Source organism: Colwellia psychrerythraea, assembly GCF_000764185.1.
In the GTDB taxonomy this organism is placed as follows: domain Bacteria; phylum Pseudomonadota; class Gammaproteobacteria; order Enterobacterales; family Alteromonadaceae; genus Colwellia; species Colwellia psychrerythraea_B.
In genome coordinates this window covers 57,672-154,968 of sequence record NZ_JQEC01000051.1, presented here as the reverse complement: position 1 = coordinate 154,968, position 97,297 = coordinate 57,672, and the positions used below count along the sequence as shown (strand labels likewise).

Sequence of the window (97,297 nt, the reverse complement as noted above, 5' to 3'; positions counted from 1 at the left end):
ATACTAAAATGTAATTAAAAACATATCTATCGATAACAATATTTTATATAAGAATTTTTTTACTATGAAAGTACAAAGTTTTATCGTTTATCACTATGTTAACATGTTGATAACAGTAGTTTATGTTTGTTGTTAGCGTTTGCGGTGTTAACTGGTCTGACGTTTTTGGTTTTGGTGTTTTTATCAATCTGTAAAAATATGTAATGAAACTGCAATAAAAGTCTGCTCTAATTTCAATCGAAATAAAAAACAGAGCAAATGGTTAACTTTTATATTGCATACAAAATAATAAGAATAAATAACAATTTTAACAAAATATAGGAATAACAGATGAAAACTCATCGTCTATCACATATAACTAGTGCGTTAGTCCTTGCGCTTGGACTTTCAACTTCAGCTTTGGCAAATACTACAACATCAGCCATAAAGGGGAACATTAGTGGTCCTAATGGTAATGCTGCAGTAGGTACGAAAATTACTATTGTTCACGTACCATCAGGAACGACTAAAACAGCTACAGTGAATAACTCAGGTCTTTTCACTGCAAAAGGTTTAAGAGTCGGTGGACCTTACAAAATCATTGTTGATTCAGGTCGATTTATGGACACTGAAGTAAATGATGTGTTCTTAACCTTGGGACAAACATTCCCGTTAAATGTTGCTTTAGAGTCTCAAAACCAGACAGAAGTTATCGAAGTTACTGGTAGATCGATTAATAAGTTTTCTACTGGCAATAGCCCAGCCGCTCATTTTAGTGCAGAAGATTTAGCTAATTTACCCGCGATTAACCGTGACCTTAAAGACATTGTACGTGTTGACCCACGTATTTATGTTGATGAAAGTAGAGATGATGCCATTCAATGTGGTGGTGGTAGCCCGCGATTTAACAGCTTAACGTTAGATGGCGCTCGCATGAATGATAACTTTGGTTTAAATGGTAATGGTTACCCAACGGTACGTGTGCCATTTTCATATGATTCAATTGACCAAGTATCCGTTGAATTAGCCCCATTTGATGTTAAATACGGCAGCTTCTCAGCTTGTAACATTAATGCGGTAACCAAGTCTGGTGGTAATGAAGTGCATGGTGGCATGTTCTTTGATTACACTGACGATTCAATGAAAGGCGATAAGGCCAAGGGTGAAGACATTCCCACCGGTGATTATAGTGAAAAACGTTATGGTTTTAATGTAGGTTTCCCACTTTTACAAGATACATTATTCGCCTTTGTTTCTTATGAAAAACTTGATGGAGCTGAAATATTTGAATATCCAGGTTTTGTTTCACAGCCTTCAGGTGACGATATAGGTAACGTTGTTTCTCAAGCCGATATTGACCGTATAACGCAAATAACTAAAGATGTTTATGGTTATAATGCTGGTGGTATGCCTGCGAGTATGCCGGTAGACGATGAAAAACTATTATTAAAGCTTGATTGGAATATCAATGAAGATCATCGTGCTAGTTTTGTTTACAACTACAACGATGGTTATAAATTATCTCAATCGGATGATTGGGCCGTGACTCTTGATAGTCATTATTATGAAAGAGGTGCTGAATTACAGTCTTTTGTAGGTGCATTATATTCTGACTGGAATGATAGTTTTTCAACTAAAGTCAGTGTTGGTAAAATGGATTTAGATAACCGCGCTCAGTCACTCGACTCGATGAGTGGCTTTGGTGAAGTACAAATTAGACATAATGGTAAAACTATTTTCTTAGGTCCTGATGATTCTCGTCAATCAAATGAGATGTACTGGGACAACATGACCTTTAAGTTTGATGCTAACTACTACTTAGACGACCACACTTTAACATTCGGTTATGAGTATGAAACCTTAACTGCATTTAACTTATTTATGCAGCACACTGATGGCGAATACAGATTTGGCTCTATCGATGAATATGAAGCGGGTGATGCAGACCGTGTGTATTACAACAACTCTGCGGGTACTAACAATCCAGCAGATGCTAGCCAAGAGTTTACTTATGATGTGCATACCTTCTACATGCAAGATGAGTATACCTTTACTGATATCGATGCAACGTTAACCTTCGGTTTCCGCTACGATATGTATACGAGCTCAGATGCACCGCGTTATAATGCGCAATTTGAAGAACGTTACGGTTTTGCTAACAACCATACTTTTGATGGGGTTGATTTATTCCAACCACGCGTTGGTTTTAGCTGGAATGTTGATGATAACTTATCTGTTCGAGCAGGTTTTGGTCTTTACTCAGGCGGTAACCCAAATGTTTGGTTATCAAATTCGTACTCTAACGATGGTTTAGTCCAAATTGGCACCAGAGCAAACGGCGTAAATGTTCTTACTGAGCCTACGATTGGTGGTGGTCTGCCAATTTATAACAACTTACAAAGCTTATATGATGAAGTTGCCGCATACCCTCCTGAAGGTGGTGATGGTGCGGTTAATGCCGTAGCTGCAGATTTTGAAATGCCATCTGAGTGGAAATACTCAATTGGTGCGACTTATATGACAGATGATGGTTATAACTTCACTGCTGATTTATTACTTAACCAAAAAGTTAACTCTGCTACGATTCAAGATGTTGGTCTTGAGTACTCTAGTCAGGTTGCACCTGATGGTCGCCCAATGTATCAAGAAGTTGCTACTGGCAATGGTAGTGGTAACTACGTATTAACTAACAGTGACAGTGACGGTAAAAGCACAGTTTTATCATTTGGTGTTAGTAAAGACTTTGACTTTGGCTTAAGTGCTACCTTTGGTTACTCGTTCACATCCTCTGAAGATGCTAACCCTATGACTAGCTCAGTTGCTGGTTCTAACTATGGTAATTTAGCCGCTACTGACGCGATTAACCCTAGCATGGCAACGTCTGATTACGAGATCCCACATCGCTTTACTATGGTGCTTAATTACGATATTGAATTAATTAATAACTTAAATACCCGTGTAAGCTTATTTGGTCAATCAAGTGCTGGACGACCTTACTCTTATACCTTCGATAGTGCCGATAGAGGCTTTGGTGATAGTAACTGGAATGGTTCACGTCAATTGTTGTATGTACCAACTACAGGGGAAGATCCTCTAGTTGAATATGGGCCTGATTTTGACAGAGCAGCATTTGATGCCTTTGTTTCATCTGAAGGTTTAGCACGTGGACAAATTCAAGAGCGTAACGAACATAATGCTGATTGGTGGACAACATTTGATTTGAAATTCACCCAAGAATTCCCTGGTTTCTCAGCAGACCATAAAGGTAGTGCTTTCCTTGTTATCAAAAACATCGGTAACATGATGAATGATGATTGGGGTGTCATGACTAAAGGTGGCTTCGTTGGTAACCGTATGGTTGAAATCTCAGGAAATGCTGATGGCCAGTACGTTTATGATAAATTTAATTCTGGTAACCAAGATCAAGAGATTCAAAATGCGGCATCCTTATGGCAAATTCGTGTTGGGGTAGACTATAAGTTCTAGTATGAACTAGCTTAACTCGGAAAGACGTCAAACCTAATAAGGCTGCTTTATTGCAGCCTTTTTTTTGTCAATTTTTCGCTAAATATATTTGCTATTCATCGTACTATATATCTTGACCATCTGGTCAGCAATGCTATGCTTAAACTATCAATAACGCTAGCAACCATGGAATACTATGAACGAAATAAAAACAGAATTACTCGATGAAGTAATCAAAGCTGCTAAAGCGTCTTATCAGTTGGCCTATGCCCCCTATAGTAACTTTCATGTTGGCGCTTCGGCGTTAACTGCAAAGGGCAATATAGTGCAAGGTTGCAATGTAGAAAATGCCTCATACGGTTTAACAGTTTGCGCAGAGCGTAACTGTATTAGTAATGCTGTAATTAGTGGCGAGCAGAATTTTCAAGTAATTGTTATTTACACCGAGCAAGATAAGTTAACGCCGCCTTGTGGAGCTTGTCGACAGGTGATAGCTGAGTTTTTTGAGCAATCAGCACCTGTCATTGCCGTTAACCATAAAAACGATCGAAAAGTGTGGACGGTACAGCAATTATTACCCGATGCATTCACGCCAAAAGATTTATTAGACTTATAAGGATTTAACTAATGACACTAAGCAATAAAATTATCCCACAAGAAATTATTCGACTTAAACGTGACGGTAAAGTATTAAATGAACAAGCGATAAATGGCTTTGTTTCAGGCCTTGTTGATGGCAATTTTTCTGATAGCCAGGTTGGCGCAATGGCTATGGCTATATACCAAAATGGGATGACGGTTGATGAAAGAGTTAACTTTACCAAGGCCATGATGAACTCGGGAGATGTACTTAGCTGGGAAGGTTTTGACGGCCCAATTGTTGATAAACATTCTACTGGCGGAGTTGGTGATAAAGTAAGCTTTATGTTAGCTGCTATTGTTGCGGCTTGTGGTGGTTACGTACCAATGATTTCAGGTCGAGGGTTAGGGCATACAGGCGGTACAGCAGATAAACTAGAAAGCATTGCTGGATTTAATGTGCAACCAAGTATTAGTGAATTTAAGCGCATAGTTAAAGACGTTGGCGTTGCCATTATTTCGCAAACCGATAATTTAGCACCGGCAGATAAACGTTTATATTCAATTCGAGATGTTACTGCTACCGTTGAATCTATTCCGTTAATTACCGCATCAATTTTATCTAAAAAACTCTCTGCTGGGCTAGATGCTTTAGTGATGGATGTTAAGGTTGGTAATGGCGCTATGATGAATAATTTAACGGATGCTAAAGCACTTGCAGAGAGTATCGTCAATGTCGCTAATGGTGCTGGTGTTAAGACGCAGGCTATTATTACCGACATGAATCAAGTATTAGGCACTAGTGCTGGTAACGCGATTGAAATGTATGAAACGGCCAAATATTTAACCGGTAAACAGCGCGAGCCGAGATTACATCAAATAGTCAAAGCTCTGGCCAGTGCTATGCTTATTAATACTAACTTAGCTCGTGGTGAAAAAGATGCCGATGCAAAAATTGAACAAGTGCTTAGAACAGGTTTAGCCGCCGAAGTATTTGATCGCATGATTGCAGCATTAGGCGGGCCAACAAACTTTATTGAGCAACCGTGGGATAGCATGAACAAGGCAAATGTGATTATGGATGTTAAAGCTGCGCAGCATGGCTACATTGCACAAATGCATACCCGTGAAATTGGTATGTCGGTTGTCGGCTTAGGTGGTGGCAGAACCGCACCGACACAAAAAGTAGATCACACTGTTGGTTTTGATCGGATATTACCACTGGGAGTACAAGTAAACCGGGGAGAAGTGATTGCCCGTGTTCATGCTAAAGATGAAGACTCAGCCAATAGAGCAATAGAGCAATTTAATAATGCGCTTACCTACTCAGAAGAAAGTCCTGAATTGTCACCCGTGATATATTCGTAGTTGCAATAGCTAGAATTGGGTAACGACAGTATTAGCTAATGTTATTTTGGCTAATACACTGTTATATAAAAAACGCCTGATAACTTAGCTACCAGGCGTTTTGTTATAGAGCTAATTGAAGTATATTCAGGGGGGAAGTTATTGCCAAACAAGCTCCTTGAAATGGGCACGACAAAGCGGCTCATAGCGTTCATTACCGCCAACTTCAACTTGTTCTCCGCCGCGCACAACTTTACCATTAGCGTCTTGCCTGATGACAAAGTTAGCTTTTCGGCCACAGTGACAAATAGTTTTTAGTTCAACCAGTTTGTCAGCCCAAGCGAGAAGGGCAGCACTGCCTGAGAACGTTTGACCTAAAAAATCAGTGCGTATGCCATAAGCGAGTACTGGTATGTGCAAATGATCAACAATGTCAGTAAGCTGTTTGACCTGTTCTGTTGACAAAAACTGCGCTTCGTCAATGAGTACACAGTCAAGTTTTTGAGCTTGATTTTTCTGTTGTACATCTTTATATAGGTTGATTTCATCGTCAAACAAAAAGGCGTCGGCATCAATACCTAAGCGTGACGCTACTTTACCTTTGGCGAATCTATCGTCAATTTGAGCGGTGTAAATAGCCGTTGCTAAGCCACGTTCTTGGTAGTTATAGGAAGACTGTAACAGGTGGGTTGATTTGCCAGCATTCATCGATGAGTAATAAAAATAAAGTTGCGCCATGGTTTACTTCTTTGTTTTTAAAGGTGTGCATATGAGAGCATCATTGTAACGTTAGCCAGCAGCCAATTAATAGTTGTAGCAGTAATTAATTGCCTGCTTAGTGAATATTTAACACTTAATTAGTAATTACTTGGCTGAGTATTACTTTGGTGTCCTAGTGTCTCTAATAAACGGGTAAGTAAACTGCTAGCACCAAATCGAAAGTGATTAGAGTCTGCCCATTCATTACCTAATATACTATCCGCTAAATCAAGGTAAATAGCGGCATCTTCGGCGTTTTTTACTCCACCTGCGGGTTTAAAGCCAACTGAAGTGTTTTTTTGTTTTATAACTTCTAACATGATTTGTGCGGCGGTTGGCGTAGCATTTACTGGCACTTTACCTGTCGAGGTTTTAATAAAATCAGCACCGGCGTTAATAGCTATTTCACTGGCTTTTCGTATTAGCGCTTCAGATTTAAGCTCACCCGTTTCAATAATAACCTTCAACTTTGCAGAATTAGCACAAGCTTTTTTACATACCTTAACCATATCAAAGCCAATGTTTTCGTTGCCTTGCATTAAAGCACGGTAAGGGAATACCAAGTCAACTTCATCGGCGCCATAGGCTACCGCAGCATTTGTTTCGGCCAGAGCAATATCTATATCGTCATTGCCATGGGGGAAATTAGTCACAGTCGCTATTTTTACTTGCGGTGTTTGCTGCGCCTTTAGGGTTTTTTTAGCCAAAGGAATAAAACGCGGGAAAATACAAATAGCTGCGGTTTCGCCAGCAGGCGACTTTGCTTGTCGACACAGCTCAATAATCTCTTGTTCAGTTTCGGTATTGGTAAGGCTAGTTAAATCCATAAGTGACAGTGCACGTTGAGCAATTGCTTTTAAATCAGACATGATTTGGTGTTCCTAAATTTATTTTTACAAAGAGATGAATATGCCAGCAATTGCCGCACTCATTAAGTTTGCTAAGGTAGCAGCAAGCATTGCTCGCATACCTAGCCTAGCAATATCGTGGCGGCGACCTGGCGCCATAGAGCCAATACCACCCAGTAAAATTGCGATAGAAGATAAGTTGGCAAATCCACATAAAGCAAAAGTAACAATTGCTTGTGTCGCAGGGCTTAGGCTATCTCTTATTTCAACAAAATTAACGTAGGCAAAGAATTCATTGACGACAACTTTTTGACCTATAAAGCTACCCGCTTGCAACATTTCATGTGCAGGTACGCCGATAATATAGGCAAAAGGGGCAAACAGGTAACCTAAGAAAAACTCAATGGTGATATCTTCATAACCGAATAAACCAGAGATGCCACCGACAATAGTATTTAGTAAGGCAATTAAAGCGATAAAGGCGAGTAACATAGCGCCGACATTGACCGCTAATTTAAGTCCAGACGCTGCACCAGAAGCGGCGGCATCAATAACATTGGTAGGTTTGTCCTCATTGTCGTCATAATCGACAGGGTCTTTAACTATTTTGTCATGTTCTGTTTCAGGACAAATGATTTTAGCCATTAAGAGGCCACCAGGAGCAGCCATGAATGATGCCGCGATAAGGTACTTAAGGTCAATGCCCAGTCCGGCATAACCAGCAAGGATAGAGCCGGCAACAGAAGCTAAACCACCAACCATGATGGCAAATAATTCTGATTGAGTCATCTTTGCAATATAGGGGCGTATTATTAAAGGGGCTTCAGTTTGGCCGACAAAAATATTAGCTGTTGCTGAAAGTGACTCGGGCTTGCTGGTGCCTAAAAGTTTTTGTAAACCACCGCCAATTATTTTGATAACCCATTGCATCACGCCTAGGTAATACAGCACGGCAATTAAGGATGAAAAGAAAATTATATTGGGTAAAACTCTGATAGCAAAAACAAAACCAACACCATTTTCAAACATGGCGTCAGTGCCTAAACCACCGAAAAGAAAATTAATGCCAACTTTGGCGCTATCAATAACGCTTTGTACACCATTAGTCATCGACAGTAAAACGTCTTTGCCAAAAGGCACATATAAAACAAAGGCTCCAAGCAATATTTGCAGAGCAAAAGCTAGGCCGACTGTGCGTAAGTTAATAGATTTCTTACCACTTGATAAAGCGTAAGCAATTGCTAGCAATACGACTATACCTATAACACCTCTTAGAGCACTTAATTCCATGAATACCTCTTTTATTATAATAATATGGTTATTGTGGGGGTAGTTGCGAAAGTTGACGGATTTTTGCTTTGAGTACCTCAATTGCCATTCTATTTTTACCGCCTCGGGTGATGACAATATCGGCCCAAGCCTTTGATGGCTCTATGAATTGATGATACATAGGTCTAACCGTTGCTAAATATTGATTGGTAACAGATTCAATACTACGACTGCGCTCAACTAAGTCTCGCTTTATTCTTCTGATCAGGCAGATATCTAGAGGTGTATCCATATAGACTTTTATATCAAAACAATCTCGTAGCTCTTTATTCGACAGCAGCAAGATACCTTCAACTAGAATTATTTTTGTTGGTAAAAATTGTTTTGTTTCTTTGATACGTGTATGGGTTTTATAGCAATACACAGGACTGTGAATTGTTTCATTTTTATTAAGTTGTTTTAAGTGCTGCGACAATAGCTCATGTTCAAATGCATTGGGGTGATCATAGTTTGTCTGCTCGCGGTCGGACATAGATAAATGATATTGATCACGATAATAGGCATCTTCATAAATGATAGATATGCCATTCTCGCCAAGTTCAGTAACAAGTTCATCATGAATTGTTTGAGCAAAAAGTGTTTTCCCTGATGCTGATGGGCCAGCGATAGCAATAATGGTTGGTTTAATTGGTTTCAATGTTCAGCCTGTTGTCAGAGAAAATAATAATAATAAATACGAGTGTTATATCTGGCGCCTAGTACCTGTTGATTATCTACTGGTAACGGCTAAATCTCAGCTATATATAACTTTCAGTTCTGTAAGGTTAATAAACTATCTCGCAGAAAAATAATTAGCCAGTAGAAAATGCTTTATTTACCCTTATTTAGAAAGATGATAAATTAACACAACTTGACCAGATGGTCATATTTTTTGTTGGATTATTTTAATATTTGTTGTTTTTTGTAATTAAAAACTTAAAAAGGAAACATTATGGCTCGTGCAATTATTGTAGTTATTGATAGTTTTGGTATTGGTTATTCTCCTGATGCAGTTGATTTTGGTGATGTTGGCGCAAATACCTTAGCTAATTTATCTCGTGCATATTTTGAAGAAACAGGTAAAAGAATAGATTTACCCAATTTATCAGCCTTGGGATTAATCAAAGCTTGTCAGCAGGCATCTAATCAAGAATTTCCTTATCAAGGTCAAGAACCCAGTAAAGGTGCCTATGGTTTTGCACAAGAAATTAGTACAGGGAAAGATACGCCTAGCGGTCACTGGGAAATGGCAGGAGTTCCTGTACTTTTTGACTGGGGATATTTTACCAATAAAGACAATAGCTTTCCAAAATCATTAACTGACAGTATTAATCAAGCCACTGGCTTTGAAGGTATGTTGGGTAATTGTCATGCTTCGGGTACCGAAATTCTCAATCGTTTAGGTGAAGAACACATAAAAATAGGGTTACCTATTTGTTATACCTCGGCCGACAGTGTTTTTCAAATTGCAGCCCATGAAGAGCACTTTGGCTTAGATAACCTTTATAAATACTGTGAAACAGTTAGAGAATTACTCGGTGATTTAAATATCGGGCGCGTTATCGCTAGACCTTTTGTTGGTGATAACGCCGATAACTTTACTCGAACCGGTAACCGTAGAGATTATTCAGTGTTGCCACCAGCGCCAACCGTATTAGATAAAATATCAACAGCGGGTACTCATGTTATCAGTGTCGGTAAAATTGCAGATATCTTTGCTCATCAAGGCATTGATGAAAAAACAAAAGCAACGGGCTTAGATGCACTTTTTGATGCCACCTTAAACCATATCAATACCGCGCAAGATAACTCACTGATTTTCACTAATTTAGTTAATTTTGACCAAGATTTTGGTCACAGGCGCGATGCAGTCGGTTATGCCAGAGAGCTTGAGGCACTTGATTTGCGTATTCCTGAACTGCTTGGCGCGCTATCAGACGATGATGTACTTTTCCTAACTGCGGATCATGGCTGTGATCCGACATGGCCTGGCACTGAGCATACTCGAGAATATGTGCCTATTATTGCTTACCACAACAAGATTGATTCAGTAAACCTTGGCAACCGTACCACCTTTGCTGATTTAGGGCAGAGTATTGCTGAGCTTTTTAATGTTGAAGCCATGGATTATGGCACCAGTTTCTTGCCAGAGTTATTCAAAAAATAATGTCATGGTAAATATTTTTACTCGCGAATAAATAGTGTACTTAAACAGAGCGAGGCCTGAGAAAACCAGAACAGAATGAAAGTAAGATGAAACAAAAATAATAAAAATAATAAAAATAATAAAAATTAAATAAAGCACTAAAACAAACAAAACAAAAACTAGGGAGACAACTAATGAGAATATTTAAAAAAAATACGCTGTCGTTATGTGTACAAGCGTCAATATTTGCGGGTGTTGCCAGCATTTCTACCAGTGTTATAGCGGCAGATGAAGTAATTAAAGAAAAAGTTACTGGGATTGAAGTGATCCAAGTAACAGCACGGAAACGTGTTGAAAATGTACAAGAGGTTCCGGTTGCTGTAACGGCTTTACAAGGTGACACTCTAGATGCTTATAGCTCATCTGCTATGGATATTCGCTTTTTAAATGCAAAAATCCCTAGCCTTAGCGTCGAGTCCTCATTTGGTAGAACTTTTCCACGTTTTTATATGCGTGGTCTTGGTAATTCAGATTTTGATTTAAATGCTTCACAACCTGTTTCTTTGGTTGTCGATGGTGTTGTACAAGAAAATCCTATTTTAAAGGGGTTTCCTGCTTTTGATTTAGAGCGCATAGAAGTACTTGGCGGTCCACAAGGAACCTTGTTCGGCCGTAATACACCAGCAGGTTTAGTGAAATTTGATTCAGCCAAGCCAACTCAAGATTTGGATGGTTTCGTTTCTCTATCATACGGTAGTAAAAATACTACTGATTTACGTGGTGCAGTAGGTTTTGGCTTAACTGATAATTTATCAACCCGTGTTTCATTATTACGTCAAGACAGAGACAATTACATTGATAATAAAGCACCAGGCTTTGAACAAGATGACGTACTAGGTGGATATACAGACCAAGCTATGCGTATTCAGTTTTTATACGAAGGTGATGGTTTTAATGCTTTGTTTAATTACCATGCTAGAGATTTAGATGGTAAACCGGTAGCTTTTTACGCTAATGGTATTGAGTCAGGTAGTAACTCATTAGTGGATAACTTTAGCCGCGATACGGTTTATCATGACTCAGCATCCCGTTCTACTCAACAAGTTGAAACTGAAGGTGCTAGTTTCAACTTAGACTTTGATCTAGGTGACTATACGGTAACGTCAATTACTGGTTATGAAAGTCTTGAGTTCTTCTCGCGTGCTGATGTTGATGGTGGGTACGGCTGTAACGGTTTTGGTTGTCCTCCTGACTTTGAACCAAGCGGACCTGGAATCATTAATTTAAGTTCAGAAACAGCTGATGGTATACCGGAGCATAGTCAGTTAACTCAAGAATTACGTTTAACCAGTAATTTTGATGGTAATTTTAATTTTCAAGCGGGTGTATTCTACTTTTACGAAGATTTGACTATCGAAAGTTTCGCCTACGATGCATTATTTAGCGGTGGTACTCAAAGCGGTTATGTCATTCAAGAGCAAGAGACAACAGCTTGGGCGGTATTTAGTTCAGTTGATTATAGTTTCACCGAGAAAACGTCAGTTACCGTAGGTTTACGTTATTCAGATGATGAAAAAGACTATAATAATGAAAGAACGCAGTCTCCATTAGCTTTCTTCGGTGCACCCAATTACGCCGCTGGCGCGGTTTCTACTGATGATAGTCATGTAAGTTGGGATGTTAGTGTTTCTCATAAATATACTAATGATATTAACCTGTATGCTCGTGTAGCAGATACTTTCAGAGCACCAAGTATTCAAGGGCGTTCATTGTTTGCTTTTGATGATGGCATTTCTGTTGCCGACTCGGAAACTATTATTTCTTATGAAGCCGGTATTAAATCCGATATATTAGACAATATGGGCCGTATAAATGCCTCTGTTTTCTACTATGCAATGGATGACCAACAATTAACTTCAGTTGGTGGAGACAGCAATACAGCAAAATTACTAAACGCTAATGAAACTACGGGTTATGGTTTTGAAATTGACTCACAATTTGTACTCAATGAAAATTGGTTGGTTACAGCTAATGCAAGTTATAACCATACAGAGCTAAGCGATAATAGCTTATCTGTTCCTGTGTGTGCATCTTGTACTGTTACATCACCAGTAAATGGTGCTGGACAAGCCATTGTTGATGGCAATAGCTTACCGCACGCACCAGAATGGATCTTTAACTTTACTGCTCGTTATAACGTTGAAATTGCTGATGGCGAGTTCTACGCATACACTGATTGGTCTTATCGTGATGAGATCAGCTTTTTCTTATATAACTCTGTTGAATTTACTGGAAAATCTTTATTTGAAGGTGGTTTGAGAACTGGTTATACATGGGGTGGTGATGATAAGGACTATGAAGTAGCTTTGTTTGTAAGAAACCTAACCGATGAGCAACAAGCCATTGGCGCGGTTGATTTTACCAACAATGCCGCCATTGTGAATGAAGAACGTTTTATTGGCGCTGAGTTTAAAGTCAATTTCTTTTAGAGTTATACACTCTAAGCTATTAGGTAAAAGCAATAAAAAAGGGTTAGCACTATGCTAACCCTTTTTGTGTGATTAAATCAGATTTAGAGAAAGTATTACAATAGGCTTTCTAGGGTAATTTCCATCATATCTTTGAACGTTGTTTGTCGCTCTTGTGCAGTGGTTTGCTCACCGGTTTTAATATGATCACTAACAGTTAATACGGTTAGTGCTTTCTTACCGTATTCAGCGGCAACACCATAAAGGCCTGCAGCTTCCATTTCTACCGCTAAAACACCATATTTTTCCAAGGTGGCAAATATTTCAGGTTGCGGTGTATAAAATAAATCAGCGGTGAAGATATTACCCACATGCACAGCTTTACCCAGTTTTTCTGCCGTATCGACAACACTTTTTAGTAAAGAAAAATCGGCACAAGCAGCAAAATCGACATTATTAATTCTTTGTCGGTTTACGTTTGAGTCTGTGCTGGCAGCCATGCCAATAACAATATCACGTATCTTGATATCATCCCGCACAGCGCCACAAGAGCCGATACGAATGATCTTTTCAACACCATAGTCTTTATAAAGTTCAGTGGCATAAATGGATATACTTGGTACACCCATGCCTGAGCCCATAACAGAGATTCTTTTTCCTTTATAAGTCCCCGTGTAACCAAACATGTTACGCACTTTAGTGACGCACTTTACGTCATCGAGGAAATTATCGGCAATAAATTTGGCTCTAAGGGGGTCGCCTGGCATTAACACTGTTTCAGCGAAATCACCGGCTTGCGCTTCGATATGAGGGGTTGGCATAAGAGTTATCCTTTTAAGGTTGTAGCCCAGTAAGTTTCTAGCCAGAACAGAATCATTCATACTGCTATCAAGGATTTTTTACTGATAAAATTGAGATTTATTTTTCTATCTGCACTATTTATCAATGCTTGAATAAATAGTGCATTAATAATAATGCTAACCAGTTAATCGTTCAAGTTGCTAATGTGATGCTAAGCAACTTAAATTGATAATCAACACATTACTAATGGTAACTAAAACTAATACAAACTAAGCTGTAGTTTAAGTGTGTACTAAATTATTGCGCCGCATTTTACTAAATATTGAGCAATGTCTGCTTTTCCTTTTCAGATAAAAAGCTCATTTGTACAGCATTACGTTGTAGTTTATTTATTTGTTCAGCATTAAGCCCAAGTACTTTACGGGCAACTTCAAACTCACCAGCTAGTTCAATGTTTTCAACCGCAGGGTCATCGGTATTTAAACACACCAATAAATCGTTTGCTAAAAAGGTTTTTACGGGATGTTTTGATAAGTCTTTGATAGTGCCTGTTTGGTAATTAGAGGTAAGGCAAGACTCAAGACTAATTTGATGATCGCGCATATAATCCATTAATTTTTGATCTTTAGCGCAAGCAACACCATGACCGATACGTGTAGCACCTAATTTTTCAATGGCATGCCATACACTCTCAGGGCCTGCTGCTTCACCGGCGTGAACACTAACATTCAAACCTGCATCTCTTACTTGTTTGAAGTGACTTTCAAACAGAGTACCGGGAAAATTGTATTCATCGCCAGCAAGATCTACCGCAACTAAATCATTTTTATAAGCAAGTAGGGCGTTTAGTTCGCTTTGACAATGTTCAACACCAAAAGTACGGCTTAAAATGCCCATTAAATTAATTTTAGTAGATAATTTATTTCTGCCCTGATTTACCCCTTCAATAATGGCTTCAACCACACCTTCAATTGGCAGGTTGTGAGTCATGGCGATGTAATAAGGTGAAAATCGTAATTCGGCATAATCAATGTTTGCATTAAAGACATCTTCAACATTCTCAAAGCCAATACGAACAACATCATCAAGGGATTTTAACACACCAACACCCCAATCTAGTTTTTTCAAAAAGGCAAGCAAATCAGCTTCACTGTCCGTGATTTGTACATGAGGAATAAACGACTCGAAATTGTCAGTAGGCAATTTAATATTATTTTGTTGTGCTAGCTGCCAAATAGTCGCTGGGCGAATGTTGCCATCTAAATGTCGATGTAAATCAACGAGGGGAAGTTGTTTGTTGAACATGTTAAAAAGGTCCTAGTTGTGAAAATTTAGGTGGAAAACTCTTTATTATAATTATAGATATTACCCACTGTATTACCTGTTCACTTAAGTCTATGGCAAAGACTCTATTAGAAGTGAGCATGATCTCAGTTATAGCCTAAAGCTTGAGTTGAACTGATATTGGACAATGGTCACTTAAATTCCGTGATAATTTTTTGGTGTACTTTTCTTTAAAAACCAATTGCTTAAATGAGTTATCAATATATTTTGTTTTAGCTTTAGGGCTAAAAATAATATGATCGATATAGTCTTTATAATAGCCGTCCCAACAGTCTGAATTAATAGTCATCGTTGGTGTCCAAAGTGCGGATTGACCTTCATCATTTAATGCTTGCCATAAACCCTGGTCTTCCGAGTATTTTAAGGAAATATCCTGAGAAAATCGGCGATTAAAATCACCTAATATAATATAAGCTGAGTTTTGCTCTGCATGTAAATTAATCCATTGCTCTAAAGGCTCTATTTGTTTGTTGAGTTTATCACAGGCCTCTTTACGTCTTACTTCTTTATCACTTTTACTTGGCATTGCATTTATGCTGCTCTTATCTAATGGATTAGCAAAACACCCTGATTTTAAATGTACCGCAAGTAGGTGCAATGTTTTATCGTTTTTGGTGAGTGTTATATCCATTCCATGGCGTACCTTGCCAATATCTAATGCTTTATACTCTTTTGCTTTAACACTAAAATCTTGAGATTTTTTTACCGCGACACCAACACGTTGTACCCAGTCTTTAGTCGAAAAGTAATAATCATAATCATCACCAAAAACTTTCCGTGCCCAATACTCACTTTCAACTTCTTGCAATGCAATTACATCAGCATTTAACTGTTTAGCATACAGGGCTAATTGCTGGTAATCAGCTTCGCTGCGTTGATTATATTCATGAGATCCTAACCAAGCGATGTTCCATGAAGCAATTTTCACTTCATCGGCTTGTGTATTAAAGCTACTCATTAGCGGCATAATTAGTGCTAGGGCTGTTAATATCGAGTTTTTCATCAAGACTTCTCTGTTAAATTTAACGTTTAACGCCAATATGAACTAGCAGTTAAATATATATAATGCATTTACCTGACCAAATGGTCTGTTTTGAGTTGAGACATTACACACTTATAGGTTAAGACACAAGCTGAATGAAAAAGTATACTGCGCGAGGCTCCATTAATTTACACAACCAATACTAGGAAAGTCAGGGTTGAGTAGAGCGTTTATAATAAAGGGATTGTCAGATGATTTTTTATTAAAGGTTACTTTAGTTGCATCAAGATATCGATAGTCACCTGCGGCATTTAAATGCCATAGATTATCTTCTAATTTTTCAAAACAAAATGCTCCGGTATCACCATGGCTAATGAGTATTGGTTTCTTGATTCGTTTGGCTAGGTCTTTAAATGCTTGACGATAAACAGTAAAAGCATCACATGTTTTTATAGGTGTATTATCACAAGCCTCACTTTCTAAGACTGACTTTTGATATATATCCGCTTGAAAGCCAATAATTAAAGCATCAAAGTTTTTTGCTTCTTCTTCAATTTTTTTGAGCCAGATAAGGTTTAAATCATCTCGTTTATCAACTTTTTTAAGAGCGATTTTTTGTTGTGATTTTTCGATTTGAACTCGACCGTTACTGGTACCAACAAGGTGTATGGTACTTATTGCTAACCTGTCATTAATCCACAATGTATTTTCTACTTGCGCTTTTTGTGAAGTAATCGCCTTTAAATTGTCTGTTAATAGCGGTGAAGTCTGGTACATCAACTTTATTAAATATTCTAATCGTTCTAATTCATCAAAACTATAAGCTAGCGATGCTCTATCACAATCTGTCCAATCATTGTCTCCGGGGGTATAAATAATTCTACCTGGGTAGATTTGAGTTAATAGGGCTTTATGCTCTTTTAGTAGGGTGTTAGTACAAGACTTACCACCACTTTTATAGTCACCTAGGTGCATAACTACACTGGGACTTATTTCATTAATCAAACGATATAAATTACCATTAGGCCCTTGCAGCATGGTTTTTTCTTTATCGCTGTAGGGGGTATCGGCCAGTATAACGATAGTTTGCGCGCATAGTGCAGAGCTAGCGGTGCTGAAAAATAAAAATACTAGGTAGGAGCACCTTTTTTGCCATAAATTAATGATGAAAATCATCTGTAACCACTTCAAAAGAAAATAATAAAAGTTAAGCTATCTAATGACAGTTATTTTTGCAAGTCTACTTTGATATTTTAAATGACCATTCGGTCAGGTTTTTATCATTAGGCGGTTGAACAAAATTAATAAAAGAGTAAAATCTCATCATTAGGGCAAAGAATATGTTTAAAGAGAGAGCAGATTATGCAAGTACAAGTGGTCGATTACACCGCCAAAGAAGCGGCAGAAAAATTTGTCAAAAGTTTACATGAAACCGGTTTTGGTGTGCTTATTAATCATCCAATAAAACAAGGTTTAGTTGAGTCAATTTACCAGAGCTGGCAGGCGTTTTTTTTAAGCGAAGAGAAACACGCATTTGCTTTTGATCCAGAGAGGCAAGATGGTTATTTTTCTACTGAGATATCTGAAACGGCAAAAGGTCATAGTCAAAAAGATATTAAGGAATATTATCATGTTTACCCTTGGGGACGTATCCCTGCACAACTCGAAGCTGAAATTCTGGAATATTATCGGTTAACATCTGAGCTTGCTGCTGAGTTACTTGACTGGGTAGAAGCCCACAGTCCAGCAGATGTGGCGTGCAAGTATTCACAAGCGTTATCTCTTATGATTAAAGATACTCCAAATACCTTATTGCGCATATTGCATTACCCACCGCTGACGGGCAGTGAAGAAGCGGGTGCCGTTCGAGCTGCTGCTCATGAAGATATTAATTTACTGACTATATTGCCTGCAGCCAATGAGCCAGGCCTGCAAGTGCAAGATCAAGATGGCCAGTGGATGGATGTGCCGTCTGACTTTGGTAATCTTATTATTAATATTGGTGATATGTTACAAGAAGCCTCGGCTGGTTACTTTCCATCGACAAGTCATCGTGTTATCAACCCTACGGGTAAGGGCAGTGATAAGTCTCGAATTTCTTTACCTTTATTTTTGCATCCTCGCAGTGAAGTGGTTTTATCTGAAAATCATACTCAAGCCAGTTATTTACTCGAGCGTTTACGAGAGTTAGGGGTAAAAGCTTAACCCTCTACGTTTTAACAGGTATACATATTAAGCCGATAAGTGCAGTCACTTATCGGCTTTTTTATTATGAAACTAATTGCGCTAATAAGTTACTGTTTTAAGCACTAACTTTGGGTATCATAACTACCTATTCGATTGATTAACTCAATACTCGAAATATCCAGTAGGCAATGATAACAATGAAATTAAACTGTGATTTAGGTGAAAGCTTTGGTGCATGGACTATGGGGCTTGATAGTGAGGTGATGCCTTATATTGATCAAGCTAATATTGCTTGTGGCTTTCATGGTGGTGATCCGTTAGTGATGCAAAAGACATTGGCACTGGCTAAACAATATCAAGTAAGTGTTGGTGCGCACCCAAGCTACCCTGATTTGGTTGGTTTTGGTCGTCGTTCAATGGCTTGTTCATCCGAGCAGATTATAGCGCTTATACATTATCAAGTGGCAGCATTGGATGGCATGGCAAAGGTTCAAGGGTTAACAGTCGATTATGTAAAACCCCATGGTGCGCTTTATAACGACATGATGGTTAAACCAGAAGTGTTTAATGCCATTTTAACGGCACTTGCTCAATACCCGAAAAAGCTTACTTTGATGTTACAAGCGACAGCAGACCTTGCGGAATATAAAAAACAGGCGAGTAAATTAGGGGTTGATGTTTATAGTGAAGCTTTTGCCGATCGTTGTTATGACGATAAAGGCAGGTTATTAGCCCGCAGCCAAGCTGGCGCTGTGTTAACTAAACCGGCGATGTTAGCGCAAGTTAAGCAACTATCAGAGCAAGGTAGCGTTACTACCATCTCAGGTAAAGTACTCAAGTTAAGTGTTGATAGTTTATGTGTACATGGCGACAACATTTCTGCTGTACAGGCAATTCGCGAAATTAAAGACTTGATGCGCTGATGTCAACGCAGATAAATGACCATATTCACCTAGAAGTTGCTGGTGAGAATGCTTTAATGCTTTATTTTGTTGATGAGAGTCGATCGTCGTCAATCATCAAAGCTGATAAAGTGACTGATGATATAAGCAGTAATGTTCAACATGCGGCTAAGCTGATCCGTCAACATTTATCAGCAGATATTATCGATCTTATCCCATCATATGCCTCTATTTTAGTGATGTTTAACTTATTAGAAACTGATCATCATCACTTACGTAACAAGCTGAAAAAACTATTAAGGCAATGCGGCGGCACAAAGAACAAGCAGGGCAGATTAATTGAGCTACCCGTTTATTATTCACTGACGTCGGGCATGGATTTAGAACGTATTGCCAAGCACGCAAAATTAACTGTCGAGCAAGTGATTGCTTTACATCAAAACCATGAATATCGCGTTTATGCTATCGGTTTTGCACCGGGCTTTGCTTATTTAGGTGAGGTTGAGCAGCGTATCGCGACACCAAGATTAGCCACGCCTCGTTTAAAAGTCCCTAAAGGGGCTGTCGCCATTGCAGATAGACAAACTGCCGTTTATCCTGCCCAATCCCCAGGCGGTTGGAATATCATAGGTTTGTGCCCCACAGATATGTTTAATGCCCAAGCAATGCCAACCATGCCTGTTGAAGTAGGTGATAGAGTGAGGTTTGTTGGTATCGATAAACAGGAATATCTTGATCTAGGTGGTGTCTTATCTAACTTAGTTAATGATAGTGAAGACTAAGACTAAGACTAAGACTAAGTGAATATTAATGTGGAATTGATAAAGTGAAAAGTCACAACAAAAGCACAGGCGCTACGAGTAATGCAAATGAAACCGCTTTAGGGCTTTTAGTTACTAATGCTGGCGTATTGAGCTTAATTCAAGATGCTGGCCGATATGGAGCGTTTAATTTAGGCCTGACTAATGGCGGCCCAGCAGACCCGTTAGCTTTTTATTGGGCTAATAAGTTGTGTGGTAACGCGCTTAATACAACAAGCATTGAAATCAGTTTGGGCGGCTTAGAGTTATTAGCCCAAGTAAATTGCGTTATTGCCGTGACTGGCGCCGCTATGCCACTGACAATTAATGGTCACAAAAAACTACTTTGGCGAAGTTATTTAATAAAAGCTGGCGATAAGATTAACTTAGGTTATACATCTCAGGGAGTTCGTTGTTATTTGGCCGTGGCAGGAGGTTTTGATATAAAACCAAGTTTCGGTAGCACGGCAACCGTATGTCGAGAGTCGGTAGGTGGCATTAATGGTGATAAAATCGTTACCGATGACCTATTGCCCTGCCAAGCAATTGATAAATCAAGGAGTCAGCTGAAATTGTTAATGTTAGCTGAACATGGGCAGCCAAAGTACTCGAATGAAGTAGTGTTACGTACTATCTTGAGTTATCAGCATCAAAGTTTTTCAGCGATAGGTAAAAGACTCTTTTTTTCATGTCAATACCACGTAAGTAAACACTGGGATCGTATGGGATATCGTTTACAAGGACGAGCAATAAAGCCAGCGCTTGATGGTATTTTGTCGGAAGGTATTTGTTATGGCGCGGTGCAACTACCTGCGGATGGTCAACCCATTATTTTACTAAATGATAGGCAGACTATTGGTGGTTACCCTAAGATTGGTGCTGTTATCTCACAAGATTGCGCAAAACTTTCGCAATTACGCCAAGGGGATAGTGTGCGTTTTGAGCCTATTTCTATGTCACAGGCAGATAACCTCTTTCATCTTAATATAAGTCGTTTAAAACAAACCCAGCTTATCAGCTGCAATTAAATGAATCTCGAAAATTTTATATTAAAAAGGCAAACCTATTATGGATTTGCCTTTATATTTAGAGATAGCTAATCGATGATAATGTTAATCAGCCAGTGGTGACACATAGCCATCTGGTTTTAGTGCCAGTACATCACAGTTTAATTGGTCAATAACGTGTTCGGCAGTATTACCAATAAGAGCGGCGGAAATGCCAGTGCGACCCACGGTGCCAAGAATGACTAATTCAGCATCAATTTTTAACGCCGCTTGTTCAATGACTGTTTCTGGTAATCCCTCTTCTACATGTGTATTAGTTAGTGCGATGTTAAAACTGTTTGCATGTTTATTCATAGCCTCATTATGATGAGACTTCATAGCACTATTGTATTCACTGGCGTCAAACTCAGGAATTTCAATGGCAATATTTACCGGCGTACCCGGATAAGAATTAACTAAGTGAACATTGGCATTAATTAGCTGGGCGATATTCTTCGCCTGCTTGGTAATGGTATTATTTAAAGAAAGGTGCTCAGCTTCATCACTACCGACATTTACGGCCGCTAAAACGGTACCTTGCTCCGGCCACTCGTGATCTTTAACCAGTAATACCGGACAAGGGCATTTTCTTAAAATATGCCAATCGGTTGGCGTAAACACCACTGATTTGAACTTATCATGCTGATGTGTGCCTTTGATCACTAAGTCATAGTTATGCTCGAGAACTTGCTCAATGATGGCTTCGAAAGGGCGATTATGCCAGACCACTTTACTGCTGATGTTTATTTGGCTATTGGTGGCAGAGATTATGTCATCTATCCATAGCTGCTTTTCATTAATAACCATTTGACGCATGGTGTCGCGCTCTCCACTAGATAAAATAGTGGTCATTTCATAAGAGAAATCAAAAATGCTAAAAAAAGCGATGATATTGACTTGTTGCTCAGGCCGAGCAGAGGTGATTTTTGAGGCAAGCTCAATGGCTCGTTTAAGGGCTTTTTGTTCGTCTGTTGTCGGATCAATCACAACAAGGATATTTTGATACATGTCCATGGCAACCTCTGGCAAAATAAATAGTAAAGTTCATAAACGATACGTTATTTATAGCAAAGTTGACAAATTAATGCTTGTTTTAAATCAAGTTTGTTTTGTTATGGCTTTATTATCTTATGGATAATGAAAGCCATAACAAGGAGGAATATAGGGTTATAGAGCTGCTGTATCGCAAAGCTTGTCGATATCAATAATTGAAATTAATTTACCATCTACGTTAATTAAGCCACTTTTATGGAAACGATTTAATAAACGGCTAATGGTTTCAACCGTTAAGCCAATATAATTACCAATATCACTACGAGTCATGGTTAAGCGAAACTGTGTCGAGGATAATCCACGTGCATGATAACGCTCACTTAAACTTACTATAAAGGTTGCAACACGTTGTTCGGCATTTTTTCTATTAAGCAGTGTTAACATTTCTTGGTCTGTTCTTATTTCATTACTCATTAAACGCAATACCTGCTTTTTAAGCTTAGGCATAGTGTTCGATAATTCATCTAAACTTGTATAGGGAATTTCACAGACCATAGAGGTTTCAAGTGCTTGAGCAAAACTAGGGTGGCTACTTTCAGCAATAGCATCAAAACCAAGTAAGTCACCGGCTAGATGAAAACCAGTAATTTGTTCTTCACCTTGCTTATTAACGGTGAAAGTTTTGAACGTACCAGAGCGTATTGCATATAAGGCATGCATTTCTTGACCGTCATGAAAAATTTTATCGCCTTTATGTATCGGACGTTTACGGTCAATAATGTCGTCAAGAGAATCAAGTTCTTTATCATTTAATGAAAAAGGCAAACACAGCTCACTAATACTACAGTTTTGACACTTGATATGTTGGGTCGTGGGACTACTTTTATTTGACATGATAATACTCTATGGCGTAGCTATTAACGCTAACTTTAAGACAGATATATGTTATTAGAACGTTAGTTGATATGCAACAATAAAACTGTATATACCATAGCCAATAAGGGAAATAGCCATGACTTTGCGAAAGGCGGTGTTGACCAGTAGTTTCTTTATACCGCCAATACCAAGTGATAAGGCGACTAAGGCAGGTAAAGTACCTAAGCCAAAACACAGCATAATGGTAGCGCCAGTTAGGGGACTGCCACTTGCAAGTGCCCAAGTTAGGGTCGAATACACTAAACCACAAGGCAACCAGCCCCATAAAGCCCCTAAACCAAGCGCCTTTTTACTATTATCAACAGGAATAACGTGTTTAGCCATAGGCGATAAATAACGCCATAAGCCTTTACCCAACGACTCTATTCGGTTTAGCCATAACAGCCATTGGCCTATATATAAACCTAATAAAATAACAAAAACTGCGGCAATTAGGCGTAGAGCTGCAATAGGTAAACCTATGTTTTTTGCGGCTATAGAGCCGGTAAAGCCAACTATTGCGCCGATTAAGCAATAACTCGCAATGCGTCCAACATGGTAAAACAAGACTAGGTTCAAGCTAAATGCAACGGGTGAGCAGGTTGATTGTTGTGATGTTGGAATATCACCTAAACTGCTGGTTCTACTTTGGTTTTGATTACCAGGCTTGTTGATAGCCGAAGTGAGCATAGTGGTAATGCCACCACACATGGCTAAACAGTGACCAGAGCCAAGTAAGCCGATGATAAAAGCTGAAAATAGATCTAAGCTCATTGGTTACTTGGGGGTTTCCTGTTTTTTATTGGTACTTTCTATTTCATCCTCTGGCTTTTCTTCGTTGATGTTATTTACTGGCTCATCGTCAAAAAGAATACTCATGCCTTGCTTTTCAAGGTCATCAAATTGTTCAGCTTTCACTGCCCAGAAAAATAGATAAATGCCCAAAGCGGTTAATAACACGGCGACAGGGATTAAAATATAAATAATGCTCATTTTTAACTCACAACTAATTTATTCACAATAAGTTTACTCGTTTTGCTGTGGCTGGCTAGTTTACTCTTCAACTTATTTTTAGCTTACTCTTTAAGTAAACGTAATGAATTGCTAATAACTAAAATCGAGCTGGCCGACATGCCAATTACGGCCATATAAGGCGTGATATGCCCTGCCACAGCTAAGGGTAATACAATAGCATTATAACCAAAGGCCCATAAGTAATTTTGGAAAATTATTCGACGAGTGCGATGAGAAACTTTTATTAAGGTATTGATGCTACTTAGTTTGTTATTAAGTAAAATAACATCGGCGCCACTTTTGGTGATATCCGCGCCACAACCCATGGCTATTGATACATGTGCGGCACCAAATACTGGTGAGTCATTAACACCGTCACCTGTCATGGCAACTTTATAACCTTGTGCTTGAGCTTTTTTAAGTTGCTGCATTTTATCTTGGGCACTCAATCCACCCAAAGTAATATTAACAGGTAGGTTTTGCGCAATAGTGTCACAAGCTATTTGACTATCACCAGATAACAATAGGGTTTTATTGTTTTTATTAAGGTTTGATAGGGTATTAAAGGCTTCATCACGAATTTTATCCACTAGATAAAAAGCGGCAATGATTTGTTTATTAGCCATTAAGATACAGCTGGCACCGCTTATATTAACGTTATGTGTTCGTGTGTTAATATCATCAGGATTAATATCTTCTTCTAACCAAGATAGTTTACCAATGGCATAAGCAATATTATCAATAGTACCAGTAACCCCTTTGCCAGAATGCACTGTAACTTTTTCAGCCGTTAGGTTGTAATCTCTATGCTCGGCAAAGGATTTGGCAATCGGGTGCTCAGAGTGCGCCTCTAATGCCGCTGCAATGGCGAGTACTTGTTCTTGGTTGCATTTTTCACCAGTATCCTTTGAGCCAGTAGTACTTGAGCCAGAAATAATTGAGTCAGTAATATTTAAATCGTTGTTGATTAACTCAACCTTGTTAATGGTGAATTCACCTGTAGTTAAGGTGCCAGTTTTGTCAAAAGCAAAACAGTTTATTTGCGGCATGGTTTCCATAACATGACCGCCTTTGATCATTATGCCAGCACGATTTAACCGTGTAGTAGCGCACGTTAAGCCGGTAGGAGTTGCTAACGAAAGTGCGCAGGGGCAGGTAGCTACTAAAACAGAAAGGGTAATCCAAAAAGCTTCTTCTGGCATATGTTGCTGCCAGTAGATAGCTGTAGCAATAGAGGTTAATAGAATAAGCGCAACAAAATACTGTGCTATTTTATCAGATAGCTTAGCTATTTTGGGTTTGTGCGCTTGTGACTGTTCACTTAAACGAATGAGTTGGCTTAAAAAAGATTGGCCGGTCGATTGCTTTATCTGCACCGTAATATTGCCATCGCCGTTGATTGTGCCAGCAAATACATTGTCATTTATTGTTTTACTTATGGGTAATTGTTCGCCTGAAAGCATGGCTTCATTTAATTGACTAATGCCGGAAGTAATAATGCCATCGGCAGGTACAACCTCACCGGGCTTAATAATAACAATATCACCTTTAATGAGCTGTTTTGCCGCAATCAGTACTTCTGTGTTAGTTGCTTGGTTTTTTTCTTTATCACTATTTTTGGTATCATTGATAGTAATAACTTTAGTCGCTGTCATCGGCATTAACTTTAACAAGTTGGCTGAAACTTCTGCGGCGCGAGAGCGGGCTCTAAATTCTAAGAACTTGCCAATAAGCAAAAGAAAAGTGAACATAGAAACCGACTCAAAATACACTTCTCCTTGCTGAGTAATTGTCGCCCAAGCGCTGGCTGAAAAGGCTAAAATAATGGCAATAGATACAGGTACGTCCATAGACAAACGTTTTGCTTTAAGGGCTTTTATCGCGCCAGTATAAAAGGGTAGAGCACCATAACAAATAATCGGTGTTGCTAAGATGAAGCTGACCCAGCGTAAATAGATTTTATTGTGCTCAGCCATATCAGTAAAAGCACCGAAATAAAGGCCAACCGCTATCATCATGATTTGCATCATTAAAATACCGCTAATACCTAGACGTTTGATAAACGCTTTACTTTGCTTTTTGTTATTTAATTCCGCATCATTGGCTTTAAAAGGCAGAGCTTGATAGCCTATATTTTCAATAGCTAATAAAATAGCACTTAACTTTATTGCATTATCTTGCCATCTTATCGTAGCTCTTTGACTGGTCGCATTAACGGTTATACTGAGTAAGCCTTTCAGTTTATCTAGTTGCATTTCGATAAGCCAAGCACAAGCCGCGCAACTCATACCATCAATGGTTAATATCGCTTCTTTAGAGTCTTGTTCCTGACTATCACCTTGAAAAACAAATTCGCTTTGTAAAACCGCTTCATCAAGTAACTTGTTTTTTTGCAACTGCTCAGGCACAAGTGATTGTGCTTTTTGAGCTGGCTCCGTTCTCACTGAGTAATACTGCGTTAAACCATTGTCAACTATAGTTTGGGAGACAGCTTGACAGCCAATGCAGCACATAGCTTGGCTGGTATGATTGATGGTAACAAATAGGTTAATACCGATAGGTACAACTTCACTACAATGGAAACAGTTATTAGTCATGGTTTACTTTCTAGTAAAAGCAAACGCTAACGTAGCATCTGCTTATGGGTATGAGATAAATGTGTTCTTTCCCGATAGGCTTCCCTATCCGACTAAGTTATTGCGCTCTGGTTGGATCAGGCACAATATCAATAAAGTTACTTTGCGGTAAGTAAATGGTATTTTGAATCTTCCAGTCACCTTTAAAAGAGCTCAGTGTTAGTTTCCATTTACCGTTAACTGGGTGATCAAATTGGTGTCTAAAATGTCCATTACCATCAGGTGTTAAGGCAAGGTTAAAGTCTTTGCCTTCCAAAGTAGGGTGGAAAAAATTAATATTGAGTACAGGGAATACTTTTTCTATGCCTGTTGGTTTGATAATCAACTCATTGTCAGTCATTTTAAGGGCAAACTTCATGCCTAATTTTTGTGCCAATTTGACCTTAGAGACTTCTAAATTAATATATTTCCCCTTTTTGTAGTAATCGCCGATCACTATGGGGTCGGGATTGGTATTGGCAATAATATAATAAGGGATACCTACGATAATAGCCTTTAAAGGTAATAGGAATACGACCCAAGCCCAAGGCTCACGATACCAATAAGAAATTTGCTCTGGTTCAGATGTTTTCATAAGATTAGATGAAGCCATAATAAATAATAGTAGGTTTAATGTATGGTATTAAAAGTGGGTAGATTATAACTTTATTCTGAGCTAGCAGCTAGTTTTCAGCTCAGTAAAAAGTATAAAAAAACCCTTGATTACAAACTGTAACAAGGGCTTTTTTAATAAGTGAAATGCTGGCTAAAACTGTCTACATGAACAGTTTTGAGCTAACTCATTCAATATCAGTGATATTGCTTATTAATCTTGCGAAAGACTATAAACATAAGCACTGATTAAGTGAACTTTTTCTTCACCAAGAATGTCTTTCCATGGCGGCATAACACCAGCACGGCCATAACGAATAGACTCTTCAATCACACGTTTTGAACCACCATATAACCAGATATTATCGGTTAAGTTTGGCGCGCCCATTGGTAAACCTAAAGCTAAGCTACCTTGACCTTCAGGGCCATGACAACCAGCACATAAGGCAAACTTACCTTTACCTGCTTTGGCTAACTCAGGGTCAACAGAACGACCACTTAGGCTGATAACGTAAGCTGCAACCTCTTTAACACCTTGGTCGCCGCCTAATGCGCCTTCCCAAGCCATCATACCAGTAGCAATACGACCATTCATAATGGTCTCTTTAATTATTTCAGGTGTGCCGCCATACAACCAGTCTTTATCCGCTAGGTTAGGGAAACCGGTAGTACCGTGTGCATCAGAGCCATGACATTGTGAACAGTTTTGAATAAACAAACGTTGGCCCACTTTCAATGCTTCGCCATCGGTTGCTAAATCTTCAATGCTACGCGCAGCGTAAGCGTCAAATATTGGACCGTACTTAGCATCAGCAGCGGCAACTTCACGGTCATATTGTACTAATACGCCAGAATCTTTACTTAGGTTCTCTAAGGTTTTAGCTTTTGATTCCGCTAGGTTTAAAATACCCTGGTTTGAGCTTTTCCAACCTAACAGACCACCCCAACCACCTAAACCATAAAGTGCAATATAACCAAATGCCCAAACGATTGTTAATAAGAAAAACGTGCTCCACCATTTAGGTAAAGGATTGTTTAACTCCTCAATGCCATCAAAAGTATGACCCATTGATTCGCCTTCTTCAACGCCTGCGAAGTTCTTTAAGCACATACGTAGTATTAAAAAACAACCTACTAACGAGCCAAGGGTAAGAACCCAAACCCATATATTCCAGAAGCTAGACATTATTATTCGTCTCCTGTTTGCTATCTTTATCGAGATGACGTTTTTTATCTGCTGTATTTACTTTGTCTTCTTCAAAAATAGAGTTTGCGACATCATCAAATGAGTCTTTACGCTTTTTTGAATATGACCATACAACAATGATAATAAACAACGCCAATATAAGGAGGGCAACAAGCCCTCTAAGTGTTCCGTAATCCATCAGGGCTACTTCAACGCATGGCCAAGTGATTGCAGGTAAGCAATCAAGGCACTCATTTCAGTTTTACCTTTTACCGCATCTTTAGCACCGTCAATTTCTGCTTGAGTATAAAGCGGAATTGCTTTGCCATTTTCATCTTTATGACTACGATTACGTGTTAAAAAGTTAAATGTTTCTAACTTTTTACCTGTTATTTCACCATCAAGAGTATTAGTGTTTAACCAATTATAAGCTGGCATGTTTGACTCTGGTACCACTGAACGAGGGTCTGTTAAGTGGGCAATATGCCAATCATCACTATAACGACCACCAACACGTGCTAAATCAGGACCAGTACGCTTAGAACCCCATAAAAATGGATGTTCCCAAACATGCTCGCCGGCTACACTGTAATGACCGTAACGCTCTGTTTCAGCACGAAATGGACGAATCATTTGGCTGTGACAGTTACTACAACCTTCACGGATGTAGATATCACGGCCTTCCATTTGTAGGGCTGTATAAGGCTTTAAGTTATCAACGGGTGTTGCCAATTCTTTTTGGAAGAACAATGGCGTAATTTCTACTAAACCACCGATGCTGATTGCAAAGACTGTAAATAGAAAGAACAGACCAACATTTTTTTCAACTTTTTCATGTGAATTTTTCATGTCTATTCTCCTTATTCTGCTTCAATAGGCTTAAGACTTCCGTCTTTAGCATAAATTGTTTTAAACATGTTGTAGGCCATTAATATAAAGCCAGCAACAACTAACACACCGCCGATGAAACGCATAAAGTAGAACGGGTAAGATGCGGTTAAACTTTCAACGAAACTGTATGTCAACGTACCGTCACTGTTTACTGCTCTCCACATTAACCCTTGCATAACACCTGAAATCCACATAGCAACGATATACAGTACTACGCCTGAAGTGTGTAACCAAAAATGCACGTTAATCAGACGAATACTGAACATACGTCCTTGATTAAATAATACTGGGATTAAATGGTACATAGCACCAATTGAAATCATAGCAACCCAGCCTAGCGCGCCTGAATGTACGTGACCAATAGTCCAGTCAGTGTAATGAGATAAAGCATTTACTGATTTAATCGCCATCATTGGGCCTTCAAAGGTAGACATACCGTAGAAAGATAATGAAACAATTAAGAAGCGTAAAATAGGGTCGGTGCGGAGTTTATGCCACGCGCCAGAAAGGGTCATAATGCCGTTGATCATACCACCCCATGAAGGTAGGAATAATACGATAGACATTACCATACCAACAGACTGTGCCCAATCAGGCAATGCAGTGTAATGTAGGTGATGTGGGCCAGCCCAAATATATAAAGAAACTAGTGCCCAAAAATGAACAATAGATAAACGGTAAGAGTAAACTGGACGTTCGGCTTGTTTTGGTACGAAGTAATACATCATACCTAAGAAACCAGCAGTTAATAAGAAACCAACGGCGTTATGTCCATACCACCACTGCATCATGGCATCGATAGCACCAGAATAGATGGAATATGACTTCATTGCCGAAACAGGAATTACCATTGAGTTACCAATGTGCAATACCGCAACAGTGATAATAAAACCACCGAAGAACCAGTTAGCCACGTAAATATGTGAAGTTTTACGCTTAATTAAAGTGCCAAAGAAAACAATGGCGTAGGAAATCCATACCACAGCAATGAGAATATCAATTGGCCACTCTAGCTCAGCGTACTCTTTTGAAGAGGTATAACCTAAAGGTAGGGTGATTACCGCTGCAACAATAACAGCTTGCCAACCCCAAAAGGTAAAGGCTGCTAATTTACCGCCAAATAATCGGGTTTGACAGGTACGTTGCACTACGTAATAAGACGTGGCAAATAAAGCACTTGTACCAAAGGCAAAAATTACCGCATTAGTATGAAGTGGACGAAGACGGGAGTAGGTTAACCAAGGTGTATCGAAGTTTAACGCAGGCCAAATTAATTGTGCCGCGATAAGTACACCTACAAGTGTACCAACGATTCCCCAGATTACAGTCATTACAGTAAACTGACGTACAACATCGAAGTTGTAGTCTACTGCTGACGTATTACTTGTGGTCATGTTAAGAATTCCGCAGTGTTATTATTAATCGATAGTATGTTTTGCTGTAATACCTAAAGTAAAAATCTTAGATATAGGACACAATTCATACTAACTCTATGTGTTTGCTCATTGAGCTGTGATATATGTCACGTCAGTGTAAGTGAATGTGTCAAAATCCCGGCAATTTTACCCTTTGCAGAGCATATAAATCAACAACTATGCGCGTTTAAATTTGATGTAGATCAATAAAAGAGAATTAGCCCTAAATCAAATATGGATATTTACAACAAGATAAAAAGGTAATAAAAAGTCAATGAGTTAGCAAAGATTTTTTATCAATTACATTTCATCATTTGATAAATATTAATGTACTTAGGACTAACCCTATTTATAGACGATTTTCAGCAGATTAAAAGTATAAGCTAGTTTAATTACCTACCCGATTAAGGCTAGTTATTATCAAGTTGCTTTAAACCATCGATTGACAGTAAGGTTAGGTGTTTGTTTTTAATCTTAATAAGTTGTTCTCGTTGGAATTTAGACAACAATCGGCTAAGTGTTTCACGACGTATACCAAGGAAACTGGCAATATCATGACGACTAATGGCTAATTCCGTTTGAGTATCGCAGCCTGAGTGTTTTGCATTACGTTGGCAAATATTAAGTAAAAAAGCTGCAAGTAAACATTCAGCTGATTTCTGGCCTATTAGTGCTTGTGAATTACGCTGTTGTTCAAAGCTTTGTTTGGTTAGTAACAGAATTAAATTTTGTTGAAATTCAGGTGCGACTTTAGAGCATGCGGATAACTTTTCGACGTTAATTTTACACACAGTGTTATCACCTAGGGCGATTGCACTGTAGTTATACTCTTTTAAAAATAATGCGTCTTCAGCAATTAACTCACCAGGAAAACGAAAGCCAACCACTCTTTCAATACCAGCTTCGTTTTTTCTAGATAATTTAAATGTACCCGTACACACAGCAAATATTGCTGTTAGCGCCTGGCCTTGCTCAAACAGTTTTGCACCAGGTGTTTGCCTTAAATTAAGTGATGAACTTTGGTTTGCCTTTACTTTAACCTGCCTAGTTAAATAGTTACTCGTTAAATCAATGGTTTGCTCTTCTGAGCCGATAGGTCGGCAAACTGCTTGCATTGAACATTTCTCACAGTCTATATAGTGTTCAGCATCTTGCATTGCCGCTTTACTGGTTATGGTCATGATATCAGGGAAACTAGTGTAGATAGCTAATACTAAGGCTGGCTAGTTTACTGACGTTAGTAGATAATAACAACTTTATCGCAGAGATTAGGCATTTATCGTGGCAAAACAACTATTTTTCATCGCACTTGTTTTACTTATTAGCGCGTGTACACCTGTCATTGAACAAGAAAAAACCATGACTGATAAAATACCAGCACAATGTATTGATAGTCAGAGTGTGTGTGAAATTAATACAGAATTTGTTAGTTTTAGTGTCAAGTTTTCTCAACCGCAGTTAGGGGCCGAAATAAAAACCGAGTTACCTTTTGTTATTGAATTAGCTGAACTAACTGAATTTTCCCAGTCTAAGCAAGGGGCTAAACAACGTATTAGTAAGGTCTCAGCCTATTTAGAAGGCAAGGAAATGTTTATGGGCAAGGTGCCTATTTTTTTCGAGCAATCAGCTGAGGGAACAATTTATTCAGCGCAAAGCTTATTAGCGAGTTGTAGTGAAGACAAAATGGTTTGGCGATTGTGGATAACTGTAGAAACGTTGGAGCAGAAACAGACTTCCTTTGTCGATTTTACTAGTCAGCGTTTATAACCTCATCAGGTTAAGCTAAGTAGAGACAAGAAAAACAGGAAAAAAAACGAGCATTAATGCTCGTTTTGTCTACACATATTTGAGTAATTCAAAGGCTGAACCAGTTAATTACTTTGCGTGCTTGAGTCAAGTAAGTCGCTGGCTAAATATTATTAGTCACATCCACAGAAAGCTTTAAACGCTGGCCTGGCTGTAAATATTTATTTCTATCAAGCTTGTTCCAACGCTCGATATCACTAATGCGAACATTAAATTTATCAGCTATGCGCGCAAAAGAGTCACCACGACGGACTTTATAAGTAATATTGCGCATAATAGCATTTTCGACATTGTTACCCGTTTTACTATTGGCGTAGCTTGAATTGTTCGACTTGTTGGTATCTTTTTGCCAAATGACTAACTTTTGACCTAGCTTTAAGGTATCTCTTGGCGCAAAACCATTCCATTTAGCAATGCTTTTACCATTCACTTTGTATTTTTGGCCTATGTCCCATAGGTTGTCACCCGATTTTACTGTATGGACCACCTTGCGACCTTTACCAGGTCTACTTTGTTTTTTAGCAATGCGCTGCTCTTGTGAAAAAACATAACTATCTAGTGATTTTGCTGCGACAGGAATAAGTAAATGTTTACCGGCACGAATTTGATTGCCTTTAATGTTGTTTACTTGTTGTATTAAATCAACACGGGTATTAAATTTGTTGGCAATTACCCCTAAATTGTCACCATTTTTAATTTTATAGCGCTGCCAAGCTAAACGATCTTTTTTACTTAATTTATTCAGGCCGAGCTCAAATTTTTCAACTGTATGAGTAGGTAATAATAAGCGGTGAGGGCCATCGGGGTCGGTAGCCCAACGATTAAAACCAGGATTGAGTCGTTGTAATTCGGCTAATGTTAAACCTGCTAATGTTGCCGCTTTCGCTAAATCAAGTTGTGATTTGATGTCAACTTGGCTCAAAACAGTTTTGTTATCAATTGAATATAGGGTTAAATTAAAATCTTGTGGCCGTTTTATAATATCAGCTAAAGCTAATAATTTTGGTACATATGCACGAGTTTCTCTTGGTAAATCAAGTGACCAAAAATCGGTAGGTTTACCTAGGCGTTTATTTTTTCTAACTGCATTTCTAACACGACCTTCGCCAGAGTTATAAGCGGCTAACGCTAACATCCAATCACCATCGAAGAATTTATGTAAATACTTCAGGTATTTAATCGCACCTTGCGTTGAAGCAACAATATCTCGCCTGCCGTCATACCACCAGTTTTGCTTCATGCCAAAACGTTCACCAGTGGCTGGTACAAATTGCCACATACCAGAAGCGCGGCCATGGGAATAAGCAAAAGGGTCAAAAGCACTTTCTACTACGGGTAAAAGTGCCAGTTCAATGGGCATATCATTTTTTTCTAATTCTTCAACGATATAATAAAGGAAGGGCTCAGCTCGTTTAGCTACACGTTTTAGGTAACTTGGGTGTTTTACATACCAATTACGTTGAGATACAAGACGTTTTTCTTCTGGAATATCAAAAGTTAGCTGGCTTTGAATGCGTGGCCAAATATTATTTTCTGCCAGAGACTTTTTATCTTTTAGAGAAAATTCAACATCAGCAATTGGGTGGGTTACATCAATGCTTTCATCTGCTAATAATGCTTGATGGATTTCAACCGCGTCTGCAGTTTCTAGTTGAGCATTATCTGCTACATTACTTTCACTTAAGGAGAGGCTTTGACAGCCAGCTAAAAGAACTACAACGGGTAATATTAAATACTTCATGAAAAACCAGTAAAATCAGCGGGAATAAAAAATGATGTAGGACCTTAGCATAATTAAGCGTTAGTTAAAAATAAATCCCGCTATAAGGCATGTGTTGTTTATGTGATTAGAAGTTATCCTTCCATGCTCTAATTACTGAAAAAACCTCACTATCACTAGTTTGTTTCTTCTTACTATAAGCTTGTGCGGCTTGTTTAATAGCTGGCTCATGGCAGCGTAAAAAAGGATTTATTTGTCGCTCTAGTGCAATATTACTTGGTATGCTTGCTTGGTTTTTATCACGCTTTAAAGCTACTAGCTCTGAATATTTATGCAAATCATTGTTGTCGGGCTCAACGGCTAAAGCAAACGCCAGGTTGGCCTGAGTATATTCATGCGCGCAGTAGATTAAGGTATTTGCTGGTAAACTGGCTAATTTTGATAGCGAGTGATGCATTTGTTCTGGTGTTCCCTCAAACAATCGGCCACAACCACCTGAAAACAAAGTATCACCACAAAAGAGTATATCTTTATTATAATAAGCAATATGACCTTTAGTATGGCCAGGTAGATCAAGCACATTTAACTGGCAATGAGTGTCAGCTAAGGTGACTGCATCACCTTCTTTTAATGTAATATCAAGCTGAGCGATATTTTCACTGGCAGGTCCATAAACAGTAACCTGCCATTTTCGAAGTTTGGCGTATTCAAGCAAGTTTTTAATACCGCCAACATGATCGCTATGATGATGAGTAATCAAAATATTTGATAAGACTAAATTGCTTTCTTGTAGGTAATCAATGCAAACACCCGCATCACCCGGATCGATGAGGGTAATTTTATCATTATTTTTCTCAGCTAACGCCCAAATATAATTATCGTTGAAGGCTTGTATTGCTGTAACAATATGGTGAGTGTTAGACATATGAGATTTTACCCTTAGTTCGTTATATACTTCATTTAATTAGTTATATAGTTAGTTCGGTATTGGCATTTAGCACAATTAAATATTGTTGTAGCATTACAACCATCAAGCTTATTATACTCGTAATATAATAAGCTTTAAAGAAGACTCTATGAAACCAGCGTTAGCTTTTAGACAGCCGCATTACCCTCGATCATGGCAAGCCTTGCCTAATGGTGAGGTTATTAAAAAGGCAATAGAACAGGAACTGGCGTTGTGGTGGCCAAAGTTTTTTGGTTATCACTTAGTAAAACTTGGCGCATTAAGCAGTGAACTAGAAATAGCCGATTGCACTATAAATCATCAAGTAAATATCAGTGTTAAAAGTGATTTAACGAACGTGGTTGGTGAGATTGATGATTTGCCCCTACAAGAGCATAGTGTTGATGTCTGTTTATTAAGCCATGCTTTAGAGTTTTCACTTGACCCACATCATGTCATTCGTGAAGCGAATAGAGTATTGATCCCCAATGGTTATCTGGTGTTAACCGGCTTTAATCCGTTAAGCCTGGTTGGCTTAAATCGTTTATTGCCCTATCGACGAAGTAAAACTCCCTGGAATGAACACTTCTTCTCCCCGATGCGCATTAAAGACTGGCTACATCTAATGGGTTTTGAAATTTTAGCGGATCAACGTTGTTTACATAGCAGTTTAACAGGGGAAGTAAGTTTCGAGAGTCTGCAGAGTAAATGGCATAACTTTGCTAAAGACTATTTACCTGCATTAGGCTCGGTCTATGTAATTATCGCCAAAAAGCGGGTGTTGCCGTTAACACCCATTAAACCTAAGTGGCAATTACGACCTGAATTTCGACCGGTTAAAGTCAATAGCTTACGTTCAAATAAATCAAAAGTGAGCAAGTAAAACCAAGCAATAAACGGACATAAAACAGGGAGGGACGACGAAAAATAATCCCATCAATAAAAAAGCAAAACCGTAGTGAATGGTTTTGCTTTGTAATGAAAACTAAAAAATTTTAAATCAAATTCGATACACTTTTACTTTAGAATTTATAACTAGCTTGGGCGTAAGCAAACCGACCTTGACCACTATGCACGTTGACAGCAAAGCCCATAAAGTCATGATAAGCAAAAGGTGGTTCCTCATTGGTTAAGTTAGTCGCACCAACTGTTAGTACGACATCCTCAAAACCAAAGTAATTAATTGATGCATCAAGGGTCATCATAGCATCAACCTTTTGGTTGAGTTTTAATGATGCCTCTTGCTCAAATGAGTCAACATAGTTAATAGCTGCTCTTGCACTAACATCATCTAATACCCAATCAACAGAGGTAGTCCAACGCATTTGTGGCTGTTCAAAACCACCTTCTTGGGTGTTTTTGTAATCTTCGAAATTCAGCACATAATTAAGTACGTAGCCAAAGTTAAAAGTACCCGCGCCTGTATCAAGGTTATACCTAACATCTAAGTCAATACCTGAAGTTTGTAAGTCACCAATATTTTGAAAGCTGTCGTTTACTTGGATTACTTCACCAGGATCATTGGCAATTGAGGTAGGTCGACGTTCGACAATCGTGCCATCTAAACCATAGTTATCCATGACAAACTGGGTATCAGAATCAATAATGTCAGTAATATCATAATTATAATAGTCGACAGTAAAGTTTAAGTTGTCAGTAATATTGTAGATGATGCCTAAGTTATAACTTTCTGACTCTTCAGGTCCTAACTCAGGGTTACCTTCAAATACCGCAGTATATTCTTGAGGTTCACAGGCTCTATCTTGGTTGCCTATAGCAGCACAGCGCATAGTATCTATTAAATTAGGTGATTCATCTGTACGCCCTAAACCTAGTTGGTGAAGTGAAGGAGCTCTAAAAGCGGTACCATATGAGCCACGTAAGCTTAGGTCATCCATCGGTGACCATAGGAATGAAATTTTTGGATCTGTGGTGGTACCAAAATCACTATAATCTTCATAACGCACTGCAAGTTGAATTTCTAAATTGTCAATTATCGGAATGGCTAACTCACCAAATATGGCTAAATTATCTCTAGAGCCATTGGCTTGAGTTGCTTCAGTACCAAAAACCTCACCCCGTAAAAATTGATCATCAGGGTTGTCGCTGATTGATTCTTCACGGTATTCAGTACCAAGGGCTATCATCAATTCACCACTTGGCATCTCTAAAACAGGTCCCGAAACTTTAAAGTCGATAGACTCCATAGTCGATTTACCTACACGAGTAGTGGTTGTTTCAATGTAATCCAAGGCTTCTTGTGAATTGCTAGACGGTTCAAATGGGTTCCATAAACCGCTATCTATTGCTTCTTGAGTACGACGTTTATTAGGGAAACCATCAACGCCACGTTCCACCGAGCTACTTTTTATATAGCTATAAGCACCTTCCCAGCTCCAGTCATTAATATCACCTTGTAAACCAAGGATCACACGGTAATAGTCTGAATCGACACGTTTCTCACGATTACCAATATCAACGGTCCTGCGGCGCATAGTTAAATCTTGCTGGTAAAATTCATGACTAGGCATATCAGCAAAAGGGTGGTTAACATTATCCCCATCCATGGTTAGCTCATTAAAACTAGGACTGCCTGCGCCACGTACGGTTGATTTAGAGTTTTGGCCGTTTAATTCAGCAAATGCTCTGATGCTGTCATTGATTTCATATTTTCCTAGGTAATTCCAGCTAAAACGCTCAGAAGCAGGGATCATACTCATGGGCGGTGCATAATCATATCGACATAGGTTATTAGCAAGATCTATATCAGCAGCAGCACATTTATCATTACCGTATAGATCAATAAGCCGATTTGATGGATCACTTGCTAAAGCAATGGTACCTGGAATACCGGCAGAGCTTCTAAAATCAGTGGCATCAGGATCGCCTGTGCGTGCAGCTTGGTTTGCTGTTGCTGAATAATCTCTATCAGCATAAAGCACTTCTTCACGATTAAAATATTCCAAGATAAAGGTATGACTTGTGGTCTCGGTACTATTACCAAAAACTAAGTTAACACTTTGCTCTTCACCACCGCCATCTGCGGTTGCGCCGATTTTTGCTGTTAATTCTGCGCCGTCAACATCATCCCTCAAGACAATATTAATTACACCTGCCACAGCATCAGACCCATAAGTTGCAGATGCACCATCTTTTAGAATATCAACACGTTTAATGGCTGCCAGGGGGATGTTATTGATATCAACAAAAGCGGTATCTATGCCTTTAGCAAACGGAGATACAGATACGCGGCGACCATTGATTAGAATAAGCGTTGAATCGGCACCTAAGCCACGCAAGGAAACTGATGAGCCGCCATTGGCAGTATCATCGCTACTGTTAGCTTGAGTTGAAAATGTTCCTTGGCCGGAAATAGGTAATTTGGTAAAAAGGCTAATAAGATCAGTAACGCCTGATTTTTGAATATCTTCTTGAGACAAACTTGTGACAGGTGATGGGCCTTCCATACTGGTTCGTTTAATATGAGAGCCCGTTACTTCTATTCTTTCAACTTCTTCTATTTCGGCGGCTAAACTGCTAAAACTTTGTGTGGTTAAAAGTGCTGTTGAAATACTTAGCGCAAGTAAGTGTTTTTTACTCAATTTTGATCTCATAACATTTTCCTTTTGATTTATTTATAATTATTTTTTAAATATCAATATTTATAGTTCGCAACTACTATGTAACATCAAGTTAACCAAATTAACATTTAGTTGACAAGTTATAACAAAAACTTTCAATACATGAAACAAAATAATAGTGTGTTAAATCATCACTTTGTGGGTATATTGTATACACTTTAAAGGGAGGGAGATGTTGAAGGTAATAATCATGAAAAAATCCCTAACAAGTGCGGTCGTTACTGAGGTGTAAAAAACCTAACGATCTAGTATGATATTTAAAATTTATTACTGAGTTAACATATATGCTTACAAATGAACTTGAGCAGTATCTCAATGGCCTATTAAAACCACAGAAAATTAAAGACTTCACCCCTAATGGTCTTCAGGTGCAAGGTAGTGAGCAAGTAAAAAAAATTATTACTGGCGTTACTGCGTCTAAAGCGTTAATCGACCGAGCTATAAGTGAAAAAGCAAATGCCATTGTTGTACACCACGGTTACTTTTGGAAAAATGAATCTTATGTTATTCGAGGCATGAAACATGATCGTATCAAGGCGCTGCTGCTAAACGACATAAATTTATTTGCTTATCATTTACCCCTTGATATTCACCCGACACTAGGTAACAACGCACAACTTGCTAAGTTATTTAATATTGAAGATGTTAGTCCATTAGAGCTTGGCAATGAGTTTAGTGTGGCGATGAAGGGTGAATTTAAGCATGAATGTAGTGGCGTACAGCTGACTCAAAAAATTAATAGCACTCTTGAACGTGAATGTTTACATATTGCGCCACCGAGCAATAAGCCGATAAAAACCATTGCTTGGTGCTCTGGAGGTGGGCAAGGGTATATTGAGCTTGCTGCGGAGCAGGGCATTGATGCCTTTTTAACGGGAGAGGTATCTGAGCAAACTACTCATATTGCTCATGAAATGGATATTCATTTTTTTGCTGCGGGTCATCACGCTACGGAGCGCTACGGTATAAAAGCTCTAGGTGAGCATTTAGCAAAAGAGCACGGACTTGAAGTGCTGTTTATTGATATTGATAATCCGGTTTAATATCGCTAACCTATTAAAGACTATTTAGCTGTGTGCTTAATGATTAGCAAGCAATGGTTAAGTTTAAATTAGTTAAAAAGTGATTTAAACCACTGCACTACAAGACCTAAACTTTCATACCAGGCGATAGTACTTTGGTTCAATTTTTTGCTACTCGGCGTGTAGTGAGTCCAATTTTTACTACTGTCTGGATTTTTAACCCAGTAACCCGTAGGCGCAGCAATGGGGAATATGCCTTGTGCTTGAAAATAATTAATAGATCTAGGCATATGATCTGCATTGGTGACTAACACTACTTGGGTACCTTGCACTCTTGGCGCAATAAGCTCAGCTTCTTCTTCGGTATCCTTTGGGAAATTCTCTGTAATAATTTTTTGTGCTGGCACACCTAACATCACTAATGATTGTTTGACAGTTTCAGCATTAGATACTGGATTATGGCCGCCATAACCTGAGGTAATTATTCTTGCTTCGGGATGTAATTGGTATATGCGTAAAGCTTCAACCATACGCTGTAAGGAACAATTAGCTAATTGACTAGTTACCGGTAATTCAGCGTTGGTATTATGGCCACAACCAAGCACTATGATGTAATCGATATTTACTTCTGTTTTAACATATGGCGGATAATTATTTTCAATTGCTGTCATAACCGTATCGGAAAAAGGGGGAAAAGCACTAATAAGCAGGATGATAATTGCTGCGGATAAACTTTTAATGCTCTGCTTTGGCTTTTTGCTATGAATGATCAGGGCAAAAACCAGCAAAATCAGCACAATATTAATTGGCATGATAAAGACAGTGATGATCTTTTTAAGGAGAAATAAATCCATATAATTTAGCTAACTTACCTACGACATCGAGATTTATTTACTATATCAATTATATCGCTTAGCTGCTGAGCTATATTAGCGCTTATTTTTGTGATTGCTTCGTTATAACCGCGCTAAGCTAGTTTTTTTACCAATTTGTCTGCGAAGCAAGATAACAGTGCATCGCTTGGAAAAGAAAAACTAATATTAAAATAGGATTTGGGGAAATTTATAAAACTTGGCTAAAAGTCTGTTGCATTATTGTGCTAGATCGGGTCTAATAATTCCGTATTGTGGTTTAGGGTTAATACTCTAAACGATGATGTACCAGAAGAGGTGCGAAGCTTAGGTAGAAAACGAGAGGAACCACACTTCCTATTACCGTTTTTGAGGGAAGTTATCGCCGAGAATATTTAAAGGTGGGCTTAAATATTCGGTTACTAAGGTTGAATCCTTATGGCTGTCACCTGACGTATTTGTTAAATGATGCTTATATTATTAGGCATCGTTAAGCATTAAAAAAAAGGTGGAGAGCTTCTGGCTGAAAAAGTTTCGTTTTTTTTGTCGTTTGATTAACTTTGCTTAATTGAAAGGTAAAATACTCCATTCGCTAACTACTCAGTCATGCTCTTCCAATAGCTAACTTACTTAATCATTAATTCAGTAAAGAGTTCAGTAACTAGCTAGTGTTTTTATGGGAGAAATTTGTGAATCCAGTACAATCAACATCATCATTAACCGTAGCCAAGTTTGGCGGCACCAGTGTTGCCGATTTTCAAGCCATGTTACGGTGTGCCAATATTGTTAAAAGTGATGCTAGTAACCGCTTAGTGGTTGTTTCAGCTAGTGCAGGTGTAACTAATTATTTGGTGCGATTAAGTCAGCAGAATGTCTCTGTAGAAGAACAGAGAGCCATCATTGAAAATATTCGTAGTATTCAAGTTAATATTACTCAGCATTTAACTGCTGTAGTTGAAACCTCGCTTAATCAAGAAATAGATAATTTACTAGATGCGCTAACTCAACAGGCTTTAACGCAATCTTTGCAATACTCAACTAAAACTACCGATGCGATTCTTGCCTTTGGTGAACAACTAAGCTCACGTATTTTTGCTCAAGTTTTGCAGTCTATCGATGTTTCAGGTGAATATTTTAATGTTCAACAAGTAATGAAAACCAATAGTTTACATGGTAAAGCCGTAGTAGATATCAAGCAGTTAAGCGAGCAATGTACATTACTATTAGCGCCTAAACTTAAAGAAAAAGTGCTAGTCACTCAAGGTTTTATTGGTCAAGATAATAAAGGCCAAACAACTACTTTAGGCCGAGGGGGGTCAGATTATTCTGCTGCGTTACTCGCTGAAGCATTAAAGGGTGATAATTTATCTATTTGGACTGATGTAGTTGGCATATTTACTACCGATCCGCGTATTACTGATCAGGCTAGAGCGATTAAAGAAATTAGTTTTGGTGAAGCGGCTGAAATGGCCACTTTTGGCGCCAAAATATTACACCCAGCGACACTTATTCCTGCAATGCGTTGTAATATTCCAGTTTTTGTTGGCTCTAGTAAAGAGCCTGAACAGGGAGGGACTCAAATTAAGAAAAAGGTGGACTCTAACCCAACTTATCGCTCAATTGCTTTAAGGCGAGAACAAACGTTAGTGACAGTTAAAAGTCCGGCAATGTTACATGCCAGTGGCTTTTTAGCAAAAGTTTTTACCTTGTTAGCAAAACATGAATTGAGTGTTGATTTAATTACCACCAGTGAAATTAGTGTTGCTTTAACTTTTGATAACCCCAGTGGTTCAACGCAATCTTTAATTACAAATACTGTAGTTGCTGAATTAGAGCAGTTGTGTGAAGTAAGTGTTGAACATGGTTTGTCATTGGTCGCAGTTATTGGTAATGGTTTAACCCTAGCTAAAGGGGTTGGCCAAAGTATATTTGAAACAATTAATGATATAAATGTCCGTTTGATTTGCCATGGCGCTAGTGACAATAACTTGTGCTTTTTAGTTGATGAGAGCGATGCTAATCTGGTTGTTGAGAAATTGCACAATACTTTATTCAACTAAGTCGATTCGGCTAGTTATCTTCAGCTACAGTCTATTTGATAAGTGATAAAACATATCAAGGCACAAAAAAGTAGCACACAGCAAAATAGTCATTTTCTAGCTGTGTGCTCTTTTTGTTAATCAGTTATATTTTCAATAAGCTGATCCAGCTCTTGATTTAAGCTTTGCAATTTTTCGAATGTTAACCCTGTCACGGCAAACATTTTTGCTGGGATATGCTCGGCATTTTTTTGTAACTCAATTCCCTTTTGAGTTAACTTGATAACCACTACACGTTCATCTTTTTTTTGGCGATTACGCTTGAGCAGTGCTTGTTTTTCCATACGCTTTAATAAAGGGGACAGTGTACCTGAGTCTAAATCAAGCTTGATACCCAAGTCTTTAATCGATATGCCAGTTTTATATTGCCATAACACCATCATCACTAAATATTGAGGGTAAGTTAACGCTAACTCCTTTAATACTGGAGCATAAAGACGACACATTAGTTTATTCAAACTATAAAGGCGAAAACATAATTGTTTTTCTAACTGTAAATTATCACTCATCAATTATGCTAATAACTTTTTAATATCAGTTGTTATGGCTTCTGGTTTAGTGGTTGGAGCATAACGTTTTACCACTTGCCCTTGGCGGTTTACTAAAAACTTAGTGAAATTCCATTTGATTGATTTAGAGCCTAGGATGCCGGGTGCCTGCTTTTTTAAATAACTAAATAAGGGCTCAGCGTTATTACCGTTGACTTCTATTTTATTAAATAAAGGGAATTTAATATTGAATTGTAAATCACAAAATTGTTGGATTTCTTCATTACTACCACTTTCTTGCTGTTTAAATTGATTACATGGAAAGGCTAAAACTTCGAATCCTTTGGGTTGAAAAGTATCGTGTAATACTTGTAAGCCTTCGTATTGGGGAGTAAAACCACAATGACTAGCAGTATTAACAATCAATAATACTTTATCAGTAAACTGAGTCAATTTAATGGTTTCTTGTTTATTGTCGGTAACTGAAAATTGATAAATATTACTCATAATCGTTATTCCTTAAAGGTAAAACATAAAAAGTTGCTTAATAGTTGGTTGTAATATTGCCCTGTTATTTAAGTTATGTGCAAATTAGTTGTGTGCAACCTAATTGTTATTGTAAATGATAATTGCTGGTTTGCAAAGTTGCTAGAGCAAAATTGTAAACTGTCGTAAACTGACTTCATTGAATGAATTAACGAATTAAGAAACAAATTAAGAAACAAAGGGAAATATATGAAAATTGCATTTATAGGCCTAGGGGTCATGGGTTACCCAATGGCAGGTCACTTGAAAAAAGCAGGGCATCAAGTTTGTGTTTATAACCGCAACAACGAGAAAGCTTTAACTTGGCAGCAAGAGTTTGATGGTGATATTGCAGCAACACCCGCACTCGCAGCAAAAGGGTGTGATATTGTTTTCGCTTGTGTCGGTAATGATGATGATGTGCGTGAAATAGCGTTGGGTGAAGAGGGCGTTTTTTCTGGGCTTGATAAAGGCAGTATTTTTATTGATCATACTACTGCATCAGCAGAGCTTGCTGTTGAGCTGGGAGCGATAGCATCTAAAAATGGGCAATACTTTTTAGATGCACCCGTTTCTGGTGGTCAAGCAGGTGCGGAAAATGGTGTGTTAACAGTAATGGTTGGCGGCGAAGAAGCTACCTTTGCTAAAGCCGAGGTTGTGATGACTGCCTTCGCCCGTTTTAGTCAATTAATGGGGCCTGTAGGCTCAGGGCAATTAGCTAAAATGGTTAACCAAATTTGTTTTGTTAATACAGTACAAGGTTTAGCAGAGGGCTTGAATTTCGCCCAAAAAGCAGGACTAGATACTGATAAGTTACTGGATACTATTGGTAAAGGTGCCGCTGGTTCTTGGCAAATGGATAATCGCGGTAAAACTATGTGTGCGCGTGAATTTGATTTTGGTTTTGCTGTTGATTGGGTCAGAAAAGACTTAGCTATTGCATTTGAGGCAGCGGATAAATTAGGTGCTGATTTGACGATAACTAAGCAACTTGATGGTTATTATCAAGAGATTCAAGAAAATGGTGGCAATCGCTGGGACACTTCGAGTTTGATCTCACGCTTTAAAAATGAAAGCTAGTTAGTTGTCTCTTTTATCGGCTCAATTGTTGTCTAATATCTAATAACTAATAACTAATAACTAATAACTAATAACTAAATATTAATTTAGTTATTAGTTAAGTTGTGAAAATAACTCTGCTCTGACTACTGTATAAGCGGTAATGTACTTTTAAACCACTTATACAGTTTTAGTACCTCTCTTTAGTTATAACTTGCATCATTGATAAAATATTACTGAATAAACCGTCTAAGCTGAGCATTGATAGCACTAACTGAACGATTGATTTCTGTAGACAAAATTTGTAACTGTTCCGTACTTTGATTAGTTTTATCTGAAACAATTTTAATATTATCTATGCTTTCTGCAATTTCATTGTTCATGGCCTCTTGAGCATCGGCAGATTGGGATAATTGCATATTTTGTGATTCAATATTTGAAATAGCTTCACTAACACTCTCAATCATCACATTTGTTTCATTCGCTTTGATCTGACTTTGCTCAATACTTTTATTACCAAGTTCCATTGTTGATACTGCATTTTTAGCACCCAATTGGAGTTGCTCTATCATTTTATTAATTTCTTCAGTCGACTCTTGAGTTCTACTGGCTAGCGTTCTTACTTCATCAGCAACCACAGCAAACCCTCGGCCTTGCTCGCCTGCTCGTGCTGCTTCAATAGCTGCATTCAATGCTAAAAGGTTGGTTTGATCTGCTATACCTCTGATCACATCAAGTACACCTCCAATGTTTTGACTATCACTTTCTAAATTACTAATTACCTTAGAGGCTTTAAGCATAAGCTCTGAGAAGTCACTGACTGACTTGAGATTTTCCTCAACAATTTTATTACCTTGTGTTGATTTTTCTTGTGCTTCTTTTGATATTAGTGATGCATCTTTCGCTATTGAGGTCATTTCTTGTGTTGATGACATCATTGTGTGAACAGAAGTCGCCATATGTTCGGTTACTGCATGCTGCTCAGATATGTCAGCTTGTGTTTGTTTTGTTATATTTTCCATGGACGTAGTTGCTTCTGATAGCTGTTCTACTTGATTATTTACTTTCTTTAAAGAGCTAGATAGCTGGCTAATAAAGCCGTTAAAAGAGCTGGCGATGGCGCCAATTTCATCTTTTGGCTCTTCTGCTAGTCGATGTGATAAATCACCATTACCATTACCAATATCATCTAAAGCATCACGAACTTCTCTGAGGCGCTTCGAAATCAATTTTCTAAACATGAAAAACAACAGGGCCGTGGTAATAGATAAAGATATAACAACAATACTGGCAATGGTTAAATTCAAACCGCTTGCACTGGCTAACTGGGCGCCTATAGGTACTTGAACCTCAAGAACTCCCCGTACGTCATTTAATCCCCAGCCTGTTTTAGGGGTTTTAGGATGAGAGTTGTGACAATTAACACATCCTTGAGCAACCATTGTATCGGCTAAGGCAACTCTTACGACTTCTTTACCGTTTATAGTTTCAACTTTTGAATAGCTTTTTTTGGGATTCTTGTTCAACTCAATCCATGCTTGCTGTGCAAATTTATCTAATTTTCGCGAATTACGATTAGGAAAAGGGTATGGACTATATAATTTTAAACTCAAAATCTTTTTCGAGCTAAACTCTTTACTTAATTCATGAATGAAAGTGGCTGGTAAAGGAACTGTATTGGCACTATCTGTATGATTATAATGAGCAGACATTTCTTTATTAGCAACAATTTTTTTTATGATGTTTTTGGTGTAGTAGCCACGAATTGCTTTGTATTGTTTAACTGTTCCTTCAGCAGAAGATATAGCCGTTTTGATGGTTTGATCTTTAGTGACACTAGGAACATAAATAATTAATGTTAAAAGTACCAGCGTAAAGATCGCAATAAGCGGGGAAAATAATCGAGTACTTAGTTTTACAAAGTAAGGGATTCTCATCGGGAGTATGCCTTTAATTAATCTCTCTTTAAGTTTAGTTGATTAATTTAAAGGCGTAGTAAGAATTTAAGAATTTTAAATAGGTAAAATATTAACCTTGTAGATATTCATATAAAGCTTTAAGTACCGACATTTTTGCTTTGTTTTCTTCGTGTTCATGAGCTAAGTTTTCAATTTTAATCATAAACTCATCAATAGACAAAATTCCTTTACCACCGTATTGCATTTTGTTTTGACAATACTGCTGCCATTTTTGCTGTTCTTCGGTAGATAAAGTAAATGGGAAGTTCCTTGCTCGATAGCGAAATAACAAAACACTTAAGCGCTCATCTTGAAATTTGAATGGATGATTTGCGAGTTGCTCAGGTGATAAACCGCGTAAAATATCCATTTGCGCTTTATCACTGTGACTGAAAAAACTACCGCCATATAAAGCCTGCTCAGCATCAATATTTTCATTGTCAAAGTCAGATGTGGAAAAAACGTCACTTAATTTATCTCTTAGCTCAGCATGTTTCTTAAGTAAGCTTAAGTTTTCTAGACAATAATCACGTGGTATTGCCAGGCGTTCAGCGTTTTCGGGTAGCAAGGTTTTTGCTGGGGCAATCACTGGACATTTGTTGACGTGAATAAGTTTAACGGGAATAGGTTTTTCATCAGGAGCTAAATCATCGTGGCGGGTATATAAACGTGCTTTGATTTCTTCACTCGTTAAGCTAAGTAAAGGGGAGATATCTTGGGCTAAATCAACACAGATTACAGCATTTTTATTAACGGGGTGATAAATGATAGGTGCAAACCAGCTAGTACAACCGTGTGCCGATGATATTTTACTGGAGGTATGCACAATGGGTGTCATATCAGCCGTATTGATTAAGTCTTTAACTTGGTTTTTATTTTTTAAATTAAAAATAAACTCATAAAGTTTAGGTTGTTTATCTTTTATCAATTTTGCCATGGCAATAGTGGCGTAGACATCACTCATAGCGTCATGAGCAGCTTCATGATTAATGCCATTAGCCTTGGTTAATAACTCTAAACGAAAGCTAACTACTTCTTCGCCGTCGCGATCAACGGTTGGCCAATTGATACCTTCAGGACGAAGGGCATATGTGGCCCGCACCATATCAATAATATCCCAGCGACTATTACCGTTTTGCCACTCACGGGCATAGGGATCATAAAAGTTACGGTAAAACAAATAACGGCTGACTTCATCATCAAAGCGGATATTATTATAACCAGCAACACAGGTATTAGGCGCAGAAAATAATTCATGTATGCGCGCAGCAAATTCTGCTTCGGATAAACCCTCCCGTTGCGCTTTTTGTGGCGTTATTCCGGTAACTAAGCAAGCTTCAGGATGCGGCAAGTAATCTACTGGCGGTTGACAATAAAACATTTCCGGCTCGCCAATGATATTTAAATCGAGATCGGTGCGAATACCCGCAAATTGAGAAGGCTTATCAAACTTTGGTGAAATGCCCCAAGTCTCATAATCGTGCCAAAGAATTGATGGCTGGTTGTTTTTTTCCATAACTGTCTATCTCTGTATATTAGTTATTTGTTTTTATTGATATAAAAGAGTGTTTTTTATCTTGATATTTAGTTTTTAATAAGCTGACTGAACTTTGCATATCGTATATGTAGAATAATCAACTTGATGTACAGGAAAAGTAAGTTTGGCTAAAACGAAACTAAATAACCAGTTAGATATTGCTCATGATAAATCTTTTGAGCTTGTAGATCGAGGCCCTTTGGCGGTGAAAGTGCTGTAAATCATCTAGCTTGACAATATAAATTGAGATTTTCAGACTGGTAACTACCCAATGTACATTACTTTTACAATTTAAAAGCCAACCCTTTTGAACTAATGCCTTTCTAATATATCGATTCATATAACCATGACCAAATAATATAACCTGATCTTGATGCTGAGATATTTAATTTAGTCGCAGCTACTTCAGCTCGCCACCTGGCTTGATGAAATGACTCAAACCATCCTGAACAACCACAGTAACCTAGATAGGTAAAGCCAATCCCTAGGTATTAATTTAAAGGGAAATTAATACCTAGGGATTGACATTTCTCGATAAATTTATAATTCTCCTTTATACTTTCAGGTTGGCTCTCTTTTGTAACTTTAGAAGAATTGTATCGTCTGATCCAATATGCATAGCCGAAAGCATCTATTATTTGGTTGTTTGCTGAAGAGAGTTTTTCAAGTATGAACATGATTATTTCCATTTGAAATTTACCCCTTGATAATGGGGGAAGAAATTGTTTGCAATAGTATAACAGGCTAGTACCTGCGGGTTGTTTAATTAAACGCATGACATCAGTAGAGCCTGAAGTGGAAGTTAATTTTACGATTGAACTACATGCGGATAAAAATAGAACCGCGAGTGTTATCAGGTACGCTATTACTCCTATGTTAATTAATAATAAGTCTAGATTGAAATATCGGCTGTGAGTTTTTATACAGCTGGTGAAATTGCCCTTTATCAGAGCAAGTACTCTCAGGTTAGTACTACGTTTGAACGAGTTAGAAACCTAAACTCGAATATCTAAAACGGGCAAAGGTTATTACCTATTTTTTTGCGCAGTTTTTAGATAAAGGCAAAACGAAAAGTCTAACGAATCATCTTATTACTACAATATGGCTTTGATTAATGCTTTACAAGATTATAAAAGCAGAGCGTATCAATACCACGACTATAGATACTGGTTGGATAAAAGCATGGGAAGGCTATTTAGAGCCTGTTCTAGCGAAAATGAAAACTGAACAGCAGTTTGGTCAAATGATGGGGGCATAATAGCTCTACTTGCTGATAGTGATGATTTTTAATAGGAACATATGAATAATAGTGGCTTTGGGGATAAAAACTTTACTTTTGCTGTCTATATAGCAAATAAACCTAACATGCTGGAATATCAAGGGTTGAACAAGGTTACAGCACTAGTAAAAGGCGAAATCAACATTATAAATCAAGCATGTGGTAATGGCTGGCGTAAAATTTTTAATGTTTATGCTAAGTTGGTTTATTCATTAGATAAAGAATATTTCTGTTTTTCCAATAGCTTATCTACATGGCAAGACTATCGTGATGAATATCTATTACAAATGCAAAGTAAAACCGCATTATTGTTTTCAGCGCCGCAATTGTCGCCAAATAATAAAATTTTGCATATTATTTGTGGTAAAGGTTATGCGAAAATACTTATCAGTAGCGGTAAACTCAATTCAAACTTAGTTTGGTTAGATGACGAATTTGCTATTGATAGCCTAAATAATCTGATTGTTTGCCCATACTTTGATTACCGACAATTGAGTAATATCAAAATTGAGCGTTTAGCAGGTTTGTTGCGAAGCCTAAAAATGGTAGAGAAAACATAAATGCTAAAGGTAACTTTCATCACCGAGAACACGGAAATGATAAGCAGGGCATAGAGATAGTATTTATAAATTACTATATATTTTGGCTAATGCATTCTCGTCGATTTCGGCATTATTAGCAGGAAATAAGCCAAACAACCGTCATTCCTGATGTCTCTATCGGGAATCCTGAACGATTCCAATAGTAAACTCACCCATTATAATATCTCATTGTCTCTTTGGTGGTGTAGGCCTCAGGGTAGAATCTATTATTCAGGTTATTTTAAACACACCAAGGTACTAGCCCCTTTAACTTTGTTATGATTTTTCGTATAATGCCGAAAATTTTATTGTTGTTCGTTAAGCTAATACGAACAACATATGCCAATCGGATATGGTGAAAAGTGTCAAAATCAGTAGAAAGGTCAGTCGAAAATTCTCAAGCAATGCCAAATGATGCTAACGCACTGTTATTACAACAACAGGTACTTCAGCAGCAACTACTATTACAAAACACTCAAAACCAAAACGATGAAATTGACTTGGTTGAGCTTTGGCAAGCTATTTGGATAGGCAAATTTACCATCATCATTATAAGTATGATATTTGCCATTGCATCTGTTTTCTTTGCTTTATCAAAACCTAATATTTATAAGGCTTCTGCTATCTTAGCTCCAGCCTCCAATGAAAGTGGTGGTATGGGAGGAATGGCAGGTCAACTTGGTGGCCTAGCTAGTATGGCTGGCATTAATCTGGGGGGCGGAGGTGGTGTTGATAAAACAGCACTAGCCTTAGAAATCATCAAATCACGTTCATTTATTGAAAACTTTATTGAAAAACATGATTTGTTAGTACCATTAATGGCATCTAAAAGCTGGGATATGGGAAGTGATACATTAATCTTAAATAAAGAAGTTTATGACTCATCAAATAAGAAGTGGCTTAGAGAAGTAAAAGCACCGAAAACACCAGAACCGTCATCATGGGAGTGTTACCAAAAATTCTCTAAGCTAGTTTCTGTTTCACAAGATAAAAAAAGCTCTATGGTTAACATCGAGATTGAATTTTATTCACCAACCCTAGCAAAGCAGTGGTTAACCTGGCTAATTCAAGATATTAATGAATTCATGCGCGCTCAAGACCAAATTGAAGCAAAAGCGTCAATAGATTTTTTAACCAGTCAATTAGTTAATATTAAAGTAGCTACCATGGAAACGGTATTTTATCAGCTTATTGAAGAACAAACTAAAAACATGATGTTGACCATGGTTAAAAAAGAATACGTCCTTAAAACCATAGATCCAGCACAAGTACCAGATACCAAAGCAGGACCAAAACGTGCATTAATTGTTGTGTTAGGTACTATGGCTGGTGGTATTGTTTCTATATTTATTGTATTGATTAGGTATTTTAGCCATAAAGCTAAATAGTCAGTTAGAGTCTAAGGAATAGAGAGGCAACTTAACTTAGCCTGAAATAAAGCTTGTGATTTTATAGTTCAACAATTTTAACACTAGCATTTATTGGGAATTAATAATGTTTTTCTCAGGTCCTCCGTCTAACTAGTTTACTTCCTATGTAACTGAGTATAGCTATTTTAAAGTTAACAAAATAAGAGGGATTAAACTAAGTTTGATAGGTAACTAATACATTGTTATTTGCCCAGAGCCCAATGGGTTAAGCACATCCCCGAATATAAATTTAATTTAATTTAATATGTGTTCCTTGTTACACATCTTGTTAAATTTAAGTATAATCCGGGTGAAATTTTTAAAATCATTAATTTATTGGCTTTATAGAGCAAGAGAAGAAGTATAATCAAATGAATATTATGGATAAAAAAATTGCCATTATCGGCTTAGGTTATGTTGGTTTACCGCTGGCGGTAGAGTTTGGTAAAAAATTCAGTGTTATTGGCTTTGATATTAACCAAAGCCGGATTAAAGAGTTAGTATCAGGAACCGACTCAACAATGGAAGTGACTGATATTGAATTAGCAAACACTAATTTAACTTTTTCTAACGATGTCGAAAAGCTGAAATCTGCAAATATTTATATTGTTACAGTACCTACCCCAATTAATGAGCATAAACAACCAGACTTAACCCCTCTAATTAAGGCAAGTGAAATGTTAGGGGGGGTAATATCTCAAGGTGATTTAATTATATATGAATCTACAGTCTATCCAGGAGCAACAGAGGAAGAGTGTATCCCTGTTGTCGAACAAGTTTCTGGAATGTCTTTTAATACAGATTTTTTTGCTGGTTATTCTCCAGAGCGAATTAACCCTGGTGACAAAGAGCACCGAGTTACAAATATATTAAAAGTCACTTCAGGCTCTACTCCTGAAATTGCTGAAGTTGTTGACCAACTGTATAAATCAATAATTATTGCTGGAACTCATAAAGCTAGTTCTATTAAAGTTGCAGAAGCAGCAAAAGTGATTGAAAACACTCAACGTGATGTAAATATCGCATTAATTAATGAACTTTCAATAATTTTTAATAAATTGAATATTGATACTCTTGAAGTGCTAGAGGCAGCAGGAACCAAATGGAACTTCTTACCTTTTCGGCCTGGTCTTGTTGGCGGTCATTGTATTGGTGTAGATCCGTACTATTTAACTCATAAAGCTCAATCTGTTGGTTATCACCCTGAGATGATTCTTGCTGGTCGGAGGCTAAATGATGGGATGGGAAAATATGTTGTTTCTCAACTGGTAAAAGAAATGCTTAAAAAACGTATCCATGTTGAAGGGGCTAATGTGCTAGTAATGGGGTTGACTTTTAAAGAAAATTGTCCCGACCTTCGTAACACCAAAGTAATTGATATTGTTGATGAGTTAAAAGAATACAATATCAACGTTGATGTTACGGACCCCTGGTGCTCGAATGAAGAAGCTGTTAATGAATATGGCATACCTTTAGTTCAGCCATGTAAAGGTCATTATGATGGGATAATTGTAGCTGTTGCACATGATCAGTTTAAAGAGCAAGGGGCCGAGTATATCCATGGATTGTGTAAAAAAACTCGTGTCATATATGATTTGAAGTATTTGCTTCCCAAAAATTCGGTGGATATACGTTTATAATTCACGCCCAAGATTTTAAAGCTGTATTGATACATCTAACCCAGAAATTTAAAAGAGTTTATTAGAATATGTCCCGTTACAATGAAGTAAAAGAGCAACTGTTGATATCACCTAAAGTTTGGTTAATAACCGGGGTCGCAGGGTTTATTGGCTCAAACCTGCTTGAAACCTTATTATTACTTAATCAGAAGGTAATTGGTTTGGATAACTTTGCTACAGGTCACCAATATAACTTTGATGAAGTGGAAAGTATAGTTACCCAAAAACAATGGGGGAATTTTACCTTTATTGAAGGGGATATTCGAGACTTTAATACATGCGAAAAATCTGTATTAGGTGTTGATTATATATTACACCAAGCTGCACTTGGTTCTGTTCCACGCTCAATAACAGATCCTATACTAACAAACTCAGCTAATATAACGGGTTTTCTGAATCTGTTAACGGCAGCGAAAGATGCAAACATTTCAAGCTTTACTTATGCTGCTTCTAGTTCTACTTATGGAGATCATCCAGCGCTGCCAAAAGTCGAAGAGCACATTGGTAACCCTTTGTCACCTTATGCGGTCACTAAATATGTGAATGAACTTTATGCAGATGTTTTTGCTAAAACATATGGTTTTCACGCTACAGGCCTACGGTACTTTAATGTCTTTGGCAAGCGTCAAGATCCAAATGGCGCATATGCTGCTGTTATCCCTAAATGGACATCAACTATGATTAATAGCGATGAGTTATTTATCAATGGTGATGGTGAGACTAGCCGAGATTTTTGTTTTATTGATAATACAGTACAAATGAATATCCTAGCTGCTACTGCTCCTAAGGAAGCAAGAGGGACTATTTATAATGTTGCACTTGGAGATAGGACAACATTAAATGATTTGTTTATAGCTATTAAGGAAGCATTACTTGGGAATGAAGTCAATGTAAAGACTGAACCTACATATCGTGACTTTAGAGCTGGAGATGTTCGCCACTCACAAGCTGATATATCAAAGGCTCAAAGAGAGCTCGGATATAAACCTGAATTTAAAATATCTGAGGGTATTGCAAAAGCAATGCCGTGGTATGTAAAGTTTTTAGGATAATTTTATTTTAATTTCTCTATCTCGATATTATGCATACATCAGCGAGTTTAATTTATATATTTTAAATTTTCTTTAGACACTCGATCGGGTTTGAAATTAAAAAATAGGATAACCTATTTTCTTAATGTCGAAAGCTATTAAGTGTGGGTAATCAACTTAATATGTTACTTCTTGGATTCACAAAAATAATAGAATATGAGTCTATTTCAAACATCTAGGCGCATAAATAACTAAAGAGATTTACATGATATTACCAGTAATTATGTCTGGTGGCAGCGGAAGCCGATTATGGCCAATGTCACGTGCACTTCACCCGAAACAATTTTTACCCTTAATCAGTGAAAATACCTTATTACAAGAAACTATAAATCGTTTAGATGAAAATTGTTTAGATCCCATTATCATTTGTAATAACGAACATCGTTTTATTGTTGCGGAACAATTACGTCAGAATAACAGCAAAGCTAGTAGTATTATTCTTGAGCCGATGGGAAGAAATACTGCTCCAGCAATTACCTTGGCTGCTCTTGGCGCTATAGATAATGGTGAAGATCCACTTTTATTAGTACTTGCAGCCGATCATGTCATTAAAAATGTTGAGGCTTTCCAACAATCTATTGTTTCCGCATCTATATTTGCAGAAGAAGGAAAACTAGTTACTTTTGGTATTGTTCCTACTCATGCAGAAACAGGCTACGGTTACATAAAACAAGGTACTCTTCTTACTTCGACGAATGAGCAAGTAAATGCTAAAAGTTACACAGTAGCCAATTTCGTAGAAAAACCTGTTTTATCAATCGCTCAAGAATATTTAGCAACAGGTCAATATTTATGGAATAGCGGCATGTTTATGTTTAAAGCGTCTCGCTATTTAGCAGAGCTGAAAAAATATTCTCCTGAAATATTATCAACCTGCGAAGATGCTTTTAATAATAAATCTCATGATTTAGATTTTACCCGTGTTAGTGCTGATATTTTTGAAAAATGTCCGGAAGACTCTATCGATTATGCTGTAATGGAGCACACAGAGCATGCAGTCGTTGTACCATTGGATGCGGAGTGGAGTGACGTCGGTTCCTTTTCCTCCCTTTGGGATGTAAGCCCAAAAGATGAACAGGGTAATGTTTCACAAGGTGATGTTATTTCACATTCAACAACCAACTGTTATATCAATGCTGAAAACAGATTAGTAACGACGGTAGGTATTGATAACTTAGTTATTGTAGAAACAAAAGATGCCATATTAGTTGCTAGTAAAGATAAAGTGCAAGATGTAAAATCAATTGTTAATAGCTTAAAAGCCGATAATCGTTATGAGTGTAAACATCAGCGTGAAGTATACCGTCCATGGGGTAAATATGACTCTCTTGATTTGGGCACACGAGATCAAGTGAAGCGTATTACAGTAAAGCCGGGTGCAAAACTGTCAGTTCAAATGCACCATCACAGATCTGAACATTGGATAGTGGTTTCAGGTACTGCAAAAGTAACTAATGGTGATAAAACATTTTTAATGTCTGAAAATGAGTCTACCTATATTCCATTAGGGCAAATACACGCATTAGAGAACCCAGGTGTATTGCCCTTAGAGTTAATTGAAGTGCAAACCGGCTCATATTTAGGTGAAGATGACATTGTTCGATTTGATGATAAATATGGTCGAAATTAGCTCCAATAAAGCTTGATGGAATGGATATGCTACCACTAGTTACTTTCAAAACAGTTATAGCCTCTACTCCTCTAGTCTCTATAGATTTAGTGGTAAAAAATAGTGAAGGGCTAGTTTTATTAGGTAAACGAACCAATCGGCCAGCTCAAGGTTTTTGGTTTGTACCTGGCGGACGAGTTTTAAAGGATGAGCAACTAGATAACTCATTTAAGAGGTTATTAAAAGTAGAATTAGCAATTGACAAATGTGAAGCTAGATTTTTAGGTGTTTATCAGCACTTTTATAATGATAATTTCACTGAAGATAACTTTACTACGCATTATATAGTATTAGCATATGAGCTCACTTTTAACGGAAGTTTAATTAAACTACCGAATGAGCAGCATAATGAATACCGATGGTTCAAGATAAGTGAATTACTGAATCATAATGAAGTACATAAACATACAAAGTGGTACTTTCAAAAAAGAAACAAAGCGGATGAAATCTTTAGCCCCTAAAGTAGATTAACTATTTGACAACATCTGTAAATTACAAATTGAAAATAAATTTAGGAAAAAATATGACAAAGAATAAAGTAGCGTTAATAACCGGTGTTACTGGTCAAGATGGTTCATACCTTGCCGAGTTTCTACTAGAAAAAGGCTATGAAGTTCATGGTATTAAGCGTAGGGCGTCTTCACTGAATACAGAACGTGTGGACCATATCTACCAAGACAATCATGAAAAAAATCAAAAGTTTTTTTTGCATTACGGTGACTTAACAGACTCTTCAAATTTAACGCGCATCATCAAAGATGTTCAGCCTGATGAAGTTTATAACTTAGGTGCACAATCGCACGTTGCTGTTTCATTCGAGTGTCCGGAATATACAGCTGATGTTGATGCTATGGGAACATTGCGCTTATTAGAAGCTATCCGCTTTTTGGGTTTGGAAAAAACAACCAAGTTTTATCAAGCGTCTACTTCAGAACTTTATGGCGAAGTGCAAGAAATACCACAAAAAGAAACTACCCCATTTCACCCGCGGTCCCCTTATGCTGTTGCTAAAATGTATGCATATTGGATAGTAGTTAACTATCGTGAATCTTATGGTATGTATGCCTGTAATGGCATTCTTTTTAATCATGAGTCACCACGCCGCGGAGAAACATTTGTCACCCGTAAAATTACCCGTGCAATTGCCAATATTTCACAAGGATTAGAGAGATGCTTATTTCTAGGTAATATGGACGCCCTACGTGACTGGGGGCATGCTAAAGATTACGTTCGTATGCAATGGATGATGTTGCAACAAGAGCAAGCTGATGATTTTGTTATAGCCACAGGTAAACAAATAAGTGTTCGTGAATTTGTTAGTTTATCTGCAAAAGAGGCAGGAATAGAGCTTGAATTTACTGGTGAAGGTCTAAACGAAATTGCAACGGTTAAATCTATTTTAGGTGACAACGCTCCTGCACTAAAAGTAGGTGATGTTATTGTTAAAGTTGATCCTCGCTATTTCCGTCCAGCAGAAGTTGAAACACTGTTAGGTGACCCATCTAAAGCAAAGGCAAAATTAGGTTGGGTTCCTGAAATAACAGTTGAAGAAATGTGTGCGGAGATGGTTGAAAACGACCTCAACAAGGCCAAACAGCACGCCATTCTGAAAGAGCATGGTTACAATAAGCCTGTTTCAATAGAGTCATAACATAGAATGAAAATATTATTAACGGGTGCCAATGGAATGGTTGGCAAAAACATTCTAGACGTAGCACAAAAGCATCAACATGAGTTTTTATCACCAAGCAGCATCGAGCTTAATTTACTTGATGGAATAGCAGTTCAAAAGTATCTGAAAATACATAAACCCGATATGGTTATTCATGCAGCAGGTATTGTTGGTGGTATTCAAGCGAATATTGCTCAACCGGTTAAGTTCCTTGTGGATAATATGCAAATGGGGCTCAATATCCTTACCGCGGCAAATAATGCTGGGGTAGGTCATTTTTTGAATTTAAGCAGCTCATGTATGTACCCTCGAGGTGCCATTAACCCGCTGTCAGAAGATTTGATTCTTAAAGGTGAACTTGAACCAACTAACGAAGGTTATGCGCTTGCAAAAATAACTAGTACACGTTTATGCGAATATATTTGTAAGGAAAATCCAGAACGCTTATATAAAACGATTATCCCATGTAATTTGTATGGTCGTTTTGATAAATTTGACCCTAATCATTCACATATGATACCTGCTGTTATTCGTAAAGTTGATGAAGCTAAAAAGAGTCAACAACCTGAATTAGACATATGGGGGGACGGCGAAGCTCGCCGCGAATTTATGTATGCAGAGGACTTGGCTGAGTTTGTTTTCTATGCAATAGATAATTTTTCAACCATGCCACAGAACTTAAATGTTGGCTTAGGCACAGATTTTACCATTAACGAATACTATCAAGCGATAGCTGGTGTGGTTGGTTATACCGGAAAATTTAAGCACGACTTAAGTAAACCGGTTGGAATGAAGCAGAAGCTGATTGATGATGCGAGACTAAAAGAGTTTGGCTGGAGTTTCAAAACCAGCTTAGATGCAGGTATCAAGCAAACCTATGAATTTTATTTAAGTGAGTATTGTAATGACTAATTACGCTTTAGCGAGTAGCACGTGGGATGATAATGAGTATTCTGCAATTCAACGAGTAATTGACTCTGATATGTTTACAATGGGCAAGGAAGTTGCTCAGTATGAAAAAGATTTTTCTGAATTTTTTGGTTCAAAATATACGCTGATGGTGAGTTCTGGCTCAACCGCAAATTTATTGATGATAGCAGCTCTTTTTTTTACTAAGAATGAAGCGCTTAAATTAAAGCGTGGCGATGAAATTATTGTACCAGCAGTTTCTTGGTCCACGACTTATTTCCCTTTGCAGCAGTATGGAATAAAAGTCAAGTTTGTCGATATTGACCGTAATACACTAAATATGGACTTAGACAAGTTAGAAGCTGCTATCACAGATAATACACGTGCTATCTTGTCAGTAAACTTACTGGGTAACCCCAACGATTACGCCCGTATGAATAAAATCATTGCAGGGCGAGATATATTCATTTTAGAAGATAACTGTGAGTCAATGGGCGCTACGCTAAATGATAAACAAGCTGGTACTTTTGGTGTGATGGGAACATACAGTTCATTCTTCTCTCATCATATTGCCACTATGGAAGGCGGTTGTATCGTAACAGATGATGAAGAGCTTTATCATATCTTGCTTTGTATTCGAGCGCATGGTTGGACACGTAATTTACCAAAATTCAATGAAGTGAGCGGCGAGAAGAGTGACGACCCATTCGAAGAGTCATTCAAGTTTATGTTACCAGGCTATAATGCTCGCCCTCTCGAAATGAGTGGAGCATTGGGAATTGAGCAACTAAAAAAACTACCAAGTTTTATTAAAATTCGCCGAGATAATGCAAAATTATTCCAAGAGTTATTTGAAAACCACCCATATCTAAGTATCCAAAAAGAAACTGGTTCAAGTAGTTGGTTTGGTTTCTCGTTAATTATCAAAGAGAATGCTCCATATAACCGAGCTGAACTTGTTAAACTATTAACTAAAAATGGTATTGAATGCCGACCTATTGTGACGGGAAACTTCCTTAAAAATACAGAGGTACTTGAGTACTTCGATTATGAAGTTTCTGGCACGCTAGAAGCATCAGAGTACTTAGATAAGCACGGTTTATTTGTTGGTAATCATCAGAATGAAATTGAGAAAGAGATTAAGTTACTGGCTAAGATTTTGAATGAAGATAAGTAATTATCATGCAAAATTAATTCTCAAATTTTTTATTTGTTTCGCGTTGTCACTATTTGTAGTATCAATCCCTTACTTTATTGGTTTTGATAACTTTTCAGATAGGGACAACTACGTAATAAGAGCCGGGTTATTGTTATCCGGCTCTGAACTAGGCCCGTCCTCTTGGGTTGGGCTTAAGCTCCTTGTCAATGAGCCTCTATGGGCAGGAATACTTATCTTCCTTTCCCTACACCCCGATCCTGATCTTATGTTGACCTTAATCAGTTTTCTTTCAGCATATATAATTCTGTATTTCGTGATTACTAGAGTAAACCCTTTATATGCCATTCTAATTGTCACTAACCCAGTATTTATTGATTTAATAAATTCTCAAATTAGAACCGCTCTTGCCATGTCTTTTTTGCTTTTGGCTGTTACTTTAAAAAGGAGAGTATTTAGTATCATATTTGCAGTATTAGGGGTAGGGACACATACTGTAGCTTATTATTTGATTTTTATATATCACCTGCTAAAGAGAATTAACAACCAACTTGCTTTTAAAGAAGCTCTTATAGTTTCTATTTCTTTTGGGGTGCTAGCTTCAGTTTTTTTTGCCTTTGGACTACAAACTATTCTTTCATTTGTTGGAGATCGCCGTGCAGATATTTCAGTTGGTAGCAGTTCTTTATTATACTCAGGCTTCTGGTTTCTGTCCGCTAGTTTAATATTTATCGGTTATAAAAATGACTTTCGTCTTAATGGTGTAAATAAATTAATTGCCCTTTTTATAGTTTTCTTAATGACCCAGTTTTTATTTAATTCCATTTTTGGTTTATATGGCTCAAGATTTTTAGCAATTGGCTTCCCCTTTTTGTTTATTTGTATTTCTTTGCTTAGAGTTAGGGTGAAATTAGTAAGTTTATTTTTACTATTTATTTATCAGTCTATCCAGTTATTATATTGGTGGTAAATTTTGAATAACAATATCCTTATACGCTCTCTTTTAAGCATGGGGGGGGCAACTTTATTTTTTAAAGGCTTAAGCTTAGGTAAAGAAATTTATATCGCGAATTCCTTTGGAGTAAGCTCTGCTTTAGAGGCATACCTTATTGCTTTTGTTTATGTCGGGTTTCCTATATCAGTATTAATAGTTCCGTTTCAAACTTCATTTATAGCTTCTTTAGCTGAAAAGAGTATTGTTGAATCCGGAAGCTCTTATATAAACAAAGTGTTTAGTGCTGTCATTAGTATCAGTATAGGAATCATTGTCTTATGGGTTATTACACTATATCTTTTAAGTGAGCTTATTTTTGTAAATCATGAACTAGTCATGGATAAAGTCATTCTATTGTTACCTTTTGTTTTCTTTAATTCAATTAACTTGATCTTATATGGTGTACTACAGTTTAAGGGGAAATTTTCGGTTAATGGTTACTTACCTTCGCTATCACCTGTCCTTGTTCTAGTCGGTCTTCTTATTTTTGAAGTACTATTCGGTATAGTAAGTGTTGATATAATTGTTATGGCCATTGCATTATCCTCACTAATTGAATTCTACATACTGAGAAAGCTTTTAGATGTCAGGCTTGATTTAAAAGGACTGAGGGAAACTATTCATACTACTTTCAAAAAGTCATATTTTTTAATGCTTTCTGCTGTTGTTATGGCCTCAGCACCTATGATAGAACAGTTTTATTCATCCTCTCTTCAGCAGTCAGGTGTGGTCTTATTACGGTACGCTTCTATAATTCCATTAGCCATATCCGGTGTTTTTAGCACTGTTGTTGCTGTTGTTATTTTACCTTATTTTTCAAAGCTGAGTCTTAATACAAGTAATGTAGCCCTCCGCTCTCAATACTGGAATATTTTGGCGGGCTACGCCTGTGTTATTGTTGTTCTATATTTTGTTTTGTCACTTTTTAGTAACTATCTTTTAAATACAATTTATTCAAGTGCAATAACCTCAGGTGTTGAATTATCTACTTTGACATTCAATTTTAACTTGTACTTAATTTCAGGTGGTTTCTTTTGTTTAACTAACCTAGGGATAAGGTTGTTATCATCTATGCATAAAGGTAAAATAATATTTGTGGGCTCATTATGTTCACTTGCTATTCAGCTATTTATTTTATCCTTCTTTGGTAAATCGGTAGGCTTGTCTGTAGTACCTATTTCAATAATTTGTTATTTTTTAACCTCTTTTATTGGGATTAATTTTTATATTTACTGCAAAGTTAAAATCTAGTATAGCTAGGTTGTTAATTTTTGTTAATTTTTGTTCTGTTTTGGGTTTTATATGAAAAAGATTTTGTTGTTTAATGTATTAGGGAATACGGAACCTTTAGTTGTAGGCGATTATGAAATTCATAGCTTCGATTATAACAGTTTTTTTTCTGGTAAAGAAAAACGCTCATTAAGTAGTCTTTTTACTTGGGGAGTAAATGGTTACAATATAAAAAGATCTATTACTGCCAATGCATTATGGGTGGATGAGCTTTATAGAACACGCAACCCTATCTATATGAAAATGATGGATGAGTTTGTAGAAAAGTTTGAAAACTTTGATGTCTTGGTAATGAGTTCTTTTAATTTTGTGCATCCTGATATATTGAAGCAGCGCTTATCAAAACCGACTAAAGTACTTGGATTTATTGATGATCCGTATTCGACCTACTCTAGAGGAATTCCTTACCTTTGGGCATTTGATGCTACTTTTTATATATCTCCTAGTTATTTTAATAGTGTTTCGATGAGACAATCATTATCTGATTGGTCGGGAGGGAAGCCAACCACTTGGTGGCCATTAGTCCCACGGCCCCATACCAAGCCAGATAATGTAACTGATGACTTTTTCTCTAATAGAACAACCAGTCTATGTTATATCGGTAATCATAATGGAAATAAAGTTGATAAATTAATTGCTCTTAAAGATGAATTTAAAGATGAATTTAAACTACATGGTCGTTGGCCTTTAAAAGGTTATTCAGGTTTAATAAGGGCTCTTGATGGGAAAAGGCCTCTTTTACACAGAGTAACATCAGTGACTAATGAGTATAGAAGGGAACTATATTGGGATACTAAAATAGGTTTTAATATGCATGTTTCAAACGAAGCATTTGAAACTGGTAATATGAGAATGTACGAAGTACCTGCTCACGGGGCTATGCTGTTGTGCGATAAAGCAAATCTAAATCTTCACGAACAGATATTCTTACCTGATGTAGAAGCTTGTTATTATGAAAGCCTTGATGAAGCAATAGATATGGTGAAATATTTTTCAAAACCAGAAAATGATGCTCAACGATGTCAAATAGCAAAACAAGGCTTTGAGCGTTTTTGGAAAGATTATGAGTGGGAAAGGAATTTATTAAAATTTTTAGATTGGACTATCACAGTAGCATAAATTATATAATTAATAAGTACATACTAATTAATAAACACTAATTTTCTGTATATTAAGGTAAAAATGAAGAGAGTTCTAGTAGTTTCAGCAAGTTTTAGGGGGGGCGGTTCAGAACGTTTGGCGGTTGAATTTGCAAATACAGCAGTTATGCTTGGCTATAATGTTACGTATTTTGTTGGTATTTCTGAAGGACCATACCTAAATGAACTAAACCCTTCCATTAAACTTGTTGAAGGGGGCAAGAAAAATTTTAGCCTGTCTTTGTTTAAATTATCAAAGTTATATTCGCAGAATAAGATAGATAGCGTTTTTTGTTCTCAAGAATATGTAATTTCAATCGTATATTTGGCAAGGTTATTCTCTAATTCGAAGCCTTTCCTGATTGGGAGGGAGGCTTCCACACCTTCAATTAATCTACTTGAGAGTAAGACTAATCTTAAATTAAAATTATTAAAAGCGATAACACGTTTTAGTTACGATAGAGTAGATAAATTAATTGTTCCAACTATAAGTGTAGAAAATGATTTACATAATTTTTATGGTATAACTAGGCAACTGGATGTTATCCCCAATCCTGTTGATGCAAATCGACTTCATGAGCTTGCTTTAAATAGCATCAGTTTCAACTTTGATAAAAAAAATAAGTATTTTATCGTCGTTGGCCGCCTTGTCAAGTCGAAGGGAGTTGATACAATAATTAAAGCGATCCATCTATTAAATACTCCTAATTATCATCTGATAATCTTAGGTGAGGGGGAGCATATGGTAGAGCTGATTCATTTAGTAAATACTCTGGAGCTTATTAAACAGGTTCATTTCTTGGGATTTCAAAAGAACCCCTTTCCATTTATATTGAAGTCTGATATTTTCATCTCGGCCTCAAAATACGAGGGAATGCCAAACTCTTTGATACAAGCTATAGCACTTAATACTCCATGTTTATCAACCTTAAGCACTAGTGCTGTCAGTACCTTATTAAAAGAAGAACGTATATTCCCTTTTCAAGATGAGATTGCCTTAGTTACTTGTATTCTTGACACCCTAACTACAAATGTAGAGTTCTGTGATAAATTGATTGATAAATTCTTAACTCCATCCGAATACGTAACAAAAGTATTAGAGATTAGATGATTTTACTGGTTCAGATCATCATAAAGTTACCTGTATAATACCAGTAGAGAATATCCCCTGTAATCGCTAAGTGTACATCTATGATTTAGAGTGATAGTACGTATATGCAAGGACTGCACCGCTTGTGAACTCGAATTATTGAAATATAAGGTTAATTCACTATTTCATTAATTCGACTTACGCAGGGCAGCCTGCCTTAATAATAAGATAAACTCAAAGTGTTAAAAACTAATATCCACATAATCACTAACTTTAGCCAAGTTGGTGGCGCAGAAGAAATGTTGATAAGACATATTAATAGTGTTGAAGAAACTCGCTGTGTTATTATTTCTTTAATGGATTCATCGGGCTTAATGACTGATAAATTGCGATCTAATGTTGAAGTGATTACTTTAAATTGTAACTCAGCTTTCGACTTACTTCTTGCACCTTTTAAATTATTGAATGTTCTAAAGAATTATCAACCAGATGTCCTTTACAGTTGGATGTATCACGCTAACTTTGTAACTGCCTTAGCTAAATTTTTTTCAGCAATAAACACACCACTAATTTGGGGGGTTCGCCACTCTTTAGATGACTTAAAGGGGGAGAGTATGAGTACTAAGCTGGCTATATATGCAGGAAAGCTATTAAAGTCTATTCCAGATAAGGTTGTGTATTGCGCGAATAGAGCTATGCAACAGCATGTAGAATTTGGTTATAGCACTATAATCAAAAGTGTCTATATTCCCAATGGTTATAATTTTACAAAGTATCAGCCAAGAACATTTGATGATAATAATATTGTCATTGGTGCCGCTGGTCGTTTTCATGAAGCTAAAGATTATTACACCTTAATCAAAGCGGTTGCACCGATTTTAAAAGCTAATGCAAATATTAAGTTGAGAATAGCAGGTCGGGATGTTGTAAATGGTAATCATACTCTCACCAATTATATAAAAAAAGAAAGTATCAGCTTTGAGCAAGTTGAATTGTTAGGGCAAATTAGTAATATGTCAGAGTTTTATAACTCTGTTGACTTCTTTGTCTTAAGCTCTAAAACGGAAGGCTTTCCAAATGTATTAGCAGAAGCTGCGGGTTCTGGTTGCATTACTTTTTCTACGGATGTTGGTGATGCTAGCCTTATCGTTAATGATGAACAACGTTTGGCAGTCATTGGTGATGCTTATGCCCTAGAAAACTTATTAGCTAAATATATTAATATGCCTTCAGGCGAGTTAGTTGAAATATCAAAAAAATCGGCAGCTTTTATTAGGAATACTTATTCCATAGAAGCAATTAGCCAAAAATTACTTGAAATTGGAAATAATAATTAATGTGTGGGATCAGTGGTTTTTATAACCCTAGAAAATCGACAGAGCAATCTTATAAGACTATAAAAAATATGCTCAATGCAATTGTACATCGAGGTCCTGATGACTATGGTATATGGCAGCATGCAGGCTTAACTCTCGGTCATAGACGTTTATCAATACATGACTTAACAGTAGCAGGTCACCAGCCTATGCAAAGTCATGATAAACGGTTTACTATAGTTTTTAATGGTGAAATATATAATTTTGAGGAATTACGGGCTGAGCTGAATATAACTAACTGGCAAGGGCGTTCTGATACTGAAGTCATGCTGGCAGCTATATCACAATGGGGCATTAATATAGCCTTAGAAAAATTTAATGGTATGTTTGCTTTTGCTCTTTGGGATGAAAGAGATAAAACCCTTATTTTAGCACGAGATCGTTTTGGCGAAAAACCACTTTATTATTATCACCATAATGGTGTTTTTTCTTTTGCATCTGAGATTAAATCGCTTGAGGCTGATTTTGACTTAGAATTAAAGATTGATCGCAGTGCGTTAACTCACCAACTCGAAACTTCCTATATTCCAGCACCATTGTCTATTTACACAAATATAAAAAAACTCCCTCCGGGTTGTATATTACGCTTCTCTGCAAGTGCAAGTGCAAGTGTTGAAAGTTATTGGGATTTAGCTTCTAACATACAATCAGCTAAGAAAAATTTATTTAGTTGTGAAAATGAAGCGATTGAAACTTTAGAGATAACTTTGAAGAAAGCGGTTAAATTAAGAATGGCTGCTGATGTTCCTTTGGGGGGGTTTTTATCTGGTGGTGTTGATTCAAGTTTAATTTTAGCCTTGATGCAAAAACAAAGCGATAAACCTGTAAATAGCTTCTCTATTGGCTTTGATGTGCCAGGTTATAATGAAGCTGAGTATGCAAAAGAAGTAGCAAGTTATTTGGGTACAAATCATCATGAACAATATTTATCACCAAAAGATGCGTTAGAAATCATTCCCAAATTAGGAGCTATGTTTGACGAGCCATTTTCTGATGCCTCGCAAATACCAACATATCTGGTTAGTGCTATGGCCAAAAAACATGTCACAGTATGTTTAAGTGGTGATGGAGGTGATGAGCTATTTTCAGGTTATAAGCGATATTTAGCCATTCCAGAACTTTGGGGTAAAATTGAGCGTATTCCTTGTAAATCCACTTTTACTAGAATCCTCAGAAATACTCCAGTAAGTGTGTTAGAGAAGCTGTTTTTTTTCTTAAAGCCTTTTGCAGAACGCTATGGTAGAGCCGGAGCTCTCGGCCCTAAAGTCAAACGTTTTGGTGAATGGTTGCAAGCACAGAATATTGATGAGTTGTATTTACTTAGCATGAAGCATTGGAAGAATGCAGATAGCTTAATCATAGGTGGTAGTCATTCAGGTATTTGGTCTCCAAAGGCCAATTGTTTAGACTCTCAATTAGAAGGAATGATGTATCAAGATTCGATAGCTTACTTACCAGGCGACATTCTAACAAAAGTCGATAGAACAGCTATGTCCGTAAGTTTAGAAGGTCGTATTCCCTTGCTTGACCCTAACGTCGCTGAGGTTGCTTGGCGGATGCCTATTTCTATGAAGCAAAAAGGAAAATGTGGGAAGTGGGCACTTAAACAAGTTTTATATAAATATCTTCCTAAAGAAATGATGGATCGTCCTAAAATGGGATTTGGAGTGCCAATCCATCATTGGTTGAAGGTAGAGTTGAGAGAGTGGGCCTGTGATCTATTATCAGAAAACCGATTAAGTAAACAGGGGTTATATCATCCCAAACTTATTACTGAAAAACTAACCAAGCACCTAACGGGTGAAGAAAATAATGCAGCTCATTTGTGGGATGTCCTAATGGTTCAAGCTTGGCTGGATGCCTCCCCTAAAAGAGTGGGACGGCTTTAAAGGTAAGTTATCTATTCGTTCTACGGTACTTCATAATGATGCTTTTAAGGTTAACTCTCGCTCAATTATAGCATTAAAGAAATTATCTAAAGGTAAATAGAGTTACCTTTAGATAATATATTTATACTGTTAAGAATAAGACTAGGCCATTTGGAGCATTTTAATATATTGAATAATATATGAGACTAAGTTAATGAAAAAATTGTTGTTTGTTGTAAATGTCGATTGGTTTTTTATTTCACATAGACTCCCTATAGCTTTATCGGCAATGAATCAAGGTTATGAAGTCCATTTAGCATGTGGCGTTACAAATAAAAAAAACTTTTTAGAGTCGTATGGGATTACAGTGCACCAATTATCACTCTCTCGTAGTGGAGTCGGTTTTTATAACGAGCTAAAAACGGTTAACCAATTATATCGAGTTATTAAGTCTATTAAGCCAGACATAATTCATAGTGTAACAATCAAACCTGTATTATATGGGAATGTAATAGCTCGATTATTAAGGGTACCAGTTAGGATTACATCTATTTCAGGGCTCGGTTATGTTTTTATTGCTGTAGGTATTAAAGCTAAGTTATTTAGGGTACTCATTTCAAGTTTGTATAAGGTTGCTTTAAATGGTGCAAGTGCTGTTATTTTTCAAAATAGTTCTGATCGTGACATATTAAAAAAATTAGGTGCTGTTAACGCTAATCAAGAAGTGTTTATTCGAGGATCCGGTATTGATTTGGGGTTATATTCAGTGAGCGAAGAACCAAAAGGTATGCCTGTAGTCATGTTAGTCGCTCGTTTGTTAGTGGATAAAGGAGTTAATGAGTTTGCCGCTGCGGCTAGAATAGTCAAATTAACTCGTAATGACGTACGTATGGTACTAGTTGGAGATGCGGATCTAGAAAATCCAAAATCTATTTCGCCAGAGCAGATAAATGAATGGGTTTCGATTGGTCTGATTGAGCACTGGGGTTATAGCCACAATGTGCCTGAAACCATAAGTAAATCTAATATTATGGTTCTACCTTCCTATCGTGAAGGCTTACCAAAAAGTTTAATTGAAGCAGCTGCTTGCGGGCGAGCTGTAATCACAACCAACGTTCCTGGCTGTAGAGATGCAATTGAACCAAATGAAACTGGCTTGTTAGTTCCTGTTAAATCAGTAGAGTTATTGGCCGAAGCTGTTTTAAAGTTAATTGATGATGATGCTTTAAGGTTAAAGTTTGCTAGTAATGGTAGAAAGTTGGCTGAATCAGCATTTAATATTCAAGACGTTATTAAAAAGCATATAGATATCTATGAGCAATATTGTTACAAAAATCAGAAAGGAAATTAATTGAATATTTTGATCACAGGCGCAACAGGTTTCCTTGGTAAGTATTTATTAAGTCAACTCAATTATAAACAAAATAATATTACAGTAGTATTACGTTCAACTAGTGAAGGGTATAATAATTCGGTGTGCGTGCCTATATTTAATGGTGAAAGTGACTTTAAAAGGGCTGTAGTTAATCAAGATATAATTATTCACTGTGCTGCCCGCGTTCATGTGATGAATGTAAATATTGAGCAATCGTTAAAGGATTTTCGTGAAGTTAATACACATGCCACTATCAACCTTGCTCAGCAAGCTGCTGAAGCAGGTGTCAAGCGTTTTATTTTTATTAGTTCGATTAAAGTGAACGGAGAGTCAACCGAGCTAGGTTCACCATTTAAACCCGATGATATATTTGTGCCTACAGATCCTTATGGTTTAAGTAAACATGAAGCCGAAGTAGGTTTACGTAATGTATCGTTAAAAACGGGTATGGAAGTTGTTATTATTCGCCCACCATTAGTCTATGGGCCAGGTGTAAAAGCAAACTTTGCTTCTATGATTAAATGGATAAATAAAGGCTTACCTTTACCATTAGGCGGAATCAAAGATAATAAACGTAGTTTAGTCTCTGTGGATAATCTTGTTGATTTGATTATTACCTGCATTGACCACCCGGACGCAGCGAATCAAACCTTTTTGGTTTCTGATAATGCAGATGTATCAACGACTGCTTTATTAGGTAATATGGCGGAAGCATTAAATGTACCTAACAGATTAATACCTATTCCTCCGCTATTGTTCGATATTGCTAGTCAATTAATTGGCAAGCCAGCAATATCTCAACGATTATGTGGATCGTTACAAGTTAATATATCTAAAACAATTAGACTATTAAACTGGTCCCCTCCATACTCTTCTGCTGAATCTATGAAAAAAACAGCAGATGCTTTTATCGACAACTTAAACAAAAAGAAATGATTATGAATAATTTGGTAACCAGAACCCTCGATTTCTCAATGGCTCTTTTAGGGCTGTTTTTTACTTTTCCTATTTTAGTAATTGTAACTATCATTGGATATTTTGATACGGGCTCCCCTATTTTTATTCAGCAACGTGTTGGTAAAAATAAAAAATCGTTCAGGCTAATTAAGTTCCGTACTATGTCAGTTAATACAAAGTCAGTAGCGAGTCATTTAGCTAGCACAGCATCCATTACCAAGCTTGGCGGTTTTCTTCGTAAGACAAAAGTCGATGAATTACCCCAATTGATCAATGTATTAAAGGGCGAAATGAGCTTTGTAGGACCTCGACCAAATCTGTTCAATCAAGAGGAGTTGATAAGAGAGCGGGATAGTCGAAATGTTTATGGTGTTTTACCAGGAATTACGGGACTTGCTCAAGTAAATACTATTGATATGTCTACACCAAAGTTATTGGCAGAAACTGATCAAATAATGATTAGCAAATTTACCCTACGTAATTATTTTAAATATATTATTCAAACAGTCACTGGAAGTGGCTCTGGTGACCGTATAAATTAAAATTGATTAACTTTGAGCAAAATAAATTTTAAAAATGTCATAAATAGATGTGCTTGTGTATAATGAGCCGTAATTATATCTTATAGTTGAAAATACTATTAGATATTCCAACCTCTCAGTAAGTAAGCATTTTAAATGAATTTTTTATTTCAAACATCAAGACCCATAAAACGTATTATTTCTCTTTTTTCAGATCTTATTTTTGTTAGTGTTGCATTTTGGGCTTCAATGCTTGTTCGTTTAGATACAATAGCTATTTTTTATCATCCACCTTCCTGGATTCTACTTGCTTGTCTGCTTCCTATTGCCTTAATTGCTAATGTCAAACTTGGTCTATATAGGGCTGTCCTGAGATATATAAATAGTAAAGCAGCTGTAAGCATTGTTATGTCAGTGTGTTTTACTACTATTGCTTTAGTTTTTTTGTCATTCTTTTTAAATATTGATTTACCTCGTACTGTCCCTGTAATCTTCTCAGCTTTTTTATTGGTCTTAGTCGGTGGAAGCCGTTTTTTGATGCGAACATTAATAGCTACTTCATCAATAAAAAATAAGTATAAAGAAAAAGTTATCATATATGGCGCAGGTTCTGCGGGAAGACAACTTGCTCAGTCTCTGTTACATGGAGATGAATATTATCCCGTAGCCTTCATTGATGATGATATAAAAATCCAAAAAAGGATTGTACAAGGAATAACTGTATTTAGTCGTGATGAGCTTCCTTTCCTAATTGAAAAATCATCAGTTTCTCGTCTTTTACTTGCTATGCCAAGGGAGAGTAAAAAATGTATAGCACGTGTATTAGAGAAAATCGAAGCTTTATCCGTTGAGATATTATCTATTCCTGGTTCAGCAGATTTAGTTAGTGGTAAAGCTAAAATTGATGAACTCCGTGAGGTTTCGATTGAGGATTTGCTTGGGCGTGATTCAGTAGCACCCAATAAGGATCTTCTTCAAGCTAATATTACTAATAAAGTTGTTATGATAACTGGGGCTGGTGGTTCCATTGGCTCTGAGTTGTGTCGTCAGATATTAAATCAGCGGCCCAAAAAAATAGTATTATTAGAGCTTTCTGAATTTGCCCTTTACAGTATTAACGGAGAATTACAAAATTTAGCTATTAAACTTGATTACGATTTGCAAATTGTCCCTTTATTAGGCTCTGTACAGCATAAAAATCGTTTGTTAACGGTTATGAGAACTTTTAGCGTGCAGACTATTTATCACGCTGCTGCCTATAAACACGTACCAGTGGTTGAGCATAATGTCATAGAAGGTGTTCGAAATAATATATTCGGGACTTTGTTTGTTGCTGAAGCAGCAATAGAGGCTCAAGTTGAAACATTTGTTCTAATTTCTACAGATAAAGCTGTAAGGCCTACCAATGTTATGGGAACAACTAAACGGATGGCAGAGCTTGTTCTTCAATCATTAGCTGATAAAACTAAGCAGATAAATGGAAAGACACGTTTCTGTATGGTTAGATTTGGAAATGTCCTCGGTTCGTCTGGATCTGTTGTACCATTATTTCGAAAGCAAATAAAAAATGGTGGCCCTATTACGGTTACACACCCTGAAATAATTCGCTACTTTATGACGATTCCTGAAGCTTCTCAACTGGTTATTCAGGCAGGAGCAATGGGAAGAGGTGGTGATGTTTTTGTATTAGATATGGGGGATCCTGTAAAAATATCTGACCTAGCAGAAAAAATGATTAGATTAAGCGGTATGACAGTAAATGATAAACAAAACCCTGAAGGCGACATTACTATTGAATACACCGGATTGCGCCCGGGCGAAAAGCTTTTTGAAGAATTATTAATAGGTGATGATATTACTCAAACAGAGCATCGTCGTATATTGTCTGCTCATGAAGCATGGTTGCCATGGAACGAATTAGAAAAAATATTGGTAAAACTAGATGAAGCTTGCCATCAGTTCGACCATGAAGGTATTCGTCGTTTACTACTGCAAGCACCAACAGGTTTTGTTCCTAAAGATGGTATTTGTGACTTGGTTTGGAATGCTAAAGAAAAAACAACTTAATTGTCTATAAGTTTACCTAGGTTAGCCCAATTGATTGATTTTTAGAGTAAGAGTAATCGTTTACTCTTACTCTTACTATAATAAATAACTCATTAATTTCTACGCTCAATCGATGTTTTTATATAATACATGACATGCTTTGATAATATATTTAAACTATAGCTATTGAAATATCTAGTTTAAATGCATTTAGGATGAGAATGTCACAACAAATCACAAAGGCCGTAATACCTGTTGCAGGTCTTGGTACTCGCATGCTCCCGGCGACTAAAGCAATTCCAAAAGAAATGTTACCTATTGTTGATAAGCCGATGATCCAATACATTGTTAATGAGTGTGTTGACGCAGGTATTAAAGAAATCGTTTTAGTCACCCATTCCTCTAAAAATGCTATTGAAAACCACTTCGATAAATCTTTTGAGCTTGAAACAACATTAGAGAAGCGTGTTAAGCGCCAAATATTAGATGAAATTCAAGCAATTTGCCCTAAAGGCGTTACAATCATGCATGTTCGTCAAGGTGAGGCAAAAGGCTTGGGGCATGCTGTATTAAAAGCTCGTCCAATTATTGGTGAATCACCATTTGTTGTAGTCTTACCTGATGTGATTTTAGATGATGCCTCAGCTGATTTAGAAACTGAAAACCTAGCTGCAATGTTAAAACGTTACTACGAAGTTGGCCATAGTCAAATAATGGTTGAGCCAGTACCGATGAAAATGGTAAGTAATTATGGTGTTGTAGATTGTGATGGTCATCATCTCGCAGCTGGAGAATCTAAAAGTATGACTGCAGTTGTTGAAAAACCAGCTGTTAATGAAGCCCCATCCAATTTAGCTGTAGTTGGTAGGTATGTCCTGTCAGAGAGAATCTGGGATATGCTTGAGTTAACTCTTCCTGGTGCTGGTGATGAAATTCAATTGACTGATGCTATTGCTAGCTTAATGAAACTTGAAACTGTTGAAGCTTTTCATATGACTGGTAAGTCTCACGATTGTGGGTCTAAATTAGGTTATATGAAAGCGAATGTAGAATATGGTCTACGCCACCCTGAATTGGCTGATGATTTTAAAGCTTATTTGCAGGAAATTGTTAAAGTTTAGGTTTTCTATGTTCAGACATTTTGTTTTACGGACTGACTTTTGGCTAAATTAACTACCTGATTGTTGGGAATTTAGATATTTAGTTATAGTTTCACCTCCGAGAGTACTGAGGAATCACATCCAGATAATATAAATTACTTAAGTAATGCGAATAAACAATAGATTCTGGACAATATTCTCAGGATAATTCTTCCTGCATTATCTAATAAGATACTTCCTGTACCGTATGTACTGTCTAATAAGTAGTATCCATGCCCCGTTTGAATAGATACTTCGGGAATAACAGGTTCAAGGTTAGGCGTTGCCATATGGACATCTATGGCTGAAATGCCTTTATATTCGCTAAATCTTGCTTCATTATCAACTCATTGAAACACTCAGCTAACTTATCTGTCTCTTTCAATACTTTTTGCCAGTACTTAATCCGTGTCGTCGCATCAAGTTTCGTGAAATCTGTTCTATCGGGAATTTTTTTGAAGGGCAGACTGTTAATGAACTTTTTAGAAGGTGCTAACAGTACAGTATTATCGTAACTGCTTGTTAGCACTTTACGGGTTGAATTCTTGTCAAACCATCCCGCTTTTGGTTCTGAGCTAAAATGTGGGTAAAGAGTTAAGCCGTGTTCAGCTGTTTCACTTTCTAGCATTTGTTTATCAGCACCATTGTTGCCCAATGAAAAATCAAAGTGGTAATCAATAATACCGCCATCTCGATAAGTACCTTTTACTGCGCCATCAATATGCTTTACCCCTGACATCACCATAGGGATTGAACCTGAAGCGAGCAGGGCACTTTTAATATTATCACTGGTTAAGTTTTGGTAAACATTACTGAAATTATAGGGGTCATCAATAGTTAAATTACTGCTAGGGTGTTTGAAAATATACCGTTGATATTGGTTAGCGAGTAATCTTCTATCCATTTTATTTAGCAATATACTTTTAATTAAGCCTGCTCCTTGCATTAACTTATTATCAAAAGCAGTTAAGCCATTACACTTAGCCACCAAAAAATGGGCTTTAAATACGTTATTGTTGATAACTTCATCGGCACCATTTTTCGAAAAAAGCTGGTCAACTATGTCTACCGCTGTACTTGCTATTTCCTTCGCACTAGGTTTTTTTGAGTAAACTGTGTTGGCATAGGTATGAGCTAAGCGTTCAATAGCCTGTATAGGATTATTTTGTGTTAATGCTGCTGCTCGAAAAGCACCTGCACTTGAGCCAATTAAGTTAAGCTCGGTGTTTCTACCCTGAAAGAAATCACCAAATAGGTATTTATCCAAGCCAAACAGGGTAAACCATTTAGGGCCTCCGCTTGCGCCAAGGAAATTAGTAAATAATTCTTGTTTAAAACCTTGATCTTGAATGGTTTTCAGGGCGTTTTTACCGGCATATATTTCTAACATTTCTGCATTATTCTCATGTTTATATATTCGTTATATTTTTATGTTTCATTTAACTTCATTGTAGTTAGCTTTAACAAAAATTAAGTTAATTGATAATCTGAAGCGCCGTGAGCATTAAATAAAGTCTGATAAAGTCGTGTGGCGTAATCATCGGTCATGCCGGCAATATAGTCAGCTATTATTCTTTGTGGATTCTCTTTATTACCTACCGCGTATTGCCAACGTTTTGCACTATTACTGGGCAGTAAACGCATGGGATCAGATGAAAGCGCTTCAAAAAGTTCCATCACTATTTGTTGCCCTCTGTATTCTAGTCGCTGCAAACTGGTTAATTTGATGACATAAAAGTAAACGAAGTCTTTAAATATCTTTAAGGCTTGTGCAGTAGAGTCTGACAAAGTTGCGTTATAACGAAGCAGCGGTTCAGTAAAATCAATGTCACCTTGCTCATTTAAGTCGGTTAACTTAATAGCAGTAATTAAATAATTTACCAAGCCGCCAATCGCATCTTTTTGCAAGTGATGGTGATCACTAAATAATTTTTCAGTTAGCGTATCACTGTATTCTTGTAACCAAGTATCGTCGATCAATTGTAATTTATGTATAACTTCTTGCTCAAAGTCATTGCGATTGACTACTTTGGTTACTATGGCATCTTCTAGATCATGGATGCCATAGGCAATATCATCGGCCAACTCCATAATTGAGCAATCAAGTGACTTGAAACGGGTTTTATGGTGGCTATTTGTTGTTTTTTGCTCGTTAATACTTTGAAATAAGTTGCGGTCAGATTTTGATAGTGGCTCAAGCACCCAGTCAATAATATCTTGATCGTCACTATATAAACCTTTAGGCGGATGCCATTCATCGGCTTTCAGTTGTCGAAAGTTACCATCGTTACTTGGTTTTTCATCTTTACTCAGTGTTTCAATTAATTGTGGGTATTTCATTAAGCCAAGTAGCGTTCTTCTACATAAATTCATACCGTAGTGTTCACTGAATGTTTCTAAACGTGCAACTATACGAAGCGTTTGACCATTACCTTCAAAACCACCATTATCGCGCATCATATAATTTAGCGCAATTTCACCACCGTGACCGAAGGGCGGATGACCGATGTCATGAGCTAAACAAATGGTTTCTATTAAACTATCGCTATTAGGAAAAAGGGCGTTAGATAATTCCGGATATTTACAACGTAACTGAGCTGTTATGCCCGAGCCTATTTGCGCCGCTTCTAATGAATGGGTTAAGCGAGTGCGATAGAAATCACTTTGGCCGCTACCCATAACTTGAGTTTTCGACTGCAAGCGACGAAAAGAGGCTGAATGTAGTATTCTTGCTCTATCTCGTTGGTAAGGATCACGATGATCTTGCTGTCTGTTAGTCACCTTTTTAAGACGTCTTGCTAACCAAACATCATTCATAGCTATCCTTAGTTAAAACTGGGCAAGTTTATGTAAATAAGTTAATTAAGTGCAAATTAGACTAACTTAACTCTTTGAAGTTACTATAACTTACCTCATTTACTTTGGCTTATGTTTTCTCGGTATCCCTAGTGGTTTAATTTTTTAGGTTTTAAGTATTAGCAATAAATATGGCGCGTTTGGGAGCAGGGTAACCCTCAATAGTTTTCCTGTTATCATTTGGGTCAAGAAAATCTTGCAGCGATTCTGTATCTATCCACTCGGTTTTTCTTTGTTCATCCAATGCTGTTGTATCAGTATTAACTACACGCACATTGCTAAAGCCGCAGCGCTCTAACCAGGCACACATAGCTTTTTCACTGGGTAAAAACCAGACGTTGCGCATTTTTGCATAGCGCTCACCGGGTACCAATACGGTATTTTCATCGCCATCAACTATTAATGTTTCTAATACAAGCTCACCCCCTTTAACCAGTTGTGCTTTTAATTGATATAGAAAATCAATTGGCGATCTACGGTGATATAACACGCCCATAGAAAATACCGTATCAAATGCGCCTAATTCTGGTAGTTGTTCAATGCCTAAGGGTAATAAATGTACTTGGCTATCATCAATAAAGTGTTTAACCGCATTAAACTGCATTAAAAATAATTGAGTTGGGTCAATGCCAACAACAAATTTAGCACCAGCACCACGCATTCGCCATAGGTGATAACCACTACCACAACCTATATCAAGTACATACCTATCAGATAAATCACTGATATGTTCACTTAGGCGATCCCATTTAAAATCGCTACGCCACTCGGTATCAATATGTAAACCATGAATATGATATGGACCTTTACGCCATGGCTTAAATTTTTTCATTAGATTTTCTAGACGCTTAAATTGTCCTTGATCTAAATCGCCTAATTCACCCACTTTTACCGTGTCAGCAATATCAATGATGGAATTAGCCTCTACTACAGGCAAAGCGTCGAGTGTTTTTTGCCAATGTTTATATTCACCGTGCAAGTTATTTTCATGCCAATGAGTCAATTGAGCAGGTAGAGTATTTAGCCAATGGCTTAAGCGATTAGTGGCAATTTGTTGGTAAAAATTATTGAATTGTTTCATAGGGTTCTAATTCGTGGTGTAAACGTGGCGTATTTAAGTGGACCAATTTATTGGTTCAACTTTATAGTAAATTATTATATTACTCTTATTTAATGGCAACTATTTTATTGCAATAAGCGAGGTGAAGTTAAAACATTGAAACCACAAAGCGCTATGGTTAAAACCTGCTTGAGATAAACGCTGCTTATGTACTTCAAGTGAGTCAGTCAACATAACTTTTTCTAATGCGCTGCGTTTTTGTGCTACTTCTAATTCGCTGTAACCATTATCTCGTTTAAAATTATGATGCAAATCAACTAGCACTTTATCAATGGTTTGGTCATCACTGGTAATCTTTTCTGAAAGTACAAGTAAACCACCAGGGTTTAAACCTTGCGCTATTTTACTAAGTAATGCTTGGCGCTCTGACTTTTCAATAAACTGTAAGGTAAAATTCAATACCACCATAGAGGCATTCTCAATATTGATATCTTGAATATTACCTTCAACAATAGTTACCGGAGTATTACCTTTAAATGCATCAACATGCATTATACAGCGCTTGACCATATCGCTAGAGTTATCTACGCCAATGATTTTGCAGCCCTTGGCGGTAATACCTTTTCGCATAGCGAGTGTAGCCGCACCTAACGAGCAACCAAGATCATAGATATTGCTATTTTCTTGCACAAATTGTTGGCTTAGTCGACCTATAGTGTCGATAATAGTATTATATCCCGGCACTGAGCGAGATATCATGTCAGGGAAAACTTCCACAACTTGCGCATCAAAAGTAAAGTTTTTTACTTGTTTATGCGCTTGTGAGTATATTAAGTCGGTATCTGAATTATGCATTATCTTTGCTTTCGGCTCATTTGTGTTAAGTTGATAATAATATCTGCTTATTTTAACCGATCTCATTTGCAACGCTATATTTATAAGGTGTTTTTTTGAAAAAACTTTATCAACCGATATATTTTATTGTTTTAACTACTATTCTCCTAAGTTTTTATAGCAGTGATAGCTTGTCGGCTTCAACTGTCACTGAACAAGTTAAGCCCGCTAGCGGTGACAAAGGTACTGCTTTAGATAATCAACCAACAGCTTTGTCAACCAGTGATTTTAAGCAACCACTGACAATCGCAATAAATGAAACTTCATTTCCGTATCACTCCATAGATGAACAGGGCTCTGCTATTGGTTTGATGGCTGATATGTGGCGATTATGGGCAGAAAAACAACAGGTTGAAATTCAATTTGTGGTCTTGCCTTGGCTTGATACATTAAGCCAAGTAGCGAAGGGAAATGTTGATATGCATGGTGGTTTAACCATTATTGACTCTCGTCGTAAAAAACTTGAATTCTCAAAACCTCTTTTTCATGTATATACCCATCTTTATGTGCATCAACAACTCAATACGGTTGATAGTCTTGCCGATCTAAAACCTTATAGCATTGGTGTTGTTGAGGGCTCTGCTCATATTGATAAATTGAAAAAGTATCATCCGGAGTTAGCCTTGAAAACCTACGGAAATCGTCACAATTTATACCGTGCAGCATTAAATAACGAAATATTAGTGTTTAGTGGTTTAGAAAAATTGGCAGATAATTTTCCCGAATATGAAAGTTTACGGCAGCGTTTTCCTGTGCACAAAGTTTTACGTTACCAGCAAGGTGACTATGGTGTTGCTGTGGCTAAGCATAACGATGCTTTACTTCGTTTCATCGAACAAGGTTTTGAAAAAGTATCTCGGCATGAAAGGTCAGCCATTGAACGTAAGTGGTTAGGGTTAGATAAAAATAAAGATAGTTTGCTCGTTGCATTTTCATCACATTACCCACCTTACATGGGGGTTAGCCCGTCAGGTGAACCACAAGGTTTATTGATTGATGTCTGGCGCTTATGGTCTCAACATGTAGGCATAAATGTTGAATTTGTCGCCCGCGACATGGCCGAAGGTTTAGATCTTATTGCGGAACAAAAAGCAGATGTACTTATGGCTTACCCAGACCATGTGCAGGCCCCTCTAAATACTTTATTCGCTCAGCCAATTTATCTCTCTAATGCTCAAATTTATCTCAGTAAGAAAATTAAAAATATTGACGGAGAAAGGCTGTATTCTCTCGAACAATTTAGCCAGTTGTTTAGCCAAGATGTTATCGGAATTTGGCAAGGTTCGACTTTCAAAGATAAATTCTTAGCACAGTATCCTAAGATAAATGTTCGTTACTTCAGTAGCTTAAATGCTATGTTAACGGCTGCAGAACAGGGCGAAATATCAGGCTTAGTCGGCTTAGTTGATTTGATTAATGCAAGGTTAGTACAAAGTAATTTACAAGCGCTTTTTTATCGCTTAAACAGCCCTGTTATCACTCTAAACTTATCGCCAGTCATTCATCAGAAAAATAATAAGTTAACAGAAATTATTGATAAAGGTTTTAGTGAATTAGATATCAATACCCTTATTCAAATTGAAGATAGGTGGTTAAACGGCAATACCGGAGAGTATTATTATAAAAACCAGGCTAAAAAAATTAAGTTAAACGATGACGAAATCACCTTTTTGGCTTCACGAGGTAAGATCAACTTAGGCTTTATCAAGCAGCTATCACCCGTTGAATTTATTGATGAAAATGGTGACTTTTCAGGAATTAACCGCGATATAATTAATTTAATTAAAGATAGAACCAACATCGAATTTAATTATGCCGTTTTTGATAGCTGGCAGCTTTTATATCAAGCTTTATTAGACGATGAAATAGATATGTTAGGAAGTATCACGCCAACACCTGGGCGTGAAGGATTTATGCTGTTTACTGAAAGCTATTGGCAAATGCCATGGGTAATGGTGCATCCGCAATATTATGGTCGTAAAACCAAGTTAGAAGATTTTTATGGTAAGCAAGTTGCTATTGTTAAAGGTTATTATTTGATTGCTGAACTAAGAAAAAAGCACCCTTTAATCACTTTTAAATTAGTGGATGATAGAGAGCAAGCATTAGTTGCACTGCAACAAGAGCGTGTTGATGGTTTTATCACCACTATGGCTTCAGCCACACAACTTTTAAAGCAAGAAAACATAGTTACCTTGATAATTTCTATGATGGAAGGTGTAAGCCTAGATAAAAGTCATTTTGGCATCAATAAACAGTTACCTTTATTAAAAGATATTATCAATAAAGGTTTAGCGTCAATCACAGAAAAAGAAAAGCAAGTTATTTATGATACTTGGTTCACGCTTGCGATAAAAACAGGGCTTGATAAAAATGTTGTGTTACAAGTTGGTGCACAAATTGGTGTTATTATTTTATTAGTGCTTGGTGTTATTGTGATGTGGAACAGACGCTTACAAGTTGAAATTAAACATCGAGAGCAACTTGAAAAAATCATGAAACATATGGCAACGCACGATGAGTTAACGGGACTTGCAAACCGAGTATTACTTAAAGATAGATTAAGTACAGCTATTGAGTTTCATCAGCGTCAATCCCTTAAAATGGCGGTTTTATTTATCGATTTAGACGGTTTCAAAAACATTAACGATACTCATGGGCATGATGTTGGTGATGAACTATTACAGCAAGTAGCTTTACGTTTACAAGGCTGTGTGAGAAGTTCAGATACCGTAGTCCGCTTTGGTGGTGATGAGTTTGTTTTATTACTCACCGGTTTACATAGCCCTAATGAAGCAGCTTATGTTGCTGAAAAAGTGCTTCGGTTGATGCAAAAAGAATTTGAACTCTCCAAAGGAAAGTCAAAAATCAACGCTTTTATCGGTTGCAGTATAGGTATCGCCATGTATCCAAATGATGGTGATAATGATACTGAATTACTCAAAATTGCAGATACTATGATGTATAAAGTAAAAGCGGCCGGTAAGAACCACTATATATTCAATTAGTGCAGGTGCTATAATCTTTAGCACTACAGTGAAAGTGGTTTGTTGTCTTTGCCTTAAAGATAACTTTCCCGCTTACTTAGATAAAATGTAGTCAAAAGTTATATTTTTCAGTTTTAAATGCTATTGCCTATCTTTATTAACCCATCCGCCTGTTCTAGGGTGACATTAACAATCAATGCTTTATAATATGGCCAAAATTATCCTAACGCGCGCTTAATAACGCTCGTTAATATGTGTAGACATAATTAGTAAGGCAAAAAATACATGCGTAGTCTTTATTGTGGTGATGTGAATGAATCTCACATTGGTCAAGAAATAACTTTATGTGGTTGGGTTAACAAACGTCGTGATTTAGGCGCAGTGATCTTTTTAGATTTACGTGACCGTGAAGGCCTTGTACAGGTTGTTTATGATCCAGATTTACCTGAAGTAATTAAAAAAGCAAACACTTTACGTAATGAGTTTTGTGTACAAATAACAGGTAAAGTACGTGCTCGCCCTGAAGGCCAAGTAAATAAAGGCATGAAAACAGGTGGTATCGAAGTTCTAGGTTTAGAACTTACTATCTTAAATAAGTCAGCGCCTTTGCCATTAGACTCTAATCAAGTTAACTCTGAAGAGTTACGTCTTAAGTATCGTTATTTAGACTTACGTCGTGTTGAAATGACTGAACGTTTACGTTTCCGCGCTAAAGTGACTTCTGCAGTGCGTAGTTCATTAGAGTCACAGGGTTTCTTAGATATTGAAACGCCAATTCTAACAGCTGCTACGCCTGAAGGTGCCCGTGACTATTTAGTACCAAGTCGTACCCATAAAGGTCAATTTTTTGCATTACCACAATCACCACAATTGTTTAAACAATTGCTAATGATGTCAGGTATGGAACGTTACTATCAAATAGTTAAATGTTTCCGTGATGAAGATTTACGTGCTGATAGACAACCTGAATTCACTCAAATAGATATTGAAACCTCGTTCATGAGTAGTGATCAGGTAATGGAAGTAACGGAAAAAATGATCCGTGAACTATTTCAAACAATGTTGAATGTTGATCTAGGTGAGTTCCCGCGTATGCCTTATTCTGAAGCGATGACTCGTTTTGGTAGTGATAAGCCTGATTTACGTAACCCACTAGAGCTAGTTGATGTAGCTGATATCTTAAAAGATGTTGAGTTCAAAGTATTCTCTGGTCCTGCTAATGATGACAACGGTCGTGTTGCGGTAATTTGTGTGCCACAAGGCGCAGCTAAATTCTCACGTAAAGGCTTAGACGAATTAACTAAATTTGTTGGCATTTATGGCGCTAAAGGCATGCCTTGGTTAAAAGTAAATGATATTGATGCTGCACTTGCAACAGGTGTTGACGGTTTACAATCACCAATTTTAAAATTCTTATCAAGTGATGAAGCGATAGCATTATTAAAACGTGTTAACGCTAAAACAGGCGATATCGTTTTCTTTGGTGCAGACCAATACAATGTGGTAACTGAATCGCTTGGTGCACTTCGCCTTAAATTAGGTGAAGATCTTGAGTTACTTCAAGGTGAATGGAAACCTCTTTGGGTTGTCGATTTCCCTATGTTTGAAGAAGTAGATGGTCACATGCATGCAATTCATCATCCGTTTACTGCACCAACAAATTTAACAGCCGAGCAATTAGAAGCTAATCCTGTTGGCGCTTTATCTGATGCTTATGATATGGTTTTAAATGGTTGTGAACTTGGCGGTGGCTCTGTTCGTATTCACAATCAAGATATGCAAGCAGCTGTATTTAGAATTTTAGGCATTAGCGATGAAGAAGCAGAAGAGAAATTCGGCTTCTTGCTTGAAGCACTTCAGTATGGTGCTCCACCACATGCCGGTTTAGCGTTTGGTTTAGATCGTCTGGTAATGTTAATGACAGGTGCAAGTTCAATTCGTGACGTAATGGCTTTCCCGAAAACCAATACTGCGGCTTGTCCATTAACTAATGCGCCAGGTATAGCTAACACTGAGCAGTTAAAAGAGTTAGGTGTTGCTGTACTTCCTAATGAAAAGAAAGAAGAAGCTGCTTCACAAGACTAATTGCTACAGCAATTAAATAGTGAATAGCTAATAAAAAGCGTATTGAGGGTTTCCCATCAATACGCTTTTTTTATACACATGCCATTTTATACTGCTTGGTGTTTCTGATTTTAAGGAATTAAATGACAATTATTTTAGGTATTGATCCTGGCTCACGTTTTACCGGTTATGGCGTCATAGAGCAGGAAGGGCAAAAATTTACTTACCTTGGTAGTGGTTGTATTAAAGCACTAAGCCAAGGGGAAGACTTTGCTTCACGTTTGCAAACCATTTTTGCTGGCGTGTCTGAGCTAATTATTCAATTTAAACCTGACATGTTTGCTATAGAGCAAGTATTTATGGGAGTAAACCCTGGTGGTGCGTTAAAGCTTGGACAAGCGCGCGGCGCGGCAATTGTAGCGGCAACGAATACCGGCTTAACAATTGGTGAATACTCAGCAAGGCAAATTAAACAAGCAGTCGTGGGTACTGGCGCAGCAGATAAAAGCCAAGTACAACATATGGTGAAGAACATTTTAAAGCTACCAGGTACGCCGCAAGCTGATGCTGCAGATGCTTTAGCAGTCGCTCTTTGCCATGGCCACAGTCATAGCAGCATAGCTAAGTTAGCTGGGCAGGCCAGTAAAACGGTTAGAGGTCGTCTACGTTAACTTAGTGCCTTAAGCCATCAATAAAAGTATCCGAAATCACCGAGTGAGCCTGAAATTGTTATTTCTGGGTTGTCTTGTCGGGAATCTGATATCTTATCAAAAGCTCTCTTTACTGTATAAATATATAGTGGTAATATCTGGATCATTAATAATAGCTCTTGGTACTTGATGTGATTGGTCGTTTACGTGGCATACTTGTCGAAAAAAATTCTCCTGAAATATTAATTGAATGTGCGGGTGTTGGGTATGAAGTTACCATGCCGATGACTAGCATTTATGCCTTACCTGAACTTGAGCAACAGGCGATTATCTATACTCACTTTGTCGTACGTGAAGATGCCCAATTACTTTATGGTTTTGCCAACAAAGTAGAACGTAAGTTATTTCGTTTATTGATAAAAGTTAATGGCGTAGGTCCAAAATTAGCCTTAGCCATTTTATCTAATATGTCTGCTGATCAATTTGTTAGTTGTGTTCGTCATGATGATATTACCGCTATTGTAAAAATTCCCGGTGTCGGTAAAAAAACCGCAGAACGTTTACTTATTGAAATGCGTGATCGGTTAAAAGATTGGCAGTCGCAACCGCCTGTACAGTTGGTCAGTAATGATGGTGTAATGCCAGAGCAGCTGTCTGCAGAGCTGAGTCAAGACACTACCTTTATCAATGATAATAAAGGTGATGCTATTAATGCTTTGCTATCTCTTGGTTATAAACAAGTACAAGCAGATAAAGCGGTTAAATCCGTATATAATCGTGGCATGTCCAGTGAAGATATTATTCGCGATGCGTTAAAATCAATGTTGTAAACAGCGCAGAATAGGAAATTTAAACCATGATTGAAGCAGATCGCTTAATTGAACCCATAGCATCGGTAGAAGATGAAGGCGTCGATCGCGCTATTCGCCCTAAAATGCTGCAAGATTATACCGGTCAACAGCATGTTAAAGCACAAATGGAAATTTTTATTCCTGCCGCTAAAAACCGTGGCGAGCCATTAGATCATTTACTTATCTTTGGTCCGCCTGGTTTAGGTAAAACTACCTTAGCGAATATTGTCGCTAACGAAATGGGCGTTAATATTCGTACTACCTCTGGTCCGGTATTAGAAAAAGCAGGTGATTTAGCCGCATTGCTAACCAATTTAGAAGAAAATGATATTCTTTTTATTGATGAAATTCATCGCTTAAGTCCTGTTGTTGAAGAAATATTATACCCGGCAATGGAAGACTACCAATTAGATATCATGATTGGTGAAGGGCCTGCCGCGCGCTCTATAAAATTAGACTTACCGGCATTTACTCTTATAGGCGCGACCACAAGGGCAGGGGCATTAACTTCGCCACTGCGTGACCGTTTTGGTATTGTGCAGCGACTTGAATTTTATAATGTTACTGATTTATCAACGATTGTTAGTCGCTCAGCCCACTTTTTGAATTTGACCATAGATGAAGAGGGTGCATTTGAAGTGGCACGCCGCGCTCGTGGCACGCCTCGTATTGCTAATCGTTTATTACGAAGAGTACGTGATTATGCCGATGTGAAATCTCATGGCATCGTTAATCAGCAAACCGCTTCTGCTGCTCTAGATATGTTAGAAGTGGATAGTGAAGGCTTCGACATTATGGATAGAAAGTTATTACACGCTATAATTGATAAATTTATGGGCGGACCTGTCGGTTTAGATAATGTTGCCGCCGCAATTGGTGAAGAGCGAGAAACTATTGAAGATGTGCTTGAGCCTTTTTTAATTCAACAAGGTTTTTTGCAACGTACACCTCGCGGGCGTATCGCCACTGATAGAGCGTATCAGCACTTTGGTATCACTAAAGAAACAACTGAGTAGTTGAAAGTCTTAAACTACATAAAATGAAAAAACACTGAATACAGCAATCTACCACCGAGACTGCCCTTGCGGTGTAACTTTTATAATCATCTAATTAAAATGCCAGCATTTAGCTGGCATTTGTATTTAGAAAGTAGGGATTTAGCGGTGCGGACGAGACTTCCATGCTTTGATGGTTTGATAACGCCATAACGCTTGTATGGCAAAATAACCAAATATAGAAAAGCCAACGGCCAGCACACCACAGCCAACTAGAAAAGCTGGTCCTATGGTTGATAAGCTATCTAAAACCCATTGCCAACTCGCCTGAAAAGCAAAGTCTTGCTCAGGTACGGCTAAAATCCAAGTACCCACTAAATAACAGGCATAAAAAATAAATGGCATAGTCAGCGGATTGGTTATCCAAACTAGTGCAATAGCAAGGGGAAGATTCGCGTGTACTATAATGGCTAAACCCGCAGCTAGTACCATTTGAAATGGAACAGGAATAAAAGCAAAGAAAAGACCAACAGCAAAGGCTTTAGCGACAGAGTGACGATTCATGTGCCAAAGGTTGGCATTATGTAATAAGTTTCCAAAAATCTTCAGATACTTATTCTCTTTTACCGTTTGATGATCTGGCATCATGCGTTTAATTATTTTTTTGGGCATATACTTCTACAAGTCCCTTGATAAAAAGTTTGTGTGGTAAATTATTTTTCGTCTATGACACAGATTTACTACACTTAGTAACTTACTAGGTATAGTAATCGGTTATGTCAGCAAAATTCTAACATCAAGATTTAACCGCAAACATATAAGGATTTTATATCACTATGGATTGGTGGTTACTGACATTTTTTCTTGGTGCTATATTGTCCCTATTTTTACCGGAAGTACCAGCGGTTTTTCAGCTATTTTTACTTCTTTGTCTAGCAATTAGCTTTTATTACCATAAAAAACTACGTTATAGCGCTGGATTATGCTTTGGCGCTTTTTGGATTTTAACTCAAGCTCACCTTTATCATCAGTTACCCGAACAGTTAATTGAACAAATGCATAATAAGCAAGCAATTGTTGTTGAAGGCCAAGTACTGAGTTTACAAGTTAAAGGCAATGCACTTTTAGATAAAAAACAACCGCGAAATGCAGCAGAGAAAACACCAAAAACAACCAAGCGGTTTAATTTTATTGTTAATAAGTTAAATAAACAGCAGCTCAGCTTACCAATTGTTATCAGGTTAAGTTGGAAAAAAGCCAGTTTTGAGCTATCTCAAGGTCAAAGGCTTACTCTTAACGTTAAACTCAAACCAGCCCATGGTTTAGCTAATCTTGGCGGCTTTAATTATCTCAGTTGGCTTAAGGCACATAATATCTCCGCGACTGGCTATGTCATTAATCCTAGAAAGAGCAAAAATAAAAATAATAAAAGTACAATAAAGTCGGTAGAATTTGCCTTGCAAGACCAAAAAATAATCAGTAAAAATAAATTACTCCGAAGTGAAGCCAGCATAAGACAAAAGTTGTTTGAGCAATATCAATACCTAACACCAAACAATAAGTTAACTCCTGTGTTATTAGCGTTAGTGTTTGGCGATCGTAGTTTGCTTAAACCCGAGCACTGGCAAGTACTGCAAGCAACAGGTACTGGTCACCTTATCGCAATATCAGGCTTACACGTAGGCCTACTCGCCGCTAGCGCCTATTTTATAACAATGTTGTTTTTTCAATACCTACCTTTGAGTAACCCTCACTGGCAGTGCCTTAATAGTCGTTATATTGCTATTATCGTTAGTGTGTTATTAGCGACGTTATACGCTTACTTAGCCGGTTTTTCGTTACCAACACAGCGAGCGTTGGTGATGTTAAATTTATATTGGTTTAGTCGTATCGTTGGCATAAAACTGTCGGCTAAAAGGTTAATGTTGGTAACGATATTTATTCTGTTGATATTTAGCCCGTTTAGTTTATTAACGGCAAGCTTTTGGTTATCTTTTTATGCGGTAGCTATAATTTTTGTAACCTTGTGGCGTTTTAACGCTTGGCTGAATAAGGGCTCGTCACTTTGGCGATTTTTTAAAAGCCTTTTTATTATTCAAATCACACTGACAGTGATGCTAATGCCTATTAGCGCAATATTTTTCCAACAGCTGTCGCTGGTTAGTTTAGTGGCAAATATAGTTGCCGTACCATGGATGAGCCTATTTAGTATACCAATAGCCCTTATTTCAATGCTATTTATGCCATTAAATGAGCAACTATCACAATGGTTTATGATGCTATCTTTGCAATCATTAACTTGGCTTTGGTTTTACCTTGAATTACTTAGCGAGCGAACTTACGCGATTGTTTCACTGTCATTAATACAGCAAAACTTGATTGTTATTTTTGGCGCTTTAGCTTTTTATATTCTTTACCTTGCACCTGGGTTTGGCTCTAATAATACTAAAAAAATTGTTTTTACCTTACTTGCCAGTGTAATAGCTTTAGGTTTTACTTATAATATTCCTCTGAGCCAGTATTTTCTGGCACCGTCTAAATCTCTTGGTAAAAATGAAGAGTTAAAACAGCTTTTTGATTTTGATAAAAAGCATACATTTAGCCCTTGGCAAGCCATTTTCTTTGATGTAGGGCAGGGCTTGTCAGTACTCGTTAAACGTAACAATCACGCTATGCTTTATGATACGGGTGCTGCATATCCTAGTGGTTTTACCATGAGTGAGGCAGTTATATTACCTTACTTGCAATACCTAGGAATAAATGAACTTGATAAAGTGATTCTGAGTCACAGTGATAATGATCATGCTGGCGGCATACAAAAATTGGCTAATAACTTAGTGATAGCTGAAGTCATCAGCAATGATGACAGCATTGTCAATATTATCGATAAAAATACATTACTAACTGCTTGTAATACAAATTATAGTTTTTCTTGGCAAGGACTAACATTTGAGACCTTATGGCCATTAGCTCCTATTGATCTTGAAGTGTTAGCTAATAAAGGTAAACAAAAAAATGATGATTCTTGTGTTATTTTAATTACCGATTCAAAAGGTAAGCGATTACTGTTAACGGGTGATATTTCCGCTAAAGTAGAGCAGCAATTATTAATACGTTATCCTGAACTTGTCATCGATGTATTACAAGTGCCTCATCATGGCTCTAAAACTTCATCGAGCCAGGCATTTCTTCGTCAATTATCACCTAAAATTGCACTGGTCAGTGCTGGTTTTTTAAATCGCTGGTACATGCCGGTAACAACTGTCAGGCAACGTTATGCTAAGGCCAACATAACATTGTTAAATAGTGCTGAGTTGGGACAAGTTATTATCACTTTTGATGAAGGTGGTATAAGCAAAAAAAATTATGTAGAAGACTTGCGACCATTTTGGTTTAGTCACTAATGTAGTTAGTCCAAGTTAGTGGGCTATTGTACTTAACCCATGTCTTTAGCACTAGTCTATAAAGAGCTCTTTATCTGGCCATACTGCTGCTTACAACTTTGTTGTTGTTCTGTTTGTAGTTTTTGTTGGTTGTCGCATCAATTCACGGTAAAATACTACTTTCATTAATGAAAGCTGATAAACGTAACTATTACTGATGTTTTATCAATTTCTCTAAGCCAATTTAAATACTCGAGTAATCATAACAAATGGCATCATCTTCAGAAAAATCAGCGGTAATCTCTTCCTCTGATTCAAGCCAAGCAACGGCGTGGCAAAACTTTAAGCGCCTTGTTAGCTACGCGAAACCCTATAAGTTAGGTTTTATTGCCGCGATAATAGGCATGCTCGGTTATGCCTCAATAGATGTTTATTTTTTATCGAAACTACAGCCTTTGATCGATGATGGTCTTGCTGGTGAAAATGATAACTTTATGAAATGGGCTCCTTTATTTATTGTCTGCGCTTTTATTGTGCGCGGAATAGCTCATTTTATTGCTAATTACTGTCTTGCTTGGGTGGGCAATAATGTTGTTTCTGATTTAAGGCAAAAACTATTTGAACACATTATGGCTATGCCGGTGGCTTTTCATGATCAGCAATCAACGGGCGCGCTTATCTCTAAAATAACGTTTGATACCGAGCAAGTATTGAATTCTGTTAGTAAATCTATCTTAACAATTGTTCAGCAAAGCGCCTTTGTACTTGGTTTATTGGGCTTGATGTTTTATATGAGCTGGCAATTATCATTAATATTCTTACTTATTACCCCTGCTATTGCTGTTATTGTTAGTGTGGTCTCTAAGCGCTTTCGTAAAGTCAGTAAAAATATTCAAGGGGCAATGGGGGAAGTTACCACCGCGGCGGAGCAAACCTTTAATGCTCATAAAGTTGTATTAACCTTTGGTGGACAACAGCGAGAATTTTCCCGTTTTGCCAAAATCAATAAACATAACCGTCAACAACGGATGAAAATGATGGCGACTAAATCAGCCAGTGTGCCTATCATTCAGGTGATTGCTTCTTTTGCTTTAGCCTTTGTTTTTTATGCTATAACTTCTGACACTTTAAGTGAAAGTATAACTCCTGGTACCTTTACTAGTGTTATAGCTTATATGACCATGCTGCTTAGACCGTTAAAAATGCTGACTAATGTTAATGCTGAATTTCAGCAGGGTATGGCGGCTTGTGTCAGTATATTTTCGATTCTCGATCATGAAAAAGAAAAGGATACCGGTGAGCAGTCATTAGATAAAGCCTCTGGTACTTTGTCTTTTAATCATGTTGATTTTTCCTATGACGCTATCGATACAGAAGAAGATAGTGATGGTAAACAGCAGAGTAAACTTGCTTTAAGTGATCTATGTTTTGAGTTGTCTCCAGGTGAAACCCTAGCTTTAGTAGGTCGTTCTGGCAGTGGTAAATCAACCGCTAGCTCATTATTATTACGCTTCTACGATACCTCTAGTGGCGAAATATTAATTGATGATACTAATATAGAGCAGTTTAAATTAAAGGATTTACGTAAACAGTTTTCTTATGTTTCTCAACAAGTTGTGCTTTTTAATGATACTTTGGCCAATAACATCGCCTACGGTAAACCTGAGGCAACTGAAACTGAAATTATTGCCGCAGCAAAGAGTGCTCATGTAATGGAGTTCGCTGAGCAGATGAGCCATGGCCTTGAAACCAATATAGGTGAAAATGGTGCTTTACTCTCCGGTGGACAAAGGCAACGTGTTGCTATCGCTCGCGCTTTATTATGCGATACACCATTTTTAATTTTAGATGAAGCGACCAGTGCTTTAGATACAGAATCTGAACGTCATATCCAAGATGCACTACAAACATTACAACAAAATCGCACCTCCATTGTTATTGCTCATCGTTTATCGACCATTGAAAATGCCGATAAAATTATTGTTATGGACCAGGGTAAGATTGTGGAGCAAGGTAACCACAAAAGTTTGCTGGCAAAACAGGGGGCTTATGCACAATTGCATAGCTTTCAGTTTGAGTAAGGTAAGCTTGTTATGCGCTTAATCGAAAAGGTGTGGTTTAATAGCCACCCAGCCAAGTGTTTATTAGTACCACTTTTATTACCTCTGTCACTGTTATTTTGGTTAATCAGTTCACTAAGGCGCCTCAGTTATAAATTAGGTGTCGCCAAATCGGGGCTATTAAGCAAACCTGTTATCGTTGTTGGCAATATAGGTGTTGGCGGTAATGGTAAAACTCCTGTTGTTATTTACCTTATTGAGTTGACCCGCTCTTTGGGATTAACACCTGGAGTTATTTCTCGTGGTTATGGCGGTCAGGCACCACACTACCCTTATTTAGTCGATTCAAACTCAACCGCTGTAGAGGCGGGTGATGAACCAATACTTATTCAACAACGCTGTCAGGTACCTGTTGCTGTTGGCAGTGATCGCATTGCTAGCGCCGAGTTACTGATAAAACATGGTTGCGATATTATTATCAGCGATGATGGTTTGCAGCATTATCGTTTACAGCGCCAAGTAGAATTGATTATTGTTGACGGTAAACGTTTATTTGGTAATGGTTTATTATTACCTGCTGGCCCGCTTCGAGAAGGACAGTGGCGTTTAGCTACAGGTGACTTAGTCATTTATAATGGTAAAGTTTCAGATAGCACTAATCACTCTTTTCAATCTATAGATATGACACTAGCTCCGACAGAACTTTGTAATTTACAAACAGGAGATCGTATTGCCTTATTTGATTTTATTGAGTCTCATGCCTGTGTAAATGCTATTGCCGGTATTGGCGCACCACAACGATTTTTTGATACCTTAACAAACTATAACTTTGTAATAGAGAAGCAACAAAGTTTTGTTGACCATCATAGTTTTACCCTTGCTGACTTCAAAAAATTTGATGATAATATGCCGTTATTAATGACAGAAAAAGATGCGGTGAAGTGCCGAGACTTTTGTAAGTCTAATTGGTGGTACTTACCTGTTGATGCAACGTTTAGTCAAACAGACCAACAAGTACTACAAGATAAAATTAAAGCCGCAATTTAACGTGGCGTTCATAAATAAAAATGAGAAATGATTATGGCTTTTGATACAAAATTAATGGAAATCCTTGCCTGCCCAGTATGTAAGGGGAAGTTAGATTACGATAAAACAGCGAAAGAGCTTATTTGTCATTTTGATCGTCTAGCTTATCGTATTGAAAAAGATATTCCAGTGTTACTTGAAGGTGAAGCGCGTGAAATCACAACAAGCCAGTCAACTGAGCAAGGTAGCTAGTTATGTCTGTCAGCGATACCCAGGTGAAAAACCAAGCTGTAAATAAGATGGCAACTGAAGCGTCTGACTTCATTGTTGTCATTCCAGCAAGATATCAATCATCGCGTTTACCCGGTAAAGTTTTGGCCGATATCAATGGCAAGCCGATGATCCAATGGGTTGTTGAAAAGGCGCAACTAAGTGGTGCGCGCAAAGTTATTGTTGCGACTGACAATGATGAAGTTGCCGCCGTGGTTAATAGCTTTGGCGCTGAAGTTTGTAAAACTCGGGCTGATCATCAATCGGGTACAGAGCGTCTCGCTGAAGTCATGAAGCAATATCAATTTAGTGATGATGAAATTATAGTTAATGTGCAAGGTGATGAGCCTTTTATTCCCCCTGAGAATATTGCTCAAGTGGCTAATAATTTAGCTAATCAGCAACAAAGCCGAAATAAAGCCCGTATGTCGACCTTGGCTATTAATATCAGCTCTGTTGATGAAGCATTTAACCCTAATGCCGTTAAAGTTATACTTGATAAAGATGGTTATGCTTTGTATTTTTCTCGTGCGACTATCCCGTATGATCGAGAACGATTTTTAACGGCTAAGGCGAGTACAGAAGAAAACATTAAGGCTATTGGTGATTTCTATTTAAGACATGTAGGTATTTATGCGTATCGTGCCGGTTTTATTAAAGATTATGTTAATTGGCCAACGAGTGAACTAGAGCAAGTTGAGGCCCTTGAACAATTAAGAGTTTTATATCAAGGCGAGAGAATTCATGTTGCGGTAGCTAATAGCCATGTGCCTGTTGAGGGGGTTGATACCCCAGATGATTTAGCCAAAGCTAGGGCGTATGCCGCTAGTTTAAGTTAATACTTTATAAGTAAACACTAGCGAGAAAGTGACTTCAAGTTCAAGACTGTCATTCCCGAAGTATCTTGTCAGGAATCTATTACTGATTACTGTGCCAATACTGGATCTTCGACTAGACACTTCGAAGATGACAAATTTTATGTTTAGGTTAAGTCATTCTAAATCAAATTAATTTAACGATGTTAGTGGATACCGAGAAAGCTCCCAGGGCGAGTACCTAATAAAAAGAAAAGGCTTGCATGCAGCGTTATTTTTGATAAGGACGCTACAGGGATCTAGCTTCTTAGAGAATACAGGAGCTTATTCTCCTGAATAACCATTCTCTGCATCAATGCCTTGCCTCTAAGCCTTTTAAATTCTCGCTGAGCGGGAAAGAACTTAATCAACTTGGTATGATTGTTTGGTTAACTCATCGCGAGTGTTTTGTAAAAAGTTAGCACTAAAATCAACCAAACTGTGTACTGAGCTTGGTAGTTGCTCAATATCGATAGCATCAATCAAGTTTTTCACTTCTAAACCTAATTCGGTATCACCCTCCATTTTCAAACGACGTTGAAAAAATAAGGTGTCTGGGTCTTGTTTACGACCCGCAATCAAAATTAAATCATCACCATTTGCGCTAAAGCTGACATCTTCAGCGATATTGTCATCAGGTGCAGCCATAATTAATTGGTCCTGATCAAAGCTTAACCACCAATCTAACTCTAGGTCGATAATAGATATCTTCAGCCATTTTCCTTGCAAAAATTCGAAATAGCCATCTTCTATTGCTTCATTATAAATAGAATGTAATGCAGGGATTAGCAGAGACTTTTGTGCGCTAAACGGCACAAAACGTAAACTTGGACGTAATATTTTGGGCATCAGTTTGATTAGGTTATTCTTAAAGCTTGAAGGTAACTTTTGCTCAATCCGTGACAATGAAGAGGTTATATTTTTCGTTGTGGCTAATAGCGTTGGGATTTTGAGCATGATTAATTACTCTGATACTGCTTGATGAATGCAGAACATTATAACAAGGCATCAAAATATATTAATATTGCAGATCAAGTTTTCTTTAATATACATCAATAAATTAGATTGGTTAACAGCATACACTGCTGTCAAATAATATTACAAAAATGTTCAGGAGTGGTTATGGAACTACTTTGTCCTGCTGGTAATTTACCAGCACTGAAAACAGCCATAGATAATGGCGCCGATGCGGTTTATATAGGTTTAAAAGATGATACCAATGCACGACACTTTGCCGGGCTTAATTTTAATGATGGCAAATTGGCAAAAGCTGCCGATTATGTACATCAGCGAAGTAAAAAATTGCATATTGCCATCAATACTTTTGCCCATGCAGGTGCTGAACAGCGGTGGAACAAAGCGGTTGATAACGCAGTTGCTATAGGTACGGATGCCTTAATTATTGCTGACTTAGGTGTGCTAGATTACGCCGCAACAAAATACCCAGATGTTGAACGTCATGTTTCCGTACAGGCTTCAACGACTAATATTGAAGCGATAAAGTTCTTTAAAAACAATTTTGATGTATCTCGGGTGGTATTACCAAGAGTATTGTCGGTGCAACAAGTTCGTCAGCTAGCTAAGAGCAGCCCAGTACCTTTAGAGGTTTTTGCTTTTGGTAGCTTATGTATAATGGCAGAAGGGCGTTGTTACTTATCATCTTATATGACCGGCGAATCTCCTAATACAGTGGGTGCCTGTTCACCTGCTAAATATGTACGCTGGCAAGAAACTGATAAAGGTCTAGAGTCGCGCTTAAATGGAGTGCTCATTGACCGTTATCAAAAAGATGAAAATGCTGGTTACCCAACCCTTTGTAAAGGTCGCTTTGAAGTCGAGAATAACGTTTATCATGCCCTTGAAGAGCCAACAAGCCTTAATACCTTAGGGCTAATACCTGAACTGATTAAAATGGGCATAGTGTCGGTTAAAATTGAAGGTCGCCAACGTAGTCCTGCCTACGTTGAGCAAGTGACGAAAACTTGGCGAATGGCACTTGATAGATACCAACAGCAGCCTAATAACTTTGCTGTTGAAGGAGCTTGGATGAATACACTTGCCAATTTATCTGAAGGCTCACAAACCACACTGGGTGCTTATCATCGCAAGTGGCAATAATTGTCAATTACCTTGCCGTTGTATCGTGCAATTTATTTCTCATCAGTACTCACAAATTCTTCGGGAGATAATTTGAACACCCGAAGGATGGCCTGCAAGGCGAAGTACAGGATGTACGGAGTAATGACTAACGTCAACTCCGTGCTTTTTCCTTTAAATTGAAAGATACAACTTAAAGGTGAATAACGATAATACTGATGATAGTCATGAAGTTAGAAAATTTAGGAAACATTATGAAATTCTCTTTAGGGCCAAGTATGTTTTTCTGGCCAAAAAATGAAGTGACAGACTTCTATCAACATGCGAAAGACTCAAGCGCTGATATTATTTACTTAGGTGAAACCGTATGTTCCAAAAGACGCGAACTTAGAGCCAAAGATTGGCTTAGTTTGGCGCAAGAAGTCGCCCAAGACACCAATAAACAAGTAGTTGTTTCAACAATGACTTTGTTAGAATCACCAGCTGAAATTAAGGTATTAAAACGTTTATGTGATAACGGTGAGTTTCTGGTGGAAGCTAATGATTTAAGTGCTGTGCAAATAATGCATGAGTTAAAAATGCCTTTTGTCGCCGGACCAGCTATTAATTGCTACAACTTATCTACCCTTAAATTTTTACTCAAACAAGGCATGAGCCGTTGGTTAATGCCGGTAGAGCTGAGTGGTGATTGGCTCAAAATAATTTTGCAGCAGGCCATTGATGCCGGTATTCGCCAGAAATTTGAATGTGAAGTCTTTTCTTGGGGATATCTGCCGTTAGCCTATTCTGCCCGTTGCTTTACTGCTCGCTCTGAAGACAAGGCAAAAGATGATTGTGAATACAGCTGTATTAAATATCCACAAGGTCGCCAGATGAATAGTCGTGAAGGTGAACAAGTTTTTGTGCTTAATGGTATTCAAACTATGTCGGGTTACCAGTATAATCTTATTAATGAAATGCCAGCCCTTGATGAAATGGGAGTTGATATTGCCCGAATTAGTGCCGATAGCACCACAGCCTTTATTCAGCTTGATAACTTTAGAGCGCAACTCCTTAACCCTTTGAGAAAAGAGCTTGATGGCGTTGCTGAATGTAATGGCTTTTGGCATAAAATTGCCGGCATGTCCGTGGCTTAATACGATTATTAGCGATAGCTAACGCAACTTGAGAAGAATGAGAGCACTATGTATACCCTAAACTTGAAGCAAATGACCCAGCAAGAATTCCTCGATGAATATTGGCAGAAAAAACCGGTAGTAATTCGCCAAGGTTTTAAAGACTTTGTCGATCCAATTGCTGCTGATGAATTAGCAGGTCTTGCTATGGAAGAACAAATAGAGTCGCGGTTGGTTCATAAAACAGATGGCCAATGGCAAGCGGCGTTCGGCCCATTTGAAAGCTATGAACACTTAGGCACGCAAGACTGGTCGCTTGTGGTGCAAGCCCTTGATAACTTCTCTGAAGAAGCAGCAGAAATCATTGAAGCATTTCGCTTTCTTCCTCATTGGCGCTTAGATGATTTAATGGCAAGTTTTGCTATGCCTGGCGGTAGCGTCGGTCCTCATATGGATAACTATGATACCTTTATTTGCCAAGGCTCAGGTAAGCGTCATTGGCGCGTTGGCGATAACGGTCAGCACATAGAGTTTGCTGCGCATGAGGCGTTACTACATGTCGAGCCATTTGAGGCTATCATTGATGTAGAACTCGAAACTGGTGATATCTTGTATATTCCCCCAGGGTTTCCCCATGAAGG

The 97,297-nt window shown here is 37.6% G+C and carries 81 protein-coding genes and 1 riboswitch (1 of these 82 running past the window's edge); of the genes, 48 read left to right on the top strand and 33 right to left on the bottom strand.

Annotation, left to right across the window (positions count from 1 at the left end; all coding sequences use genetic code 11):
- Positions 1 to 330 precede the first annotated feature (330 nt).
- From GAB14E_RS04810 to deoA, 3 genes are all read left to right on the top strand, one after another.
- Complete coding sequence (locus tag GAB14E_RS04810) at positions 331 to 3,465, top strand: TonB-dependent receptor (protein ID WP_033083729.1); 3,135 nt, start codon at positions 331 to 333, stop codon at positions 3,463 to 3,465.
- Between the two features lie 175 nt (positions 3,466 to 3,640).
- Positions 3,641 to 4,060, top strand: a complete 420-nt coding sequence (cdd, locus tag GAB14E_RS04815) for a cytidine deaminase (RefSeq protein WP_033083728.1) — start codon at positions 3,641 to 3,643, stop codon at positions 4,058 to 4,060.
- A gap of 11 nt (positions 4,061 to 4,071) precedes the next feature.
- Positions 4,072 to 5,391 (top strand): thymidine phosphorylase, encoded by a 1,320-nt coding sequence (gene deoA / locus GAB14E_RS04820; RefSeq protein WP_033083727.1) that lies wholly within the window; start codon positions 4,072 to 4,074, stop codon positions 5,389 to 5,391.
- 138 nt (positions 5,392 to 5,529) lie between these two features.
- On the opposite strand, the gene GAB14E_RS04825 is transcribed toward deoA, so the two are convergent.
- The 4 genes from GAB14E_RS04825 to udk form a co-directional block, all read right to left on the bottom strand.
- On the bottom strand, positions 5,530 to 6,108 hold the full coding sequence (locus tag GAB14E_RS04825; RefSeq protein ID WP_033083726.1) for a thymidine kinase: 579 nt from the start codon (positions 6,106 to 6,108) through the stop codon (positions 5,530 to 5,532).
- A 119-nt stretch (positions 6,109 to 6,227) separates the two neighbouring features.
- Positions 6,228 to 6,998, bottom strand: a complete 771-nt coding sequence (deoC, locus tag GAB14E_RS04830) for a deoxyribose-phosphate aldolase (RefSeq protein WP_033083725.1) — start codon at positions 6,996 to 6,998, stop codon at positions 6,228 to 6,230.
- Positions 6,999 to 7,022: 24 nt separating this feature from the next.
- Positions 7,023 to 8,267: a NupC/NupG family nucleoside CNT transporter gene (locus tag GAB14E_RS04835; protein WP_033083724.1), complete on the bottom strand. Its 1,245-nt coding sequence runs from the start codon at positions 8,265 to 8,267 to the stop codon at positions 7,023 to 7,025.
- Positions 8,268 to 8,295: 28 nt separating this feature from the next.
- Complete coding sequence (gene udk / locus GAB14E_RS04840; protein ID WP_414734067.1) at positions 8,296 to 8,943, bottom strand: uridine kinase; 648 nt, start codon at positions 8,941 to 8,943, stop codon at positions 8,296 to 8,298.
- 294 nt (positions 8,944 to 9,237) lie between these two features.
- Between udk and GAB14E_RS04845 the strand changes: the two genes are divergently transcribed.
- Positions 9,238 to 10,452 (top strand): phosphopentomutase, encoded by a 1,215-nt coding sequence (locus tag GAB14E_RS04845; protein WP_033083723.1) that lies wholly within the window; start codon positions 9,238 to 9,240, stop codon positions 10,450 to 10,452.
- Between the two features lie 173 nt (positions 10,453 to 10,625).
- The gene (locus tag GAB14E_RS04850) at positions 10,626 to 12,920 is read left to right on the top strand and encodes a TonB-dependent receptor (protein WP_033083722.1); all 2,295 of its coding nucleotides are present in this window, start codon (positions 10,626 to 10,628) and stop codon (positions 12,918 to 12,920) included.
- A 95-nt stretch (positions 12,921 to 13,015) separates the two neighbouring features.
- Here GAB14E_RS04850 and deoD read toward each other — a convergent pair whose 3' ends face one another.
- From deoD to GAB14E_RS04870, 4 genes are all read right to left on the bottom strand, one after another.
- The gene (gene deoD / locus GAB14E_RS04855; RefSeq protein WP_033083721.1) at positions 13,016 to 13,720 is read right to left on the bottom strand and encodes a purine-nucleoside phosphorylase; all 705 of its coding nucleotides are present in this window, start codon (positions 13,718 to 13,720) and stop codon (positions 13,016 to 13,018) included.
- Between the two features lie 295 nt (positions 13,721 to 14,015).
- Positions 14,016 to 15,005, bottom strand: a complete 990-nt coding sequence (add, locus tag GAB14E_RS04860; RefSeq protein ID WP_033083720.1) for an adenosine deaminase — start codon at positions 15,003 to 15,005, stop codon at positions 14,016 to 14,018.
- Between the two features lie 136 nt (positions 15,006 to 15,141).
- Complete coding sequence (locus tag GAB14E_RS04865; RefSeq protein ID WP_033083719.1) at positions 15,142 to 16,047, bottom strand: endonuclease/exonuclease/phosphatase family protein; 906 nt, start codon at positions 16,045 to 16,047, stop codon at positions 15,142 to 15,144.
- 162 nt (positions 16,048 to 16,209) lie between these two features.
- Positions 16,210 to 17,202, bottom strand: a complete 993-nt coding sequence (locus GAB14E_RS04870; RefSeq protein WP_231562088.1) for a hypothetical protein — start codon at positions 17,200 to 17,202, stop codon at positions 16,210 to 16,212.
- 186 nt (positions 17,203 to 17,388) lie between these two features.
- Here GAB14E_RS04870 and GAB14E_RS04875 point away from each other — a divergent pair, with 186 nt between their 5' ends.
- From GAB14E_RS04875 to GAB14E_RS04890, 4 genes are all read left to right on the top strand, one after another.
- A complete protein-coding gene (locus tag GAB14E_RS04875) occupies positions 17,389 to 18,231 on the top strand; it encodes an isopenicillin N synthase family dioxygenase (RefSeq protein ID WP_033083718.1) in 843 nt (280 codons plus the stop codon).
- 179 nt (positions 18,232 to 18,410) lie between these two features.
- Positions 18,411 to 19,136, top strand: coding sequence for a 5-oxoprolinase subunit PxpA (locus tag GAB14E_RS04880; RefSeq protein ID WP_033083717.1), 726 nt, complete (start codon positions 18,411 to 18,413; stop codon positions 19,134 to 19,136).
- Entirely contained in the window at positions 19,136 to 19,897 is a 762-nt protein-coding gene (gene pxpB / locus GAB14E_RS04885; RefSeq protein WP_033083716.1) for a 5-oxoprolinase subunit PxpB, read from the top strand. The genes GAB14E_RS04880 and pxpB overlap by 1 nt, the downstream gene beginning before the upstream one ends.
- A gap of 44 nt (positions 19,898 to 19,941) precedes the next feature.
- Entirely contained in the window at positions 19,942 to 20,943 is a 1,002-nt protein-coding gene (locus GAB14E_RS04890; RefSeq protein WP_081967876.1) for a 5-oxoprolinase subunit C family protein, read from the top strand.
- An 84-nt stretch (positions 20,944 to 21,027) separates the two neighbouring features.
- Here GAB14E_RS04890 and uspE read toward each other — a convergent pair whose 3' ends face one another.
- From uspE to GAB14E_RS04945, 11 genes are all read right to left on the bottom strand, one after another.
- Positions 21,028 to 21,975, bottom strand: a complete 948-nt coding sequence (uspE, locus tag GAB14E_RS04895; protein WP_033083715.1) for a universal stress protein UspE — start codon at positions 21,973 to 21,975, stop codon at positions 21,028 to 21,030.
- Between the two features lie 153 nt (positions 21,976 to 22,128).
- The gene (gene fnr, locus GAB14E_RS04900) at positions 22,129 to 22,848 is read right to left on the bottom strand and encodes a fumarate/nitrate reduction transcriptional regulator Fnr (protein WP_033083714.1); all 720 of its coding nucleotides are present in this window, start codon (positions 22,846 to 22,848) and stop codon (positions 22,129 to 22,131) included.
- Positions 22,849 to 22,902: 54 nt separating this feature from the next.
- On the bottom strand, positions 22,903 to 23,643 hold the full coding sequence (locus GAB14E_RS04905; protein ID WP_033083713.1) for a sulfite exporter TauE/SafE family protein: 741 nt from the start codon (positions 23,641 to 23,643) through the stop codon (positions 22,903 to 22,905).
- 3 nt (positions 23,644 to 23,646) lie between these two features.
- Complete coding sequence (ccoS, locus tag GAB14E_RS04910; RefSeq protein WP_033083712.1) at positions 23,647 to 23,862, bottom strand: cbb3-type cytochrome oxidase assembly protein CcoS; 216 nt, start codon at positions 23,860 to 23,862, stop codon at positions 23,647 to 23,649.
- A gap of 83 nt (positions 23,863 to 23,945) precedes the next feature.
- A complete protein-coding gene (locus GAB14E_RS04915; RefSeq protein WP_033083711.1) occupies positions 23,946 to 26,480 on the bottom strand; it encodes a heavy metal translocating P-type ATPase in 2,535 nt (844 codons plus the stop codon).
- A gap of 97 nt (positions 26,481 to 26,577) precedes the next feature.
- The gene (locus GAB14E_RS04920) at positions 26,578 to 27,093 is read right to left on the bottom strand and encodes a FixH family protein (RefSeq protein ID WP_033083710.1); all 516 of its coding nucleotides are present in this window, start codon (positions 27,091 to 27,093) and stop codon (positions 26,578 to 26,580) included.
- 231 nt (positions 27,094 to 27,324) lie between these two features.
- Positions 27,325 to 28,296, bottom strand: a complete 972-nt coding sequence (ccoP, locus tag GAB14E_RS04925; RefSeq protein ID WP_033083709.1) for a cytochrome-c oxidase, cbb3-type subunit III — start codon at positions 28,294 to 28,296, stop codon at positions 27,325 to 27,327.
- Complete coding sequence (locus GAB14E_RS04930) at positions 28,289 to 28,495, bottom strand: cbb3-type cytochrome oxidase subunit 3 (RefSeq protein ID WP_033083708.1); 207 nt, start codon at positions 28,493 to 28,495, stop codon at positions 28,289 to 28,291. Before GAB14E_RS04930 ends, ccoP begins: the two co-directional genes overlap by 8 nt.
- Before the next feature lie 5 nt (positions 28,496 to 28,500).
- Positions 28,501 to 29,145 carry a cytochrome-c oxidase, cbb3-type subunit II gene (gene ccoO / locus GAB14E_RS04935; RefSeq protein WP_033083707.1) on the bottom strand — a complete coding sequence of 215 codons (645 nt, stop codon included), beginning with the start codon at positions 29,143 to 29,145 and terminating at the stop codon, positions 28,501 to 28,503.
- Positions 29,146 to 29,156: 11 nt separating this feature from the next.
- Complete coding sequence (gene ccoN / locus GAB14E_RS04940) at positions 29,157 to 30,581, bottom strand: cytochrome-c oxidase, cbb3-type subunit I (protein WP_033083706.1); 1,425 nt, start codon at positions 30,579 to 30,581, stop codon at positions 29,157 to 29,159.
- Between the two features lie 431 nt (positions 30,582 to 31,012).
- Positions 31,013 to 31,783 carry a Crp/Fnr family transcriptional regulator gene (locus GAB14E_RS04945; protein ID WP_033083705.1) on the bottom strand — a complete coding sequence of 257 codons (771 nt, stop codon included), beginning with the start codon at positions 31,781 to 31,783 and terminating at the stop codon, positions 31,013 to 31,015.
- Positions 31,784 to 31,883: 100 nt separating this feature from the next.
- Here GAB14E_RS04945 and GAB14E_RS04950 point away from each other — a divergent pair, with 100 nt between their 5' ends.
- Positions 31,884 to 32,369, top strand: a complete 486-nt coding sequence (locus GAB14E_RS04950; protein WP_033083704.1) for a hypothetical protein — start codon at positions 31,884 to 31,886, stop codon at positions 32,367 to 32,369.
- 142 nt (positions 32,370 to 32,511) lie between these two features.
- Here the strand turns inward: GAB14E_RS04950 and GAB14E_RS04955 are convergent, their stop codons facing one another.
- Both GAB14E_RS04955 and gloB read right to left on the bottom strand, forming a co-directional pair.
- Entirely contained in the window at positions 32,512 to 34,149 is a 1,638-nt protein-coding gene (locus tag GAB14E_RS04955) for a lytic transglycosylase (RefSeq protein WP_033083703.1), read from the bottom strand.
- 106 nt (positions 34,150 to 34,255) lie between these two features.
- On the bottom strand, positions 34,256 to 35,053 hold the full coding sequence (gene gloB, locus GAB14E_RS04960; protein WP_033083702.1) for a hydroxyacylglutathione hydrolase: 798 nt from the start codon (positions 35,051 to 35,053) through the stop codon (positions 34,256 to 34,258).
- A 151-nt stretch (positions 35,054 to 35,204) separates the two neighbouring features.
- On the opposite strand from gloB, the gene GAB14E_RS04965 reads away from it, so the two are divergent.
- Entirely contained in the window at positions 35,205 to 35,957 is a 753-nt protein-coding gene (locus GAB14E_RS04965; protein ID WP_033083701.1) for a class I SAM-dependent methyltransferase, read from the top strand.
- Between the two features lie 139 nt (positions 35,958 to 36,096).
- Here GAB14E_RS04965 and GAB14E_RS04970 read toward each other — a convergent pair whose 3' ends face one another.
- On the bottom strand, positions 36,097 to 38,688 hold the full coding sequence (locus GAB14E_RS04970) for a TonB-dependent receptor plug domain-containing protein (RefSeq protein ID WP_033083700.1): 2,592 nt from the start codon (positions 38,686 to 38,688) through the stop codon (positions 36,097 to 36,099).
- Between the two features lie 311 nt (positions 38,689 to 38,999).
- Between GAB14E_RS04970 and GAB14E_RS04975 the strand changes: the two genes are divergently transcribed.
- Positions 39,000 to 39,758 carry a Nif3-like dinuclear metal center hexameric protein gene (locus GAB14E_RS04975; protein ID WP_033083699.1) on the top strand — a complete coding sequence of 253 codons (759 nt, stop codon included), beginning with the start codon at positions 39,000 to 39,002 and terminating at the stop codon, positions 39,756 to 39,758.
- Positions 39,759 to 39,826: 68 nt separating this feature from the next.
- On the opposite strand, the gene GAB14E_RS04980 is transcribed toward GAB14E_RS04975, so the two are convergent.
- A complete protein-coding gene (locus tag GAB14E_RS04980; protein WP_033083698.1) occupies positions 39,827 to 40,591 on the bottom strand; it encodes an ElyC/SanA/YdcF family protein in 765 nt (254 codons plus the stop codon).
- Between the two features lie 302 nt (positions 40,592 to 40,893).
- Positions 40,894 to 41,115: riboswitch (Lysine riboswitch) on the top strand.
- A 162-nt stretch (positions 41,116 to 41,277) separates the two neighbouring features.
- Between GAB14E_RS04980 and lysC the strand changes: the two genes are divergently transcribed.
- Complete coding sequence (lysC, locus tag GAB14E_RS04985; RefSeq protein ID WP_033083697.1) at positions 41,278 to 42,648, top strand: lysine-sensitive aspartokinase 3; 1,371 nt, start codon at positions 41,278 to 41,280, stop codon at positions 42,646 to 42,648.
- 116 nt (positions 42,649 to 42,764) lie between these two features.
- Here lysC and GAB14E_RS04990 read toward each other — a convergent pair whose 3' ends face one another.
- Both GAB14E_RS04990 and GAB14E_RS04995 read right to left on the bottom strand, forming a co-directional pair.
- Positions 42,765 to 43,196 carry a MarR family winged helix-turn-helix transcriptional regulator gene (locus tag GAB14E_RS04990; protein WP_033083696.1) on the bottom strand — a complete coding sequence of 144 codons (432 nt, stop codon included), beginning with the start codon at positions 43,194 to 43,196 and terminating at the stop codon, positions 42,765 to 42,767.
- Positions 43,197 to 43,199: 3 nt separating this feature from the next.
- Positions 43,200 to 43,682, bottom strand: coding sequence for a glutathione peroxidase (locus GAB14E_RS04995; RefSeq protein WP_081967875.1), 483 nt, complete (start codon positions 43,680 to 43,682; stop codon positions 43,200 to 43,202).
- A gap of 228 nt (positions 43,683 to 43,910) precedes the next feature.
- Here GAB14E_RS04995 and GAB14E_RS05000 point away from each other — a divergent pair, with 228 nt between their 5' ends.
- Positions 43,911 to 44,780 carry an NAD(P)-dependent oxidoreductase gene (locus tag GAB14E_RS05000; RefSeq protein ID WP_033083694.1) on the top strand — a complete coding sequence of 290 codons (870 nt, stop codon included), beginning with the start codon at positions 43,911 to 43,913 and terminating at the stop codon, positions 44,778 to 44,780.
- Between the two features lie 212 nt (positions 44,781 to 44,992).
- On the opposite strand, the gene GAB14E_RS05005 is transcribed toward GAB14E_RS05000, so the two are convergent.
- Together GAB14E_RS05005 and sbcB are read right to left on the bottom strand one after the other, a co-directional pair.
- A complete protein-coding gene (locus GAB14E_RS05005) occupies positions 44,993 to 46,696 on the bottom strand; it encodes a methyl-accepting chemotaxis protein (RefSeq protein ID WP_052093938.1) in 1,704 nt (567 codons plus the stop codon).
- A 91-nt stretch (positions 46,697 to 46,787) separates the two neighbouring features.
- Positions 46,788 to 48,233 (bottom strand): exodeoxyribonuclease I, encoded by a 1,446-nt coding sequence (gene sbcB / locus GAB14E_RS05010; protein WP_033083693.1) that lies wholly within the window; start codon positions 48,231 to 48,233, stop codon positions 46,788 to 46,790.
- 1,135 nt (positions 48,234 to 49,368) lie between these two features.
- Here sbcB and GAB14E_RS24915 point away from each other — a divergent pair.
- From GAB14E_RS24915 to galU, 21 genes are all read left to right on the top strand, one after another.
- On the top strand, positions 49,369 to 49,512 hold the full coding sequence (locus GAB14E_RS24915) for a hypothetical protein (RefSeq protein WP_156115774.1): 144 nt from the start codon (positions 49,369 to 49,371) through the stop codon (positions 49,510 to 49,512).
- Positions 49,513 to 49,553: 41 nt separating this feature from the next.
- Positions 49,554 to 50,093 (top strand): DUF6942 family protein, encoded by a 540-nt coding sequence (locus GAB14E_RS05020; protein WP_033083691.1) that lies wholly within the window; start codon positions 49,554 to 49,556, stop codon positions 50,091 to 50,093.
- A gap of 383 nt (positions 50,094 to 50,476) precedes the next feature.
- Positions 50,477 to 51,502, top strand: a complete 1,026-nt coding sequence (locus GAB14E_RS05025) for a Wzz/FepE/Etk N-terminal domain-containing protein (RefSeq protein ID WP_231562087.1) — start codon at positions 50,477 to 50,479, stop codon at positions 51,500 to 51,502.
- A 392-nt stretch (positions 51,503 to 51,894) separates the two neighbouring features.
- The gene (gene tviB / locus GAB14E_RS05030) at positions 51,895 to 53,163 is read left to right on the top strand and encodes a Vi polysaccharide biosynthesis UDP-N-acetylglucosamine C-6 dehydrogenase TviB (RefSeq protein ID WP_033083690.1); all 1,269 of its coding nucleotides are present in this window, start codon (positions 51,895 to 51,897) and stop codon (positions 53,161 to 53,163) included.
- A gap of 68 nt (positions 53,164 to 53,231) precedes the next feature.
- On the top strand, positions 53,232 to 54,254 hold the full coding sequence (locus GAB14E_RS05035; RefSeq protein ID WP_033083689.1) for an NAD-dependent epimerase/dehydratase family protein: 1,023 nt from the start codon (positions 53,232 to 53,234) through the stop codon (positions 54,252 to 54,254).
- A gap of 244 nt (positions 54,255 to 54,498) precedes the next feature.
- Entirely contained in the window at positions 54,499 to 55,923 is a 1,425-nt protein-coding gene (locus GAB14E_RS05040; protein ID WP_033083688.1) for a mannose-1-phosphate guanylyltransferase/mannose-6-phosphate isomerase, read from the top strand.
- Between the two features lie 26 nt (positions 55,924 to 55,949).
- Positions 55,950 to 56,423 (top strand): GDP-mannose mannosyl hydrolase, encoded by a 474-nt coding sequence (locus GAB14E_RS05045; RefSeq protein WP_033083687.1) that lies wholly within the window; start codon positions 55,950 to 55,952, stop codon positions 56,421 to 56,423.
- A 62-nt stretch (positions 56,424 to 56,485) separates the two neighbouring features.
- The gene (gmd, locus tag GAB14E_RS05050) at positions 56,486 to 57,613 is read left to right on the top strand and encodes a GDP-mannose 4,6-dehydratase (RefSeq protein ID WP_033083686.1); all 1,128 of its coding nucleotides are present in this window, start codon (positions 56,486 to 56,488) and stop codon (positions 57,611 to 57,613) included.
- Positions 57,614 to 57,619: 6 nt separating this feature from the next.
- A complete protein-coding gene (locus GAB14E_RS05055; RefSeq protein WP_033083685.1) occupies positions 57,620 to 58,546 on the top strand; it encodes a GDP-L-fucose synthase family protein in 927 nt (308 codons plus the stop codon).
- Positions 58,539 to 59,720: a DegT/DnrJ/EryC1/StrS family aminotransferase gene (locus GAB14E_RS05060; protein ID WP_033083684.1), complete on the top strand. Its 1,182-nt coding sequence runs from the start codon at positions 58,539 to 58,541 to the stop codon at positions 59,718 to 59,720. Before GAB14E_RS05055 ends, GAB14E_RS05060 begins: the two co-directional genes overlap by 8 nt.
- A complete protein-coding gene (locus GAB14E_RS05065) occupies positions 59,707 to 60,669 on the top strand; it encodes a hypothetical protein (protein ID WP_033083683.1) in 963 nt (320 codons plus the stop codon). The genes GAB14E_RS05060 and GAB14E_RS05065 overlap by 14 nt, the downstream gene beginning before the upstream one ends.
- A 3-nt stretch (positions 60,670 to 60,672) precedes the next feature.
- Complete coding sequence (locus GAB14E_RS05070; RefSeq protein ID WP_156115773.1) at positions 60,673 to 61,944, top strand: lipid II flippase MurJ; 1,272 nt, start codon at positions 60,673 to 60,675, stop codon at positions 61,942 to 61,944.
- A 51-nt stretch (positions 61,945 to 61,995) separates the two neighbouring features.
- Positions 61,996 to 63,102: a glycosyltransferase family protein gene (locus GAB14E_RS05075; RefSeq protein ID WP_033083681.1), complete on the top strand. Its 1,107-nt coding sequence runs from the start codon at positions 61,996 to 61,998 to the stop codon at positions 63,100 to 63,102.
- 63 nt (positions 63,103 to 63,165) lie between these two features.
- Positions 63,166 to 64,233 (top strand): glycosyltransferase, encoded by a 1,068-nt coding sequence (locus GAB14E_RS05080; protein ID WP_033083680.1) that lies wholly within the window; start codon positions 63,166 to 63,168, stop codon positions 64,231 to 64,233.
- A 218-nt stretch (positions 64,234 to 64,451) separates the two neighbouring features.
- Positions 64,452 to 65,549, top strand: a complete 1,098-nt coding sequence (locus tag GAB14E_RS05085; protein ID WP_033083679.1) for a glycosyltransferase — start codon at positions 64,452 to 64,454, stop codon at positions 65,547 to 65,549.
- Positions 65,549 to 67,477 carry an asparagine synthase (glutamine-hydrolyzing) gene (gene asnB / locus GAB14E_RS05090; RefSeq protein ID WP_033083678.1) on the top strand — a complete coding sequence of 643 codons (1,929 nt, stop codon included), beginning with the start codon at positions 65,549 to 65,551 and terminating at the stop codon, positions 67,475 to 67,477. Before GAB14E_RS05085 ends, asnB begins: the two co-directional genes overlap by 1 nt.
- Positions 67,478 to 67,670: 193 nt before the next feature.
- Positions 67,671 to 68,807 carry a glycosyltransferase family 4 protein gene (locus GAB14E_RS05095; RefSeq protein ID WP_033083677.1) on the top strand — a complete coding sequence of 379 codons (1,137 nt, stop codon included), beginning with the start codon at positions 67,671 to 67,673 and terminating at the stop codon, positions 68,805 to 68,807.
- Complete coding sequence (locus tag GAB14E_RS05100) at positions 68,808 to 69,767, top strand: UDP-glucose 4-epimerase family protein (RefSeq protein WP_033083676.1); 960 nt, start codon at positions 68,808 to 68,810, stop codon at positions 69,765 to 69,767.
- A gap of 2 nt (positions 69,768 to 69,769) precedes the next feature.
- A complete protein-coding gene (locus tag GAB14E_RS05105) occupies positions 69,770 to 70,330 on the top strand; it encodes a sugar transferase (protein WP_033083675.1) in 561 nt (186 codons plus the stop codon).
- 135 nt (positions 70,331 to 70,465) lie between these two features.
- On the top strand, positions 70,466 to 72,376 hold the full coding sequence (locus tag GAB14E_RS05110) for a polysaccharide biosynthesis protein (protein WP_033083674.1): 1,911 nt from the start codon (positions 70,466 to 70,468) through the stop codon (positions 72,374 to 72,376).
- Between the two features lie 200 nt (positions 72,377 to 72,576).
- Complete coding sequence (gene galU / locus GAB14E_RS05115; RefSeq protein ID WP_033083673.1) at positions 72,577 to 73,476, top strand: UTP--glucose-1-phosphate uridylyltransferase GalU; 900 nt, start codon at positions 72,577 to 72,579, stop codon at positions 73,474 to 73,476.
- Positions 73,477 to 73,792: 316 nt separating this feature from the next.
- Here the strand turns inward: galU and GAB14E_RS05120 are convergent, their stop codons facing one another.
- From GAB14E_RS05120 to cmoA, 4 genes are all read right to left on the bottom strand, one after another.
- Positions 73,793 to 74,884 (bottom strand): patatin-like phospholipase family protein, encoded by a 1,092-nt coding sequence (locus tag GAB14E_RS05120; protein ID WP_033083672.1) that lies wholly within the window; start codon positions 74,882 to 74,884, stop codon positions 73,793 to 73,795.
- A gap of 80 nt (positions 74,885 to 74,964) precedes the next feature.
- Positions 74,965 to 76,311, bottom strand: coding sequence for an anti-phage deoxyguanosine triphosphatase (locus GAB14E_RS05125; protein ID WP_033083671.1), 1,347 nt, complete (start codon positions 76,309 to 76,311; stop codon positions 74,965 to 74,967).
- 151 nt (positions 76,312 to 76,462) lie between these two features.
- Positions 76,463 to 77,431: a tRNA 5-methoxyuridine(34)/uridine 5-oxyacetic acid(34) synthase CmoB gene (gene cmoB / locus GAB14E_RS05130; protein ID WP_033083670.1), complete on the bottom strand. Its 969-nt coding sequence runs from the start codon at positions 77,429 to 77,431 to the stop codon at positions 76,463 to 76,465.
- A gap of 99 nt (positions 77,432 to 77,530) precedes the next feature.
- Positions 77,531 to 78,265, bottom strand: coding sequence for a carboxy-S-adenosyl-L-methionine synthase CmoA (gene cmoA, locus GAB14E_RS05135; protein WP_033083669.1), 735 nt, complete (start codon positions 78,263 to 78,265; stop codon positions 77,531 to 77,533).
- 95 nt (positions 78,266 to 78,360) lie between these two features.
- Between cmoA and GAB14E_RS05140 the strand changes: the two genes are divergently transcribed.
- From GAB14E_RS05140 to ruvB, 5 genes are all read left to right on the top strand, one after another.
- Positions 78,361 to 81,312: a transporter substrate-binding domain-containing protein gene (locus GAB14E_RS05140; RefSeq protein ID WP_033083668.1), complete on the top strand. Its 2,952-nt coding sequence runs from the start codon at positions 78,361 to 78,363 to the stop codon at positions 81,310 to 81,312.
- Positions 81,313 to 81,576: 264 nt separating this feature from the next.
- Entirely contained in the window at positions 81,577 to 83,376 is a 1,800-nt protein-coding gene (gene aspS / locus GAB14E_RS05145; RefSeq protein WP_033083667.1) for an aspartate--tRNA ligase, read from the top strand.
- Between the two features lie 122 nt (positions 83,377 to 83,498).
- Complete coding sequence (gene ruvC, locus GAB14E_RS05150) at positions 83,499 to 84,026, top strand: crossover junction endodeoxyribonuclease RuvC (protein ID WP_033083666.1); 528 nt, start codon at positions 83,499 to 83,501, stop codon at positions 84,024 to 84,026.
- A gap of 170 nt (positions 84,027 to 84,196) precedes the next feature.
- Positions 84,197 to 84,835 (top strand): Holliday junction branch migration protein RuvA, encoded by a 639-nt coding sequence (gene ruvA, locus GAB14E_RS05155; RefSeq protein ID WP_033083665.1) that lies wholly within the window; start codon positions 84,197 to 84,199, stop codon positions 84,833 to 84,835.
- A 26-nt stretch (positions 84,836 to 84,861) separates the two neighbouring features.
- Positions 84,862 to 85,872: a Holliday junction branch migration DNA helicase RuvB gene (gene ruvB, locus GAB14E_RS05160; protein WP_033083664.1), complete on the top strand. Its 1,011-nt coding sequence runs from the start codon at positions 84,862 to 84,864 to the stop codon at positions 85,870 to 85,872.
- A 141-nt stretch (positions 85,873 to 86,013) separates the two neighbouring features.
- Here ruvB and GAB14E_RS05165 read toward each other — a convergent pair whose 3' ends face one another.
- Positions 86,014 to 86,523, bottom strand: coding sequence for a DUF2062 domain-containing protein (locus GAB14E_RS05165; protein WP_033083663.1), 510 nt, complete (start codon positions 86,521 to 86,523; stop codon positions 86,014 to 86,016).
- A gap of 164 nt (positions 86,524 to 86,687) precedes the next feature.
- Between GAB14E_RS05165 and GAB14E_RS05170 the strand changes: the two genes are divergently transcribed.
- The 5 genes from GAB14E_RS05170 (at position 86,688) to kdsB (ending at position 93,429) form a co-directional block, all read left to right on the top strand.
- Positions 86,688 to 89,255 (top strand): DNA internalization-related competence protein ComEC/Rec2, encoded by a 2,568-nt coding sequence (locus tag GAB14E_RS05170; RefSeq protein ID WP_033083662.1) that lies wholly within the window; start codon positions 86,688 to 86,690, stop codon positions 89,253 to 89,255.
- 248 nt (positions 89,256 to 89,503) lie between these two features.
- Complete coding sequence (gene msbA, locus GAB14E_RS05175; RefSeq protein WP_033083661.1) at positions 89,504 to 91,315, top strand: lipid A export permease/ATP-binding protein MsbA; 1,812 nt, start codon at positions 89,504 to 89,506, stop codon at positions 91,313 to 91,315.
- A 12-nt stretch (positions 91,316 to 91,327) separates the two neighbouring features.
- Positions 91,328 to 92,341 (top strand): tetraacyldisaccharide 4'-kinase, encoded by a 1,014-nt coding sequence (gene lpxK, locus GAB14E_RS05180; RefSeq protein ID WP_033083660.1) that lies wholly within the window; start codon positions 91,328 to 91,330, stop codon positions 92,339 to 92,341.
- Between the two features lie 33 nt (positions 92,342 to 92,374).
- Positions 92,375 to 92,572 carry a Trm112 family protein gene (locus GAB14E_RS05185; RefSeq protein WP_033083659.1) on the top strand — a complete coding sequence of 66 codons (198 nt, stop codon included), beginning with the start codon at positions 92,375 to 92,377 and terminating at the stop codon, positions 92,570 to 92,572.
- A 47-nt stretch (positions 92,573 to 92,619) separates the two neighbouring features.
- Entirely contained in the window at positions 92,620 to 93,429 is an 810-nt protein-coding gene (gene kdsB, locus GAB14E_RS05190; protein ID WP_033083739.1) for a 3-deoxy-manno-octulosonate cytidylyltransferase, read from the top strand.
- Positions 93,430 to 93,807: 378 nt separating this feature from the next.
- Here kdsB and ubiT read toward each other — a convergent pair whose 3' ends face one another.
- Positions 93,808 to 94,401 (bottom strand): ubiquinone anaerobic biosynthesis accessory factor UbiT, encoded by a 594-nt coding sequence (gene ubiT, locus GAB14E_RS05195; protein ID WP_231562086.1) that lies wholly within the window; start codon positions 94,399 to 94,401, stop codon positions 93,808 to 93,810.
- 165 nt (positions 94,402 to 94,566) lie between these two features.
- On the opposite strand from ubiT, the gene ubiU reads away from it, so the two are divergent.
- The 3 genes from ubiU to GAB14E_RS05210 all read left to right on the top strand — a co-directional run.
- On the top strand, positions 94,567 to 95,562 hold the full coding sequence (ubiU, locus tag GAB14E_RS05200; RefSeq protein WP_033083658.1) for a ubiquinone anaerobic biosynthesis protein UbiU: 996 nt from the start codon (positions 94,567 to 94,569) through the stop codon (positions 95,560 to 95,562).
- Between the two features lie 233 nt (positions 95,563 to 95,795).
- Positions 95,796 to 96,677 (top strand): U32 family peptidase, encoded by an 882-nt coding sequence (locus GAB14E_RS05205; protein ID WP_033083657.1) that lies wholly within the window; start codon positions 95,796 to 95,798, stop codon positions 96,675 to 96,677.
- A 48-nt stretch (positions 96,678 to 96,725) separates the two neighbouring features.
- A protein-coding gene (locus tag GAB14E_RS05210; RefSeq protein ID WP_033083656.1) for a cupin domain-containing protein crosses the window boundary here: on the top strand, positions 96,726 to 97,297 show its 5' portion. Its footprint extends 580 nt past the window's final position; only the first 572 of its 1,152 coding nucleotides appear in the window; the start codon lies at positions 96,726 to 96,728; its stop codon lies beyond the right edge, outside the window.

Excerpts from the sequence above, each read along its gene's own strand:
- GAB14E_RS05110 (WP_033083674.1), top strand. The coding sequence starts at position 70,466 with ATGAATTTTTTATTTCAAACATCAAGACCCATAAAACGTATTATTTCT.
- ubiT (WP_231562086.1), bottom strand. The coding sequence starts at position 94,401 with ATGCTCAAAATCCCAACGCTATTAGCCACAACGAAAAATATAACCTCT.
- GAB14E_RS04825 (WP_033083726.1), bottom strand. The coding sequence starts at position 6,108 with ATGGCGCAACTTTATTTTTATTACTCATCGATGAATGCTGGCAAATCA.
- GAB14E_RS05040 (WP_033083688.1), top strand. The coding sequence starts at position 54,499 with ATGATATTACCAGTAATTATGTCTGGTGGCAGCGGAAGCCGATTATGG.
- add (WP_033083720.1), bottom strand. The coding sequence starts at position 15,005 with ATGTTCAACAAACAACTTCCCCTCGTTGATTTACATCGACATTTAGAT.
- GAB14E_RS05075 (WP_033083681.1), top strand. The coding sequence starts at position 61,996 with ATGAAAAAGATTTTGTTGTTTAATGTATTAGGGAATACGGAACCTTTA.
- GAB14E_RS04915 (WP_033083711.1), bottom strand. The coding sequence starts at position 26,480 with ATGACTAATAACTGTTTCCATTGTAGTGAAGTTGTACCTATCGGTATT.
- lpxK (WP_033083660.1), top strand. The coding sequence starts at position 91,328 with ATGCGCTTAATCGAAAAGGTGTGGTTTAATAGCCACCCAGCCAAGTGT.
- GAB14E_RS05045 (WP_033083687.1), top strand. The coding sequence starts at position 55,950 with ATGCTACCACTAGTTACTTTCAAAACAGTTATAGCCTCTACTCCTCTA.
- ruvB (WP_033083664.1), top strand. The coding sequence starts at position 84,862 with ATGATTGAAGCAGATCGCTTAATTGAACCCATAGCATCGGTAGAAGAT.
- GAB14E_RS04865 (WP_033083719.1), bottom strand. The coding sequence starts at position 16,047 with ATGAAAAACTCGATATTAACAGCCCTAGCACTAATTATGCCGCTAATG.
- GAB14E_RS04870 (WP_231562088.1), bottom strand. The coding sequence starts at position 17,202 with ATGATTTTCATCATTAATTTATGGCAAAAAAGGTGCTCCTACCTAGTA.
- aspS (WP_033083667.1), top strand. The coding sequence starts at position 81,577 with ATGCGTAGTCTTTATTGTGGTGATGTGAATGAATCTCACATTGGTCAA.
- GAB14E_RS05205 (WP_033083657.1), top strand. The coding sequence starts at position 95,796 with ATGAAATTCTCTTTAGGGCCAAGTATGTTTTTCTGGCCAAAAAATGAA.
- GAB14E_RS05185 (WP_033083659.1), top strand. The coding sequence starts at position 92,375 with ATGGCTTTTGATACAAAATTAATGGAAATCCTTGCCTGCCCAGTATGT.
- GAB14E_RS04980 (WP_033083698.1), bottom strand. The coding sequence starts at position 40,591 with ATGGATTTATTTCTCCTTAAAAAGATCATCACTGTCTTTATCATGCCA.
- GAB14E_RS05165 (WP_033083663.1), bottom strand. The coding sequence starts at position 86,523 with ATGCCCAAAAAAATAATTAAACGCATGATGCCAGATCATCAAACGGTA.
- GAB14E_RS05065 (WP_033083683.1), top strand. The coding sequence starts at position 59,707 with ATGAAGATAAGTAATTATCATGCAAAATTAATTCTCAAATTTTTTATT.
- GAB14E_RS05035 (WP_033083689.1), top strand. The coding sequence starts at position 53,232 with ATGTCCCGTTACAATGAAGTAAAAGAGCAACTGTTGATATCACCTAAA.
- gmd (WP_033083686.1), top strand. The coding sequence starts at position 56,486 with ATGACAAAGAATAAAGTAGCGTTAATAACCGGTGTTACTGGTCAAGAT.
- GAB14E_RS04955 (WP_033083703.1), bottom strand. The coding sequence starts at position 34,149 with ATGAAGTATTTAATATTACCCGTTGTAGTTCTTTTAGCTGGCTGTCAA.
- msbA (WP_033083661.1), top strand. The coding sequence starts at position 89,504 with ATGGCATCATCTTCAGAAAAATCAGCGGTAATCTCTTCCTCTGATTCA.
- GAB14E_RS05170 (WP_033083662.1), top strand. The coding sequence starts at position 86,688 with ATGGATTGGTGGTTACTGACATTTTTTCTTGGTGCTATATTGTCCCTA.
- GAB14E_RS04920 (WP_033083710.1), bottom strand. The coding sequence starts at position 27,093 with ATGAAAACATCTGAACCAGAGCAAATTTCTTATTGGTATCGTGAGCCT.
- fnr (WP_033083714.1), bottom strand. The coding sequence starts at position 22,848 with ATGTCAAATAAAAGTAGTCCCACGACCCAACATATCAAGTGTCAAAAC.
- GAB14E_RS05120 (WP_033083672.1), bottom strand. The coding sequence starts at position 74,884 with ATGTTAGAAATATATGCCGGTAAAAACGCCCTGAAAACCATTCAAGAT.
- cmoA (WP_033083669.1), bottom strand. The coding sequence starts at position 78,265 with ATGCATAATTCAGATACCGACTTAATATACTCACAAGCGCATAAACAA.
- GAB14E_RS04975 (WP_033083699.1), top strand. The coding sequence starts at position 39,000 with ATGCTTACAAATGAACTTGAGCAGTATCTCAATGGCCTATTAAAACCA.
- GAB14E_RS05095 (WP_033083677.1), top strand. The coding sequence starts at position 67,671 with ATGAAAAAATTGTTGTTTGTTGTAAATGTCGATTGGTTTTTTATTTCA.
- pxpB (WP_033083716.1), top strand. The coding sequence starts at position 19,136 with ATGTCAACGCAGATAAATGACCATATTCACCTAGAAGTTGCTGGTGAG.
- GAB14E_RS04995 (WP_081967875.1), bottom strand. The coding sequence starts at position 43,682 with ATGAGTAATATTTATCAATTTTCAGTTACCGACAATAAACAAGAAACC.
- GAB14E_RS04850 (WP_033083722.1), top strand. The coding sequence starts at position 10,626 with ATGAGAATATTTAAAAAAAATACGCTGTCGTTATGTGTACAAGCGTCA.
- asnB (WP_033083678.1), top strand. The coding sequence starts at position 65,549 with ATGTGTGGGATCAGTGGTTTTTATAACCCTAGAAAATCGACAGAGCAA.
- GAB14E_RS05020 (WP_033083691.1), top strand. The coding sequence starts at position 49,554 with ATGAATAATAGTGGCTTTGGGGATAAAAACTTTACTTTTGCTGTCTAT.
- GAB14E_RS04880 (WP_033083717.1), top strand. The coding sequence starts at position 18,411 with ATGAAATTAAACTGTGATTTAGGTGAAAGCTTTGGTGCATGGACTATG.
- deoC (WP_033083725.1), bottom strand. The coding sequence starts at position 6,998 with ATGTCTGATTTAAAAGCAATTGCTCAACGTGCACTGTCACTTATGGAT.
- GAB14E_RS04810 (WP_033083729.1), top strand. The coding sequence starts at position 331 with ATGAAAACTCATCGTCTATCACATATAACTAGTGCGTTAGTCCTTGCG.
- cdd (WP_033083728.1), top strand. The coding sequence starts at position 3,641 with ATGAACGAAATAAAAACAGAATTACTCGATGAAGTAATCAAAGCTGCT.
- ccoO (WP_033083707.1), bottom strand. The coding sequence starts at position 29,145 with ATGAAAAATTCACATGAAAAAGTTGAAAAAAATGTTGGTCTGTTCTTT.
- cmoB (WP_033083670.1), bottom strand. The coding sequence starts at position 77,431 with ATGAAACAATTCAATAATTTTTACCAACAAATTGCCACTAATCGCTTA.
- GAB14E_RS04845 (WP_033083723.1), top strand. The coding sequence starts at position 9,238 with ATGGCTCGTGCAATTATTGTAGTTATTGATAGTTTTGGTATTGGTTAT.
- uspE (WP_033083715.1), bottom strand. The coding sequence starts at position 21,975 with ATGGACATGTATCAAAATATCCTTGTTGTGATTGATCCGACAACAGAC.
- GAB14E_RS24915 (WP_156115774.1), top strand. The coding sequence starts at position 49,369 with ATGCTTTACAAGATTATAAAAGCAGAGCGTATCAATACCACGACTATA.
- GAB14E_RS04990 (WP_033083696.1), bottom strand. The coding sequence starts at position 43,196 with ATGAGTGATAATTTACAGTTAGAAAAACAATTATGTTTTCGCCTTTAT.
- ubiU (WP_033083658.1), top strand. The coding sequence starts at position 94,567 with ATGGAACTACTTTGTCCTGCTGGTAATTTACCAGCACTGAAAACAGCC.
- GAB14E_RS04945 (WP_033083705.1), bottom strand. The coding sequence starts at position 31,783 with ATGACCATAACCAGTAAAGCGGCAATGCAAGATGCTGAACACTATATA.
- sbcB (WP_033083693.1), bottom strand. The coding sequence starts at position 48,233 with ATGGAAAAAAACAACCAGCCATCAATTCTTTGGCACGATTATGAGACT.
- GAB14E_RS05000 (WP_033083694.1), top strand. The coding sequence starts at position 43,911 with ATGAAAATTGCATTTATAGGCCTAGGGGTCATGGGTTACCCAATGGCA.
- GAB14E_RS04970 (WP_033083700.1), bottom strand. The coding sequence starts at position 38,688 with ATGAGATCAAAATTGAGTAAAAAACACTTACTTGCGCTAAGTATTTCA.
- GAB14E_RS04930 (WP_033083708.1), bottom strand. The coding sequence starts at position 28,495 with ATGGATTACGGAACACTTAGAGGGCTTGTTGCCCTCCTTATATTGGCG.
- GAB14E_RS05060 (WP_033083684.1), top strand. The coding sequence starts at position 58,539 with ATGACTAATTACGCTTTAGCGAGTAGCACGTGGGATGATAATGAGTAT.
- deoD (WP_033083721.1), bottom strand. The coding sequence starts at position 13,720 with ATGCCAACCCCTCATATCGAAGCGCAAGCCGGTGATTTCGCTGAAACA.
- GAB14E_RS05055 (WP_033083685.1), top strand. The coding sequence starts at position 57,620 with ATGAAAATATTATTAACGGGTGCCAATGGAATGGTTGGCAAAAACATT.
- GAB14E_RS05005 (WP_052093938.1), bottom strand. The coding sequence starts at position 46,696 with ATGAGAATCCCTTACTTTGTAAAACTAAGTACTCGATTATTTTCCCCG.
- GAB14E_RS05105 (WP_033083675.1), top strand. The coding sequence starts at position 69,770 with ATGAATAATTTGGTAACCAGAACCCTCGATTTCTCAATGGCTCTTTTA.
- GAB14E_RS04905 (WP_033083713.1), bottom strand. The coding sequence starts at position 23,643 with ATGAGCTTAGATCTATTTTCAGCTTTTATCATCGGCTTACTTGGCTCT.
- GAB14E_RS05080 (WP_033083680.1), top strand. The coding sequence starts at position 63,166 with ATGAAGAGAGTTCTAGTAGTTTCAGCAAGTTTTAGGGGGGGCGGTTCA.
- ccoN (WP_033083706.1), bottom strand. The coding sequence starts at position 30,581 with ATGACCACAAGTAATACGTCAGCAGTAGACTACAACTTCGATGTTGTA.
- GAB14E_RS05125 (WP_033083671.1), bottom strand. The coding sequence starts at position 76,311 with ATGAATGATGTTTGGTTAGCAAGACGTCTTAAAAAGGTGACTAACAGA.
- GAB14E_RS04875 (WP_033083718.1), top strand. The coding sequence starts at position 17,389 with ATGCAAGTACAAGTGGTCGATTACACCGCCAAAGAAGCGGCAGAAAAA.
- GAB14E_RS04835 (WP_033083724.1), bottom strand. The coding sequence starts at position 8,267 with ATGGAATTAAGTGCTCTAAGAGGTGTTATAGGTATAGTCGTATTGCTA.
- GAB14E_RS04965 (WP_033083701.1), top strand. The coding sequence starts at position 35,205 with ATGAAACCAGCGTTAGCTTTTAGACAGCCGCATTACCCTCGATCATGG.
- galU (WP_033083673.1), top strand. The coding sequence starts at position 72,577 with ATGTCACAACAAATCACAAAGGCCGTAATACCTGTTGCAGGTCTTGGT.
- deoA (WP_033083727.1), top strand. The coding sequence starts at position 4,072 with ATGACACTAAGCAATAAAATTATCCCACAAGAAATTATTCGACTTAAA.
- tviB (WP_033083690.1), top strand. The coding sequence starts at position 51,895 with ATGAATATTATGGATAAAAAAATTGCCATTATCGGCTTAGGTTATGTT.
- ccoS (WP_033083712.1), bottom strand. The coding sequence starts at position 23,862 with ATGAGCATTATTTATATTTTAATCCCTGTCGCCGTGTTATTAACCGCT.
- ccoP (WP_033083709.1), bottom strand. The coding sequence starts at position 28,296 with ATGTCTAGCTTCTGGAATATATGGGTTTGGGTTCTTACCCTTGGCTCG.
- gloB (WP_033083702.1), bottom strand. The coding sequence starts at position 35,053 with ATGTCTAACACTCACCATATTGTTACAGCAATACAAGCCTTCAACGAT.
- kdsB (WP_033083739.1), top strand. The coding sequence starts at position 92,620 with ATGGCAACTGAAGCGTCTGACTTCATTGTTGTCATTCCAGCAAGATAT.
- ruvC (WP_033083666.1), top strand. The coding sequence starts at position 83,499 with ATGACAATTATTTTAGGTATTGATCCTGGCTCACGTTTTACCGGTTAT.